Origin of the sequence: Curtobacterium sp. NPDC087080 (assembly GCF_044745105.1) — a bacterium.
In the GTDB taxonomy this organism is placed as follows: Bacteria; Actinomycetota; Actinomycetes; order Actinomycetales; family Microbacteriaceae; genus Curtobacterium.
The window spans coordinates 57,158-172,249 of the sequence record NZ_JBIUZP010000003.1 but is presented as its reverse complement, the minus strand read 5'-3'; the positions used below and the strand labels follow the sequence as shown (position 1 = coordinate 172,249).

The 115,092-nt window shown below is 72.2% G+C and carries 102 protein-coding genes and 1 pseudogene (2 of these 103 only partly in view); 52 read left to right on the top strand and 51 right to left on the bottom strand.

All coding sequences use genetic code 11. From position 1 onward, the window contains the following. The 4 genes from ACIPEQ_RS09045 to ACIPEQ_RS09030 all read left to right on the top strand — a co-directional run. On the top strand, positions 1–411 hold the final stretch of the coding sequence (locus tag ACIPEQ_RS09045) for a Gfo/Idh/MocA family protein (protein ID WP_402714891.1). 615 nt of this gene lie to the left of the window's left edge; 411 of the gene's 1,026 nt are visible here — the last part of the coding sequence; its start codon lies off the left edge, out of view; it ends in the stop codon at positions 409–411. A gap of 11 nt (positions 412–422) precedes the next feature. Continuing rightward, a complete protein-coding gene (gene dacB, locus ACIPEQ_RS09040) occupies positions 423–1,916 on the top strand; it encodes a D-alanyl-D-alanine carboxypeptidase/D-alanyl-D-alanine-endopeptidase (protein WP_402714890.1) in 1,494 nt (497 codons plus the stop codon). Between the two features lie 104 nt (positions 1,917–2,020). Continuing rightward, positions 2,021–2,641, top strand: coding sequence for an isochorismatase family protein (locus tag ACIPEQ_RS09035; protein ID WP_209824158.1), 621 nt, complete (start codon positions 2,021–2,023; stop codon positions 2,639–2,641). Beyond that, positions 2,638–4,146 carry an NAD-dependent succinate-semialdehyde dehydrogenase gene (locus ACIPEQ_RS09030; RefSeq protein WP_402714889.1) on the top strand — a complete coding sequence of 503 codons (1,509 nt, stop codon included), beginning with the start codon at positions 2,638–2,640 and terminating at the stop codon, positions 4,144–4,146. The genes ACIPEQ_RS09035 and ACIPEQ_RS09030 overlap by 4 nt, the downstream gene beginning before the upstream one ends. Before the next feature lie 53 nt (positions 4,147–4,199). Here the strand turns inward: ACIPEQ_RS09030 and ACIPEQ_RS09025 are convergent, their stop codons facing one another. The 9 genes and pseudogenes from ACIPEQ_RS09025 to ACIPEQ_RS08985 all read right to left on the bottom strand — a co-directional run bounded on the left by ACIPEQ_RS09025 (position 4,200) and on the right by ACIPEQ_RS08985 (position 13,654). After that, on the bottom strand, positions 4,200–6,065 hold the full coding sequence (locus tag ACIPEQ_RS09025) for an ABC transporter ATP-binding protein (protein ID WP_402714888.1): 1,866 nt from the start codon (positions 6,063–6,065) through the stop codon (positions 4,200–4,202). A 285-nt stretch (positions 6,066–6,350) separates the two neighbouring features. Further along, positions 6,351–7,772 (bottom strand): MFS transporter, encoded by a 1,422-nt coding sequence (locus tag ACIPEQ_RS09020; RefSeq protein ID WP_402714887.1) that lies wholly within the window; start codon positions 7,770–7,772, stop codon positions 6,351–6,353. Between the two features lie 267 nt (positions 7,773–8,039). After that, a pseudogene (gene ribA, locus ACIPEQ_RS09015) lies at positions 8,040–8,681 on the bottom strand (GTP cyclohydrolase II); the annotation flags it as partial. Positions 8,682–8,692: 11 nt separating this feature from the next. Then, positions 8,693–9,820, bottom strand: a complete 1,128-nt coding sequence (gene ribD, locus ACIPEQ_RS09010) for a bifunctional diaminohydroxyphosphoribosylaminopyrimidine deaminase/5-amino-6-(5-phosphoribosylamino)uracil reductase RibD (protein ID WP_402715243.1) — start codon at positions 9,818–9,820, stop codon at positions 8,693–8,695. A 12-nt stretch (positions 9,821–9,832) separates the two neighbouring features. Beyond that, positions 9,833–10,429, bottom strand: a complete 597-nt coding sequence (locus ACIPEQ_RS09005; protein ID WP_402714886.1) for a GNAT family N-acetyltransferase — start codon at positions 10,427–10,429, stop codon at positions 9,833–9,835. Between the two features lie 11 nt (positions 10,430–10,440). After that, complete coding sequence (trpS, locus tag ACIPEQ_RS09000) at positions 10,441–11,451, bottom strand: tryptophan--tRNA ligase (RefSeq protein WP_402714885.1); 1,011 nt, start codon at positions 11,449–11,451, stop codon at positions 10,441–10,443. Between the two features lie 35 nt (positions 11,452–11,486). Further along, positions 11,487–12,329, bottom strand: a complete 843-nt coding sequence (locus ACIPEQ_RS08995) for an exodeoxyribonuclease III (protein WP_126891845.1) — start codon at positions 12,327–12,329, stop codon at positions 11,487–11,489. Positions 12,330–12,535: 206 nt separating this feature from the next. Next, a complete protein-coding gene (locus ACIPEQ_RS08990) occupies positions 12,536–12,808 on the bottom strand; it encodes an HPr family phosphocarrier protein (RefSeq protein WP_066655121.1) in 273 nt (90 codons plus the stop codon). A gap of 75 nt (positions 12,809–12,883) precedes the next feature. Further along, a complete protein-coding gene (locus ACIPEQ_RS08985) occupies positions 12,884–13,654 on the bottom strand; it encodes a DeoR/GlpR family DNA-binding transcription regulator (RefSeq protein WP_058728882.1) in 771 nt (256 codons plus the stop codon). A 257-nt stretch (positions 13,655–13,911) separates the two neighbouring features. On the opposite strand from ACIPEQ_RS08985, the gene ptsP reads away from it, so the two are divergent. The 4 genes from ptsP (at position 13,912) to ACIPEQ_RS08965 (ending at position 18,883) form a co-directional block, all read left to right on the top strand. Next, positions 13,912–15,567, top strand: coding sequence for a phosphoenolpyruvate--protein phosphotransferase (ptsP, locus tag ACIPEQ_RS08980; RefSeq protein WP_402714884.1), 1,656 nt, complete (start codon positions 13,912–13,914; stop codon positions 15,565–15,567). 94 nt (positions 15,568–15,661) lie between these two features. After that, the gene (locus ACIPEQ_RS08975; RefSeq protein WP_402714883.1) at positions 15,662–17,218 is read left to right on the top strand and encodes a PTS mannitol transporter subunit IICB; all 1,557 of its coding nucleotides are present in this window, start codon (positions 15,662–15,664) and stop codon (positions 17,216–17,218) included. A gap of 76 nt (positions 17,219–17,294) precedes the next feature. Further along, positions 17,295–17,732 carry a PTS sugar transporter subunit IIA gene (locus ACIPEQ_RS08970; RefSeq protein WP_022907882.1) on the top strand — a complete coding sequence of 146 codons (438 nt, stop codon included), beginning with the start codon at positions 17,295–17,297 and terminating at the stop codon, positions 17,730–17,732. Continuing rightward, positions 17,729–18,883 carry a mannitol-1-phosphate 5-dehydrogenase gene (locus tag ACIPEQ_RS08965; protein ID WP_402714882.1) on the top strand — a complete coding sequence of 385 codons (1,155 nt, stop codon included), beginning with the start codon at positions 17,729–17,731 and terminating at the stop codon, positions 18,881–18,883. Before ACIPEQ_RS08970 ends, ACIPEQ_RS08965 begins: the two co-directional genes overlap by 4 nt. Before the next feature lie 144 nt (positions 18,884–19,027). Here ACIPEQ_RS08965 and ACIPEQ_RS08960 read toward each other — a convergent pair whose 3' ends face one another. The 8 genes from ACIPEQ_RS08960 to ACIPEQ_RS08925 are packed head-to-tail and all read right to left on the bottom strand — an operon-like array spanning position 19,028 to position 28,663. Continuing rightward, the gene (locus tag ACIPEQ_RS08960; protein ID WP_402714881.1) at positions 19,028–19,597 is read right to left on the bottom strand and encodes a hypothetical protein; all 570 of its coding nucleotides are present in this window, start codon (positions 19,595–19,597) and stop codon (positions 19,028–19,030) included. A gap of 35 nt (positions 19,598–19,632) precedes the next feature. Next, positions 19,633–19,980 carry a hypothetical protein gene (locus ACIPEQ_RS08955; RefSeq protein ID WP_402714880.1) on the bottom strand — a complete coding sequence of 116 codons (348 nt, stop codon included), beginning with the start codon at positions 19,978–19,980 and terminating at the stop codon, positions 19,633–19,635. Further along, positions 19,970–24,013 carry a type VII secretion protein EccCa gene (eccCa, locus tag ACIPEQ_RS08950; protein ID WP_402714879.1) on the bottom strand — a complete coding sequence of 1,348 codons (4,044 nt, stop codon included), beginning with the start codon at positions 24,011–24,013 and terminating at the stop codon, positions 19,970–19,972. The genes ACIPEQ_RS08955 and eccCa overlap by 11 nt, the downstream gene beginning before the upstream one ends. Next, positions 24,010–24,852, bottom strand: coding sequence for a hypothetical protein (locus tag ACIPEQ_RS08945; protein WP_402714878.1), 843 nt, complete (start codon positions 24,850–24,852; stop codon positions 24,010–24,012). Before ACIPEQ_RS08945 ends, eccCa begins: the two co-directional genes overlap by 4 nt. A gap of 2 nt (positions 24,853–24,854) precedes the next feature. Next, positions 24,855–26,228, bottom strand: coding sequence for an EsaB/YukD family protein (locus ACIPEQ_RS08940; protein WP_402714877.1), 1,374 nt, complete (start codon positions 26,226–26,228; stop codon positions 24,855–24,857). Next, entirely contained in the window at positions 26,225–26,467 is a 243-nt protein-coding gene (locus tag ACIPEQ_RS08935) for a hypothetical protein (RefSeq protein ID WP_250367320.1), read from the bottom strand. The genes ACIPEQ_RS08940 and ACIPEQ_RS08935 overlap by 4 nt, the downstream gene beginning before the upstream one ends. Then, a complete protein-coding gene (locus tag ACIPEQ_RS08930; protein ID WP_402714876.1) occupies positions 26,451–27,569 on the bottom strand; it encodes a DUF6177 family protein in 1,119 nt (372 codons plus the stop codon). Before ACIPEQ_RS08930 ends, ACIPEQ_RS08935 begins: the two co-directional genes overlap by 17 nt. Continuing rightward, positions 27,566–28,663, bottom strand: a complete 1,098-nt coding sequence (locus ACIPEQ_RS08925; protein WP_402714875.1) for an FHA domain-containing protein — start codon at positions 28,661–28,663, stop codon at positions 27,566–27,568. Before ACIPEQ_RS08925 ends, ACIPEQ_RS08930 begins: the two co-directional genes overlap by 4 nt. Before the next feature lie 129 nt (positions 28,664–28,792). Here ACIPEQ_RS08925 and ACIPEQ_RS08920 point away from each other — a divergent pair, with 129 nt between their 5' ends. From ACIPEQ_RS08920 to ACIPEQ_RS08880, 9 genes are all read left to right on the top strand, one after another. Further along, positions 28,793–29,128, top strand: a complete 336-nt coding sequence (locus ACIPEQ_RS08920) for a WXG100 family type VII secretion target (protein WP_079236509.1) — start codon at positions 28,793–28,795, stop codon at positions 29,126–29,128. A gap of 29 nt (positions 29,129–29,157) precedes the next feature. After that, positions 29,158–29,475 (top strand): pore-forming ESAT-6 family protein, encoded by a 318-nt coding sequence (locus tag ACIPEQ_RS08915; RefSeq protein ID WP_111227082.1) that lies wholly within the window; start codon positions 29,158–29,160, stop codon positions 29,473–29,475. Between the two features lies 1 nt (position 29,476). Continuing rightward, the gene (locus ACIPEQ_RS08910; protein WP_402714874.1) at positions 29,477–29,860 is read left to right on the top strand and encodes a DUF6507 family protein; all 384 of its coding nucleotides are present in this window, start codon (positions 29,477–29,479) and stop codon (positions 29,858–29,860) included. After that, positions 29,857–32,094: a TNT domain-containing protein gene (locus ACIPEQ_RS08905; RefSeq protein ID WP_402714873.1), complete on the top strand. Its 2,238-nt coding sequence runs from the start codon at positions 29,857–29,859 to the stop codon at positions 32,092–32,094. Before ACIPEQ_RS08910 ends, ACIPEQ_RS08905 begins: the two co-directional genes overlap by 4 nt. Before the next feature lie 13 nt (positions 32,095–32,107). Beyond that, complete coding sequence (locus ACIPEQ_RS08900) at positions 32,108–32,377, top strand: hypothetical protein (protein ID WP_250367314.1); 270 nt, start codon at positions 32,108–32,110, stop codon at positions 32,375–32,377. A gap of 430 nt (positions 32,378–32,807) precedes the next feature. Then, on the top strand, positions 32,808–33,062 hold the full coding sequence (locus ACIPEQ_RS08895) for a hypothetical protein (protein WP_250367313.1): 255 nt from the start codon (positions 32,808–32,810) through the stop codon (positions 33,060–33,062). Between the two features lie 1,122 nt (positions 33,063–34,184). Next, on the top strand, positions 34,185–34,706 hold the full coding sequence (locus tag ACIPEQ_RS08890; protein ID WP_402714872.1) for a hypothetical protein: 522 nt from the start codon (positions 34,185–34,187) through the stop codon (positions 34,704–34,706). A gap of 217 nt (positions 34,707–34,923) precedes the next feature. Beyond that, positions 34,924–35,268, top strand: coding sequence for a hypothetical protein (locus ACIPEQ_RS08885; RefSeq protein ID WP_402714871.1), 345 nt, complete (start codon positions 34,924–34,926; stop codon positions 35,266–35,268). Beyond that, positions 35,265–35,999 carry a hypothetical protein gene (locus ACIPEQ_RS08880; RefSeq protein ID WP_402714870.1) on the top strand — a complete coding sequence of 245 codons (735 nt, stop codon included), beginning with the start codon at positions 35,265–35,267 and terminating at the stop codon, positions 35,997–35,999. Before ACIPEQ_RS08885 ends, ACIPEQ_RS08880 begins: the two co-directional genes overlap by 4 nt. Before the next feature lie 113 nt (positions 36,000–36,112). Here the strand turns inward: ACIPEQ_RS08880 and ACIPEQ_RS08875 are convergent, their stop codons facing one another. Then, on the bottom strand, positions 36,113–36,793 hold the full coding sequence (locus ACIPEQ_RS08875; RefSeq protein WP_402714869.1) for a hypothetical protein: 681 nt from the start codon (positions 36,791–36,793) through the stop codon (positions 36,113–36,115). A gap of 152 nt (positions 36,794–36,945) precedes the next feature. On the opposite strand from ACIPEQ_RS08875, the gene ACIPEQ_RS08870 reads away from it, so the two are divergent. The 4 genes from ACIPEQ_RS08870 to ACIPEQ_RS08855 are packed head-to-tail and all read left to right on the top strand — an operon-like array spanning position 36,946 to position 39,923. Next, positions 36,946–37,671: a hypothetical protein gene (locus tag ACIPEQ_RS08870; RefSeq protein WP_402714868.1), complete on the top strand. Its 726-nt coding sequence runs from the start codon at positions 36,946–36,948 to the stop codon at positions 37,669–37,671. A 36-nt stretch (positions 37,672–37,707) separates the two neighbouring features. Beyond that, positions 37,708–38,640, top strand: a complete 933-nt coding sequence (locus ACIPEQ_RS08865) for an NADP-dependent oxidoreductase (protein WP_402714867.1) — start codon at positions 37,708–37,710, stop codon at positions 38,638–38,640. A gap of 60 nt (positions 38,641–38,700) precedes the next feature. After that, positions 38,701–39,234 (top strand): DUF805 domain-containing protein, encoded by a 534-nt coding sequence (locus ACIPEQ_RS08860; protein WP_402714866.1) that lies wholly within the window; start codon positions 38,701–38,703, stop codon positions 39,232–39,234. Continuing rightward, positions 39,231–39,923 carry a DUF805 domain-containing protein gene (locus ACIPEQ_RS08855; protein WP_402714865.1) on the top strand — a complete coding sequence of 231 codons (693 nt, stop codon included), beginning with the start codon at positions 39,231–39,233 and terminating at the stop codon, positions 39,921–39,923. Before ACIPEQ_RS08860 ends, ACIPEQ_RS08855 begins: the two co-directional genes overlap by 4 nt. 76 nt (positions 39,924–39,999) lie before the next feature. Here the strand turns inward: ACIPEQ_RS08855 and ACIPEQ_RS08850 are convergent, their stop codons facing one another. From ACIPEQ_RS08850 to ACIPEQ_RS08825, 6 genes are all read right to left on the bottom strand, one after another. Further along, positions 40,000–40,644, bottom strand: a complete 645-nt coding sequence (locus ACIPEQ_RS08850; RefSeq protein ID WP_209824149.1) for a glycohydrolase toxin TNT-related protein — start codon at positions 40,642–40,644, stop codon at positions 40,000–40,002. A 70-nt stretch (positions 40,645–40,714) separates the two neighbouring features. Continuing rightward, the gene (locus ACIPEQ_RS08845; RefSeq protein ID WP_402714864.1) at positions 40,715–41,488 is read right to left on the bottom strand and encodes a succinate dehydrogenase iron-sulfur subunit; all 774 of its coding nucleotides are present in this window, start codon (positions 41,486–41,488) and stop codon (positions 40,715–40,717) included. Continuing rightward, the gene (sdhA, locus tag ACIPEQ_RS08840; RefSeq protein ID WP_402714863.1) at positions 41,488–43,281 is read right to left on the bottom strand and encodes a succinate dehydrogenase flavoprotein subunit; all 1,794 of its coding nucleotides are present in this window, start codon (positions 43,279–43,281) and stop codon (positions 41,488–41,490) included. The genes ACIPEQ_RS08845 and sdhA overlap by 1 nt, the downstream gene beginning before the upstream one ends. A 99-nt stretch (positions 43,282–43,380) precedes the next feature. After that, a complete protein-coding gene (sdhD, locus tag ACIPEQ_RS08835) occupies positions 43,381–43,827 on the bottom strand; it encodes a succinate dehydrogenase, hydrophobic membrane anchor protein (RefSeq protein WP_126891009.1) in 447 nt (148 codons plus the stop codon). A gap of 18 nt (positions 43,828–43,845) precedes the next feature. Then, a complete protein-coding gene (gene sdhC / locus ACIPEQ_RS08830; protein ID WP_250367304.1) occupies positions 43,846–44,295 on the bottom strand; it encodes a succinate dehydrogenase, cytochrome b556 subunit in 450 nt (149 codons plus the stop codon). A 78-nt stretch (positions 44,296–44,373) separates the two neighbouring features. Then, complete coding sequence (locus ACIPEQ_RS08825; protein WP_402714862.1) at positions 44,374–45,612, bottom strand: glycosyltransferase family 4 protein; 1,239 nt, start codon at positions 45,610–45,612, stop codon at positions 44,374–44,376. A 225-nt stretch (positions 45,613–45,837) separates the two neighbouring features. Here ACIPEQ_RS08825 and ACIPEQ_RS08820 point away from each other — a divergent pair, with 225 nt between their 5' ends. The 13 genes from ACIPEQ_RS08820 to ACIPEQ_RS08760 all read left to right on the top strand — a co-directional run bounded on the left by ACIPEQ_RS08820 (position 45,838) and on the right by ACIPEQ_RS08760 (position 60,245). Further along, positions 45,838–46,953, top strand: a complete 1,116-nt coding sequence (locus tag ACIPEQ_RS08820) for a mannose-1-phosphate guanylyltransferase (protein WP_126891007.1) — start codon at positions 45,838–45,840, stop codon at positions 46,951–46,953. Positions 46,954–47,248: 295 nt separating this feature from the next. Then, positions 47,249–48,319: a BMP family protein gene (locus tag ACIPEQ_RS08815; RefSeq protein WP_402714861.1), complete on the top strand. Its 1,071-nt coding sequence runs from the start codon at positions 47,249–47,251 to the stop codon at positions 48,317–48,319. 95 nt (positions 48,320–48,414) lie between these two features. Further along, a complete protein-coding gene (locus ACIPEQ_RS08810) occupies positions 48,415–49,935 on the top strand; it encodes an ABC transporter ATP-binding protein (RefSeq protein ID WP_402715242.1) in 1,521 nt (506 codons plus the stop codon). Further along, positions 49,932–51,305 (top strand): ABC transporter permease, encoded by a 1,374-nt coding sequence (locus tag ACIPEQ_RS08805; protein WP_402462440.1) that lies wholly within the window; start codon positions 49,932–49,934, stop codon positions 51,303–51,305. The genes ACIPEQ_RS08810 and ACIPEQ_RS08805 overlap by 4 nt, the downstream gene beginning before the upstream one ends. After that, positions 51,302–52,588, top strand: a complete 1,287-nt coding sequence (locus ACIPEQ_RS08800) for an ABC transporter permease (protein WP_126891000.1) — start codon at positions 51,302–51,304, stop codon at positions 52,586–52,588. The genes ACIPEQ_RS08805 and ACIPEQ_RS08800 overlap by 4 nt, the downstream gene beginning before the upstream one ends. A 19-nt stretch (positions 52,589–52,607) precedes the next feature. Next, on the top strand, positions 52,608–53,135 hold the full coding sequence (locus ACIPEQ_RS08795) for a cytidine deaminase (protein WP_402714860.1): 528 nt from the start codon (positions 52,608–52,610) through the stop codon (positions 53,133–53,135). Positions 53,136–53,139: 4 nt separating this feature from the next. Next, positions 53,140–54,429, top strand: a complete 1,290-nt coding sequence (locus ACIPEQ_RS08790) for a thymidine phosphorylase (protein ID WP_402462437.1) — start codon at positions 53,140–53,142, stop codon at positions 54,427–54,429. A 134-nt stretch (positions 54,430–54,563) separates the two neighbouring features. Beyond that, positions 54,564–55,676, top strand: coding sequence for an adenosine deaminase (locus ACIPEQ_RS08785; RefSeq protein ID WP_402462434.1), 1,113 nt, complete (start codon positions 54,564–54,566; stop codon positions 55,674–55,676). A 2-nt stretch (positions 55,677–55,678) separates the two neighbouring features. Next, positions 55,679–56,125: a PTS sugar transporter subunit IIA gene (locus ACIPEQ_RS08780; RefSeq protein WP_209678350.1), complete on the top strand. Its 447-nt coding sequence runs from the start codon at positions 55,679–55,681 to the stop codon at positions 56,123–56,125. After that, complete coding sequence (locus tag ACIPEQ_RS08775; protein WP_126890996.1) at positions 56,122–56,400, top strand: PTS sugar transporter subunit IIB; 279 nt, start codon at positions 56,122–56,124, stop codon at positions 56,398–56,400. Before ACIPEQ_RS08780 ends, ACIPEQ_RS08775 begins: the two co-directional genes overlap by 4 nt. A 32-nt stretch (positions 56,401–56,432) precedes the next feature. After that, positions 56,433–57,260 carry a purine-nucleoside phosphorylase gene (locus ACIPEQ_RS08770; protein ID WP_402462429.1) on the top strand — a complete coding sequence of 276 codons (828 nt, stop codon included), beginning with the start codon at positions 56,433–56,435 and terminating at the stop codon, positions 57,258–57,260. A 92-nt stretch (positions 57,261–57,352) separates the two neighbouring features. Further along, a complete protein-coding gene (locus tag ACIPEQ_RS08765) occupies positions 57,353–59,002 on the top strand; it encodes a phospho-sugar mutase (RefSeq protein WP_402462455.1) in 1,650 nt (549 codons plus the stop codon). A gap of 289 nt (positions 59,003–59,291) precedes the next feature. Continuing rightward, on the top strand, positions 59,292–60,245 hold the full coding sequence (locus ACIPEQ_RS08760) for a hypothetical protein (RefSeq protein ID WP_402462426.1): 954 nt from the start codon (positions 59,292–59,294) through the stop codon (positions 60,243–60,245). A 145-nt stretch (positions 60,246–60,390) separates the two neighbouring features. Here the strand turns inward: ACIPEQ_RS08760 and ACIPEQ_RS08755 are convergent, their stop codons facing one another. Next, positions 60,391–62,169 carry a biotin carboxylase N-terminal domain-containing protein gene (locus ACIPEQ_RS08755; protein ID WP_250367293.1) on the bottom strand — a complete coding sequence of 593 codons (1,779 nt, stop codon included), beginning with the start codon at positions 62,167–62,169 and terminating at the stop codon, positions 60,391–60,393. Between the two features lie 79 nt (positions 62,170–62,248). Then, a complete protein-coding gene (locus ACIPEQ_RS08750) occupies positions 62,249–63,058 on the bottom strand; it encodes a Maf family protein (RefSeq protein ID WP_402462423.1) in 810 nt (269 codons plus the stop codon). A gap of 14 nt (positions 63,059–63,072) precedes the next feature. Between ACIPEQ_RS08750 and ACIPEQ_RS08745 the strand changes: the two genes are divergently transcribed. The 4 genes from ACIPEQ_RS08745 to ACIPEQ_RS08730 all read left to right on the top strand — a co-directional run bounded on the left by ACIPEQ_RS08745 (position 63,073) and on the right by ACIPEQ_RS08730 (position 67,518). Next, entirely contained in the window at positions 63,073–64,332 is a 1,260-nt protein-coding gene (locus ACIPEQ_RS08745) for a class I SAM-dependent RNA methyltransferase (protein ID WP_402462420.1), read from the top strand. Between the two features lie 122 nt (positions 64,333–64,454). Beyond that, positions 64,455–65,171, top strand: coding sequence for a response regulator transcription factor (locus tag ACIPEQ_RS08740; RefSeq protein WP_058728855.1), 717 nt, complete (start codon positions 64,455–64,457; stop codon positions 65,169–65,171). Positions 65,172–65,176: 5 nt separating this feature from the next. Further along, positions 65,177–66,475: a sensor histidine kinase gene (locus tag ACIPEQ_RS08735; RefSeq protein WP_402714859.1), complete on the top strand. Its 1,299-nt coding sequence runs from the start codon at positions 65,177–65,179 to the stop codon at positions 66,473–66,475. Next, complete coding sequence (locus ACIPEQ_RS08730) at positions 66,472–67,518, top strand: hypothetical protein (protein ID WP_402462412.1); 1,047 nt, start codon at positions 66,472–66,474, stop codon at positions 67,516–67,518. Before ACIPEQ_RS08735 ends, ACIPEQ_RS08730 begins: the two co-directional genes overlap by 4 nt. 462 nt (positions 67,519–67,980) lie before the next feature. Here ACIPEQ_RS08730 and ACIPEQ_RS08725 read toward each other — a convergent pair whose 3' ends face one another. Both ACIPEQ_RS08725 and ACIPEQ_RS08720 read right to left on the bottom strand, forming a co-directional pair. Further along, a complete protein-coding gene (locus ACIPEQ_RS08725) occupies positions 67,981–68,256 on the bottom strand; it encodes an acyl-CoA carboxylase subunit epsilon (protein ID WP_402462409.1) in 276 nt (91 codons plus the stop codon). Further along, entirely contained in the window at positions 68,256–69,851 is a 1,596-nt protein-coding gene (locus ACIPEQ_RS08720) for an acyl-CoA carboxylase subunit beta (protein WP_126890673.1), read from the bottom strand. Before ACIPEQ_RS08720 ends, ACIPEQ_RS08725 begins: the two co-directional genes overlap by 1 nt. A gap of 74 nt (positions 69,852–69,925) precedes the next feature. Between ACIPEQ_RS08720 and ACIPEQ_RS08715 the strand changes: the two genes are divergently transcribed. From ACIPEQ_RS08715 to ACIPEQ_RS08705, 3 genes are all read left to right on the top strand, one after another. Next, a complete protein-coding gene (locus tag ACIPEQ_RS08715; protein ID WP_402462406.1) occupies positions 69,926–70,780 on the top strand; it encodes a biotin--[acetyl-CoA-carboxylase] ligase in 855 nt (284 codons plus the stop codon). Between the two features lie 4 nt (positions 70,781–70,784). Beyond that, positions 70,785–71,303 (top strand): PH domain-containing protein, encoded by a 519-nt coding sequence (locus tag ACIPEQ_RS08710; RefSeq protein ID WP_402462403.1) that lies wholly within the window; start codon positions 70,785–70,787, stop codon positions 71,301–71,303. Positions 71,304–71,375: 72 nt separating this feature from the next. Beyond that, on the top strand, positions 71,376–72,683 hold the full coding sequence (locus ACIPEQ_RS08705; protein ID WP_402714858.1) for a UDP-glucose dehydrogenase family protein: 1,308 nt from the start codon (positions 71,376–71,378) through the stop codon (positions 72,681–72,683). 36 nt (positions 72,684–72,719) lie between these two features. On the opposite strand, the gene ACIPEQ_RS08700 is transcribed toward ACIPEQ_RS08705, so the two are convergent. Both ACIPEQ_RS08700 and ACIPEQ_RS08695 read right to left on the bottom strand, forming a co-directional pair. Next, positions 72,720–73,973, bottom strand: a complete 1,254-nt coding sequence (locus ACIPEQ_RS08700) for a glycosyltransferase (RefSeq protein ID WP_402462397.1) — start codon at positions 73,971–73,973, stop codon at positions 72,720–72,722. Between the two features lie 51 nt (positions 73,974–74,024). Further along, entirely contained in the window at positions 74,025–74,510 is a 486-nt protein-coding gene (locus ACIPEQ_RS08695; protein ID WP_126890678.1) for a GtrA family protein, read from the bottom strand. A 133-nt stretch (positions 74,511–74,643) separates the two neighbouring features. Between ACIPEQ_RS08695 and ACIPEQ_RS08690 the strand changes: the two genes are divergently transcribed. Next, complete coding sequence (locus tag ACIPEQ_RS08690; protein WP_402462393.1) at positions 74,644–75,780, top strand: 5-(carboxyamino)imidazole ribonucleotide synthase; 1,137 nt, start codon at positions 74,644–74,646, stop codon at positions 75,778–75,780. 122 nt (positions 75,781–75,902) lie between these two features. Continuing rightward, positions 75,903–76,412: a 5-(carboxyamino)imidazole ribonucleotide mutase gene (gene purE / locus ACIPEQ_RS08685; protein WP_402462390.1), complete on the top strand. Its 510-nt coding sequence runs from the start codon at positions 75,903–75,905 to the stop codon at positions 76,410–76,412. 86 nt (positions 76,413–76,498) lie between these two features. Here the strand turns inward: purE and ACIPEQ_RS08680 are convergent, their stop codons facing one another. From ACIPEQ_RS08680 to ACIPEQ_RS08645, 8 genes are all read right to left on the bottom strand, one after another. After that, positions 76,499–77,134, bottom strand: coding sequence for a hypothetical protein (locus ACIPEQ_RS08680; RefSeq protein WP_402462387.1), 636 nt, complete (start codon positions 77,132–77,134; stop codon positions 76,499–76,501). Positions 77,135–77,238: 104 nt separating this feature from the next. Beyond that, a complete protein-coding gene (locus ACIPEQ_RS08675; protein ID WP_402462384.1) occupies positions 77,239–78,381 on the bottom strand; it encodes a glycosyltransferase family 4 protein in 1,143 nt (380 codons plus the stop codon). 55 nt (positions 78,382–78,436) lie between these two features. Next, positions 78,437–79,429, bottom strand: a complete 993-nt coding sequence (locus ACIPEQ_RS08670; protein ID WP_402714857.1) for a YbhN family protein — start codon at positions 79,427–79,429, stop codon at positions 78,437–78,439. Continuing rightward, the gene (gene rfbD / locus ACIPEQ_RS08665; RefSeq protein WP_402462378.1) at positions 79,413–80,264 is read right to left on the bottom strand and encodes a dTDP-4-dehydrorhamnose reductase; all 852 of its coding nucleotides are present in this window, start codon (positions 80,262–80,264) and stop codon (positions 79,413–79,415) included. The genes ACIPEQ_RS08670 and rfbD overlap by 17 nt, the downstream gene beginning before the upstream one ends. Continuing rightward, a complete protein-coding gene (gene rfbB / locus ACIPEQ_RS08660; RefSeq protein ID WP_250367280.1) occupies positions 80,261–81,247 on the bottom strand; it encodes a dTDP-glucose 4,6-dehydratase in 987 nt (328 codons plus the stop codon). The genes rfbD and rfbB overlap by 4 nt, the downstream gene beginning before the upstream one ends. Before the next feature lie 11 nt (positions 81,248–81,258). Continuing rightward, positions 81,259–82,869: a hypothetical protein gene (locus tag ACIPEQ_RS08655; RefSeq protein ID WP_402462374.1), complete on the bottom strand. Its 1,611-nt coding sequence runs from the start codon at positions 82,867–82,869 to the stop codon at positions 81,259–81,261. 14 nt (positions 82,870–82,883) lie between these two features. Next, positions 82,884–84,413 (bottom strand): phospholipid carrier-dependent glycosyltransferase, encoded by a 1,530-nt coding sequence (locus ACIPEQ_RS08650; RefSeq protein ID WP_402462371.1) that lies wholly within the window; start codon positions 84,411–84,413, stop codon positions 82,884–82,886. A gap of 4 nt (positions 84,414–84,417) precedes the next feature. Further along, the gene (locus ACIPEQ_RS08645; protein WP_126890687.1) at positions 84,418–85,359 is read right to left on the bottom strand and encodes a glycosyltransferase family 2 protein; all 942 of its coding nucleotides are present in this window, start codon (positions 85,357–85,359) and stop codon (positions 84,418–84,420) included. 138 nt (positions 85,360–85,497) lie between these two features. Here ACIPEQ_RS08645 and ACIPEQ_RS08640 point away from each other — a divergent pair, with 138 nt between their 5' ends. Together ACIPEQ_RS08640 and rfbA are read left to right on the top strand one after the other, a co-directional pair. Next, positions 85,498–86,115 carry a dTDP-4-dehydrorhamnose 3,5-epimerase family protein gene (locus ACIPEQ_RS08640; RefSeq protein WP_126890688.1) on the top strand — a complete coding sequence of 206 codons (618 nt, stop codon included), beginning with the start codon at positions 85,498–85,500 and terminating at the stop codon, positions 86,113–86,115. Continuing rightward, a complete protein-coding gene (gene rfbA, locus ACIPEQ_RS08635) occupies positions 86,112–86,975 on the top strand; it encodes a glucose-1-phosphate thymidylyltransferase RfbA (protein WP_209824129.1) in 864 nt (287 codons plus the stop codon). Before ACIPEQ_RS08640 ends, rfbA begins: the two co-directional genes overlap by 4 nt. Before the next feature lie 69 nt (positions 86,976–87,044). Here rfbA and ACIPEQ_RS08630 read toward each other — a convergent pair whose 3' ends face one another. Together ACIPEQ_RS08630 and ACIPEQ_RS08625 are read right to left on the bottom strand one after the other, a co-directional pair. Beyond that, complete coding sequence (locus ACIPEQ_RS08630) at positions 87,045–87,896, bottom strand: glycosyltransferase family 2 protein (RefSeq protein WP_250367277.1); 852 nt, start codon at positions 87,894–87,896, stop codon at positions 87,045–87,047. Then, positions 87,893–89,014: a glycosyltransferase family 4 protein gene (locus ACIPEQ_RS08625; RefSeq protein ID WP_402462364.1), complete on the bottom strand. Its 1,122-nt coding sequence runs from the start codon at positions 89,012–89,014 to the stop codon at positions 87,893–87,895. Before ACIPEQ_RS08625 ends, ACIPEQ_RS08630 begins: the two co-directional genes overlap by 4 nt. A 76-nt stretch (positions 89,015–89,090) precedes the next feature. Between ACIPEQ_RS08625 and ACIPEQ_RS08620 the strand changes: the two genes are divergently transcribed. Continuing rightward, positions 89,091–90,482, top strand: coding sequence for a glycosyltransferase family 4 protein (locus ACIPEQ_RS08620; protein WP_402462361.1), 1,392 nt, complete (start codon positions 89,091–89,093; stop codon positions 90,480–90,482). A 76-nt stretch (positions 90,483–90,558) separates the two neighbouring features. On the opposite strand, the gene ACIPEQ_RS08615 is transcribed toward ACIPEQ_RS08620, so the two are convergent. Genes ACIPEQ_RS08615 through ACIPEQ_RS08605 form a run of 3 tightly spaced genes read right to left on the bottom strand, consistent with a single transcriptional unit; the run spans position 90,559 to position 93,635 of the window. After that, the gene (locus ACIPEQ_RS08615; protein ID WP_402462358.1) at positions 90,559–91,500 is read right to left on the bottom strand and encodes a glycosyltransferase family 2 protein; all 942 of its coding nucleotides are present in this window, start codon (positions 91,498–91,500) and stop codon (positions 90,559–90,561) included. A gap of 5 nt (positions 91,501–91,505) precedes the next feature. Next, positions 91,506–92,720 (bottom strand): ABC transporter ATP-binding protein, encoded by a 1,215-nt coding sequence (locus tag ACIPEQ_RS08610; RefSeq protein ID WP_250367273.1) that lies wholly within the window; start codon positions 92,718–92,720, stop codon positions 91,506–91,508. Positions 92,721–92,723: 3 nt separating this feature from the next. After that, positions 92,724–93,635, bottom strand: coding sequence for an ABC transporter permease (locus ACIPEQ_RS08605; protein ID WP_126890694.1), 912 nt, complete (start codon positions 93,633–93,635; stop codon positions 92,724–92,726). A gap of 100 nt (positions 93,636–93,735) precedes the next feature. Here ACIPEQ_RS08605 and ACIPEQ_RS08600 point away from each other — a divergent pair, with 100 nt between their 5' ends. The 3 genes from ACIPEQ_RS08600 (at position 93,736) to ACIPEQ_RS08590 (ending at position 101,909) form a co-directional block, all read left to right on the top strand. After that, a complete protein-coding gene (locus ACIPEQ_RS08600; protein ID WP_402462353.1) occupies positions 93,736–95,820 on the top strand; it encodes a glycoside hydrolase family 99-like domain-containing protein in 2,085 nt (694 codons plus the stop codon). Positions 95,821–95,867: 47 nt separating this feature from the next. After that, positions 95,868–98,894 (top strand): glycosyltransferase, encoded by a 3,027-nt coding sequence (locus ACIPEQ_RS08595; RefSeq protein WP_402714856.1) that lies wholly within the window; start codon positions 95,868–95,870, stop codon positions 98,892–98,894. Between the two features lie 276 nt (positions 98,895–99,170). Next, a complete protein-coding gene (locus ACIPEQ_RS08590) occupies positions 99,171–101,909 on the top strand; it encodes a hypothetical protein (protein ID WP_402714855.1) in 2,739 nt (912 codons plus the stop codon). Positions 101,910–102,352: 443 nt separating this feature from the next. Here the strand turns inward: ACIPEQ_RS08590 and ACIPEQ_RS08585 are convergent, their stop codons facing one another. Further along, positions 102,353–104,029 (bottom strand): DUF2142 domain-containing protein, encoded by a 1,677-nt coding sequence (locus ACIPEQ_RS08585; protein ID WP_402714854.1) that lies wholly within the window; start codon positions 104,027–104,029, stop codon positions 102,353–102,355. A gap of 239 nt (positions 104,030–104,268) precedes the next feature. Between ACIPEQ_RS08585 and ACIPEQ_RS08580 the strand changes: the two genes are divergently transcribed. Both ACIPEQ_RS08580 and ACIPEQ_RS08575 read left to right on the top strand, forming a co-directional pair. Further along, entirely contained in the window at positions 104,269–105,036 is a 768-nt protein-coding gene (locus ACIPEQ_RS08580; protein ID WP_402714853.1) for a polyprenol monophosphomannose synthase, read from the top strand. After that, entirely contained in the window at positions 105,033–106,361 is a 1,329-nt protein-coding gene (locus tag ACIPEQ_RS08575) for a lipopolysaccharide biosynthesis protein (RefSeq protein WP_402714852.1), read from the top strand. Before ACIPEQ_RS08580 ends, ACIPEQ_RS08575 begins: the two co-directional genes overlap by 4 nt. Here the strand turns inward: ACIPEQ_RS08575 and ACIPEQ_RS08570 are convergent. The 3 genes from ACIPEQ_RS08570 to ACIPEQ_RS08560 are packed head-to-tail and all read right to left on the bottom strand — an operon-like array spanning position 106,331 to position 108,533. Next, positions 106,331–107,350 (bottom strand): glycosyltransferase family 2 protein, encoded by a 1,020-nt coding sequence (locus ACIPEQ_RS08570; protein ID WP_402714851.1) that lies wholly within the window; start codon positions 107,348–107,350, stop codon positions 106,331–106,333. The genes ACIPEQ_RS08575 and ACIPEQ_RS08570 overlap by 31 nt on opposite strands. Next, complete coding sequence (locus tag ACIPEQ_RS08565) at positions 107,347–107,799, bottom strand: DUF2304 domain-containing protein (RefSeq protein ID WP_402714850.1); 453 nt, start codon at positions 107,797–107,799, stop codon at positions 107,347–107,349. The genes ACIPEQ_RS08570 and ACIPEQ_RS08565 overlap by 4 nt, the downstream gene beginning before the upstream one ends. Beyond that, a complete protein-coding gene (locus ACIPEQ_RS08560; protein ID WP_126890701.1) occupies positions 107,796–108,533 on the bottom strand; it encodes a glycosyltransferase family 2 protein in 738 nt (245 codons plus the stop codon). The genes ACIPEQ_RS08565 and ACIPEQ_RS08560 overlap by 4 nt, the downstream gene beginning before the upstream one ends. A gap of 156 nt (positions 108,534–108,689) precedes the next feature. On the opposite strand from ACIPEQ_RS08560, the gene ACIPEQ_RS08555 reads away from it, so the two are divergent. After that, positions 108,690–110,069 carry a hypothetical protein gene (locus tag ACIPEQ_RS08555; RefSeq protein ID WP_402714849.1) on the top strand — a complete coding sequence of 460 codons (1,380 nt, stop codon included), beginning with the start codon at positions 108,690–108,692 and terminating at the stop codon, positions 110,067–110,069. A 42-nt stretch (positions 110,070–110,111) separates the two neighbouring features. On the opposite strand, the gene ACIPEQ_RS08550 is transcribed toward ACIPEQ_RS08555, so the two are convergent. From ACIPEQ_RS08550 to ACIPEQ_RS08535, 4 genes are all read right to left on the bottom strand, one after another. After that, positions 110,112–111,962 (bottom strand): hypothetical protein, encoded by a 1,851-nt coding sequence (locus ACIPEQ_RS08550; RefSeq protein WP_402714848.1) that lies wholly within the window; start codon positions 111,960–111,962, stop codon positions 110,112–110,114. Between the two features lie 98 nt (positions 111,963–112,060). Next, complete coding sequence (locus tag ACIPEQ_RS08545) at positions 112,061–113,368, bottom strand: exopolysaccharide production protein (RefSeq protein ID WP_209824116.1); 1,308 nt, start codon at positions 113,366–113,368, stop codon at positions 112,061–112,063. Between the two features lie 298 nt (positions 113,369–113,666). Beyond that, positions 113,667–115,046: an O-antigen ligase family protein gene (locus tag ACIPEQ_RS08540; protein ID WP_402714847.1), complete on the bottom strand. Its 1,380-nt coding sequence runs from the start codon at positions 115,044–115,046 to the stop codon at positions 113,667–113,669. 20 nt (positions 115,047–115,066) lie between these two features. Further along, positions 115,067–115,092: the end of an acyltransferase family protein gene (locus tag ACIPEQ_RS08535; protein ID WP_402714846.1), read on the bottom strand. Its footprint extends 2,068 nt past the window's final position; the window shows 26 of its 2,094 coding nt (coding positions 2,069–2,094); its start codon lies beyond the right edge, outside the window; its stop codon occupies positions 115,067–115,069.

Sequence of the window (115,092 nt, the reverse complement as noted above, 5' to 3'; positions counted from 1 at the left end):
GACACGCAGATGGGCGTGGTGCTCACGCACGAGGGCGGGGCCCAGTCGGTGCTCCACTTCGCACTGGACCTGCGGAGTCCGAACACGGCGTCGATCATCGGCGAGGACGGCCGCATCGACCTCGACGACACCTGGTACACGCCGACGACGTGGCGGCTGCGCGACCGCGACGGCACGGTGCTCGAGGAGTTCGACTCGCGTGAGGAGCTCGCCGGCTACGCCCACGAGGCGCGTGCCTTCGAGGCGATGGTCACCGCCGGCACCCACGAGGGCGGCCCGATGGACCCCGAGGAGACGGTGGCCGTCATGGCGGTCATGGACGAGGCCCGCCGGCAGGTGGGCGTCCGCTACGCGGCAGACGACGAGGGACCGGACCGATCCGGTCTGGAGGCTCCTCCCGCGGTTCCGTAGGATCGGTCGCGATGTCCGACCAGCAGCCCTCGTCGAAGTCCGTCCCGGCACGCCTCCGCGGCGCCGCCTCGTCACTGCGCCGCGCGGTGGCGCGCCGACCGGTCCCGTGGATCGCCGGTGGTCTCGTCGGTGTGCTCGTGCTCGGTTCGGGCGCGTCGTTCGCGGTGGCCGCCGCGACGATGCCGTCGCGCCAGTCCGCAGCCACGGCGTCCGCGGCCACCACCGCACCGTCGGGCACGCCACAGGCATCCGCGACGCCGACCGCGACGCCGACCACCGACGCGCGCGCCGTGCCCGAGGCCCCGGCAGGGCCGACTGCCCTGCGCACCTGCACCATCGACGCCGCGGCCTCGGCCGCCGGGCTCGGCTCGTTCGAGGGCTTCGTCATGGACGCGGCATCGGGTGAGACGCTCTTCTCGCGGAACGGGGAGCAGGCCGCACAGACCGGCAGCGTGATGAAGACGCTGACGAGCGCCACGGCCCTCGCAGTCCTCGGCGGCGACCACCGGATCCCCACCACCGTGACGCGGGAGGGCGACGGCACCGTCGCGCTCGTCGGGCACGGCGACGCGACGCTCTCGGCCGGCAACGGCACGGTGTACCCGGGGGCGCCGAGCCTCGCGCAGCTCGCACAGCAGGTGAAGGCAGCGCTCGGTGACGCCCCGGTGACGACCATCGTCGCCGACGACAGCTACTGGGACGACGCCGATGCGTGGGACCCGACCTGGCCGGAGAGCGAGCGGACGATCGGGTACCAACCGCGGGTCACCGCGCTCATGGTCGACGGCGACCGGGCGAACCCGGCGGCAGCGACTTCGCCCCGTTCCACCGACCCGGTCGGGCGCGCCGGAGCAGCCTTCCGCACGGCACTCGCGAACGCGGGCGTGGTGGGCGCCGGGAGCGCGCAGGTGGTGCAGCGTGCCACCACGAGCACGGACCAGATCGCATCGGTCTCCTCGCAGCCGGTCTCGACGCTGATCGGGCAGATGATCCCGAACTCCGACAACACCCTGGCCGAGATGCTCGCCCGCGTCTCGTCGAAGGAGTCCGGCGCAGGCGGATCGGCGGCGTCGCTGACCGGTGTCTACCAGAAGGCCCTCGCCGCGTACGGCGTGGACCCCGCGGGCATCACCATCAAGGACGGCTCGGGGGAGAGCGCGGCGAATGCGGTGTCACCGTCGTTCGTCGCCCACCTGATGGTCGCGGTCGCCGCGGGTGAGAAGGGCCTCGGTGTCCTGTCCGAGTCGCTGCCGGTCGCCGGCGTGTCCGGCACCCTGGCGAGCCGCTTCACCGGCGACAACGCGGTCGCTCGTGGCAAGGTGCACGCGAAGACGGGGTGGATCGACAGCGCGAACACGCTCGGCGGGTACATCGACGCGGCGGACGGCCGACGCCTGACCTTCGCGTTCTACGCCATCGGGTCCTCGCGTGCCGCCGCGCTGCCGGCGCTCGACGCGGTGACCGCGGCGACGTTCCGGTGCGGCGGGAACCTGACCTCGTCGTGATGCGCGCGGTGTCCTGACACCGGCCAGGCCGGGCCGTGCGTGCGCCGCCCGGACCGCGGGTCGCGCCTCACCGCGTCCGGAGCCGCGAGGTGCAGGATGGACGCATGGCCAGGGCACTGCTCGTCGTCGACGTCCAGAACGACTTCACGGAGGGCGGTGCACTCGGTGTGACCGGTGGCGCTGCCCTCGCGAAGCGGATCAGCGCCTTCACCGGCCGCCACGGGGACGAGTACGACCTCATCGTCGGATCGCGTGACTGGCACCACGGCGACGACGACAACGGCGGACACTTCGCCGGTCCCGAGGGGCCGGACTTCGTGGACACGTGGCCGGTGCACTGCGTCGGCGGTACCCCGGGCGCGGAGTACCACCCGGACCTCGACACGAGCGTGATCGACGTGCACGTGTACAAGGGTCGGGGGCGACCGGACTACTCGGCCTTCCAGGCGAGCACCGACGACGGCACCGCGCTGCCGGACCTGCTCGCGGAGCGTCGGGTGACGACGGTCGACATCGTCGGCATCGCCACCGACCACTGCGTGCGCGCCACGGCGCTCGACGCGCGGGCCGCCGGGTACGACGTCGCCGTCTACGACGACCTCGTGGCCGGTGTGGACGCGGAGCGCAGCGCACGCGCCCTGGACGAGATCAGCGCGGTCGGCGGGCACGTCGACCACAGCGACATGGACGAGGGGCTCGCGAACCCCGGAGGAGCAGTACTGTGACCACCACCCGAACGACCACCGGCCCGACCACCACCGTCGCCGACGAGCACGTCTCCGTCGCCGACGTCCCCACCGGGCTGTTCGTCGGTGGCGCATGGCGTCCCGCGAGCGGTGGCGCGACCTTCCCCGTCCGCGATCCGAGCACGGGCGAGGTCCTCGCCGAGGTCGCCGACGCCACACCCGAGGACGGCATCGCCGCGCTCGACGCCGCCGTGGCAGCGCAGGAGGGATGGGCGGCGACCGCACCGCGCACGCGCTCGGACGTCCTGCGCCGGGCGTTCGACCTGGTGCACGAGCACGAGGACGACCTCGCGGCCCTGATGACGCTCGAGATGGGCAAGCCGCTCGCGGAGTCCCGCGGCGAGGTCGCCTACGGCGGCGAGTTCCTGCGGTGGTTCTCGGAGGAGGCCGTCCGCATCTCGGGTGACTACCGCACGAACCCGGAGGGCACCGGTCGCGGCATCGTGCTCCGGCGCCCGGTCGGCCCGGTCTACGCGATCACGCCCTGGAACTTCCCGCTCGCGATGGCGACCCGCAAGATCGGTCCGGCGCTCGCCGCGGGCTGCACGGTCGTGCTGAAGCCCGCCGACCTGACCCCGCTGACGACGCTGTTCCTGGTCGAGCTGTTCCGCCGCGCCGGGCTGCCCGACGGGGTGCTCAACGTGGTGCCCTCCCGTGACGCGAAGGCGCTGTCCGAGCCGATCATCGCCGACCGCCGCCTGCGCAAGCTCACCTTCACGGGCTCGACCCCGGTCGGGTCGGCGCTGCTCAAGCAGGCGGCCGACAACGTGCTCAAGACGAGCATGGAGCTCGGCGGCAACGCACCGCTCCTCGTCTTCGACGACGCCGACCTCGACGAGGCCGTCGCCGCGGCGATGCAGGCGAAGTTCCGCAACGTCGGTGAGGCCTGCACCGCCGCGAACCGGTTCTTCGTGCAGGAGGGCATCGCGGACGCGTTCACCGCGGCCCTCACCGCGAAGGTCGAGGAACTGCGCATCGGCCGCGGCACCGAGGACGGCACCACCATCGGCCCGCTCATCGACGACCGTGCGGTGGACAAGGCCGCCGGACTCGTCGACGACGCCGTGCAGCGGGGTGCTCGACTCGTGACCGGTGGGGAACGGATCGATCGGCCGGGCACCTTCTACGCACCCACGGTGCTCGACGAGGTCCGGCCGGGGTCGGACATCCTCACCACCGAGATCTTCGGCCCGGTCGTGTCGATCACGCGCTTCGCGACCGAGGAGGAGGGCATCCGCCTCGCGAACGACACCGAGTACGGGCTGGTCGCGTACGCGTTCACGACGGACTTCCGCCGGGGGCAGCGGCTCGCCGAGCGCCTCGAGACCGGCATGCTCGGCCTGAACACGGGCGTCGTGTCGAACGCGGCGTTCCCCTTCGGCGGGGTGAAGTCCTCGGGGCTCGGCCGCGAGGGCTCGCACGAGGGCCTCGAGGAGTACCTGGAGTCGGTCTACGTCCTGACCCCGGACCCGTTCGCCGCCTGACCCCTCCCGCACGACCCGCGGGATCGACGCGACGGACGTCGGCGGGATCGACGTCAGACCAGCAGCTGGTGCTTCGCCAGGTCGCGGTAGAGCGGGGTGGACTGCACGAGCTCGGAGTGCGTGCCCGTGCCGACGACCCGACCGTGCTCGAGCACGACGATGACGTCCGAGTCGACGACCGTGGACAGCCGGTGCGCGATGACGAGCAGCGTGCGGTCCGCCGCGACGGCGTCGATCGCCAGGCGCATCTTCTGCTCGTTCACCCCGTCGAGCGACGAGGTCGACTCGTCGAGCAGCAGGATCGGGGGAGCGGCGAGCAGTGCCCGGGCGATCGCCAGCCGCTGCCGTTCACCACCGGAGAGCATGACGCCGTCCTCGCCGACCTGGGCGTCGAGCCCGCGCGGGTCGCGGTGCAGCACGTCGCCCAGGTTCACGGCCTCGAGGACGCGGACGCACTCGGCCTCGGACGCGTCGGGTGAGCCGAGCAGCAGGTTCGCCCGGATGGTTCCGGCCAGCACGGGTGCGTCCTGCTCGACGTACCCGATCTGCGCACGGAGCTCGGCGCGGTCGAGCCCGCGCACGTCGACGCCGCCGAGCCGGATCACGCCCGAGGTCGGGTCGTAGAAGCGCTCGATGAGCGCGAGGGTCGTGGACTTGCCGGCGCCGGAGGGGCCGACCAGTGCGACACGCGAGCCGCGGGGCACACGGAACGACACGTCGTCCAGCACCACGTCGTCGGCCGGGCCCGTGTCGTCGGCATCCGCCGCGCCTCCAGACCGAGCAGACGGAGTGGACGGCACCGGCGCACCCGCCGCGCCGTCCGCGCCGGACGCGTCCGCGGCCCGCGCGTACCGGAACGTGACGTGCTCGAAGGCGATCGCGTCGTCGCTCTCGGTCGCCGCGGCGACCCGGACGGCCGCGTCGTCCTGGTCCTCGGTCGGCAGGTGCAGGATCTCCTCGATCCGGCCGAGGGCACCGAGCGCCTGCGCGACGGCGACGGCCGCGCCGAGGGCCTGGCCGAGCGGCATGACCATCATGAAGAGCAGCAGGATGAAGGTGATGAGCGTGGCGATGGTGATCTGCCCGGCGGCGACCTGCGCACCGCCGACCCCGAGCACGGCGATGAACGCGACCTGCATGACGATGCTCGCGACGGGGACGACGAACGCGGACATCTTCGCGATGTCGAGGCCCCGGCGGTAGGCCTCGGTCGCGTGGCCGTCGACCTCGGCGACCTCGCGGTCGGTGGCCCCGGCGGCACGGATGGTCCGGACGGCGCCGATGCCCCGCTCGACCGCGGCGGTCAGGTCGCCGACCTTCTCCTGCGCACGCTTGGACGCGATGCGGATGCGTCGGCTGAGCCCGCCGACGACGACGATCGCGACGAGCACGATGACGACGGTGATGCCGAGCAGGAGGGGGTCGATGACGGCCATCGCGACGATCGCGCCGACGAAGGTGAGCGCACCGCCGATCGACTCGATCAACCCCTGCGTGAGCACGGCGCGCAGCAGGGTGGTGTCGCTGCCGACGCGGGACACCAGGTCGCCGGTGCGGCGGGTGTCGAACTCCGAGATCGGCAGGTTGAGGATGCGGGCGATGAGCTTGCGGCGGGTGGAGAGCACCACGCCCTCGCCGGCGCGCTGGAGCAGGAAGTGCTGCACGCCGTTGAGCACACCGGACACGAGCACGAGGGCGACGAGCGCCCACACCAGGATCGAGAGCGTCTGGCCGCGCTGCACGGCGGTGACGACCTGGTTCACGAGCAGCGGCTGCGCGAGCGAGGCGCCGGCTCCGAGGACGCTCAGCACGATGATCACGGCCATCGCGGGCTTGTTCTCGAACAGGTAGGTCAGCAGGCGACCGAAGCTCGCGCGGGGTCCCTCGGACGGCTTGCGGCGTGCGGAGAAGAGGCTCATCGTTCCTGGTTCCTGCCGCCCGTGCGGGGTGTGCTGGCGGCCGTCGTCCATCTTCGCACCGTCGCGTGGGAGCGGGGTGCGCGGGAGCGGTGCGTGGTGCGGCCCGCTGTCGTACGACACCCGCGTCGTCGTGCGACAGCGGGCATGTCGTTCCGCAGCGGCACGACGCGCCGACACACGCGAGCGCGCACCCGCACGGCCCCGCACACGACGCAACGGGAGGCGCGGTGCCGGACCGGCACCGCGCCTCCCGTCGTGTCGGGTGGTCGCGTCAGGACCCGCCGGTCACGCCCGCAGGTCTGCCGGGGCGGCGTCCGGCGAGCCGGCGGCGTCGGCCTCGTCGAGCCCGGCGCCCTTCGTCTCCCGGACGAAGAACAGGGCGACCACGGTCACGACGGCGGCGAGCGTCAGGTAGAGCCCGACCCACACGATCGTGCCGTCCGGCTGCCACAGCGCCAGGGCGATCGTCGGCGCGAGCGACGCCCCGAGGATCGACGCCACGTTGTACGCGATCGCGGACCCGGTGTAGCGGACGTTGGTCGGGAAGAGCTCGGGCAGCAGTGCGCCCATCGGCCCGAACGTCAGGCCCATCAGCGACAGCCCCACGATCAGGAAGGTCACGACGGTGATCGGTCCGGTCGACGCCGCGAACCAGATCTGGAACGTCAGGCCGAAGAGGGCGATGCCGATCGTGGTGGGGATGAGCGTGCGACGACGGCCGTACTTGTCGGCGAGCCACCCGGCGATCGGCGTGAAGATGCCGAAGAACACCACACCGATCATGAGCAGGGTGAGGAACTCGCCCCGGCTGTAGCCCAGGCCGACCTTCGGCACGAGCGGACCGGCCTCGGCCGCGGTGGTGCCGTAGGACAGCGTGAACGTCGTCATGAAGTAGAAGAGCACGTAGGTGGCGACCATGCCGAAGGTCCCGATGATCAGGGCCTTCCACGAGGTGCGGAACACGCGACCGAGCGGCACCTTGGCGACCGAGCCGGACTCCTGCACGCCGCGGAACACCGTGGACTCGACGAGCTTGAACCGGACGTACAGGCCGACGATCACGAGCACGGCCGAGAGCAGGAACGGGATGCGCCAGCCCCACGCCTGGAAGTCGGCGTTCGGGGTGCCGTCCGCACCGGCGGGCATCGCGGCGTTGATGGCGATGAACAGGCCGTTCGCGAGGAGGAAGCCGATCGGGGCGCCGAGCTGCGGCATCGACCCGAACACACCACGCTTGCCCTTCGGGGCGTTCTCGGTCGCGAGCAGCGCCGCGCCGGACCACTCGCCGCCGAGGCCGACGCCCTGGGCGAAGCGCATCACGGCGAGCAGGACCGGCGCCCAGATGCCGATCGACGCGAAGGTCGGCAGGCACCCGATCAGGAACGTCGCCGTCCCCATCACGAGCAGCGAGGCGACGAGGGTGGCCTTGCGGCCGACCCGGTCGCCGAAGTGGCCGAAGACGATCGACCCGACCGGACGGGCGAAGAACGCCAGGGCGAACGTCACGAAGGACGACAGCTGCGAGGCCGTCGGGTCCTCGTTCGGGAAGAACAGGGTCGGGAAGACGAGGACGGCAGCGGTCGCGTAGACGTAGAAGTCGTAGAACTCGATCGAGGTGCCGACGAGGCTGGCGATGATCACGCGGGAGCGCGGGTTGCCGGTGGGCTTCGTGTCGGTCGTGGCGGCGGGTGCCGGGGCGGCGGTCATGTACGGGGACTCCGAGGGGAGCGCTCAGGGGGAGCGCGGCGGCGTGCCGAAGCTGCGGACACCGGTCGGTCGCGCTTGGTGGCGCGTGCTCGGACCGGGTGCGTTCGGTGGGTGGTGGGACCGCTCGTGACGGGACCCTCACCTTACGACACCCGTCGCGCAGCTGGAAATCGGCCGGGAGGCCCGTGGCCGCGTCCGCGCGTCGCGGAACGTCCGTCGGACGGCGGCGTCCGTCAGCTGGCCGCTTCGGTCGGCTGGCCGCGTCGGTCAGCCGGCCGCGCCGGTCTCGAGGTGCGCGGGCAGCTGGTGCCCCATCCGGTCCCGCTTGGTGTCGAGGTACCCGGCGTTCTGCGCGACGACGCCCACGACGAGCGGGACGAGCGAGGAGACCTCGATGCCGTGCTCCTCGAGCTGCCGCCGCTTCTCGGGGTTGTTCGACAGCAGGCGCACGCGCGAGATGCCGAGGTCGGCGAGGATGCCGGCGGCTCCGCCGTACTCGCGCGAGTCGGCCGGCAGCCCGAGCGCGAGGTTCGCGTCGAGCGTGTCGAGGCCGTCCTCCTGCAGGCGGTAGGCCTTGAGCTTGTTGATCAGCCCGATGCCGCGTCCCTCCTGCCCGCGGAGGTAGACGACGACACCGCCCTCGGTGGCGATGGTGTCGAGCGCGGCGTCGAGCTGCGGACCGCACTCGCACTTCAACGACCCGAACGCCTCGCCGGTCAGGCACTCCGAGTGCACGCGCACGAGGGCGTCGTCACCGGGAGCGGATCCGTCCGGCAGTGCGGCGATGATCGCGACGTGCTCGGCGCTCGTGACCAGGTCGCGGTAGGCGCGCATCTCGAACGTGCCGTGGGTGGTCGGGACGGTGGTCGCGACCTCGAACTGCACCGGGCTGCCCGGGGTGGGGGAGGTGAGGGCGTCGGTCATGGGGTGCTCCGGTCGTTCTGTGCCTGGTCGGGGGTCCCGGTCGTCGCGGCCGTCGACGTCGCGTCGTCGGGCCGGGCGGTGCCGGCCCGGGCGCGGTGGGGTCGAGCGCGGACCAGGAGGTCGGGTCCCAGGCTGGTGGTCGATGTGATGTCCAACGGGTGGCGGTCGCCGATGCTTCCCACGCCGACGTCCCCGATTGCGACGCGCGGGCCACCGAGCAGCACGGGCGCGAGGTACACGAGCAGCTCGTCGACGAGGCCGGCGGCGATCAGTGCGGAGGCGACGGTGGGACCGCCCTCGACGAGGACGCTGTGCACGCCGTGGTCGCGCAGGGTCCGCAGCGAGGCGGCCAGGTCGTGTCCCGGCAGGGCCACCAGGCCTCGGGGGTGGCGTCGGACGGCGGCGTCGTCGGGCACCGGTCGGTCGCCGACGACGACGGGGAGCGGCTGGTCGGCGAGCAGTTCGCCGGCGTCACCGCGCGCGGTGAGGCTCGGGTCGTCGGCGAGCACGGTGCCGGTGCCGACCAGGATCGCGTCGTGTGCGGCCCGCTGCTCGTGCACGTGCTGCCGTGCGGCGGCGCCGGTGATCCACTTGCTCGTGCCGTCCGCAGCGGCGGCGCGACCGTCCAGGCTGGCGGCCCACTTGACGGTCACCCACGGGCGCCCGGTGCGGACGGACAGGAGCCAGCGCTCGAGGAACGCCTCGGCCTCGTCCTCCAGGACGCCGCTGACGACGTCGACACCGGCCGCACGGAGGCGTTCGGCACCGCCGCCCGCCTGCTCACCCGGGTCGTCGACCGCGTGGACGACCCGGCCGACGCCGGCCTCGATCAGCGCGAGTGCGCACGGGCCGGTCCGGCCGACGTGGTTGCACGGCTCGAGGGTGACGACGGCCGTGGCGCCCCGCAGCTGTTCGGCGGGCACCTTCGCCATCGCGTCGACCTCGGCGTGCGGGGTCCCCGCGCCCTTGTGCCAGCCCTCGGCGAGGACGTCCCCGGCGGGGGAGAGCAGCACGGCACCGACCCGCGCGTGGTCACCGACGACGGGTCCGAGCGCGGCGAGCTCGAGCGCACGACGCATCGCCCGGACTTCCTCGGGGCGGGCGCGCGGGTCGGACGGCGACATCACGCTCCGACACTACCGACGGGGCGTCGGTGACGCGTCACCGTGCTGTCCCCTGTCAGCGAACGACGCCGCCGGCCAGGGCAGGTCGGACGCGGGGACGCCGTCGGCGCGACGGAGGCCGGTCCAGGCGGTCGTCGGCCCGCCGTCGCGGTCGGGGATCCGGGCGGTCCCGGTGCCCGTGAACGAGAAGCCGGTCGCACGGGCCACCGACGCGGAGCCGACGTTGCCCTCGTAGCACTCCCAGTACACGTCGGGCGCCCCCTGGGAGAACGCCCACTCGACGACGAGCTCGACGGCCGCGTGCATCAGCCCCTCGCCCCGGGCCGTCGGTGCGAGCCAGAAGCCGAGGTCGCGGTGCTCGGTGCGGAACGACACCACGCCCTCGAGCCACGTCGACCCCGGTCGCCGGATGCCCCACGTGTACTCGCGGTCGGACGCCCATCCCGGACCGACCAGGGCGTCGACGAAGGTCTGGGCGTCGCGCGCGGTGTACGGCGTCGGGACCGTGGTCCAGCGCACGACTGCCGGGTCCTGGCAGCCCTGCGTGACGGCCGCCGTGTCGGACCGGGTCGGCACCGTCAGGTGGACCCGGTCCGACGACAGTGTCACGGGGAGCATCGTCAGCCGCGCGAGCGGGGCACGAAGCCGATGCGGTCGTACACCCGGGCGAGGGTCGCCTGCGCGATGGACTCGGCGCGCTCGGCACCGAGCGCGAGCAGGTGGTCGAGCTCGGCCGGGTCGTCGAGCAGTTCGAGCGTGCGGGCACGCACCGGCTCGAGCTCGGCGACGACGGCGTCGGCCACGGCGCCCTTGAGGTCGCCGTACCCCTTGCCGACGAACTGCTCCTCGAGCGACGCCACCGGGGTCCGCGTGAACGCCGACAGGATCGCGAGCAGGTTCGTCACACCGGGCTTCTCCTGGCGGTCCGCCCGGATCTCGCGCTCGGTGTCGGTGACCGCCGACCGGATCTTCTTCGCCGTGCGCTTCGGCTCGTCGAGCAGGCGGATCAGCCCGTTGTCCGACGCGGCGGACTTGCTCATCTTGCTGGTCGGGTCCTGCAGGTCGTAGATCCGCGCGGTCTCGGTGCCGATCTGCGCCTTCGGCACCACGAAGGTGTCGCCGAAGCGCGAGTTGAACCGGGTCGCGAGGTCGCGGGTGAGCTCGACGTGCTGCCGCTGGTCGTCGCCGACCGGCACCACGGCGGTGTCGTAGAGCAGGATGTCCGCGGCCATCAGGATCGGGTACGTGAAGAGCCCGACCGACGCGGCCTCGGTGCCCTGCCGCGCCGACTTGTCCTTGAACTGGGTCATCCGACTCGCCTCGCCGAAGCCCGTCAGCGTGTTGAGGACCCACGCGAGCTCGGCGTGCGCCGGCACGTGCGACTGCACGAAGAGGGTCGACTTCGTCGGGTCGATGCCGGAGGCGATGTACTGCGCCGCGGTCGCCCGGGTGCTCGCGCGGAGCTCGGCCGGGTCCTGCGGGGAGGTGATCGCGTGCATGTCGACGACGCAGTAGATGGCGTCGTGGTCGTCCTGCAGGTCGCGCCACTGCATGAGCGCCCCGACGTAGTTGCCGAGGTGGAGGGACCCGGCCGACGGCTGGATGCCCGAGAAGATGCGCGTCTTGGTCATGGAGGTGTTCCTGTACTGCGTGGAGTGGGAGGAGGTCAGAGTTCGTAGTCGACGACCACGGGAGCGTGGTCGGACCACCGCTGGTCGTAGGCCGCAGCACGGTCGACCGTGTAGCTCGTGACCTTCGCCGCGAGGTCGGGGGTGGCCACCTGGTAGTCGATGCGCCAGCCCGAGTCGTTGTCGAAGGCCTGCCCGCGCCACGACCACCACGTGTAGGGTCCGTCGACGTCGCCGGCCTGCTCACGCCCGACGTCGACCCAGCCGAGGCCCGGCCCAGTGGACCCGTCGGCACCCTCGACCTGCTCGCCCTCGGCCCCGAAGAACCGCGAGAAGTAGGCGCGCTCGCGGGGCAGGAAGCCGGCGCGCTTGACGTTGCCCTTCCAGTTCTTGATGTCGCGCTGGTCGTGCCCGACGTTGAGGTCGCCGACGACGACCGCGAGCGGGTTGTGCGCGCGCAGGGCGGGCAGCCGCTCGGTCATCGCGTCGAGGAACTTCCACTTCTCGTCCTGCTTGGGGGTGTCGACCTCGCCCGAGTGCACGTAGCAGGAGACGACCGTGACCGTGGTGCCGTCGAGCTCGTAGTCGGCCTCGATCCAGCGGCCGGCGGAGTCGAAGTCCGACGGGCCGAGCTCGACGCGGTGGATGTGCGCGCGGTGCCGCGAGGCGATGGCGACCCCCGCGCGGCCCTTCGCCGTGGCCGGGTCGTGCACGATGTCCCACTCGTCGCCGAGCAGCCCGGCCAGGTCGTCGCTCGAGGCGCGGACCTCCTGCAGGGCGAGCACGTCGACGTCGCGCGTGTCGAGCCAGTCGCCCATGCCCTTGCGGAAGGCGGCGCGGACGCCGTTCACGTTGACGGATGCGAGGCGCAGGCGTGTCATGCCGACCACCCTACCGACGCGCGCCGACGGCCCCGCGCGCCGCCGTTCCTGCGTCGGTGGAGCAGCAACTGTCGGGTGCGGACCGGCGACCCGACGTCTCCTGCTCCACGACGGCCGTGACCGCGCGTACGGACGGACGGGAGGCCCGTGGCTGCGCAGCCACGGGCCTCCCGTCCGTCATCGGGTCGCGTGCGCGACCGACCTGCTCAGGCCGCGTCGTGGTCCGTCTGCAGGAACTCGACCAGGCTGTCGGCCGTCGTCTCGGCGTCGTCACCGGTCACCGTGAGGGTGACCTCGTCGCCGTTCTCGATGCCCAGGCCGAGGAGCGCGAGGATGCTGCCCGCGTTGCCGGACTTGTCGCCCTTGGCGATCGTTACCTGGTGACCGGACGCGGTGACGGTCTGGACGAAGAGGGAGGCGGGGCGGGCGTGCAGGCCGGACGCGCTGGCGACGGTGACGGTGCGGGTGGCTTCGGACATCGATGGACTCCTGTCGACGGGTGGTGCGCTCATGCTAGCGAGCGCGTGGTGGGCGGTCCCGGGGACCGGCGCCGGTCAGTCGCGACCGGGCCAGAGGACCTCGGTGCCGGCGGCCTCGACCTCGCGCACGAGGTCGGCGTTCACGCCGGGGTCGGTGATGATCGTGTCGATCGCGGCGAGGGGGGCGACGCGGCCGAACTCCTCGCGGCCGAACTTCGTGTGGTCGGCGAGCAGGATGCTCCGGCGCGCGGACTTGATCATCGCGCTCTTCACGGCGGCCTCGGCCATGTTGTGGGTCGTCAGCCCGCGCTCGGGCGTGATGCCGTTGATGCTGATGAAGGCGACGTCGACGCTGACCATGCCGATGAGCTGGTGCGTCCAGGTGCCGACGCCGGCGAGCGAGTCGCTGCGGATGTTGCCGCCGAGCAGGTGCAGGTCGATGCCCGACCGGTTCGCGACCGCCATGGCGACGGGCAGCGAGTGGGTGACCACGGTGAGGCCGCGGTCGGTGGGGAGCATCTCGGCCAGGCAGATCGTCGAGGTGCCGGCGTCGATCATCACCGAGCCGTTCTCCGGGAGCTCGGCGAGGGCGGCCTCGGCGATCACCATCTTCTCCGCCTGGTTGATCCCGCCGCGGTCGCCGACCCCCGGGTGCAGCGTGATGCGCTCGACGGGGATCGCCCCGCCGTGCGCCCGCCGGACCAGACCGCGGCGCTCGAGGCTCGTCAGGTCTCGGCGGATGGTCTCCGGGGTGACCTCGAGCAGCTCGGCGAGGTCCTTGACGTCGACCCGTCCCTGCGACCGGGCGCGCTCGACGATGCGCTGGTGGCGCTCTGGTGCGTACATGGACCTCGTCGTCTCGGTCGGCCTGCTCGGAACAGAACGGGCATGCTCGGGCAGATCGGCGCCGGATCCTTCCGGATTGCTTCGTCCGCCAGACGCAAACGGGCATCTGTTTCTGCATTTTTATCCCCGGATGTGTTTGTTTGTCAACGCGGATCGGGGTAGTGTGCTGCCAAGCCGCACGGGCGTGGTCCGTTCGTGTCGCTGCGCACCGAACGAACCACCCCCACCGTGAGCGCGTGGAGATGAAGGAGTCTCGAATGTCCGAACTGCTCGGCACCGGCGTCGGCCGAGGCGTCGCCCACGGCCCCGTGCTCCGCATGGCGGACCCGCTCGGCGAACCGTCGAAGGACGCGCTGGCCGGCACCGCGGACGACGCGAAGCACGCCGTCGCCGAGGCGCTCGCGGCCGTGGCCGAGGACCTCAACAAGCGCGGACAGCTCGCCGGCGGCGACGCCCAGGCCGTGCTCGAGGCGCAGGCGCTCATGGCGCAGGACCCGACGCTCCTCGACGACGTGCACGCCCGGATCGACGGCGGCACCAACGCCGAGCGCGCGGTGTTCGAGGCGTTCGGCCAGTTCCGCGACCTGCTCGTCGGCATGGGTGGCTACATGGGGGAGCGCGCGGCCGACCTCGACGACGTGGCGCAGCGCATCATCGCGAAGCTCCGCGGCGTCTCCGCACCGGGCGTCCCCGAGTCCGACATTCCCTTCGTGCTCGTCGCCCGTGACCTCGCGCCCGCCGACACCGCACTCCTCGACCTCGACAAGGTGCTCGCCCTCGTCACCCGTGACGGCGGCCCGACCTCGCACACCGCGATCCTCGCCCGCGCCAAGGGCATCACCGCGATCGTCGGCGTCGCCGGCGCCGACGACCTGGTCGACGGCACCCACGTCGTCGTCGACGCCGCGGCCGGCACCGTCGTCACCGACCCGTCGGCGGAGCTCGTGGCCGAGGTCGACCAGCGCATCGCGGACCGCCTCGCCGCCGCCGCCGCACCGCTCACCGCCGGTGCGCTCGCCGACGGCCACACCGTCCCGCTGCTCGCGAACCTCGGCAGCCCCGCCGACGCCGCGGGCGCCGTTGCTCTCGGTGCGGAGGGCGTGGGGCTCTTCCGCACCGAGTTCCTCTTCCTCGACTCGCCGAAGGCGCCGACCGTGGAGCAGCAGACCGAGTCGTACCGCCAGCTGCTCGAGGCGTTCCCGGGCAAGAAGGTCGTCGTCCGCGCGCTCGACGCCGGCGCCGACAAGCCCCTGCCGTTCCTCACCGACAAGGACGAGGAGAACCCGGCGCTCGGCCGCCGTGGTCTGCGTGCGCTGCGGAACCACGAGGAGGTCCTCCGCGACCAGCTCACCGCCCTCGCCCAGGCCGACGCCGCGACCGAGGCCGACCTCTGGGTGATGGCCCCGATGGTCGCCGACGCCGAGGAGACCGAGTACTTCGTCGACCTGGCTCGTGAGCTCGGCATCCGCACCGCCGGCGTCATGGCCGAGGTGCCCTCGCTCGCGCTCATGGCCGAGCAGGTCTTCGCGAACGCCGACTTCGTGTCGATCGGCACGAACGACCTGACCCAGTACACGATGGCCGCCGACCGCATGCTCGGTACCGTCGCGTCCTACCAGGACCCGTGGCACCCCGCCGTGCTGCGCCTCGTCGCACAGCTCGGTGCGGCCGGTGCCGACGCGGGCAAGGCCGTCGGCATCTGCGGTGAGGCCGCAGCCGACCCGCTGCTCGCCGTCGTGCTCGTCGGCCTCGGCGCCACCACCCTGTCCATGACCCCCGCGGCCCTGGCCGACGTGCGTGCCGAACTCGGCAAGCACTCGCTCGAGCAGGCCCGCGAGATGGCGACGGCGGCACTCGCCGCGAGCACCGCGGCGGCTGCCAGGTCCGCCGCGGCTGCCGCGCACGCCGTCTGACCCGACCCGCTCCACCCCACGCAGCACCGTAGTACCCGCACCACCGCAGTACCCCTTCACACCGCAGCAGCACCCATCACAGAAAGCCAGGCACATGACAACGTCGTCCGTTGCAGCGCCCGACGCACCCGCGAAGTCGCGGGGCGGCGCACGCGTCGCCGTCCAGAAGTTCGGCACGTTCCTCTCCGGCATGGTGATGCCGAACATCGCGATCTTCATCGCGTGGGGCCTCATCACCGCGTTCTTCATCGAGACCGGTTGGACGCCCGTGGGCGTCCTCGGCGGGTTCGGGGAGACCGACGGCGTGGCCAACATCGGTCTCGTCAGCCCGATCCTGACCTACCTCATCCCGCTCGCGATCGCCTTCCAGGGCGGCCGGATGATCTACGAGACCCGCGGCGCGGTCGTGGGCTCGATCATGGCGATGGGCGTCATCATCGGCGCCAACGGCACGATCATGATCCTCGGCGCGATGATCTGCGGTCCGCTCGGTGCGTACCTCATCAAGCAGATCGACAAGATCTGGGACGGCAAGATCAAGCCCGGCTTCGAGATGCTCGTGAACAACTACGCGGCCGGCATCCTCGGCTTCGTGCTCGCGCTCATCGGCTTCTTCTGGCTGGCGCCGCTGTTCAAGCTCATCGCCGAGGGCCTCGGCGCCGCGGTGAAGTTCCTCGTCGACAGCTCGCTGCTGCCGCTCGCGAGCGTCATCATCGAGCCCGCCAAGGTCTTCTTCCTCAACAACGCGATCAACCACGGCGTGCTCGACCAGCTCGGCGCGCAGCAGGTCCAGGAGTCCGGCAAGAGCATCCTGTTCCTGCTCGAGGCGAACCCCGGCCCCGGTCTCGGCATCCTGCTCGCCTTCACCTTCTTCGGTGTCGGCATCGCCCGCTCGACCGCTCCCGGCGCGATCCTCATCCAGTTCTTCGGCGGCATCCACGAGATCTACTTCCCGTACGTGCTGCAGAAGCCGGTGCTCTTCCTCGCCGTCATCCTCGGTGGTGCGACCGGTGTCGCGACCAACGTCGCCTTCCAGTCCGGCCTCGTCGCCCCGGCCTCGCCCGGTTCGATCATCGCCGTCCTCACGGCCACGGCGAAGGACAGCTACGTCGGCGTCATCCTGTCGGTCGTCCTGTCCGCAGCGGTCTCGTTCGCGGTGGCGTCCTTCTTCCTGCTCGCCAGCCGCAAGCGTGACCTGGCGAACGGCGGCGGCGACATGAGCGCCGCTATGGCGAAGCTCCAGGCCAACAAGGGCCGCGACGTCAACGCCGCGACCTCGGGCCTGCTCGGCAACAACTCCCCGGCCAACGAGGAGGAGGCCGAGGCCTCGCTCGGTGGCGTCGGATCGGCGTCCACCGCGACGGCGACCCGCGTCGAGAGCGTCGTGTTCGCCTGCGACGCCGGCATGGGCTCGAGCGCCATGGGCGCCAGCGTCCTGCGCAACAAGGTCAAGAAGGCGGGCATCGAGGGCGTCACGGTCGTCAACAAGGCGATCGCGAACCTCGACGGCACCGAGGACCTGATCATCACGCAGGAGGAGCTGACGGACCGCGCCAAGCAGAAGAACCCGAACGCGCAGCACGTGTCGGTCGGCAACTTCATGAACGCGCCGCAGTACGACCAGGTCGTCGACCAGCTCAAGAACCAGTAACGAAGTGCAGTATCGGAGGGGGCGGACCACGGTCCGCCCCCTCCACCACGTCCTCGATCAGCAAGGAGAACCCCCGATGCCCGTCCTGCAGGAGAGCCAGATCCGCATCCACACCGAGGACACCGCCCCGACCAAGTCGGAGGCGATGAAGGAGGCGGCCGAGATCCTCGAGGCTGCAGGCGCGGTCACGGCGGACTACTACCCGGCCATGCTCGAGCGCGAGAAGAGCGTCTCGACCTACATGGGGAACTTCCTCGCCATCCCGCACGGCACCAACGACGCGAAGGACGCCATCAAGTCGTCCGCGCTGTCGTTCATCCGCTACGCCACCCCGATCGACTGGGACGGCAACCCCGTGCGCTTCGTCGTCGGCATCGCCGGCGTGAACAACGAGCACCTCGACATCCTGTCGAAGATCGCGATCGTGTTCTCCGACGAGGACGAGGTCCAGAAGCTCACCGACGCGCCGGACACCGCCGCGATCCTGTCGATCCTCGGCGAGGTCAACGAGTGACCGGGACCGCCGTCCACTTCGGCGCCGGCAACATCGGCCGCGGCTTCGTGGGGCTCCTGCTCCACGAGGCCGGCTACGAGGTCGTCTTCGCCGACGTCGCCGCGCCGCTCATCGACGCACTCGCCGCCGCCGACTCGTACACCGTGCACGAGGTCGGGCAGGGCGCGCAGGACCACGAGGTCACCGGCTTCCGTGCCGTGAACAGCGCGCAGGACGAGGCCGGTGTGATCGCCGAGGTCGCCGCCGCCGACGTCGTCACCTGTGCGGTCGGCCCGACCGTCCTGAAGTTCATCGCCCCGGTGATCGCGAAGGCGCTCCAGCAGCGCGACGCCGACGCCGCGCCCCTCGCGGTCATGGCGTGCGAGAACGCGATCAACGCGACCGACCGTCTGCGGGAGTTCATCGTCGAGGCGCTCCCGACCGAGTCGCGCGACGAGGCCCTGGCGAAGGCGGTGTTCGCGAACACCGCGGTCGACCGGATCGTCCCGGCCCAGCCCGAGGGCGCGGGCCTCGACGTGACGGTGGAGACCTACTACGAGTGGGCCATCGACCGCACCCCGTTCGGCGGGAACGAGCCGGAGATCCCCGGCGCGCACTACGTCGACGGGCTCGCTGCCTCGATCGAGCGCAAGCTCTTCACGGTGAACACGGGGCACGCCACCGTCGCGTACCACGGGTTCCTCGCCGGTGCCGACAAGATCTCGGACGCCATCGCGATCCCGGCCGTGCGCTCCGCGCTCGAGTCGGTGCTCGCCGAGACCAGCGACCTGCTGGTGCGTCGTCACGAGCTCGACCCCGAGGTGCACCGCTCCTACGTGCAGGCCATCATCGGTCGCTTCGAGAACCCGCACCTGCCCGACACGGTCACCCGTGTCGGCCGACAGCCGCTCCGCAAGCTGTCGCGGGACGAGCGCTTCGTGTCGCCCGCCGCCGCCCTCGCCGAGGACGGCACCGAGCCGACCGCGCTGCTCGACGCGATGGGTGCCGCCCTCCGGTTCGACGTCGCCGACGACGAGCAGAGCGTCGAGCTGCAGCAGCTGCTGCGCTCGGACCGGTCGGACGCCGACGTGGCGACCGAGATCACCGGTCTCGCGGCCGAGCACCCGCTGCACGCGGCGTTCGTCGACCGGGTGCGGTCCGCGCGCGGCTGACGCGACCACACGACGTCCTGGAGGCGCGGTGCCGGCTGGCACCGCGCCTCCCGTCCGTCCGGGGTCGCGGCCTGCCGTCGAGGTCGCGGTCCCCGGTCGGGGCCGCGGTCTCGCGTCGCGGCCGCGGGACGGCGCGACCGGTCGCTACCAGCGGAGGGCGGACAGGAGCTCCGACACCGTCGCGACGGTGGGGCGGCCGAGTCGGGTGGTGTCGATGCGGCCCGCTCGGGCGAGCGCGCGGTCCGCGTGGAGCACGAGCACCCCGGCGACCCCCGTCGCGCGCACCGGTGCCACGTCGATCGTCACGGGCTTCGGGGCCCGGTCGACGAGCACCACAACCGAGCGTCCGAGCAGCGTCGGGTCCGGCTCGTCCGTCATCGCCACGAGTGCGGACCGGACGTCGGCCACGCCGTCCGGGGTGGCACGTCCGACGACCACCAGGGAGTTCTCCGGGGTCGCTGCGAGCGCAGCGGCCGGACGCACGTGCGCCCCGGCGTCGTGCACCGTCACGCGCGAGGTGGCGGGCCCGAGCGCCGGCAGCCGGGCGGCGAGCTCGCCGCCGGAGTGGTCCGTCGCCTGCACCACGACGCCGAGCCGACCACCGACCGCATCGGCGAGCAGCGCCGCGACCGTGGTCGTCCCGGTGCCACCGGCGACCCCGGCGACGAGGACGGTCCGCGCGCGCTGGGCCGCGGACCGACGCGGGCCCGGCATCGGGGGGAGGGGTGCGGAGCTCGGCGGGAGGGAGCTCACGAGCCGTCCTCCACGCGGATCTCGGCTCCGCCGGCCGAGGCCCAGGCCCGTGCGACGGCGACCCCGACGTCGCCCTGCTCGCCCCACGGAGCCCACGCGTCGGTCCACCACACGGGCGCCGACAGGGACGACCAGGGCGCGAGTCGTGCGACCTCGGCGGGGTTCTCGACGAGTTCGGGGACCTGGACGCTGAGGACCGCCATGCCGCGGCGGTCCACGACCTCGGTCACCGCGCCGCCGTCGAGCGTCCGCACCCGCAGGTCGGGGGCGATGTCGGCACCGGCCCCGACGAAGACGGCGAGCTCCGGGGCGGTCCGCGAGAGGATCACCAGTTCACGGGGCATCGACGGCTCCCTTCGGGTCGAGGACGGTCGTCTGGCCGGCGGGGTCCGCCTGCGCCGGAGCGGGGACCCGCGCGGCCGGGAAGTGGGCGACCTGCACGATGCGCGGCGGGCTGCCGCGGCGCACCAGACGGCCGCGTCCGGGCGGGAACTGCTCGGCGTACACCTTCGGGAAGACCTGGCCCTCGGATCGTTCACCGCTCAGCACCAGTCCGGTCGCGCCCGAGTCGCGGACGGACTGGACCACGGTGTCGTACATCGCCCGCGCGGCACCGGCGACGGGTCGGGTGAGGACCACGTGGAGGCCGAGGTCGCGGGCCGACGGCAGGTACGGCACGAGCGGCGCGAGCGGGTCCGTCCCCGCCGAGGCGACGATGTCGTAGTCGTCGACGAGCACGACGATGCGCGGGCGGGGGCCGGTCGAGGTGCCGGACGCGCGCTGCTCGAGCTCGGCCGCGATCGCCGTGGCCAGACCGCGGGCGTCGCGGCCGTTCGCGGCGTGCCCGCCGAGGAACTCGTCCGGGGTCCCGGCCGCCGCACCACCGCGGACGTCCATGAAGGCGAGGACGAGTTCGTCCGGCGTCGAGCGCTCCACGAACCCGGCCGCCAGGCCGCGCAGCAGCGCGGTCTTCCCGCTCGCCGTGTCGCCGAACACGAGCAGGTGCTGGTCGACGGCGGGGTCGAAGGCCACGAAGTCCATCGTGTCCTGGCGGAGTGCGAACGGCACGGTTGTGGGCATCGCGAGTGCGTCCGGCAGTTCGGCCGGGTCGAACGACTCGGGCAGCAACCGGATCGGCGCCGCGGCGGGACCGCCCCAGCTGTCCGCGACCCGCTGTGCGAGCGCGGCCAGCTCGTCGCCGACGGCGCCGTCGTCCACGTCGTCGAGGACGGGCAGCGCGACCTGGCCGAACAGCTCGTCCCCGGTGAGGACGCGGCCGGGCTCCCCGGACTTCAGCGTCGCCGCCGCCGCACGGGCGATGGTCGAGTCGGCCGGGTCGTTGAGGCGCAGCTCGAAGCGCTGGCCGATGAGCGGCTGGTTCGCGAGGCGGAGCTCGTTCCACCGGGTCAGCGCCACCACGACGTGGATGCCGAAGCTGCCGCCGCGCTGGAGCAGGTCGCCGAAGGCCTCCTCGAGCTCCTCGAACTCGGTGCGCATGACGCCGAAGCCGTCCACGAGCAGCACGACGTCCGCCGAGCCGAGCTCCGGGACCCGACCGGCGGCGTGGCGGGTGCGGAGCATCGCGAGCGAGTCGATGCCGTGGTCGCGGAACACCCGCTCGCGCAGTCGGATCATCGCCTGGAGCTCCTCGACGAGCCGCAGCAGGCGGTTCCGGTCGGCGCGGGTCGCGACGCCGCCGACGTGCGGGAAGCCCTCGATCCGGCCGAGGCCACCGCCGGCGAGGTCCATGCCGTAGACGCTGACCTGCCGCGGGGTCGTCGTGAGCGCGATCGATGCGGCGACGGTGCGCAGGAACGTCGTGCGGCCGGACCCGGGGGCGCCGATGACGGCCACGTGTCCGCCGCCCTGCGTGAGGTCGAGCGACCACGGGCGCTGGCGCTGGCGGGCCGGGTCGTCGAGCAGCCCGATCGGCACGGTGATGCCCGCGGGGTCCGGCGTCCGGTCGGGGTCGAGCACCGCGCCGAGCGCCAGACGCGTCGGGAGCGGCGGCAGCCAGACCGGCGTGGTCGCCCGGTCGCCGCGGCCGAGCCGTTCGACGGCCTCGTCGACGACGCTCCGTCCGACGTCGGGCGTCGCGAGCTGGGCCTCGCCCGGGTCGTCGTCCTCGGTCGCGAGCGTGTTGTACACCGGGAGCTCGAACGGCTCCGGCGCCGTGTCCGTGCTCGCGGCGGCGACGGCCGCCGGGGTGGCGTCCTCCACCGGGCCCGACACGTAGCCGGAACGGAACCGGGTGTACACGCTCGTGTCGACCTTGAGGTACCCGTAGCCCGGGACCGCCGGCAGGTGGAACGCGTCGCCGGTGTCGAGGACGACCTGGCTCTCGGCCTCCGAGAAGGTGCGGAGGCCGAGCCGGTACGACAGGTAGGTGTCCAGACCGCGGAGCTTGCCGGCCTCGATGCGCTGGCTGGAGAGCAGCAGGTGCACGCCGATCGACCGCCCGATCCGGCCGATCATGAGGAGCAGGTCGACGAACTCGGGCTCGGCCGTCAGGAGCTCGCCGAACTCGTCGATGACCAGCACGAGGTGCGGCATCGGCGGCAGTTCCGGTCGGTGCGTCCGCAGCTCGCGGTAGTGCGTGATCGACGGAGCCGCCCCGGCGTCGCGGAGCATCTCCTGTCGGCGGCGGACCTCGCCGGCGATGGAGGCACGGGCACGTCGGGTGAGCTGCGGGTCGTCCGCGAGGTTGTCGATGAGCCCGGCGACGTGCGGCAGGCGCGCGAACGGGGCGAACGCCGCACCGCCCTTGTAGTCGACGAGGATCATCGCGAGGTCCTCGGGCGGGTGCGAGACCGCGAGCCCGAGGACGAGCGTGCGCAGCATCTCGCTCTTGCCGGAACCGGTCGCACCGATGCAGATGCCGTGCGGACCCATGCCGAGCTGCGCGGACTCCTTGAGGTCGAGCAACATGGGAGCGCCGAAGTCGTCGACCCCGATCGGCACGCGGAGGAAGTCCCGGGGCGCCCGCGGTCGCCACGTCCGGTCCGGGTCGATCGTCGTGACGTCGTCGACCCCGAGGAGGTCGGTGACGCCGATCGCGGTCGACGACTCGGTGCGCTCCTCGGCGTCCGCGGACAGCCGGAGCGGCGCGAGCGCCCTGGCGACCGCCGTGACGAGCGTCGGCGCGACCGGGTCGCACACCGCCGTCTGCACGGGTGCGGGCTCGCCCTCCTCGACGTCGCGGGCATCGACGATCTCGAGCGCGGTCCTCGGGGACACCCCGGGGTCGTCGGTCGTCACGGTCCGTGCCGTGACGCGGACCCGCACGTCGGACGGCTCGTGCAGACGGTCCGCCACCAGGTGCACGACCGTCACGCGGAGGTCCTCCGGGCGGGTCTCGCCCTCGGGCAGCGCGAGCGGGACCGCGACACCGCCGTGCTCGTCGGCGAGGACCACCAGTCGGGCGAGGTCGCTCCGCCTCCCGGAGTCGCCCGAGCGTCGCCAGGTCGCGGCGGTCCGAGCACGCTCGCCGAGCTCGGCGGCGAGGGTCCTGGCCAGCGTCGGGACGTCCTCGGCGACGCGGCGTGCGCGGAGCGGGCCGTCGAAGGTCCGGTCCATCCGCACGTGGGGCAGCAGGTCGAACCACTCCCAGTCGGCGGCCCGGTCGGCGGGGAACGCCGCCGCGAGCTGCAGGTCCTCGGGGGCGTGGAGCGCGGCGAGCTGGGCGACGAGCGCTCGGGCGACCGCGAGCACGGCGTCGCGGTCTCCGACGACCGAGACGTCGCCGGCGTCGTCGAGCCGGATCGAGATCGGCATCGCGTCGACCGTGCCGTAGTGCTCCGCGACCTGCTGGAGCTCGGCGAGCATCAGCGGGTCGAGCGGCTGGACCGGGTTCTGGTCCGGCGGCACGACGAGGTCGAGCCAGTCCACGTCGCCGGCACCGACGCGCACCCGGAGGAAGTCCGCGTGCGACCGGCGGCGCTCCCAGAGCCGTGCGGGGTCGCCGACCAGCCGGGGGAGCGTGTCCGGGGAGGGGTCGACGTGCTCGGCCCGCTCGCGGATCGCGGTCGTCCGGGCACGCAGGTCGCCGCGGAGCTCCTCGAGGTGGTCGAGGTACCGCTCCCGCTGGGTCCGGCGGTTGCGGACGGCGTTGCCCCGCTGCGTGAACGCCATGCCGAGCCCGCCGACCAGGGCGACCACGAACACCAGGGCCGCGACGACCATGAGCACCGGGTTGTTCCCGCGCAGCACGACCATCATCACGACCGACGACACCGCGCCGATCACCGGCAGGAGCGACTGCAGCGGGATCCCGCCGCTCGGGCCCTCGGGGAGCTGCGGCGGCGGTGCGAGCTGTTCGGCGTCCGGGCGGACGAGCGGGGTGGAGACCCGCGCGGGACGGTGCACGATGCGGTTCACCGGGTGGCCTCCGTCGATCGTCGGCCGACGGCGGCGTCGACCAGGGCGGCGGTCAGGTGGACGAGGGCGGTGCGGGACGCGGTCGGGCGGACCCCGGGCACGGTCGTCGTCGGGTCGTGCGGTACCGGGAGGACGAGGTGGCCCGGCCAGTCCGCGGCGGCCCGGGCGGCGCGCAGCCCCGTGCCGACGGTGTCGACCGGGACGACGACGACACGGGTGTCGGGCGCGTGGCGACGGAGGGCGTCGGCGTGCGCGATGCCCTCCTCCACCCCGGGTCGGTCGGCCCCGGTGACGAGGGCGACGACGTGTGCGTCCGCGGCGACGGCGCCGAGGTCGACGAAGGGGCTGCGGGAGCCCCAGTCGCCGACGACGACGTCGAAGAACCGGGCGATGGGGTCGACCGCTGCGGTCCACTCGTCGGGCGCGGCCTGACGCGAGGGGAACCGGGGGTCCCCGATCCTGAGCACGTGCAGGCCCGACGCGGCCTCGGCAAGCCCGTCCGTGGCGTCCCACGAGGTCCGTGCGGCCGAGCGGCGGTCGGACGGTACCGTCGGACCGCCGTGGTCGGCCCCCGCCAGCGCGGCGAACGACCGGGGACCAGCGGCACCGTCGACCCCGAGGACCCGTCCGCTCCGCCGTCTGGCGAGGACCCTGGCGACCGCGGCGGCCGTGGTCGAGCAGCCGGTCCCGCCCCGGAGCGACGCGAACGCGATCCGCCGACTCGTCGGGACGCCCTGCCGGATCGCCCGGTGCGCGTCGTCGAGCTCGCGGGCACCGCTCACCACGCTGCCGAAGAACGCCCGTCCGATCGCGGGGACCACGTCGTCGAGGAGTCGCATGGTCAGAAGGTCTCCAGGAGCGCGGCGAAGAGGCCGAAGGTACCGAGCAGCAGCGGGAGCATCACGACCACCGAGACCGTCTCGAGCACGTTGCCGAGCGAGCGGAGGCGGGCACGCCCGTGTGCCGCCGGGCGCACCCCGGCCAGCAGGGCCGCGAGGACGCCGGTGCCCGCCGTCGCGCCGAGCACCGTGGCGGGAGCCGTGGCGGTGTGTCCGACCAGACCGAGCACCGCGGCGACCACCACGGCCGACCAGAGCAGGACGCCCTGCACCGCCAGCGGGAAGGCGCGGGTGCGGAGTGCCGCGACCACGACCGTCGCGGCACCGAGGCCGATCGCCCAGGGGTCGTCGTCGGCGACGAGGGCGGCCCCGGCGAGGCCGATCGGGGCCGCGACCGCAGCGGTCGTCCAGTCGAGTGCCCGGTACGCGTCGTCGAGGGCGGTGAGCACACGTCCGCGCGCGACGGGCTCGCCGCCGCTGACCTGGTCGTCCAGGCCGGTGAGGCCCGCGGTCGACATCGCGACGGACGGCAGGAGACCGCACATCGCGATCGAGGCCACCGCCACCACGCCCCACCCGGCGGCGGTCGGCGCGGGGGTGGCCCACGTCACCATGCCGAGCAGGGGCAGCACGACGCCGACGACGGCGGCCACGCCGACCGTCCGGGTCCGCCCGCCGACACCGAGCCCGAGACCGAGTGCGATCCACGCCCAGACGAGCACCACCGCGGCGGTCACGGCGGGAGCGGGACCCCCGGCGGCGAGGAGGGGCCCGAGCGCGAGACCGATCGGCAGGGCGAGTCCGGTCGCCGCTGCCGTGAGGACGATGCCGGTCCACCGGGCACCGGCGCGACCGGCGACGAGCGCGGCCACGGCGAGGACGACCCCGGTGCCGACCAGCACGGCCGGCACGAGGGCAGGGTGGAGCGTCCCGACGTCGCCCGTGAAGGCAGCGCGGACCGAGGCCACGGCGGACGCCGCCACCACGAGCGTCCCCGTGACGACCGCGGTCGTCCCGACGGCCGCGGCGGCGACGGCCTGGCGCGCGGCCGTGCCCCAGCCGTCGTGCCGCCTGCCGAGGGTGTCGGCCACGGCGTCGGTCACGTCGGAGACCTCGGGCGGCGGCGGAGCGTCCGCGCGTCGGACGAGGTGCAGGACCTCGCCGTCGCCGATCTCCTGCGTCGCTGCGTCGTCCGCCAGCGAGACCGCTTCTCCGGTGACCCGCACGAGGGCGATCGGGTGCGCGGAGTCGGCGATCGGCTCGTCGAGGATGTCGACGAACCGGGGGAGGAGCCCGGCGAACGGCTCGTCGGACGCCACGACGACGTCGGCGCGACGGCCGGCGCCGACCACCGTCACACGGGTGAAGTCGGTCACTTCGTCTCCTGTTGCTGCTGTTGCTGCGCGGCCTGCTGGGCGAGGGCGTTCGTGACGAACGAGTACCCGAGGCAGCCCACCCCGACGACCGCCGCGAGCACGACGCTGCCGATGAGGCGCTTGACGTTGTCGTTCACGAGCCGCCGGTCGGCCAGGCGCCCGAGGACGAACGCCTGTCGGAGCCGTCGACGGTGCGTCGCCACGCTCTCGAGCAGGATCGAGTCACTGTTCCGTGGCACGCCGCACCTGTTCCCTCGTCGACTCGTCCATGCCCGCCGCTTCCGCCACCCGGTCCTGCCCGACGTGCTCGACCAGGTCGCGGAGCTCCTCGACCGGGCTGCGGTCGCGGTGTCGACCGAACGGCAGCACGAGCGCCGGGATCCGTGGCTTCCCCGCGACGACGGCGCCGAAGCGGTCGCGCATCACCGCGGGGTCCAGCCCGAGCTGCCGGACGGCGGGCGCCCCGAGGAGCACGGCCACCGGGACCGGCGGGAACGGCATGCGCGGCGCCTGCGCGAGGTCGGCGCGACCCGGGCGACGCAGGACGAGCGCGAAGAGCGGGAGTTGGGTGGCGGCGAGCCGTCCGAGCACCTGCGGGACGGCCTCGACCCGGGCGGTGGCGGCCGCGTCCCCCGGCGCGCCCGCCGAGAGCAGACCCGTGGTGAGTTCCTCGACCCCCTGGTCGGTGCGCTGGGCGGTCACGGTGAACGCGACGGGAGCCGCCGCCGATCCCACGACGACGAACCGGGTCGGGTCCGGCATGCGGTCCCGCGCGGCCTCGGTCAGCGTGCGACGGTCCCACGGGCGTCCGGCGGGTTCGTGCGTGCCCCAGCCCGTGGGCGCGGCGCCGGCGAGCTCGGTCGCGAGCAGCTCGGACGTCGTGCCGAGCACGGTCTCGGCGGCGGCACGGTGCCGCACCGACACCGAGACCACGAGCTGGTCGGCGGTCGGCGCGACCGGGCGGAGGAAGCTGACCGCGACCTCGTCGACCGATCGCGGTGGCCCGGTCCGCACGGCGTCCGGGAACGCGTCGAGTCGACGGCCGTCGAGCCCGTTCCGCAGGCCGTCGTCACCGCGGACGGCCCACGCGCCGCCCGCGTCGAGCAGCGCCTGCCGGAAGGCCTCGGTCACGACGGACAGGCCGTCGGTCACGAGGATCGGCCGCGCTCCGACGTCCGCGGCGCGTCCGAGCAGGTCGGTCTGCGCCCGCCCGAGCCGCACGACGGCGGCCCGGCTCTCGATGCGCACGCTGCCGTCACCGACGGAGTCGAGGAGCGGGTGCCGTGCCGGCGGGCGGTCATCCGTCTGGTCCGTCCGCCGGCCCGCACCGAACGGGCTCACGACGCCGCTCCGGTGCGGACGACCGAGAAGGCGTGGTCGCCGATGCGGACGGTCGAGCCGCCGTCCACCACGACGTCCACGCCGGCGACGAGGACCTCGAACGAGCCGTCGGGACGCACCACGGTGGTGCCGTTCGTCGAACCGAGGTCGCGGAGCACGACCGCGCCGCCGGCCTGCACGAGCGCGACGTGGGTCTTCGACAGCGTCCGGGACAGGTCGGGTACCGCGACGGTCGCGACGCCGGGTTCCGCCTCGGGGTTGCGGCCGACGACGCAGGTCCCGTGGAACCAGTGGACGGCGCCCTGCTCGGAGCGGAGCACGACGGCGTCCGCCGGGATCGACTCGTCGAGGGGCAGCGCGGCCGGTGCAGCCGGTGCGGGCACCGCGTCGAAGCCGGCGAGGGCGGTGGACGCGCCCACCGACCGTCGGGTGGCGTCGAGGCCGACCGGCACCGGGCCTCCAGGCTGGTCGCGCGCCGGTGCGGAACCCGGACGCACGCCCGCGGACGCTGCCGGACCGAAGGCCGTCCCGAGGGGCGGCAGTGCCGGGGAGAGCGGCTCGCGGCCGAGCCGGAGGGCGGCGGTGAGCGTGCCTGTCGCGGCGGCCCAGGGGCCGGAGCCGGACGCGCGGCGTGCGCCGCGACCGATGCGGGTCAGCTGGCGGAACGGCCCGGCGGGCAGCGCGTCGTCCACGTCGACGACGCGGGTGGCGAGGAGGACGCCGCCGGGACCACGACCCGTCCTGGAGGCGCGGACCACCACGATCGCGGCCGTCACGACGACGCCGAGCAGCGCTCCGGCGATCGTGGTGCCGACCGCGTCGGACGACGGGACCGCCCTGTGGGCGAGGAAGAGGAGGGCGGCGCCCACGGCGGCACCGAGCAGGCAGACGACGACGTCGACCAGACGTGCGACCGCGACGGTGCCCGCACGGGCGACGGCGACGTCACGCAGGGCGTCGTACTCCGACGCGGCGACGGTACGGCCGAGCAGCGTGCCGCAGTCCGTGCAGAACCGCTGCCCCTGCGTCGACGGCGCCCCGCAGCGACCACAGGTCATCACGGGGACCACGGTCTCGACCACGATCGACGACATGCCTCACCTCCCGTCGGCACCACCGATCATGTCAGACGGGGGACGTGACGGGTCGCGCGCGGTGGTCTAGGCTGCACACGTTCGCTGTCACCCGTACAGGGGTGGGGGGAAGGACAGAGAGGATGAGCGATGAAGTTCGCAATGGGGGCACAGGTCCTCACCAACCTGACCAAGCAGACGTCCGGCGCTTCCGGTGACCTGGGGACCCTGGTCCGCAAGCTGGCCGACTCGGCCGAGCCGCTCCAGGGGCGGTTCAACGGTGCCGGACGTGCCGCGTTCGACCGCTTCAAGTCCGAGACGGACACCATCGCCAACGAGCTGAACGGTGCGCTCGCCAGCGTGCTCCAGGGCATCTCGGGCATGGACCGCTCGTTCCAGGAGGGCGACCAGGACATGGCGCAGTCCACGAGCTCGCTCGAGGGCAGCTCGAACTTCGACGCGGCCCGCTTCAGCGGCCGCGCCTGACGGAACTCCGGGGAGAGGGAGCACACACCATGAGCGGTGGCAACCAGGCAGACCGTCGCGACTACGACGTCGCGGCATCGCAGAACGCGCAGGACAACTTCAACGCCGTGGCGGCGCAGCTCGAGGCGCTCATCGCCCAGCGTGACTCCGACGTCAAGGCAGCGATGGCCGACTACCAGGCCGACGGCGTCTCGGACGAGTACCACGCCAAGGAGCAGCGGTGGAACACCGTCGCTGGCGAGGTCAAGCAGATCATCGCCACGCTGCGCTCCTCGCTGCAGTCGAACGACGAGTCGGCGCAGGCAGCGATCAGCAAGGCGAAGTCGGCCGTCGGCAACATCGGCTGACGTGGTCGACGGCTGGCGGGTCGATCCCGCGGGGGTCGAGGCCGTGCTGCAGGACGTCGCGTCCAGGACCACGACGATGAACGACGCCCTGGGCGGATCCGAGGACGGGTCCGTCCAGGGCGTCGCCACCGTCGTGCAGGACGCGGCGACCGCTGCGCAGTCCCAGGTCATCGGTGAGGCGCTCGCCGGGTTCTTCGAACACCGGCAGGACGTGCTGACGGGGATCCAGGACCGGATCCAGGCGTCGCTGTACGGCGCCACGGGCGCGACCCGCGCCATCGTCGAGGGGGATGACGAGATGGGGGCTTCGACCGCTCAGGCGAACGCGATCGCCGCGTCGAAGGACGGGAACTTCACCGCGTTCGACGGGATGTTCGACCGGTGAACGCCGTCGTCGAGATCGGGGAGATCCCGTACACCGACGTGCAGCTCGAGGGCATCACCGCCGGTGCGACCTCGCTGCGGTCGGTCGCGTCCGCGGTCCGGGACGGCACCGCCGACATCGTCACCGCGTGGAGCGCGATCTCCGGCTCGTACGAGGGGCCGAGCGACCAGGAGCTCTTCGACGTCATGACGCCGATCGGGCCGCAGGGCACGACGTTCGGCGACGACCTCGACTCCGCCGCGAAGGCACTCGACGCCTTCGTCGAGGAAGCCACCCCGATCGTCGCTGCGCTCAAGGCCTACGTCGCGCGGGCCGAGCAGCTGCAGCGGGACGTCGCCGCGTTCCAGCCGCAGACCATCCAGACGATGGACGGTCCGGTCACGCAGACCGAGAGCTGGGACCAGGACGAGACGCTCAACGGCGAGAACAACGACATCATCAACGGCGTCGCGAACCGCGTCGTCGAGTACCAGGCCGCCGAACGGAAGTGCGCGAACGCGATCCGTTCCCTGAGCGGCCTGCCGGCGCTGCACGCCATCACCGGGTCCGGCGACGACGCGCTCGGGTACGGGTACGACGAACTCCCGATGGGTACCAAGCTGCCGTGGGGCACTGCGGAGTCGCGCAACGAGTCCTGCGCGGAGAAGACGACGTGGTTCCTGCCGCGCCTGGTGAAGGGCGTCGTCTGGGACGGTGCCATCGTCGGGACCATCGGCGGCCTCGGTGAACTGCTCGGCTTCCGCGACTGGAAGTGGAGCGGCGACAACTTCGTCGACACCTGGAAGAGTCTCGGCTCCTTGATCGGGTACGACAAGGAATCGAACGAGTGGTTCGACGGAGACGCCGCCAAGGCCGGGTGGGGCGGGCTGCTCAAGGGCACCGTGGCATGGGACAAGTGGGCCGACGACCCCGGCACGGCGCTCGGTGAGAGCGCCTGGAACATCGCGTCGCTCGTCATCCCGGTCGTCGGCGTCGCGAGCAAGGTCAGTACCGTCGGACGGGCCGGCGAGGTCGCGTCGGCGATCAGCAAGGCGGGGAAGGTCCTGGACCTCGTGGACGCCGGAGCCTGGGCGTCGAGGGGGCTGACCAAGGTCCTGCCGAAGCTCGGCGACCTCAAGGGCGTGCTGACGGACGGCTTCGAGCACGTGCCCGACGGCTTCAGGACGAGGATCGCCGAGTTCCGGGTCGACCTCGACGAGTGGCGGCACGGGACGCACGCCGATGCGGACGGCGCGGTCGACGGGCCTGCGGCGCGGAGCGAGGGGGCGGCGGACGCAGCGGCCGACGCGCACGCGCAGGCGAACGCCAACGCCCACGCGCACTCGGAGGGCGCACAGTCGAACGCGCCCACGCCCGAGCGTGAGCCGGCGTTGGTCGGTGGCGGCCATGGGGAGAGCACCACGGTGCACGGGGGTGGCTCCGACGCGGGCTCGAGCGGCGGCGGTGGTCACGGGACCGGTGCGCCGACGGGCGGGTCCGGGGGATCGACTGGCGATGGTGGTCACGGGACCGATGCCGGCGGCGGAGGCACCGGTGACACGCCCCCACACGGCCGCGTCCCGGCCCAGTACTCCGATGTCACGGTCGACTCCGAAGGTGTTGCCATCGACGGGCTCATCCGAGAAAGTCGACTGTCACCCGAGCAACTACAGCATTACCTCGCCTCTCAATGGCCGCACGACGGGTCACTCGGGCGTGAGTTCGAGGCAACAGGTGAATGGCCGCATGACGTCCAGATTCCGAAGGGGCCCGAGGTGCTCGACTCTCGAGGCGGCATCGACTGGTCGGACGTCACGAACGACGGCTTCGCCGTTCGCGAGGGTCGAATCGACATCAATGAGACTGTACCGCCGATAGGGCAAGTCCTCGACAGGTACGGGCCAGAATCGGGGTCGTTCACGTCACCTGTGCTGGAAGACGGGCCGTTCCCCTACGAGGAGCGAGCGCTCCCGTACTTGGAGGACGAGCATCAGTATCATCGATACGAGGTCATCGGTGACTTGGGAGACCTGCGGGGCGCCTACGACGCGCTGGACCCCGACGCACAGTCCATCGCGGCTCAACTTCTCGCAGAACGAGGCCGCTCCGTGGACGATCTCGCGAGCATGAAGACCCTGCAGGGCGAGATTGCTGGAACCGCGCGGTTCGCCAGTCCCGGCGGCGGGATTCAGATCAAGCTTCCCTTGCCGGTGGAAACGCTCGAAGTACTGGGCCTACTCCGCGAGTTGGACTAGGAAGGGAAGCCACATGGACGAGATTGACGCAACGCGGCACTTAGCCGTGGCGGAGGCGGCGGGAATCGGCTTCAACTGGATGCGTGCTCCGCACAACGACATGAATGTGTCATCCATCTACGAAGCGGACGGGTGTTGGGTGGTCTCGACGACCGACGAACGGGCGTCGGAAGAGGCCGTGCACGAATACGCCGACTACGAGTCTGCTCTGGAGGACTTCGTGTCACGAGTGAACGCCTCAGTGAGTCTCATCGAGTGGCGTAGGCGGAAGAAGAAGCGTTGACCAGGTGGCGGACGACACAGCCCCTCGTTCCGCAGATCGGCGTCGTCTTCGACCGGTACGGACCGCCGGATGGTCGATACACTTCGCCCGTTCCCGGATCCGGCCCTACACGTAGGACCAACGGTCGCTGCCGTACCTCGAGGATCCTTCGCAGTGCCATCGCTATCGTGTCATCGGAGACTTTGCGGGCGTCGAGCGGTACTCCAACGCCGCCTCCGACGTAGTTCGAGCTGACGTCGACAGGATCATGCGCCGCTTGAACTCGTCCTTCGAGGATCTGGGTCGTGCGTCGCAGGGTGACATCGCAGCAAGCTTCGGCGCGCGGGGTGGGGGCCGCCAGGGTGAGATGCCGATGACGGTCGAGTTGCTGAAGCGGCTCGGACTCGTTGAAGAAGTCCGAGAACGGTGACGATCTCATCGAGAGGACAGCATGGACCGAGCTTCAGCCAAGACGATCATCGCGAGCGAGGGTCTCGAGCGTGCGATCTGGTTCCAGCGGCCGAACGGCAAGCCCGACGCCGTGGCGATCTACGAGATCGACCAGAGGTTGCGGGTCGTCTCGACCGACGAACGGGCGGTGGAGATCGGCGCGCGAGACTACGAAGACGAGTCCGAAGCGCTCGACATGTTCATCACGCTGCTGCGCGACCTGAAGGCGTTGATCGCCAGCGGAGTGGTGCGCTGATCGGGAGCGAGGAAGACAGGAGTGCCGAGGAGATGCTCGCTGCACCGGACATCGGCGAGATCTGCGGTCGGCTGATCACGACGAATGACAGCCGTGCCGTCGGCGACGGTCGACTCGATCTCGAGGACCGGTGCCGCTGTTCGTGCACCAGTGCGGGTCGCAATTGACCGGCTCGGCAATTCCATCAACGACCTCGAGAGATTCGGGATCCTGCTTTGACCGATGACGAGCCAGGCGAGTTCGCCGACCTGCAGTACCTCGAGGACGTCCTGCTGCGCGCTTGGAACGATCTCGTCACGTGCGAAGCCCGAAGGGTGCAGTCCGGCGACCCTGAGACGTTCCAGCGGTACTCGGTGTCGGACACGTCGGTCGAGCAGTGGCGTGGAGACCGGGGGCGTGTCGCCCCTACCGGCACACGAGTCGGGTCGGCCAAGGACGCAGAAGCGTGGATCATCGCGGACGCGTGCGGGTACATCCGAGATGCTCGTGGTCTGCCGATCGCTCATTGGCTTCCCGACCAGGAGCACGAACTCCTCGAGGGGTTCACGGTGGAGCCGAACGGAGCCGGCGTCCTCCTCACCTGGAGCGTAGCGGGCACGGAGCACCGAGTCCGTTTCGGCGGCGCTCTCCCGGCAGCTCATGCGGTGTAGTCCTCGGCCGTGGCACGAGTGCCGCTCGACCAGATCGAAGCGTGCGCGCTCCAGCTCGACGCGCGCTCGGCGTTCGCGGCGGCGGCAGCCGCCACTTCGCGCTGAACGCCTTCGTCTGCTCGCAAGGCCCAGAGCGACCTCGATGAAACAATGGATCAGTACGGGGAGGGCACATGGACGACATGACGGGGCTCGGGAATCGGCCGTGGCCGGATCTACGGGGATCGGTCTCCGACCGGCCGAGGGGATCCGAGAACGGTGCAGACCGACGACAGGACAGCACAGACCGGGCAGCCGCCAGTGCTGCTCGACGACCATCGTCCGGATGGGCAGCGACTAGCGACGTACTTCTCGTCCCCGGAAACGTCATTGCAACAGCAAGGTTCCCCCACAACGAACGGGGCCGACTTGATGCTCACGGGCGTCCCTGAGGCCGTTGTCCCGCAGGTAATGCAGAGGACGGCGTTCACTCTTGATTGATCACGACGGCCTCACGCAAGAGGATGCCGAGCTTCTCGGCGAGTTCGTGGGCAACGAACCGCCGGACCTGTCCTCCGCTCCGGGTGTGAGACGAGGGAGGTCCGTCCTCTTCGAGTACGGCACGCTGGAGACGACCTTCCGTATCGCAGTGACCGGTTCGGGCTTTGCCTTCCAAATCCGCGACAGGGGCAGCTCCTGGGCGCTTGCCGAGTTCAGTCGGCTCGACGATGCAGAGCGATTCGTCCTGTTGTGGGAAGGGGCACGGCGCAGTTCTGCCTCGTGGTTCGACGGTCTGACGACTGTTCCCGATGGGGTTGTCGTCCTCGAGGACCGCCCCGGGAAGGTGCTGCGCTGGGACAACGGGGGCGAAGATCACGTTGCCCGGGCGCTCTCCGACGCGAGCTCGACGCTCGTCGGTCACCTTGCATGGGTGCGGACTCGCTCTCTGCCCGAAGTGCTGGCGCTGGTCGACTCCGTTGATCCGGGACGGTGGCACGCGTTCCCTCGGCGATGAGAGAAGGATGAACCCGTGGATGACATCGGCGCCGTACACGAGCTTGCCATGGCTGAGGCTGCCTCCAGGGGTTCATCCGGTACGGGGAACTCCGCAGGAGGCACCTGGATCATTGATCCTGGGGCGACGAGTGGTGGGACGTCACCGACGACGGGTGGGCCGTTGGCGAAGGCCGAACCGACCTCGATGAGACGATGGACCAGCACGGGGAGGGCGTATGGACGACATCGACGCTGGTCGGCACTTGGCCGTGGCGGAAGCGGCGGAGATCAGGTTCAACTGGATGCATGCTCCGCACGACGAACCCGATGTGTCGTCCATCTACCGGAGGAACGGGCGTTGGGTGGTCTCGACCACCGATGAACGAGCGTCAGAAGAAGGCGTCCACGAGCACCTCGACCACGAGGCCGCTCTTGATGACTTCGTGTCACGGGTGAATGCCTCGGTGCGTCTCATCGAGTGGCGCAACCGGGAGGGTCTCGGCTGCACGGGCCAGCGGCCCGGGAACGTTCCGAACGCGGACACCCCTCCGGCAGATGAGACCCGAAGGAGACAAAGGTGATGCGTTTCCCGAGTTGGGTCTGCGGAGAGCGCGTCCTGCTCCGTGCCGAGTGGGACGGCCGACCTTCGTCCTCCGACGATCTGACCGATTCGTTGCTGACACAGCTGCGAGGAGTCGATGCGGTCCTCGGTGACGGAGAGCCCTGGCAGGTGGACGGCGTCGGCCCGGTCCTCGGCTACGACGTCGCGGTGGTTCATGAACTGTTGCAGCGCGGTGTCGAACGCGGGGCTGACGGGTCCGCGTGGCCGGAACACGGCTGCAGCGTGATCATGAACCGTCAAGCGGAGCACGGCTTCGTCTCGCTGAGCCTGAAGGTCGGAGCTTCCGTCCCAGGGCGTCGCCGACCGGCGAACGCCGTGTCCGTGACCGTGGTCGGGCCCGTCGCGGAGGGCGAGCGGAGGGCGCCGGATGTCGAACTCATCGAGGAGGTGCTGGCGACGGTTGTGCGAGCGTGGGACCCGGACTCCGCCGGAGCCTTCGACCGTGCGGCTGCGCGGGCGGTGGAGGACATGGGCCGCTTCGCGCCGGTGGTCGGCCAGCGTACCTGGGTGTCGGAGCGGCTGGGTGCTGTACCCCTGACGACTTCGGGAGTGGCCAAGTCGTCGCTGTACCGCGGAACACTGCTCGCAGCTGACGACGCGCTCGACTCGCCGACCGCAGTTGCCGCGGTCCGCGAAACGCTCAAGGCACTCGGAATCACCACCTTGCCTCGCACGGGTCGAACCGCCTGAAGACCGCCGTGCGCACGTCGCCCGGGTCGTGCTGGCCGCGGAAGGAATCGTAGGGCGGACCATCGGGGATGCCGACGAGGTCTCCAGGAGGCGCGTGGCGATGGCCGGCTGGATCAGCGAGCTCCTCGGGACCACTGGTTCCCACCCTTGGCGAGATCCATGTACCACTGGTAGAGGTTGCTCTGCTCCGTCAGGAGCGCCGCGTAGAGCGCTCGTACCTCGCGTCGCGGCGAGAGCGTCAGGTAGCGCTCGTCGTCGAGGATCGAACCGATGCCGGCCCGGACGCCGTGGTAGGCGTCGTGCTGGTCGCTGGCATCGACGAAGCCCTGCATCTCCTCGAGGTAGCTGCGGAGGACGTCCGTGTAGCTCCCGTCGGCCAGCCGCTTCTCGGCGCGCAGCTGTTCGCTCCGGAAGAGCCGCGGCGCGCCCTGTGCGACTGCGCCGATGAACGACTCGGCCGCGGGCGATGTCGGGTCCACCTGCCCGTGTGCGAGGCATTGCTCGAAGCCTCTCGACGCGGCGTCAGAGCCTCGGGTGAGCTTCGCCGCGTCGACGCTGCGTTCCTTCGTGACCCTGATGGCGTACGCCGGAGCAGACCCGAACTCCTTCCGAGCAGGGAGCTCGCCACGTCGTCGTGCAGTCGGCGGTGCAGACGCGATCCACCATCGGAGCACTGCCCGGATCCGGTCCTCGTCGTCGACCTGCACGACCGTCGAGTCGATGGCGTCGTACCCGTCCCGCATCAGCTCGAGGAGCAGCGCCCCGTCATACCGGAACCTGAGCTCGAGAGACATGGCTCGATCGCGGCTCGTCACGCCAGCAGACTAGCGGCGTCCCGTTCAGTCCTCGCCATCCGTGTGGAGGGACGCGACACCGTGCTCGTGCAAGGATCCACGGGGATGACCTGCGGTCATCGTCACGCCGATGAGAACGGAGGAGCCGGTCGATGCCCTTCCCGTCTTGGTCACGGACGACGCAGGTGACGGCTCGAGCCGTGTGGGACGCTCGTGGAGAGGAACCAGAAGCGCTGGCAGAGCGCATCGCGGTCCAGCTCGCAGCCCTCGACGTACTCCTCGGAGCGGGTGCCCGGTGGGCGCTCGTCGAGGAAGACGACTTCGTCGTGTCCACCGCCCCTTCGTCGCTCACGCCCATCGTGTCCGCGCACGTCTTCCGGGACGCCGAGGGAATCGAGTTCCCAGTGCGCGGCTCCGTACTCGGTCTCGCGCGAGAGGGGAGCGCGGGGTTCATCTCGATCCGCTTCCGGGTCGGGTCCGCGAAGATCGTCCGTCGCATGCCGGCGAACGGGGTCCAGGTCACCATCGCTGGGCCGCTGCGAGGAGGGAACCGACTGTCGATCGACGCAGATCTCGCCGAGGGTGTCCTCTGCGGACTCGCTCGAGCTTGGAACCCCGACTCCGCAGCGGTGTACGACGACGCTGCAGCGGTCGCCTCCGAGGGGCGAGGCAAGTTCGCACCGGTGATCGGGCAGCGCACCTGGGTGTCGGATCGGCTCGGAGCCGTCGAGACGTCGACGTCTGGAGTGCACGTCGAGCGAGCGGACGGAGGCAGCTACCTGACAGCGGACGACACCTTGGACTCCGAGTCGGCTGTGCGTGCGGTGTGGGCGACGCTCCAGGCCAACGAGGTCACCGAGATCATCCGCGCTGGGTGAGGAGCGACCTCTACTGAGCGGCGTACCGTCCACCCCATGACGAAGCACTGGGTCGCCCCCGAGTTCGGCGGCAGCGAGGTCCTCGAGTACGTCGACACCGAGGTGTCCGCCCCCGGCACCGGCGAGGTCACCATCGACGTCCGCGCGGCGGGCATGAACCCCGCCGACACGAAGCACACCCGGCAGGGGGACCCGTCCGACCTGCCGATCCCGGTCGGCTACGAGGTCTCCGGAGTGATCAGCGCGATCGGCCCCGACACCGAGATCGCCTCCGGTGGGGGAGCGGTCGGCGACGAGGTCCTCGCCTTCCGGGTGGCGGGCGGCTGGGCAGAACGCATCACCGTCCCCGCCGCCGACGTCTTCGCGAAGCCCGCGTCCCTCGACCACCCCCAGGCGGCGAACCTGCTGCTGGCCGGGACGACCGCGGCCGACATGATCCGCGTCACCCGCGCCGAGGGACGCGACACCGTGCTGGTGCACGGTGCGTCCGGCGCGGTGGGCGTGGCGGTCCTGCAGCTGCTCCGCCCGCTCGGCACCCGCGTGATCGGCACCGCCTCCGAGCGGAACGCCGACACCGTCCGCCGCTTCGGTGGCGAGTGGGTCGCGTACGGCGACGGCCTGGAGGCGCGCATCCGTGACCTCGCACCCTCCGGCATCGACGTGGCACTGGACTGCGTCGGGACGGACGAGGCGGTCGACGTCTCGCTGGCGCTCGTGGCCGACCGGTCGCGCATCGTGACCATCGCGGCCTTCGGCCGCGCGCAGCAGGACGGGTTCCCCGCCGTCGGTGGCAGCCAGCCCGAGAGTCAGGCGTTCCGCGACTCCGTCCGGCAGCGGCTGGTCGACCTCGCGGCGGCGGGCGAGCTCGAGGTGCCGGTGGCCCGGACGTTCCCCCTGGCCGAGGCGAAGGCCGCGGCGGAGCTGCTCGAGTCGCAGCACCCCGGTGGGAAGCTCGCGCTCGTGCCGTGACGGCCACTTCTGGTTGACTCGTGGGGTACGTCGCACGACCGACACCACGAGGGGGAACACGTGAGCGACCACATGACGTCCGACCAGCCGTACCCGAGCGCGTCGCCGCAGCAGCCGGACCCGACAGCGGGCGGAGAACCGCCGCGGTGGGCCCCGCGCTACGGCGCCTCCTTCGGGCAGGCGCTCGGCCGCTTCTTCGCGAAGTACGCGACCTTCTCCGGGCGGGCGAGCCGCAGTGAGTTCTGGTGGGCCTACCTCGTCGTCACCGTCGTGGGACTGGTGCTCGCCACCATCCCCTTGGTGTACCGCTTCGCCACGATCGAGTACACGACCGTCGACCTGAGCGGCGTCGAGTACCGGGTGACGAACCCGCCGTCGCCGCTGTTCTGGGCGCTGCTGGTGCTGCCGGCGATCTGGTGGCTCGCGACGATCGTCCCGTCGCTGGCGCTCGGGTGGCGCCGGCTGCACGACGCGAACCTGCCCGGGGCGCTGTGGATCATCGCGGTGTTCGTCGGCATCGCCGGCATCGTCTTCGGGCTCCTGCCGTCGAACCCGCAGGGCGCACGCTACGACCGACCGGAGGGCACTCGATGAGCGACGACCAGCAGCACGGGGAGCAGCCGCAGCAGCCGTACGGGCAGCAGCCTCAGCAGCCGTACGGCCAGCAGCAGCCGTACGGGCAGCAGCCGTACGGGCAGCAGCCGCCGTACGGACAGCAGCCGCAGCAGCCGTACGGACAGCAGCCGCAGCAGCCGTACGGCCAGCCGTACCCGCAGTACCGGCAGCAGGCGCCGATCCCGACGGACGCCAGTGGTGCACCGCCGCTCTGGGCGCCCTGGTACGGTGCCGGGTTCCTCGACGCCTTCGTCCGGTTCTGGAAGAAGTACGCCCGCTTCGACGGACGCGCGAGCCGCAGCGAGTTCTGGTGGTGGTACCTGGCGAACGCGATCGTCGTGACGATCCTGTTCGGCGGCTACATCGCCGCGATCCTCGTCTGGGCCGCCGGTGCGACCACGACGGACGAGTACGGCACCACGACCACGACCGGCGGCTTCCCCGGGGGCGCGCTCGTGTTCGTCGGCCTGCTGAGCCTCTGGGGACTCGCGACCTTCATCCCGTCGCTCGCACTCGGGTGGCGTCGTGTGCACGACGCCGGGCTCGCCGGTCCCTTCTGGCTGATCTCCTTCGCGGCAGGGGTCGCCGGGATCGTCTTCGGGTGCCTGGAGTCGAACCCCAACGGCGCGCAGTACGACCAGCCGGACGCACCCCGCCCGCAGGCCTGATCGGCCCCGGCACGACGAAGCGGCCCGCCCCGTCAGGGGTGGGCCGCTTCGTCGTCCCGGAGGACCGTGCGGAGTCTCAGACCACCCGGAGGCGGACCAGCGAACCGTCCACGACGAGGTCGCGCACCGTGACCGACGGGTCGGCCGTCGCGAACCGGAGCGCGCCTCCCGGCTGGTCGAACCAGGGCTGCACGAACGTGACCGTCACCATGAAGGGCCGGTCGACGACGTAGCGGTGCACCTCGGGGGCCGCCGCGACGTGCGGCGGCAGCGACCGCTGGGGGAGCGGTGTGTCGAGCGGGTGGAGCAGGTAGCCGTCGGGGCCGCCGACGCGGTCCACGGGGACGCCGGCCGGCACCTGGATGGTGAGCCCCTGCGGGCCGGCCTGGCGGACCTGCTGGGCGAGCTGCGGGTACGTCGACGCCGCGCGGTCGCGGAGCCCGTCGAGCTCGTGGCGGGGAATGTCCCGCGGCGCGGGGAAGGCGCGGTTCAGGAAGCGGCGCAGCATCTCGACCGCGTCCTGCTCGCCACGGGCGGTGGCGAGTCGGCGCGCGGTGCCGTAGTCGACGACCTCGAGCGCGAAGTCGTCGTGCGTCTCGGTCGGGACCACACGCAGTGCGCCCTCGACAGGGGGCTCGGTGAGCGACTCTCCGGGGAGCTGCACGTACCGGATCGTGTAGCCGAGCTGGTCGAGGATGGGGCGGGTCTCCGCGAACGTCATGCGCGCGAGCCTACCGGCCGCACGCATGCCGTTCGCCGAGACACCGCCGTGCCCCCGGCGCGACGATGCGTCACACGCCGCCGCGCATGATCGCCTGCTTGACCTCGGAGATCGCCTTCGTCACCTGGATGCCGCGCGGGCAGGCGTCGGTGCAGTTGAAGGTCGTGCGGCAGCGCCACACGCCCTCCTTGTCGTTGAGGATGTCGAGGCGCACGTTCGCCGAGTCGTCGCGCGAGTCGAAGATGAAGCGGTGCGCGTTGACGATGGCCGCCGGGCCGAAGTACTGCCCGTCCGTCCAGAACACCGGACACGACGAGGTGCACGCGGCGCACAGGATGCACTTGGTGGTGTCGTCGAAGCGGGCGCGGTCGGCGACGGACTGCACGCGCTCCTTGCCCTTCTCCGGCTTGCTCGACGCCTGCAGGAACGGCTGGACCTCGCGGTAGGACTGGAAGAACGGCTCCATGTCCACGACCAGGTCCTTCTCGAGCGGCAGACCCTTGATCGCCTCGACGTAGATCGGCTTCGACACGTCGAGGTCCTTGATCAGGGTCTTGCAGGCGAGCCGGTTGCGGCCGTTGATGCGCATCGCGTCCGAGCCGCAGACGCCGTGTGCGCAGGAGCGGCGGAACGTCAGCGAGCCGTCCTGCTCCCACTTGATCTGGTGCAGGGCGTCGAGGATGCGGTCGGTCGGGAGCATCATCACGTCGAAGTCCTGCCAGCGCGGCTCGTCGTCGACGTCCGGGTCGAACCGGCGGACGATGATCGTGACGGGGAACGATCCGGGAGGAGCGCTCTGCACGGCGTCGGTGCGCGGGCTGTCGGAGACCAGGGTGTCGGTCATCAGTACTTCCTCTCCATCGGCTCGTACCGCGTCACGACGACGGGCTTCCAGTCGAGCGTGATGTGGTCGTCGGCGAGTGACGAGTGCGGGTCGCCCGTCAGGTACGCCATGGTGTGCTGCATGTAGTTCTCGTCGTCGCGCTTCGGGTAGTCGTCGCGCATGTGGCCGCCGCGGCTCTCCTTGCGGTTCCGGGCGGAGAACACGACCACCTCGGCCAGGTCGAGGAGGAACCCGAGCTCGACGGCCTCGAGCAGGTCGGTGTTGAAGCGCTTGCCCTTGTCCTGCACGGCGATGTTCAGGTACCGCTCGCGCAGCTGGTGGATCGTCTCGGTCATCTTCGCGAGCGACTCGTCGGTGCGGAACACCTGCGCGTTCTTGTCCATCTCGTCCTGCAGCTCCTTGCGCAGGACGGCGATGCGCTCGGTGCCGGTCGAGGCGCGGAGCTGCTCGAGCATGCCGCGGACCCCGGCGGCCGGGTCCTCGGGCAGGGGCAGGAACTCGGCGGTCTGCACCCACTCGGCGGCGTTGTTGCCGGAGCGCTTGCCGAAGACGTTGATGTCGAGCAGCGAGTTCGTGCCGAGGCGGTTCGAGCCGTGCACGGAGACACAGGCGCACTCGCCGGCGGCGTACAGGCCGGGCACCACCGTGGTGTTGTCGTACAGGACCTCGGCGTCGGTGTTGGTCGGGATGCCGCCCATCGCGTAGTGCGCGGTCGGCATCACGGGCACCGGCTCGACGACCGGGTCGACACCGAGGTAGGTGCGGGCGAACTCGGTGATGTCCGGGAGCTTCGTCTCGAGGACCTCGGCACCGAGGTGGGTGCAGTCGAGGAGCACGTAGTCCTTGTTCGGACCGGCACCACGGCCCTCGGCCACTTCCTGCACCATGCACCGGGCGACGATGTCGCGCGGCGCGAGGTCCTTGATGGTCGGTGCGTACCGCTCCATGAAGCGCTCACCCGAGGCGTTGCGGAGGATCGCGCCCTCGCCGCGGGCACCCTCGGTGAGCAGGATGCCGAGGCCGGCGAGACCGGTCGGGTGGAACTGGAAGAACTCCATGTCCTCGAGCGGCAGGCCCTGACGCCACACGATGCCGACACCGTCACCGGTCAGGGTGTGGGCGTTCGACGTCGTCTTGTACATCTTGCCGAAGCCGCCGGTCGCGAAGATCACGGCCTTCGCGTGGAAGACGTGCAGCTCACCGGTCGCGAGCTCGAAGGCGACGACACCGGCGGGCTGCTGGCGGGTGACGCCGTCGTCGCCGACGACGTCCACCATGACGAGGTCGAGCGCGTAGAACTCGTTGTGGAACTCGACGCCGAGCTTCACGCAGTTCTGGAACAGCGTCTGCAGGATCATGTGGCCCGTGCGGTCCGCCGCGTAGCAGGCCCGGCGGACGGGCGCCTTGCCGTGGTCGCGCGTGTGCCCGCCGAAGCGGCGCTGGTCGATCTTGCCCTCGGGCGTGCGGTTGAACGGCAGCCCCATGTTCTCGAGGTCGATGACGGCGTCGATCGCCTCCTTCGCCAGGATCTCGGCGGCGTCCTGGTCGACCAGGTAGTCACCGCCCTTGATCGTGTCGAAGGTGTGCCACTCCCACGAGTCCTCCTCCACGTTCGCCAGGGCGGCGGCCATGCCGCCCTGGGCTGCACCCGTGTGGGAGCGCGTCGGGTAGAGCTTCGAGATGACGGCCGTCTTCGCCTTCGGGCCGGCTTCGATGGCGGCACGCATGCCGGCACCGCCTGCGCCGATGATGACGATGTCGTGCTGGTGGTGGTGGACGGTGGTCTCGCTCACTGGGGCCTTTCAGGGTGGGTCAGCGCGCCGACGGGGTGGTCGCGGCGTGCGCGTGGGTCTCGATGCGCGGGGCTCGTGGCGCCCGGGCCGTACCGGCTGCTACTGCGCGGGGCAGAACGACGGCAGGTCGGCTGCGGCGGCGCCGGCCGGGCACGGGTCGAACGTCCAGCAGACGAGCAGACCGAGCACGATCAGCGCGACGCAGGCGATGAGCACCGCGAGCAGCAGGGTCTTCCGGACGCCGGGCTTCGCGACGTAGTCGTTGATGATCGTCCGCATGCCGTTCGAGCCGTGCACGAGGGCGAGGACGAGCATCAGGGAGTCCCAGACCTGCCAGAAGGGGTTGGCCCACTTGCCGGCGACGAAGGCGAAGTCGATCTGCTTCACGCCCTCCCCGGCGACCATGTTGACGAAGAGGTGGCCGAAGATCAGCACGACGAGCAGGACGCCCGAGGCGCGCATGTAGATCCACCCCCACTTCTCCCAGTTGGTGGTGCGGCGGGCGGCTGCGGCCGAACGAGGCGGCTCGACGATCTGCGTGGTCATGTCCGTGGGTCCCTTCGCCTACTGGAAGTCCGCGACGAGGTTCATCAGCTGCCGGGGCAGGAAGCCCGCGATCAGGACGGCCCACACGACCAGGACGACCCAGAACATGGCGCGCTGGTACTTCGGGCCCTTCGACCAGAAGTCGACCAGGATGATGCGCAGCCCGTTGAGTGCGTGGAAGACGATCGCCATCACCAGCGCGATCTCACCGATGTTCATGATCGGTGTCTTGTAGGTGCCGATCACGGCGTTGTACGCCTCGGGCGACAGCCGGACGAGCGCGGTGTCGAGGATGTGCACGAGCAGGAAGAAGTAGATCGCGACACCGGTGATGCGGTGCAGCACCCACGACCACATGCCCGTGGAGCCGCGGTACAGCGTCCCCTCGAGCCTGCGCGATGTGCGCGGCGCATCGATCGTCGCGCGCGGTTCGACCAGTGTCGTCCCGCCTGCGGTCTGCTCGGCCATGAGCGAGTCCTCCCGTAGGACGGGCTCGCCCGATCGGCGAGCCCTTGCCGTTCGTGTTCGTGTGGAACACGACCCATCCTATGCGCGTGCGCTGACACTCTCGTCCCACCCGACACGCAGCGCGCGCGACGAGGCCGGCGGTGCGCCGATCGTCCGGGCCGTGTCGTGGTGCGCGAGGAGCTGGTCGCCGACGGCCTCCCACGTGGTGCCCTCGACGCGGAGCCGGCCGGCCGACCCCATGCGAGCGGCAGTGGCCGGGTCGGTCACCAGGCCGAGGACGGCGCCACGGAGCGCCTGCGGGGCGTCCGGGTCGTACAGCTCGCCGTCCAGGCCGGGCGCGACCAGGTCGATCGGACCACCGGACGCCGGGGCGACCACCGGCAGGCCGCTCGCGTGGGCCTCCTGCAGCGTCTGCCCGAAGGTCTCCGCGGGTCCCGTGTGCACGAAGACGTCGAGCATCGCGTAGGCGTCGGCCAGGGCATCGCCGCGCAGGGGACCGGTGAAGGTGACGTCGAGGTGCCGCAGCCGGCGCTCGAGCACCGCCCGCGACGGACCGCCGCCGGCGACGACCACCCGGATGCCCGGCACGCCGCCGAGCTCGGCCAGCCGCTCGACCTCCTTCTCGGGCGCCAGTCGTCCGACGTAGCCGACGATCGTCTCGCCACCCGGTGCGATCCGGCGGCGGGCCGCGCGGACGTGTGCGGAGCGCCGGCGGTCCGGGTGGAAGAGCGCGGTGTCGACGCCGCGACCCCACCGGACCACCCGGGGCACGCCCTCCTCGGCGAGCATCGCGGCGGTCGCGGAGGACGGGGCGAGCGTCAGCGACGCCCCCGCGTGGATGCGCCCGAGGATCCTCCGCACCAGCGGGACGGTCGCGGTCAGGCCGTTGCGGCGGGCGAACCCGGCCACGTCGGTCTGGAAGACGGCGACGGAGGGGATGCCGAGCCTCCCGGCCGCGGTGATCGCGCGCCCGCCGAGCAGGAACGGGCTCGCCGCGTGCAGGACGTCGGCGCCGGAGGCGGCCAGGATCGTGTCGAGCACCGGGTGGGGGAGCGCGACCGGGAACCGGCGGTACGCCACCGCGGGCACCCGGTGCACGTCGAAGGACCGGTACCGCTCGACCTGCGTCCGCGAGCGGAACTGCGCGAGCCCCGGGGTGTCCGGCGCGATGACGACCGCGCGGTGGCCACGGCGCTCCAGGTGGTCGAGGACCGCCAGGACGCTGGTGGTCACGCCGTTGAGGGTGGGCAGGAAGCTCTCGGTCACGACGGCGACGGTCCGCTGGGACGTGCCGCGCTCCACGCTGCGTGCGCTCATGGTGCGTCCCATGCTCCGCGCGGGTCGTGACCGGTCGGGGCGCTCCGGGTGAACGGGCGGCGCGCAGGCGGTGAACAGGCGGCCGGGAGGCACGGTGCGGCCCCCGCGGTCGCGTGCGGTCCGCCACGGGGCGCGCCGGAGCGTCGGCCGGCCCCGGCAGGTCGCGTGCGGCGACCGTGCGGGTGGCGTCCAGGTCACGTGCGGGCGCACCGGTACGGTGAGCGGGTGGCAGACGCACTCGAGGACTTCTACGCGATCATCCCGGCCGGCGGCATCGGTTCCCGGCTCTGGCCGCTCTCGCGCGCCGACGCGCCCAAGTTCCTGCACGACCTGACCGGTTCCGGCGCCTCGCTCCTGCGGCAGACGTGGGACCGGCTCGCACCGCTCGCCGGGGACCAGCGGATCATGGTCGTCACCGGTCGTGCGCACCGGGCCGCCGTCGAGTCGCAGCTGCCCGGCGTCGCCGACCACAACGTCGTGCTCGAGAGCGAGCCGAAGGACTCCACGGCCGCGATCGGCCTCGCCGCGGCGATCCTCCGTCGGCGCGAACCCGACGTGGTGATCGGCTCGTTCGCCGCCGACCACGTCATCGGTGACGCGCGCGGGTTCCGCCGTTCGGTGCGGGAGGCCGTCGCCGCCGCCCGCGCGGGTTACGTGACGACCATCGGCATCACCCCGACCGAGCCGGCGATCGGCTTCGGGTACATCCACGCCGACGCCGCGGCGCTCGACGTGGAGGGCGCCTCGACCGTGCACGCGGTGAAGTCCTTCGTCGAGAAGCCCGACCTGGACACCGCGCGCGGCTACCTGGAGGACGGTTCGTACCTCTGGAACGCCGGCATGTTCATCGCCAGGGCCGACGTGCTGCTCGCCGAGATCGGCCGGACCAAGCCCGAGCTGCTCGCCGGCATCGAGGAGCTCGCCGCCGCGTGGGACACCTCGTCACGCGGCGCCGTCGTGGACGCCGTGTGGCCGGGACTCGAGAAGATCGCGATCGACTACACCGTGGCCGAGCCAGCCGCTGCCGCCGGTCGGATGGCCGTCGTGCCCGGCGACTTCGACTGGGACGACGTGGGCGACTTCGCCTCGCTCGCGAAGCTGCAGTCCGGCGGCCGGGCGAACAACCTCGCCGTGCTCGGCGACGGGGCGCGCATCCTCGCCGACTCGTCGAGCGGCATCGTCGTGGCGCACAGCCAGCGGCTCATCTCGCTCATCGGGGTCGAGGACATCGTCGTCGTCGACACCCCGGACGCGCTGCTCGTCACCACGAGCGCGAACGCGCAGCGGGTCAAGGGCGTGGTGGACGCGCTCAAGGTCAGCGGGCGCGGGGACGTGCTCTGACCGAGTTCCTCCCGGCCTGACGCGGAGTCCTGGCGCGCGACTGGTGCTTCCGTGCACGATCGACGGCAGGTGTCGCCCGCTGTAGCGCTCCACCACGAAATCCCCGCATCGTCCCCCGGACGGGCGGCGACGGGGGACGTCGGCGTTACGGGCGCGTTTCGTCGGGGTCGCGATCGGGTAACTGATCCCAGGAGTCCCTCAGGGGCGTTCTGTACCGACCCGACGGTCGTGTACTGTCGCCACGATCGCCCGGAACGCACGTGGTCCGGGCACCGCCCCCCGGAGGAACCAACCCGTGACATCTCGTACCCGTCAGGTCGTGCTCAGCGGCCTCGCGCTCGTCGGCACCATGGCCGTCCTGGCCGGCTGCTCGGCCGCCCCGTCCGACAGCGCCTCGGCGAAGAAGACCGACTTCCGCCCCTGCATGGTCTCCGACGCCGGTGGCTTCGACGACAAGTCGTTCAACCAGCTCGGCTACGAGGGCATGCTCGACGCGGCGAAGGACCTCGGCGCCGAGACGAACAAGGCCGAGTCCAAGGACGCCACGGTCTACGACTCGAACATCGAGCAGCTCGTCAACCAGAACTGCAACATGATCATCACGGTCGGCTTCAACCTGGCAGACGCCACGAAGAAGCAGGCCGCTGCGAACCCCGACACCGAGTTCGCGATCATCGACGACAACTCGATCGACGCGAAGAACGTCAAGCCGATCACGTTCGACACCTCGCAGGCTGCCTTCCTGGCCGGCTACGCGGCCGCGTCGTACTCGAAGACCGGTGTCGTCGGCACCTTCGGTGGCATGCAGATCCCGACCGTCACCATCTTCATGGACGGCTTCGCGGACGGCGTGAAGTACTACAACGAGCAGAAGAAGAAGGACGTCAAGGTCGTCGGCTGGAACGTCGAGACCGGCAAGGGCTCCTTCACCGGCGGCTTCGAGGCGGGCACGCAGGCCAAGTCGGTCGCGCAGACCCTGCTCGACCAGGACGCCGACGTGATCCTGCCCGTCGGCGGCCCGATCTACCAGTCGGCGGCCGAGGCGATCAAGGACGCGAACAACGGCTCCGTCCTGATCGGTGCGGACAGCGACCTGTACGAGGCCGACCCCCGCTACAAGGACATCGCCTTCACCTCGGTGATGAAGGGCATGCGCCCGGCGGTCAAGGACGTCGTCGAGCAGGCGGCTGACGACAAGTTCTCGAAGGAGCCGTACGTCGGCACCCTGAAGAACGACGGCGTCGGCATCGCGCCGTTCCACGACTACGAGTCGAAGGTCGACTCGGGTCTGCAGGACGAGCTCGACAAGATCAAGTCGGGCATCATCGACGGCTCGATCAAGGTCGAGACGCAGTCGGACAAGTAGTCGGGTGAACGCGGGCGGGGGATCGATCCTCCGCCCGCGTTTCCGCGCGTCCACCGTGGGGTGGCGTGCTGACCAACAGGAACGCAGTAGACAACATGAAGCTCGAGCTCCGCGGGATCACGAAGCGGTTCGGCCCCCTGGTCGCGAACGACCACATCTCCCTCACGGTCGAACCCGGTGAGGTGCACTGTCTCCTGGGCGAGAACGGTGCGGGCAAGTCCACCCTGATGAACGTGCTCTACGGCCTGTACCAGGCCGACGAGGGCGAGATCCTCCTGGACGACGTCGTCCAGGACTTCGACGGCCCCGGCGACGCGATGCGCTCCGGCATCGGCATGGTGCACCAGCACTTCATGCTCGTGCCGGTGTTCACCGTCGCGGAGAACGTCATGCTCGGTCAGGAGCAGACGACATTCGGCGGACGACTCGACCTGGCCGGCGCCCGCAAGCGCGTCCGCGAGATCAGCGATCGGTTCGGGTTCGACGTCGACCCGGACGCCCGCATCGAGGACCTGCCCGTCGGCGTGCAGCAGCGCGTCGAGATCATCAAGGCGCTGTCCCGGGACGCGAAGGTCCTCGTGTTCGACGAGCCGACCGCCGTCCTGACGCCGCAGGAGACCGACGAGCTGATGGGCATCATGCGCCAGCTCCGCGAGGCCGGGACCGCGATCGTCTTCATCACGCACAAGCTGCGCGAGGTGCGCGAGGTCGCCGACCGGATCACGGTCATCCGCCTCGGCAAGGTCGTCGGCGAGGCCTCGCCGACCGCGACGAACAACGAGCTGGCCGCCCTCATGGTCGGTCGCGCCGTCTCGCTCGTCGTCGACAAGACGCCCGCGTCCGGCGGCGAGGACGCCCTCGTCGTCGAGGGCGTCACCGTCACCGACCCGTCGGGCGTCGTGCTCGTCGACGACGTCTCGTTCACCGTCCGCCGGGGCGAGGTCCTCGCGATCGCCGGCGTGCAGGGCAACGGACAGACCGAGCTGACCGAGGCGATCATCGGCCTCGAGCCCGTGCACGCGGGCCGGATCACGCTCGACGGCAAGGATCTCACCGGCCGCACGGTGAAGCAGGTCCTCGACGCGGGTGTGGGCTTCGTGCCCGAGGACCGCAAGGAGGACGGCCTGGTCGGCGAGTTCACGATCGCCGAGAACCTCATGCTCGACCGTGCCGACCACGACGAGTTCGTGCGGGCCGGCACGATCCGCTCCGCCGAGCGCGACGCGTTCGCCGACGAGAAGATCGCCGAGTTCGACATCCGCACGCCGTCGCGCACCACCGCGGCCGGTCGGCTGTCGGGCGGCAACCAGCAGAAGATCGTCCTCGCCCGCGAGCTGAGCCGCGAGCTGCGGCTGTTCGTCGCCGCGCAGCCCACGCGCGGTATCGACGTCGGCTCGATCGAGTTCGTGCACAAGCGCATCGTCGCGACCCGCGACACCGGTGTCCCGGTCATCGTCGTCTCCACGGAGCTCGACGAGGTCGTGGCGCTCGCCGACCGGATCGCGGTCATGTACCGCGGCGGCATCGTCGGCATCGTCCCCGCGGACACCCCGCGCGACGTCCTCGGCCTCATGATGGCGGGGGAACTCCCTGAAGGAACGGAGCTGGCAGCGTGAGCAACACGCCAGACAACACGCAGCCGGCCACCCCGGCCGAGCACGACCGCACGTCGGCGACCCCGACCGAGGCACCCACCGACGACCGCCTGCAGGACGTCGAGGGCACCCCGCACTTGATGACGGACTCGGCGGACGACACCGAGCGTCGGGCCGCCGGCGGTGACCGCTGGAGCACCGCGCTGCAGAGCATCGTCAACGGCTCCGTGCTCGTCACGGTCCTCGCCGTCGTCCTCGCCCTCGTCGCCTGCGGCATCCTGATCGCCGTCACCGACGAGAACGTGCGCGCGGCAGCGGGCTACTTCTTCGCCCGCCCCACCGACACCTTCCAGGCCGTCGGGAGCGCGGTCGGTGGCGCCTACAAGTCGCTCTTCCAGGGTTCCGTCGTCAACTTCGGCGCGAGCTCGTTCGCGCAGGCCATCGCCCCGATCACCCGCTCGGTCGACTACGCCGTCCCGCTGATCGCCGCCGGCCTCGGCATCGCCCTGTCCTTCCGCGCCGGCCTGTTCAACATCGGCGGCCAGGGCCAGATCCTCATCGGCGCCGCTGCCGCGGGGTGGGTCGGTTTCTCGTTCGACGGCCCCGCCGCGATCCACATCCCGCTCACGGTCGTCGCCGGCATCGTCGGCGGTGCGGTCTGGGGTGGCCTGGTCGGGCTCCTCAAGGCCCGCACCGGCGCCAACGAGGTCGTCCTGACGATCATGCTCAACTACGTCGCGCTCTACCTCGTCAGCTACCTGCTCCGCACGCCGGGGCTGCTGCAGGCGCCGGGCAGCTCGAACCCGATCTCGCCCGCCACGAAGGAGAGCGCGGTCTTCCCCGCGCTGTTCGGTCCCCGGTACGGCATCGACCTCGGCTTCGTCGTCGCGCTCGTCGCCGTGGTCGTGGTGTGGTGGCTCGTCAACAAGTCGTCGCTCGGCTTCCGCTTCCGCACGATCGGTGAGAACCCCCGCGCCGCCCGTGTCGCCGGGATGAGCGTCCCCGCGCTCACCATCTGGGTGATGGTCATCTCGGGTGCGCTCGTCGGCATCGCCGGCGCCTACCAGGTGCAGGGCGCCGTGACGTCGGGCTTCACCTCGGGCATCGACGCCGGCATCGGCTTCGACGCGATCACGGTCGCCCTCCTCGGTCGCTCGAAGCCGTGGGGCGTCTTCTGGGCCGCGATCCTGTTCGGCGTGCTGAAGAACGGCGGCTACGCCATGCAGGCCGCGAACGACATCCCGATCGACATCGTCGGCGTGATCCAGGCGCTCATCGTCCTGTTCATCGCCGCACCGCCGCTCGTCCGTGCGATCTTCCGCATCCCGCAGCCGGGTGCGCGTCGTCGCGGTCGTGCCGCGAAGAACTCCCGGAAGGCGGTCGCCGCATGAGCACCACCACCACCGCGGCGCCCGCGCCGGCGCTGTCCGACCGCCCGATCGAGACGACCCGGAGCTGGAAGGCCCCGATCGGGTTCGGTGTGTTCACCCTGCTCGCGCTGCTGTTCTTCGGTGTGCTGCACCGTGCCGGCGACACCACGTTCCGGCTGGCGAACGGCGGCGACTTCTTCGCGCTGCCGAACGTCCCGCTCCCCGCGACCGGCACCGGCATCGTCGTCATCGTCCTGCTGGCCCTGGCCACCGTGTACGCCGTCGTCGAGGTCCGCGCGTCCCGCCGGATCCCGCTCTGGCTCACCGCGGTGTTCGCGGTCGTCTTCGTCGTCGGCTTCCTCACGTGGTCGGCCGCGGGCGACACGATCCCCGTCCCCGGCCTGCTCGTCGGTGCCCTCGGCCTGAGCGTCCCGCTCGTGTTCGGTGCCCTCGGCGGCGTGATCTCCGAGCGCGTCGGTGTCGTGAACATCGCGATCGAGGGCCAGTTCCTGGCCGGTGCGTTCACCTCGGCGATGATCGCCTCGCTCACCGGTTCGGCGTGGGTCGGCCTGGTCGGCGCACTGATCGCCGGCGTGCTGGTGTCGTTCGTCCTCGCGGCGTTCAGCATCAAGTACCTGGTCGACCAGGTCATCGTCGGTGTCGTCATCAACGCGTTCATCTCCGGCCTGACGGGCTTCCTCTACTCGCAGGTGCTCTCGCCGAACGAGCAGACGCTCAACGTCGGCGTGCGCTTCCCGAAGCTCGAGATCCCGGTCCTGCACCAGATCCCGGTCATCGGCCCGGTGTTCTTCGAGCAGACGGTCGTCGTCTACCTCGCCTACGTCGCGGTCGCGGTGGTCACCTTCGCGCTGTTCAAGACCCGCTGGGGTCTGCGCCTCCGCGCCGTCGGCGAGCACCCGCAGGCGGCGGACACCGTCGGCATCAACGTCGCGCGGACGCGCTTCTGGAACGTGTCGCTCGCGGGTGCGATCGCCGGTCTGGGCGGTGCGTACTTCACGCTCGACGCGGTCGGCCCGTTCACGAAGGACATGACCGCCGGCGCGGGCTACATCGCCCTGGCCGCCGTCATCTTCGGACGCTGGGACCCGATCCGGGCGACGCTCGCGGCGCTGCTGTTCGGCTTCGCGTCGAACCTGCAGAACATCCTCGGCGCGATCGACTCGCCGGTGCCGAGCGAGTTCCTGCTCATGCTGCCCTACGTGGTCACGATCTTCGCGGTCGCCGGCCTGGTCGGGCAGTCGCGTGGACCGGCGGCCGCCGGCAAGCCGTACACCAAGAGCTGACGGCCTGGAGGCGCGGCACATGACCCACACGAACCCTGCGGACGGCGACGCGGTCGCCACCGACCCCGCGACCGGCGAGCCGTCCTGGACGGACCCGGGCACGAGCCTCCAGGCCGGCTCCGGGGCCGACGTCGACGCGAGTGTCGACGTCGACTGGAGCGCCCTGCGGGACGCTGCGACCGCCGCGATGCGGCGGGCGTACGCCCCGTACTCGTCGTTCCCGGTGGGTGCCGCGGCGCTCACCGACGACGGACGGATCGTCTCCGGCTGCAACGTCGAGAACGCGTCGTACGGGGTGACCCTGTGCGCCGAGTGCTCGCTCGTGTCGCAGCTGCACATGACCGGCGGCGGCAAGCTCGTGGCGTTCACCTGCGTGGACGGCGACGGCGCGACGCTCATGCCGTGCGGCCGGTGCCGGCAGCTGCTGTTCGAGCACTCGACCGAGGGCATGCTCCTCGAGACCGTCTCCGGGATCCGCACCATCGACGAGGTCCTCCCGGACGCGTTCGGGCCGCGGACGCTCGCCACCTACCAGCAGGAGCACTGATCACATGGCCGTCGAGCCCTTCGACACCGTCGACCTCATCCGTACCAAGCGCTCGGGCGACGCCCTGGCCACCGCCGAGATCGACTGGCTCGTCGACGCCTACACCCGCGGGTACGTCGAGGACCCGCAGATGGCGGCGCTGGCGATGGCGATCTTCCTGAACGGCATGGAGCGTCGGGAGATCAAGGACCTGACGCTCGCGATGATCGCGTCGGGGGAGCGGATGTCCTTCGACGCCCTCGGCAAGACCACCGTGGACAAGCACTCGACCGGTGGTGTCGGGGACAAGATCACGCTGCCGCTCGCGCCGCTCGTGGCGTCGTTCGGCGTGGCGGTCCCGCAGCTGTCCGGGCGTGGGCTCGGGCACACGGGCGGCACGCTCGACAAGCTCGAGTCGATCGCCGGCTGGCAGGCGTCGATCTCGAACGACCGCATGATGCAGGTGCTGTCCGACGTCGGTGCGGTCATCTGCGCAGCCGGCTCCGGCCTGGCTCCGGCGGACAAGAAGCTCTACGCGCTCCGTGACATCACCGGCACCGTCGAGTGCATCCCGCTCATCGCGTCGAGCATCATGTCGAAGAAGATCGCCGAGGGCACGGGTGCGCTCGTGCTCGACGTGAAGTTCGGGTCCGGCGCGTTCATGCCGACGTACGAAGCGTCGAAGGAGCTCGCGCAGACGATGGTCGACCTCGGGAACGACGCCGGCGTCGCCACGTCGGCGCTGCTCACCGACATGGAGGTCCCGCTCGGGCTGACCATCGGCAACGCGCTCGAGGTCCGCGAGTCGGTCGAGGTCCTCGCCGGTGGTGGACCAGCCGACGTCGTGTCGCTGACCGTGTCGCTCGCCGAGGAGATGCTCCGGCTCGCCGGTCTGCCGGACGCCGACCCGGCGGCGGCGCTGGCCGACGGCCGGGCCATGGACACCTGGCGACGGATGATCTCGGCCCAGGGCGGCGACCCCGCCGCCGAGCTGCCGGTCGCCCGCGAGCAGCACGTGGTCACGGCGAGCGAGTCCGGCGTGCTCGTGCAGCAGGACGCCCTGCCGTTCGGCATCGCCGCGTGGCGTCTCGGTGCCGGTCGTGCGCGCGCGCAGGACCCGGTGCAGGCGGGCGCCGGCATCGAGCTGCACGTGAAGCCGGGCGACACCGTCACGGCCGGGCAGCCGCTCTGGACGCTGCACACCGACGAGCCGGCGCGCTTCGACCGGGCACTGGAGTCGCTCGAGGGCGCATGGGCGATCGGGTCCTCCGCGCCGGAGCGCGGACCGATCGTGCGCGAGCGCATCACGGGCTGAGCGCCACGGCCGCGACCCGGCCACGCCGACGACCGGAGGCTCCCCGCACGGATGTGGGGAGCCTCCGGTCCGTCCGGCCGTCCGTTGTGCACAGGGACGGACGCGGCGTCGGCGACCACCGATAGCCTGGGACCATGAGCGCCGACGCCCCCACCTACCGCCTGCCCGACGCCGGAGCGGCCATCGACGACCTGCCCAAGGTCTCGCTGCACGACCACCTCGACGGCGGGCTGCGCCCGGCGACGATCGTCGACCTGGCGGACCAGGCGGGCATCGAGCTGCCGGTGACGGACCCCGCGGCCCTGGGGGCGTGGTTCGCCGAGCAGTCGAACAGCGGCTCGCTCGTCGAGTACCTGAAGACCTTCGACGTCACGACCTCGGTCATGCAGACCGCACCGCAGCTGCACCGCGTCGCGAAGGAGTTCGTCGAGGACCTCGTGGCCGACGGCGTGGTCTACGGCGAGGTCCGCTGGGCGCCGGAGCAGCACCTGCGGGGCGGGCTGACCCTCGACCAGACCGTCGAGGCGGTGCAGGCCGGCATCGAGGAGGCCGTCGGCGCCGCCGGCGGTGCGATCCGGATCGGTCAGCTCGTCACCGCGATGCGCCACGCCGACCGGTCCCTCGAGATCGCCGAGCTGGCGGTCCGGCACCGTGACCGCGGTGTGGTCGGCTTCGACATCGCCGGGGCCGAGGCCGGGTTCTCGCCGGCGAACCACCGCGCGGCCTTCGAGTACCTGGCGTCGGAGCTGTTCCCGGTGACCGTGCACGCGGGCGAGGCCGACGGGCTCGCGTCGATCCGCTCGGCCCTCGTGGACGGTCGTGCGCTGCGCCTCGGGCACGGCGTCCGGATCTTCGAGGACATCACGCTGTCGGACGCCGGTGACGGCTCGACGCTCGCGTCGCTCGGCGAGGTCGCGTCGTGGGTCCGCGACCGCGAGATCCCGCTCGAGGTCGCGCCGCAGTCGAACCTGCAGACCGGCGCGATCGCCGCGTGGGGCGACGACCTCGCCGACCACCCCTTCGACGTGCTGTACCAGCTCGGCTTCCGCGTGACGGTGAACACGGACAACCGCCTGATGAGCGACACGTCGCTGTCGAAGGAGCTCGCGCTCCTGGCGGGCACCTTCGGGTACGACCTCGACGACCTCGCCGCCTTCCAGATCAACGCCGCCCTCGGGTCGTTCCTGCCGCTCGAGGACCGCGAGGAGATCATCGCGACCATCACGGCCGGACACCAGGAGGCCTAGCGATGTCCCTCCCGCCGTTGCCGGACGACGCCGTCGTGCTCGGGGCGACCGCGTCCTCGTGGCGCGACGCGCTGCGGATCGCCGGTGGTGCGCTCGTCGACTCGGGCGCCGCGACGCCGCCGTACACCGACGCGATGATCGACCTGGTCGACGAGCACGGGCCGTACATCGTCATCTCGCCCGGGCTCGCGTTCGCGCACGCCCGGCCGGGGCCCGCGGTGCTGCGGGACGGACTGGCCGTCGTGACGCTGCGCGAACCCGTGTCGTTCGGCCACCCGCACAACGACCCGGTGTCGGTCGTACTCGGGCTCGCGGTGGCCGAGGTCGGGACGCACCTCGAGTCGATCGGCGACATCGCGAACACGTTCAACGACGACACCGTGACCGCTCGGCTCGCGGCGGCGACGTCGGCGGACGAGGTCCGGGCGATCATGGGGGTGTCGGCGTGAAGATCGTGACGATCTGCGGTGCGGGGATCGGCTCCAGCGGCATCCTCAAGGTGAACGCCGAGAAGGCCCTCGGCACGCTCGGGCTGTCCGCGTCGGTCGTCGCCGCGGACGTCGCCTCCGTGCGCGCGGTGGCGGAGGACGCCAACGTGATCCTGACGAGCCAGGAGTTCGTCGAGGCGATCGGGGACACCTACGCCGAGGTCATCGTGATCCGGAACCACTTCGACCAGGGCGAGATCACCGCCGCGGTCGACCGGGCGCTCGGGGAGCACTGAGCGGCTCCCGACGCTGCCTCTAGAGTTGGGGCATGAGCACGGAGAACCCGCTGAACGACCCCGCCGCCGACCCGTTCGAGGTCGCCCGCGACGCCGCCGCCGTCATCGCCGACCGGTCCGGCATCGAGCGGCACGACATCGCCCTGACCCTGGGCTCGGGCTGGGGCAGGGCGGCCGACATCATCGGCGAGACGGTGTCCGAGATCCCCGCGGCCGAGGTCCCCGGCTTCAGTGCCTCGGCGGTGCCCGGCCACTCCGGCACGGTGCGGTCGATCCGCCTGCAGGACGGTCGGCACGCACTGGTCATCGGTGCGCGGACGCACTACTACGAGAACCACGGCATCCGTCGCGTGGTGCACAGCGTCCGCACCGCTGCGGCCACGGGTGCGACCGTCATGGTGCTCACGAACGGTGCCGGCGGCATCAAGGAGCACTGGAAGCCGGGCACGCCGGTCCTCATCAGCGACCACATCAACCTGACGGCGGACAGCCCGCTCGAGGGCGCCACGTTCGTCGACCTGACCGACCTGTACTCGTCGCGGCTCCGCGAGGTCGCGAAGTCGATCGACCCGACCCTCGACGAGGGCGTCTACACGCAGTTCCGCGGCCCCCACTACGAGACCCCGGCCGAGGTGCAGATGGCGAAGACCATCGGCGGCCACATCGTCGGCATGTCGACCGCGCTCGAGGCGATCGCCGCGCGTCAGGCGGGCATGGAGGTCCTCGGCTTCTCGCTCATCACGAACCTCGCCGCGGGCATCCAGAAGACCCCGCTCTCGCACGCGGAGGTCCTCGAGGCCGGGCGCGAGGCCGAGCCGGTCATCGCCGACCTCCTCGCCCGCGTGGTGGCGGCGCTGTGACCCGGCAGGAGGGCGCCTCGGACGGCGCGATCGCGGACGGCGACCTCGGCGAGGGGACCGAGCCCGTCACGGAGGGCGCTGCTGCTGACGGTCTGGAGGCCGTGCTCACCGCCGCCAGGCAGTGGTCGTCGCAGGACCCGGACGACGAGACCCGCGCCGAGCTGGACGCGCTCGTCGCGTCCGCCTCGGGTGACCCCGCGGACGAGGCCGCCGTCGCGTCGCTCCGCGAACGCTTCTCCGGACGCCTCGCCTTCGGCACCGCGGGGCTGCGCGCCGAGCTCGGCGCCGGTCCGCAGCGCATGAACCGCGTCGTCGTGACACAGGCCGCCGCGGGTCTCGCGCGCTTCCTGATCGACACCGGACGCGACCGCAGCGTCGTGATCGGGTACGACGGCCGGGTCAACTCGGACGTCTTCGCCCGCGACTCGGCCGAGGTCATGCGCGGCCTCGGGCTCGAGGTCACGCTGCTGCCGTCGGCGCTGCCCACGCCGGTGCTCGCGTTCGCGGTGCGCCACCTCGGTGTCGGGGCGGGCGTGATGGTGACCGCGAGCCACAACCCGCCGCGGGACAACGGCTACAAGGTGTACCTCGGGGGCGAGGACGACGGCTCCCAGATCGTCCCGCCGGTCGACGGCGAGATCGCCGCGGCGATCGACACGGTCGCCGCAGGTGACGTCCGCGACCTCGTCCGCGCGACGGACTACACGGTGGCGGGCCCGGAGCTCACGCGGGCGTACGTCGAGGCGACGGCCGCGACGGTGCCGGCCCCGGCCCTCCCGGTCGACGCGCAGCCGAAGGTCGTCTACACGGCCATGCACGGGGTCGGGTGGGAGACCGCTCGCGCCGTGTTCGCGGCCGCGGGGTTCGCGGAGCCCGCCGTGGTGCCCGAGCAGATCGAGCCGGACGGTGCCTTCCCCACCGTGTCCTTCCCGAACCCGGAGGAGCCGGGCGCGATGGACCTGTCGGTCGCGCGCGGTGTCGCCGTCGGTGCCGACCTGGTCATCGCCAACGACCCCGACGCGGACCGCCTCGCGCTCGCGATCCCCGACGGCGCCGGGTCGTTCCGCCGCCTCTCCGGCAACGAGGTCGGCTGGCTGCTCGGCTGGCGGGCAGCGGCGGCCTCCGGCCAGGGCGGGACGCTGGCGGCGTCGATCGTGTCCTCGCCCGCGCTGGCCCGGGTCGCCGAGCGGTACGGGCTCGAGTACCGGGACACGCTGACCGGCTTCAAGTGGGTCTCCCGCGTGCCCGACCTGGTGTTCGGCTACGAGGAGGCGCTCGGCTACCTGGTCGACCCGACGGTCGTCCGGGACAAGGACGGCATCTCCGCCGCGCTCGCACTGCTCGACCTCGCCGTCTCGCTCGCCGCTTCCGGAAAGACGGTCGCTGACCAGCTCGAGGCCTTCGCCGCCGAGTTCGGGGCCTTCGCCTCCGGGCAGGTGTCGACCCGCGTGGACGACCTGTCGCGCATCGGCGAGGTCATGGCGTCCCTGCGGTCGTCGGCGCCCTCGTCGCTCGGTGGTCGTGCCGTCGTCTCGGTGACGGACTACTCGGGCGGGGCCTCGGGCTTCCCGCCGTCCGACATCCTCCGCTACGACCTCGACGGGGGCGCACGGGTCATCGTCCGCCCGAGCGGCACCGAGCCCAAGGTGAAGGTCTACATCGACACCGTGGCCGAGACCCCTGCCGAGGCGCAGGCGCTCGTCGAGGCCCTCGCCGCCGACGTGCGCCCCCTCGTGTCGTAGCGGCGCGGCTGCTCCGGCGGCCGTACCGCCGGCGCGGCTGCTGCGGCGGCCGTGCCGCCATCTGCACAACCGGCAGCACCTCGCGCCACGGAATCACCCGGCGCGAGGTGCTTTCCGTTGTGCACGAGCATCTGGCGCCACGCTAAGACGTGTGGTGTCTCGGGACCGATGTCGAGTGCGGGCCCGATGGGCGACCGGTCCTCCTGCACAGAGCGGGGACGAGCGCGTACTGTTCACAGGTTCTACCGGGAGGCTCGTGGCCGGTCTGCGCGCACGTCACGCTCGGCCCATGGCGACGTTGGAAGTCCTGGTCGGTGGCGGCGCGGACGAGACCGGGCGGCGCGGGCGAGACCACCGCGATCGCGCCCTGCGCGGAGAGCTCGTACGACTGACGCCGGGCAGGTTCGTCGCTGCGGACGAGTGGCGACGCGCGACTCCGGGGGAGCGGCACATCGCGCGGGTCAAGGCGGTGCACGACCGTCTCGCACCGCGGCTGGTGGTCTCGCACGCTTCCGCCGCGGCACTGCACGGGCTGCCGTGGCCCGGCGAGTTCCCGGCGACGGTCGAGGTCATCGACCCGCTGCGGTCGACCGGCCAGTCGCTGCGTTCCGTGCACAAGCGGGCCGGCCTCGGGCGGACGCTCCGGACGTCGTTCATGGTCGCCAACGGGCGGGCCCTGACCGATCTGGCGAGCACGGCGGTCGACCTCGCGCTGACCTGTCCGCTCCGCACGAGCGTGCCGGCGATCGACCGGGCGCTCGCACGTGGGTGCAGTCCCGACGAGCTCCGCGCTGCGCTCGACGCGAGTGCCGCCGTGCAGTTCCGAGCGAGGGCCGAGCGTGCCCTCGATCTCGCCGACGGACGCTCCGGGTCACCGGGGGAGTCCGTCGCTCGGGTGGCGCTCGACGAGGTGGGGGCGCCGACGCCGTTGCTGCAGCACGAGTTCCGTGACGACTCCGGCACGGTCGGCTTCGTCGACTTCTGGTTCCCGGATCAGGGCGTGGTCCTCGAGTTCGACGGTCGGGTGAAGTACGCCGATCCGTCGATGCGCGCCGCGGGCATGACTGCCGCAGACGTCCTCGTCGCGGAGAAGCAACGAGAAGACCGTCTTCGTCGCCACCCCGACGTCCGGGCGTTCGGCCGGGTCAGCGTCGCCGAGACCGACGACACCGGACGGCTGCGCTCGGTCCTGCTGGCGTTGGGCGTGCCGACCACGCGGCGCCGCTTCACGACCGTCCGATGAGCACGCCTCCCGTGGACGATGCACGGCGCGATGTGCCGCAGCACAACCGAAAGCACCTCGCGCCACGGAATCGCGTGGTGCGAGGTGCTTTCGGTTGTGCGGGCGCCGGCGCGTGCCGCGTAGCGCCGCGCCGCACGGCCCCGCGCTACGCGAGCTCGAGCAGCACGTGGCCGGACGAGATCGTCTGGCCGACGGGAGCGTTCAGGCCGGTCACGACACCGTCGCGCGGGGCCTGGACGGGCTGCTCCATCTTCATGGCCTCGAGGACGACGAGCAGGTCGCCCTTCACCACGGTGTCACCCTCGGCGACCGCGAGCTTCACGACCGTGGCCTGCATCGGCGACGTCACCGAGCCCGACGAGGCCAGGCCGCCGCGGACGCCCGACGAGCGACGCTTCGGGGGAGCGGAGGGGCCGGCCGGACGGCGACCCGCGGCACCCGCGGCGCCACCGCCGACGATCGAGGGCATGGTGACCTCGATGCGCTTGCCCTGGACCTCGACGACGACGCTGTCGCGCGCTGCCGGTGCGGGGAGCTCCTCGGGAGAGCCGCTCCAGGCGGGGATGTCGTTCTGGAAGTCGGTCTCGATCCACTGCGTGTACACGCTGAACGGCGTCTCGTCGTCCGTCGCGAACGCGGGGTCCGACACGACCGCGCGGTGGAAGGGCAGCACGGTCGGCAGACCGGTGACCTCGAACTCGGCGAGGGCACGACGGGAACGTTCGAGCGCCTCTTCGCGGGTGGCACCGGTGACGACGAGCTTGGCGAGCATCGAGTCGAACGAGCCGGAGACGACGTCACCGGACACGACGCCGGAGTCGACGCGGACGCCGGGGCCCGAGGGAGCGGTGAAGGCGTGGACCGGACCGGGCGCCGGGAAGAAGTTGCGGCCCGGGTCCTCGCCGTTGATGCGGAACTCGAACGAGTGGCCGCGCGGGGTGGGGTCCTCGTAGTCGAGCGTGCCGCCCTCGGCGATCCGGAACTGCTCGCGGACGAGGTCGATGCCCGTGACCTCTTCCGAGACGCAGTGCTCGACCTGCAGGCGGGTGTTCACCTCGAGGAACGAGACCGTGCCGTCCGCGCCGATGAGGAACTCGCACGTGCCGGCGCCGACGTAGCCGACCTCGCGGAGGATCGCCTTCGACGACTCGTACAGGCGCGTCTGCTGCTCGGGCGTCAGGTACGGCGCCGGAGCTTCCTCGACGAGCTTCTGGTGGCGACGCTGCAGCGAGCAGTCGCGGGTGGAGACGATGACGACGTTGCCGTGCTCGTCGGCCAGGCACTGGGTCTCGACGTGGCGCGGCTTGTCGAGGTACTTCTCGACGAAGCACTCACCGCGACCGAACGCGGCGATGGCCTCGCGCGTCGCCGACTCGAACTGCGAGGCGACCTCGTCGCGCGTCCGTGCGACCTTCAGGCCACGGCCGCCGCCGCCGAAGGCCGCCTTGATGGCGACCGGCAGACCGACCTCGTCCGCGAACGCGATGACCTCGGCAGCGTCCGCGACGGGCTCGATGGTGCCCGGCGCGAGCGGCGCGCCGACCTTCTCGGCCACGTGGCGCGCGGAGACCTTGTCGCCGAGCTGCTCGATCGACTCCGGCGAGGGGCCGATCCAGGTGAGCCCGGCGTCGATGACGGCACGGGCGAAGTCGGCGTTCTCGGCGAGGAACCCGTAGCCGGGGTGCACGGCGTCAGCGCCGGACCGGCGGGCGACCGAGATGATCTTGTCGATCACGAGGTAGGTGTCGGCGCTCGTGGTGCCGTTCAGCGCGTAGGCCTCGTCGGCGAGGCGGGCGTGGAGGGCGTCGCGGTCCTGGTCGGCGTACACCGCGACCGAGGCCTTGCCAGCGTCGCGAGCCGCGCGGATGATGCGGACGGCGATCTCGCCGCGGTTCGCGATGAGGACCTTGCTGATACGGGGCATGGTACGTCAGCGTATTCGTGCAGCGGCGGCCGGTTTTGACCGGCACGTACAAAGAAACCGCGCCGAGCAGTGTGGATGTCTACAGTTCCCACAGATCGTGCCAGGCGACACCGAAGCCGCGGAGCAGCATCGACCGCAGCACCGGCAGGGACAGCCCGACCACGGCCGACGGTGCGCCGTCGATCCGGGTGATGTAGGCGGCGGCCCGCCCGTCGATCGTGAAGGCCCCAGCGACCTCGAGCGGCTCGCCCGTCGCCACGTAGGCGTCGATCTCGTCGGCGGACACGTCCTCGGCGAAGGTCAGCACCGCGCTGTCCACCGCCACGACGTGGTCGCCGGCGGCGACCAGCGTGGACCCGCCGGGCGCGACGTCGCCCAGGTGGCCGGCGGTGCCGAGCGGCCCGCCGCCCGACGCGGCCACCCGCCGGACGGGAGGCACGGTGCCGGTCCGGCCCGCGCCTCCCGACCGGCCCCCACCCGCGTCGACGGCGTCGGCCGGTCCGCGGTCCAGCCGCCGGTCCACGACGCAGTGGCCGCTCCACAGCGTTCCGCCGCCCGCGGCGAGCATCTGACGCCACCGCTCCTTCGCCACCTCCGGGTCGTGCGGCTTGCCGTGCAGGACCCCGTCGACCTCGAAGGCGGAGTCGCCGCCGAACACGAAGCCGTCGACCGCGGAGCCGGCGACCCGGGCGTCGGCGACCGCGTCCGCCTTGGCGACCGCGAGGAGTCCGACCAGCTCGGGGCCGGTGAGGTCGCGACCGAGCTCGGCCCGCGCGGCGGCGACCGCAGCGTCCTCGTCCACCCCCGGTGCGACGAGCACCGGCTCGATGCCGGTCTGCGCCAGGAGTGCGCGGCGGGCGGGGGAGGTACTCGCGAGGTACAGACGCATGGGAACATCGAACCATGGGTGAATCCGTCGGAACGCTGCTCGAACTCGACGTCACCGGGATCGCCCACGGCGGCATCTCGGTGGCACGGCACGAGGGGCGCGTGGTCTTCGTCTCGGATGCGGTGCCGGGCGAGCGCGTCGTGGCGCGCGTGACCGAGGACCGGAAGAAGTCGTTCTGGCGCGCCGACACGGTGTCCGTCGTGACGCCGAGCGAGCACCGCGTCGACCACGTCTGGCCGGAGGCCGCCCTCGACCGCGACCCCGCGGTGCGCGCCGGCGGGGCGGAGTTCGGGCACATCGCCCTGCCGCACCAGCGCACGCTCAAGCACGACGTCCTGGTCGACGCGTTCTCCCGCTTCGCCCGCACCGACCTGACCGAGGTCCTCGGGCACGACGTCGTGGTCGAGGCCGCTCCCGGCGACGACGAGGCGAACGGCCTCGGCTGGCGCACGCGTGTCCGGCTGCACGTCGACGAGGACGGCACGGCGGGCCCGTTCGCCTCGCGCTCCCACACGGTCGTGCCGGTGACCTCGCTCCCGCTCGCCGCCGCGCGGGTGCAGGAGAGCGCGCCGCTCGGACGCGGTGCGATGCCGGGTGCGTCGGTCGTCGACGTCCTCGCACCGAGCGGCGCCGAGGGGGCCCGGCTCGTGATCGACGAGCAGAAGCCCACCGTCGTGACCGAGCTCGTGGGGGAGCGCTCGTTCACCGTCGACGACAACGGCTTCTGGCAGGTGCACCGCCAGGCCCCGGCCGTGCTCACCGCGGCGGTGCAGGACCTGGTCGACCGTGACCGCCTCGACCCGGAGGGGCAGCACCTCGACCTGTACGGCGGCGTCGGACTGCTCGCTGCGGCGCTCGGGGACGTCGTCGGCCCGAAGGCCCGCATCACCAGCGTCGAGAGCGCGCCCCGGGCCACCGAGCACGCGCAGGAGAACCTGGCGGAGTGGATCGGCGCGCGCGCCGAGACCGGCCGGGTGGACCGCTGGCTCGCGCGGACGGCCGCGGACGCGTCGCGACCCGAACTGCAGCGCTTCCGCGCCGGCACCGTCGTGCTCGACCCGCCGCGCTCCGGTGCCGGGCGCGAGGTCGTCGTGCAGGTCGCGGCGCTCCAGCCCGCCCAGGTCGTGTACGTCGCGTGTGACCCGGTCGCCCTGGCGCGCGACGTGGCGACGTTCGCCGACCTCGGGTACCGGCTCGAGGCACTGCGGGCGTTCGACCTGTTCCCGCACACCCACCACCTCGAGGCGGTCGCGCGCCTGGTGCCGATCGCCTGACCCCGAGGCCGCAGTGTGACGCGGTGTCCCACAACTCCGAGTCTGGGTCCGACCTGGGTATCCTTGGTCGGTGATCGCTCCCGGCGACAGGGGCCGGGCGTGCATCGGAACGAGAGGCCACCGTGGCAGCAGACACGAACACCAGCAGCGGAGCGACCGGACTGGCCACCAGGCCCGTCCGCGTCGCGATCGTCGACGACCACGAGTCCGTGCGGCTCGGCATCCAGGCGGCGTGCCAGAACGAGGGGTTCGAGGTGGTGCTCACCGCCGCGAGCGTGCCCGAGTACGTCGCGCAGCTCGGCGGGCGCGAGGTCGACGTCGTCGTGCTCGACCTGTCGCTCGGCGACGGATCGACCGTGACCGCGAACGTGAAGGGTGTGCAGGGCACCGGTTCCGCGGTCCTCGTCCACTCGATCGCCGACCGCGTCGCGAGCGTGCGCGAGGCACTGGCCGCAGGGGCGGCCGGGGTCATCCCGAAGTCGTCCGCCACGAAGACCGTCATGGCCGCCGTCGCGACCGTCGCCCGCGGGGACGTCCTCAACAACCTCGAGTGGGCGAGCGCGATCGACGCCGACCGGGACTTCGCCAAGGCGCAGCTCGGTCGCCGTGAACGCGAGATCCTGCACCTGTACGCCTCGGGCCTGCCGCTCAAGCTCGCGGCCCAGCAGCTCGGCATCGGGTACTCGACGGCGCGCGAGTACCTCGACCGCATCCGCGTGAAGTACGTCGAGGTGGGCCGTCCCGCGCCGACCAAGGTCGACCTGCTCCGCCGTGCGGTCGAGGACGGCATCCTGCCCGGGCTCGACTCGGGCATCGACCCCGACACCGACGGCCGCTGACCGGGATGGCCACCACGGCCGGGCCGGCGCGGTCGGCAGGGGCCCCGGCGGGAGCAGCCGGAGCGGCGCGACCGGCGGACGGCGCGATCCCGGCCGAGCCGGCACCGTTCGGTGCCGACCCCCTGCGCGGGGTGCGTCCGACGATCACGCAGGCGTCGGTCGAACGGCTCTTCGCGGTCCTCATCGCGATCGCCGCGGTCGCCTACGGTGCCGTCTACGCACCGCAGGTCGTCGGACAGCTGCCGTACCTCGACCCGGTGTGGGGACCGGTCGCGGCGGTGGCCCTCGGCGCCTCGTTCGTCGCGGTCGGGGTGTCCGCGTTCGCGCAGCGCTGGGCGCAGGTCGCCCAGATCGTGTGCGCGTTGCTGCTCCTCGTCGTGCTCGTCACCTGGCCGCTCACCGTCCGCGAGGACATTCCGGACGACCAGTACCCCTGGCCGTGGTGGTTCCTCACCGTGGGGTCGACGGCGGCGGCGATGGGGTTCGCCCCGTGGCGCGCGACCGTCTACACCGCGCTCGTGCCCGCCGTGTACGTCGTCGTGCGGCTCACCCCGGCCGGTGGTGACGCCGGTGCCAGCGCGGTGCTCCAGGGCGTCTACACGGCGATCCTCAGCGGTGCGGTCCTCGTCATCGCGGTGCTCCTCCGCCGGGCGGCCGCGTCCGTGGACACGGCACAGGCCACGGCGGTCCGGCGCTACTCGCTCGCGATCCGTGAGCACGCGACCGAGGTCGAGCGGGTGCAGGTGGACGCGATCGTGCACGACAGCGTCCTGACGACGCTGCTCTCGGCCGCGCGGGCGGAGACGCCCGAGGCGAAGGCCCTCGCCGCACGCATGGCCCGCAACGCCATCGACCACCTCGGTGCCGCCGCGGCCGACGTGCCGGGGGAGGCCCCGCCGGTGACGGTGCACGACCTCCGTGGTCGGATCACCGCGGCGGTCGGCGCGCTCGCGGCCCCGGTGCACCTCCGTGATGCGCCGGTCGGGGGCATGAGGCTCCCCGCGACGGTGGCGGACGCACTGGCCTCGGCGGCGCTGCAGGCCTCGGTCAACAGCGTGCAGCACGCCGGAGGGCCGGAGGTCGACCGGTGGGTCCGGGTCGAGCAGCGCGGGGGCGCCGTGCACGTCGAGGTCGGCGACGACGGCGCCGGCTTCGACCTCGGCGCCGTCCCGGCCGCACGGCTCGGCGTCCGTCGGTCGATCATCGAGCGCGTGCAGGCCGTGGGCGGCACGGCGGTGGTCGCGAGCAACCCCGGGGCGGGGACACGGATCCGGCTCGAGTGGCACCCGGAGGAGCGCGCATGAGGGTCTCGCTGCCGGCCGGCATCGCGATCGGGCTCGCCGCGCTCTTCTCGCTCTTCCACCTCGTGCTCGGCGTGGCGTCCTTCGGGGTGGTCCGCGAGGTCGGTCCCGTGCTCACCTGCATGGCGCTCTACGCAGCCGCCAGCGCCGTCGCGATCTTCCTGCCAGGCCGCACGCTGCCGATCTGGGCCGCGTGTTTCTGCCTCGCGACGGCGCTCGTCATGCCGGTCATCGCAGCACCCGTGGTCGACCTCGCGGACAAGAACGACTCGACCACCTGGTGGATCGCTGCGATCGGCACGCTCATGGTCGTGCTCGTCGTCCGCGGACGCCGAGCCTTCGCGTGGGTCGGCGTGGCGTTCGTCACGCTCTTCGGCGTCGCCTGGGCCGGGCCCGGCGCGTTCGGGGAGCTGGGCCTCGTCGGCAACCTGACGTGGGTCGCGGTCGCCACCGGCTTCGCCGTGGCGATGGCCCGGGCGACCCGGACCACCCAGGAGTTCCTCCGCGCCGAGCAGGAGACCGCGGACTGGCAGGCTGCCCAGGACGCGCACGTGTTCGAGCGGCAGTTCCGCCTGAGCCAGACCACGAGGATGGCGCTGCCGATGCTCCAGCGGGTCATCGAGCAGGACGGGGACCTGACCGACGCCGAGCGCGCGGAGTGCCTGCACCTCGAGCAGGCGATCCGCGACGAGATCCGCGGTCGGGCGCTGCTGTCGGACGACGTGCGCGACGAGGTCATGCGCCTGCGGCGTCGAGGCGCCACGGTGCAGCTGCACGACGACGGCGGTCTCGACGACCTCGAGATGGACGACCTCCGCCGCGTGCACGCCGAGATCGCAGACGCGCTGCGCCGTGCCCGGGATGCCGACAACGTCATCGTGCGCACGGTGGGCGAGGGGTCGGACGCCGCGGTCACGATCGTCGGGCTGCGGCTGGACACCGCGGCGAGCGAGTCCGCGGCACTCGGTGCCGGTACCGACGACGATGACGACGAGGACGACTCCGTGGTGCTCTGGACCGAGATCCCGCGCCGCGCGGCGGTCTGAGGACGCTCGCGAGCCGAGCCGAGCCGAGCCGAGTCAGTCCGGAAACGGGGAACGGGCCGGTCCCGAGGGGCCGGCCCGTTCACGACCCGAGCCTGAGCGACAACCCGAATGTCGCCCTGGCTCGCAGCTGGTCGGAGGCGTCGTACCCTAGTCGGCCACCGACCAACGATGTTCTTCTGTGAAGGACACCGAACACGAACAACTATGCCCGCACTGCGGGCCCGTGTCAGTCGTCATTATGGGGGACAAATCACGAACGACCGGCCGTTCCGCACCGGCCTTGTCCCCCGATGGAGGGGAGACCGACCGGGAAGTGCACCGTGCAACCGGGCGGCGAGGTCGGCGGTGTGCAGGGCGACAGGGGTACACGGCGCCGCCGGTACCCCCGGATGCACGAGACCCCCGCCGGTGGACGGCGGGGGTCTCAGGTGCGCGCGCTGGTCCGCGCACACGACGCGGTGGTCAGCGCAGCGACCGGCTCCAGGCGCCACGACCGTGGTCGAGCGGACGACGGAGGCCCCGGGCGGACGCGTCCCAGCCGGCTCGCGGCGAGTCGGTGACCTCGGCCCGGCCGAGCGCAGCGGCCTCGTCCGCCTGCCGCTGGAGGACGGCGACGACGGCTGCGAGCTCCTCGGGGGACGGGTCGCCGGAGACGACGCGGACGTCGGCCGCGACAGGGACGGTGGCCTCCGCGGTGACGGTGGCGTCCGCGGGGACGTGTGCTGCGTGCCTGCCCATCAGAGCGGGATGTTCCCGTGCTTCTTCGGCGGCAGCGAGGCACGCTTGCCCCGGAGCGCCCGCAGCGCCTTGATGACGGAGACGCGCGTCGCGTGCGGCTGGATGATGCCGTCGAGCTCGCCGCGCTCGGCCGCCAGGTACGGCGACGCCACGTTGTAGGTGTACTCGTTCGCGAGCCGGGTGCGGACCGCGGCGACGTCCTCGCCCGCCTCCTCAGCACGCTTGATCTCGGCGCGGTACAGGATGTTGACGGCACCCTGGCCGCCCATGACGGCGATCTCGGCAGTCGGCCACGCCAGGTTGATGTCGGCGCCGAGCTGCTTCGACCCCATCACGATGTACGCGCCGCCGTAGGCCTTCCGCGTGATGACGGTGACGAGCGGCACGGTCGCCTCGGCGTACGCGTACAGCAGCTTGGCGCCGCGGCGGATCACACCGGTCCACTCCTGGTCGGTGCCGGGCAGGTACCCGGGGACGTCCACGAGCGTCAGGATCGGGATGCCGAACGCGTCGCAGAACCGCACGAAGCGCGCGGCCTTCTCGCCGGCGTCGATGTTCAGCGTCCCGGCCATCGCCTGCGGCTGGTTCGCGATGATGCCGACCGTGCGGCCCTCGACCCGGCCGAAGCCGATCATGATGTTCGGCGCGAAGAGCGGCTGGACCTCGAGGAACTCGCCGTCGTCGACGATGTGCTCGACGATCGTCGTGACGTCGTACGGCTGGTTCGTCGAGTCGGGGATGACGACGTCGAGCTCGTGGTCGGCGTCGGTCGTCTCGAGCTCCGGCGCGACGTCGTACGCGGGCGGGTCGGAGAGGTTGTTGTCCGGCAGGAACCCGACGAGCGATCGTGCGTAGTCGAGCGCGTCGGTCTCGTCCTCGGCCAGGTAGTGCGCGACACCCGACACGGCGTTGTGCGTCTGGGCCCCGCCGAGCTCCTCGAAGCCGACGTCCTCGCCGGTGACGGTCTTGATGACGTCCGGGCCGGTGACGAACATGTGACTCGTCTTGTCGACCATGATCACGAAGTCGGTGAGGGCGGGGGAGTACACCGCACCGCCGGCGGCCGGACCCATCACGATGGAGATCTGCGGGATGACCCCGGACGCCTGCGTGTTGAGGCGGAAGATCTCGCCGTACTTGCCCAGGGCGACGACGCCCTCCTGGATGCGGGCGCCGCCGGAGTCGAGGATGCCGATGATCGGGACGCCGGTCTTCAGCGCGTGCTGCATGACCTTGACGATCTTCTCGCCGGCGACCTCGCCGAGCGATCCGCCGAAGACGGTGAAGTCCTGCGCGTAGACCGCGACGTTGCGGCCGTGGATCGTGCCGACGCCGGTCACCACGGCGTCACCGTAGGGGCGCTTGGCGTCCATGCCGAACGAGGTGGTGCGGTGGCGGACGAACTCGTCGAACTCGACGAAGGAGTTCTCGTCGAGGAGCTGCTCGATGCGCTCGCGGGCGGTGCCCTTGCCCTTCGCGTGCTGCTTGGCGATGGCGGCCTCGCCCGCGGCGGTCACGGCCTCGTGGTAGCGGTCGCGCAGGTCCGCGAGGCGACCGGCCGTGGTCGAGAGGTCGGGGGTGTCTCCTGTGGTCACCCGCTCACCCTACCGGCGGGCGGGACGGGGCCGGTTGGAGGACCCCCACGGTTCCTGCCCGTAGATTTGCGTGCATGTCCACACCCGTCCCGTCGGTCCTGCCGCGTGCCCGCGCCGTCGTCGAGGCCGCGGGCGGGCTGTTCGACCACGTCGAGCGCACCGGTTCCACGAACGCCGACCTGCTGGCCGCCGCGCCCGGTCGGGCGCACGGCAGCGTCGTGGCCACGCTCGACCAGACGGCCGGGCGTGGGCGGCTCGACCGGTCCTGGAGCGCGCCCGCCGGGCAGACCCTCGCGGTGAGCCTGCTCCTGCGCGCCGACCTGGACGACCGCGACCGCGGGTGGCTGCCCCTGGTGGCCGGCACCGCGATGCGCGACGCGGTGTCCGCGGTGCTGGCGGACGTCGACGAGCCGGGTCGCGCCTCCCGTCCGGAGGCCGACGCGACGTCCCCGACGGAGCCGCGCGTCCTCGTGAAGTGGCCGAACGACGTGCTGGTCGACGGGCGCAAGGTGTGCGGCATCCTCTGCCAGGTGGCGGCGGACGGCAGCGTCGTCGTCGGCGCCGGCGTCAACCTGACGATCCCGGCCGATGCGCTGCCCACGCCGACCGCCACGTCGCTCGCGGTCGCGGGCGCACGCGACGACGCCGTCACGCTGGCCGACGCGGTCCTGGCCGACTGGTCCGCGGCCGTCCTGGAGGCGGTGCGCGCGTTGGTCGCGGGAGGTCCCGGTACCGGGGCGGTCCGGTCCCGCGTCCGCGCGGCCTGCGGCACGATCGGTCGCCGCGTCCGTCTGGTGCTGCCGGACGGCACCGTCGACGTCGTCGACGCCACGGGCATCGACGACGACGGCCGCATCACGATCCGGGATCGGGACGGGCGATCCAGGGGCGTCGCGGTGGGGGACCTCACCCACCTGCGGTATGCATGACGGCATGACCGCCGAGCCGCCGCCCGAACGCGTCGTCGCGCGGCTCCGACCGCATGCGCGCCGGCTCGTCCGCCCCGCGGTCTTCGTGGCGCTCGTCGCCCTGGCCGGAGGGTTCGGCTTCGGTGTCTTCCGTGCGCAGCTCGCCTGGCTGAACGCGGTGGTCGCCGGCCTGACGGTGCTCCTCGTCGTGCTCGGCGGGCTCGTGCCGCTGCTGCGGTGGATGTCGGAGCGGTACGTCGTGACCACCCGGCGGCTCGTCGTGGTGCACGGTCTCGGGACGCGCACGCGCCGGGAGCTCCTGCACTCGCGGGGGTACGACGTGACGGTGCGCCGGCGCGGGCTGCAGGGCGTGTGGCGGTCCGGGGACGTGCTCGTCTTCCCCGGCGAGGAGACGCCCGTCGTGCTCGGGGACGTGCCGCACGCGGACCTCGTGGTGGCCGTGCTCCACGACCTCGTCGAGGCGCACGAGGCCCGGCGTCGGCACCGGGAGCCCGACTGGGACGAGATCGTCGGCGGGTACTGACCGGAGCCGAGTTCACCTCATGATCACCGTGTCCCGGCAGGGTCGGGCCACGGTGTCGGGTAGCGTCGTCCCGTGCGCATCTCCGTCATCGGCTGCGGGTACCTCGGTGCCGTGCACGCCGCCTCCATGGCCAAGCTCGGACACGAGGTCGTCGCGGTCGACGTCGACCCGGTCAAGATCGAGCGGCTCGCCGCGGGCGAGGCCCCGTTCTTCGAGCCCGGACTGCCCGAGACCCTCGCCGAGGCGCTCGCCTCCGGGCGCATCCGCTTCACCACGGACATGGCCGAGGTCGCCGGGTCCACCGTGCACTTCCTCGCGGTCGGCACCCCGCAGGGTCCCACCGGCGCCGCGGACATGCGGTACGTCGACGCCGCCGTCGCCTCGCTCACGCCGTACCTGACGGACGGTGCGTTCGTCGTGGGCAAGTCGACCGTCCCGGTCGGCACCGCTGCGCGCCTCGCCGCCGAGGTCGGCGCCGCCGTCCCCGGTGCCACCCTGGTGTGGAACCCGGAGTTCCTCCGCGAGGGCTTCGCCGTGCAGGACACCGTCTCGCCCGACCGCTTCGTCTACGGCGTCCCGGACGGCGACGCGGGCCAGCGTGCCGTCGCCGCGCTCGACGAGGTCTACGCGCAGGCGCTCGCCGCGGGGACGCCCCGCCTGGTGGTCGACCTGGCCACGGCGGAGCTCGTGAAGATCAGTGCGAACGCGTTCCTCGCGACGAAGATCTCGTTCATCAACGCGATGGCGGAGATCGCCGAGGTCGCCGGGGCGGACGTCACGGCGCTCGCCGACGCGATCGGGTACGACGACCGGATCGGCCGGAAGTTCCTGAACGCCGGCCTCGGGTTCGGCGGCGGGTGCCTGCCGAAGGACATCCGCGCGTTCCAGGCGCGTGCCGACGAGCTGGGCGTCGGACGGTCACTCGGGTTCCTCGCCGAGGTCGATGCGATCAACCTGCGGCGTCGCGCCCACGTGGCGACCCTCGCCGGGGAGCTGCTGGGCGGCTCCGTCGCGGGGCGCCGCGTGGCCGTGCTCGGTCTCGCGTTCAAGCCGAACTCGGACGACGTCCGCGACTCACCGGCGCTCGACATCGCCGCACGCCTCGTCGAGCTCGGGGCGACGGTGCTGGCGTACGACCCCGCCGCGAACCACACCGCAGCCCGGGTTCGCCCGGAGGTCGCGACCGTCGACTCCGCCGCCGAGGCGCTGCGTGACGCCGACCTCGTGCTCGTGCTGACCGAGTGGGCCGAGTTCCGCGAGCTCGACCCGCGGGTCGTCGCCGACCTGGTCGCCGCACCCGTCGTGCTCGACGGCCGGAACTGCCTCGACCGCGACGCGTGGACCGCCGCCGGGTTCACCGTGCGCGGCATGGGGCGGTGATCGGCGCGGTCGCTCGCTGACCGGGCCCGCGCGCGGTCAGTCGGTGCGCTGCCCCGCCGCGGCCCGCAGCACCGCCCGGTACCGTTCGCCGATGCGGTCACCGGTGTAGGACTCCGCGACCCGCCCGGCCCGGGTCTGCCACCGCTCCCGCCCGTCCCGGTCGGTGAGGGCGCGCCGGAGCGCCGAGACCAGCGCGTCGACGTCGCCGGGCGGCACGAGGAGACCGGAGACGTCGTCCTGCACGACGTCGCGGATCCCCGGCATGTCGCTCGCGACGACGGTGGCCCCGACGGCGGCGGCCTCGAGGAGCGTCACGGGGAGCCCCTCCTGGTCGCCGTTCGACGCGGGGACGGACGGCACCACGACCACCTCGGCGGACGCCAGTGCGTCGAGGACCTCGTCCTTCCCGCGCTGACCGACGAAGGTCACCGGCAGTCCTGCGGCCCGCCGCTCCAGTCCGGCGCGGAGCGGGCCGTCACCGACGACGACCAGCTCCCACGCGACGTCGTCGATGCGTCGCAGCGCGTCGAGGAGGACCGCGAAGCCCTTCTTCTCGACGAGCCGACCGACGGCCACCACCCGTCCCGGCACCCGTGCGGTCCGTGCCCGGGCGGCTGCGGCCGGCCCGGTCTCGACGCCCATCGGCACGACGCTCGTCCCGGCCTCGGGGACACCCCACCGGGTGAGCCGCTCGCGCATCTCGCCGTTGACCGTCGTCACGTGCGCCGCACGTCGCAGCACCCAGCGCTTCAGGCGCACCAGGGGTGCGGCGCGCAGGGCGTAGACGTCGCCGCCGTGCGTGGTGACGACCATCGGCACCCGGGGCGCGGCGAGGGTCGCGACCAGGGCCTGCGGGACGGCCCAGTGGGCGTGCACGACGTCGGGTCGACCCGCCCGGACCGCGCGTCGGACCGCCAGGTACTGCGCCACGAGCAGGGCCGGGACCTGCAGCACGCGGCTGCGGCGGGCCCGGAGGTTGTCGAGGATCGCCCCGTCGGCGAGGTCCTCGAACCGTCGGGGGAAGTACGGGTAGCGCACCACCCGGACCCCGTCGACGACCTCGTCGGCGGCGGCACCGGGCACCCGGGGCGTGAGGACGACGGTGTCGAACTCCTCGGCCTCGTGCCGCGCGAGGTCGAGCACGAACGCGGGCACGCCGTCGTCGGGCCGGGCGGGGAAGGTCGATGCGAGGACGAGGAGCCTCGACCGCCGGTGCGGCGCACCGTCCTGGCCGGGGGCGTCGCCTCCGGCGGGGTCCTCAGCGGGCTCGGCGGTCGGTCGGAGGCGCATCGAGCCATCCTACGGACGACACCGTGCCCCGGTGGCCTGCGCGGCGGCGGTTCAGACCTCGTGCGGGAGCCGGGCGTCCTCGGTGACGACCGTGCGCTCGGCCTCCTGCTGCACCCGGTCGGGGTGGTACACCCACACCTTGTAGAGCCAGAAGCGGAAGGCGGTGCCGAGCAGGAGCCCGATCACGTTGCCGGACACGTTGTCCGCGAACGCCGACGTGAAGCCGAGCACGTAGTGGGAGATCCCGAGGCAGCCGAGCGAGATGGCCATGCCACCCAGCGAGACGACGAGGAACTCCACGCCCTCCCGCGCGGCGACCGACCGACGCTGGTGGCGGAACGTCCAGTACCGGTTGCCCAACCAGTTCACGGCGATGGCGAGCACCGTCGAGATCACCTTCGCCCAGAAGGGCCCCGAGTGCACCTCGTCGGGGGACAGCACGGTGGCGCGCAGCAGGTTGAACACGCTGAAGTCGACGACGAAGCCGACGGCTCCGACGACTCCGAAGCGGGCCAGCTGCGCGATGAGTCGCCGCACGTCGTCTCCAAGATCCGTAGAGTTGTGGGTGGCCGGGCGGACCCCGGCAGGCGCCGGTCGGCGACCGGCAGAACCTCCATTGTAGACAACGTGCTCTCACCGACCGGTGGGAGCGGCGGAAGGAACACACAGCATGGCCTTGCGTGTCGGAGTCGTCGGCGGCGGACAGCTCGCCCGGATGATGGTCCCCGCTGCTGTCGAGCTCGGTCTCGACATCCGCGTCCTCGCCGAGGGCCCGGGCATGTCGGCGGCCATCGCCGCCACCGCCGAGGGCGACTACCACGACCTCGACACGGTCCTCGCCTTCGCCCGCGGGGTGGATGCGGTCACCTTCGACCACGAGCACGTGCCACAGGACGTCCTGCGGGGTCTCGTCGAGGCCGGGATCGCCGTGCACCCGGGACCCGAGGCACTCGCGGTCGCCCAGGACAAGATCGTCATGCGGCAGCGCCTCAGCGACCTCGGGCTGCCGGTGCCGGACTGGGCCGCCGTGCACCACGCGGAGGAACTCCGTGCCTTCCTCGCCGACCACGGCGGGCGAGCCGTCGTCAAGACCGCCCGCGGCGGCTACGACGGCAAGGGCGTCCGAGTGGTCGCCGACGCCTCGGACGTCGACGACTGGTTCGTGGCGATCGCCGAGTCCGGCTCCGACCAGGCGCTCCTCGTCGAGGAGCTCGTGCCCTTCACCCGCGAGCTCGCCCAGTCGGTCGCGCGTCGCCCCTCCGGGGAGATCGTCGCCTGGCCGCTCGTCGAGACCGTCCAGCGCGACGGCGTCTGCGCCGAGGTCATCGCCCCGGCACCCGCGAGCGCCGGCCGGCTCGCCGACGCGGCGGAGTCGCTCGCGGTGCGCATCGCGGAGGAGCTCGGTGTCACCGGGGTGCTCGCCGTCGAGCTGTTCCAGACCGCCGACGAGCGCATCCTCGTGAACGAGCTCGCGATGCGGCCGCACAACACCGGCCACTGGACGATCGACGGCGCGACGACGAGCCAGTTCGAGCAGCACCTCCGGGCGGTGCTCGACCTGCCGCTCGGGGCGACCGGGTCGCACGACCCGGTCGCGGTGATGGTGAACGTGCTCGGGGGACCTGCCGACGGCGACCTCGCCGCCCGGTACCCCGGCGCGCTCGCGGCCTTCCCCGACGCGAAGCTGCACTTCTACGGCAAGTCCCCACGACCCGGCCGCAAGGTCGGGCACGTGACGGTCACCGGGGACGACGTCGACGACGTCGTGTACCGGGCGCGTGCAGCGGCCGCCCACTTCGACGACTGACGCGCGGACGAGCCGCTGGAACCGCGCGGGGTGACCCGCACGGTCGGAGCGGGTCGAGCCTCCCGTCCGGTGGCGCGCGGTGCGCACGCATCGCGTCCGCTGGGCTCGGCTAGCCTCGTGTCGTGACCGACACCACCGCGCCCTCCCCGCTCGTCTCGATCATCATGGGGTCGGACTCCGACTGGCCCACCATGCGGGCAGCGGCGGACACCCTCGCCGAGCTCGCCGTCCCGTTCGAGGCCGACGTGGTCTCGGCGCACCGCACCCCGGACAAGATGGTGCGCTACGCCCGCGCCGCGGCCGGCCGCGGGATCCGCGTCGTCATCGCCGGCGCCGGCGGAGCCGCACACCTGCCCGGCATGGTCGCCTCGATGACGACCCTCCCCGTCATCGGCGTGCCCGTGCAGCTCGCACGACTGGACGGCCTCGACTCGCTGCTCTCGATCGTGCAGATGCCCGCGGGTGTCCCGGTGGCGACGATGGCGATCAACGGGGCCGCGAACGCGGGACTGCTCGCGGCGCGGATCATCGGCTCGTCGGAGCCGGACGTCGCCGCACGCCTCGCGGAGTACGCCGCCGGACTCGAGCGCGTCGTCGAGCGGAAGGCCGCGGCGCTCCGCGAGCAGGTCTGACGGCGACCGCCGGGCCCGCGCGCCCGGGCCGGAGGTCGAGGCTCGGGACACCTCGTGCGTCGGCCGGGGGTCGGGCCCGGTTCGTCTCAGGCGGGGGTCGCGACGCCGGTGATCCCGTCGACCGAGACGGACCGCGTGCCGTCCGCGGTCGTGACCGTGGCGGCCCACGTCGGTGCGGTGGCCGTGCCGTCGAGGACGAGGGACGCGAGCTCCCCGCCTCCGACCGCCGCCGTCGCCGCGGCGACGGCACTCGCCGCGGTGGTCTGCAGCGCGGCGGCACGCGCGGTCGTGGCGGCCTGGGTCGCCGCGTCCACCTGCTTCGGGAACGGGCCGGAGGTCACGCGGTCGAGTGTCGCCGAGACCACGGACTGCGTCTGGGAGCCGTCCGGTCCGGCGACGACGACCGTCCACGAGTCGCCGGACCCGGCGATCGAGACGACCGTGCCACCGCCGGCCGCCGCGACGCCCTGCGCGGCGACCTTCTCGAAGTCGACGTGGTCAGGGTGGTCGACGCCGCTGCCGTTGCCGGTACCGCTCGCGGTGCCGTCGTCCGTCGGAGCGGCGCCGTCGCCACCGCTCGCGCTGCTGCTCGACGACGCTCCGGACGGGGAACGGGAGGCGTCCGGGCCGGCGCCGTCGCCGGAGCACGCCGCCAGGGTGGTCGCCAGGCCGACGGCGAGGACGATCGATGCGGTCAGGACCGGAGCGGGACGACGTGACATGGCTCGATGATGACAGTCGTGCCGGGGCCGCGTCGCGCGCGGGGCGGTGGGTCGGCGCATCGATGCCCAGCCGTGACCGTCCGGGCGAGTGTTGCTGCTGTGGCTCAGAGGTCGGCGTGCAGCTGCCAGGTCTCGAGCGCCGAGTCGTGCCAGTCGAACATGCGGGCGCGGTCGGGCCCGGCGACGGCGAGCTGCCCCGCGAGCAGCGGGTCCGCGGTAACCTGGTAGATCGCCTGCGCGAGCCGCTCGGGGTACGACTCCGGCCGGTCGCGCGCGACGACGACACCGGCGTCCGCCGCGACCTCGCTGACCGCGGCGTCGTCCGAGTGGATCACGGGGGTGCCGAAGCTCATCGCCTCGATCACCGGCAGGCCGAACCCCTCGGCGAGGCTCGGGAAGACGAACACCGTCGCCCGGTCGTACACGACCGCGAGGTCGGCGTCGTCGACGCGACCGAGCACCTTGACCCGGTCGGCGGCGAGCCCGGCGCGTTCGGCGATCGCGTGGACGTCGACGTCGCCCCAGCCGTCCGGCCCGGCGATGACCAGCGGGACGTCACGCGGCGCGTCGGGGTGCGCCATCGCCTCGATGAGCTGGCGGAGGCCCTTGCGTGGTTCGAAGGTGCCCACGGCGAGGACGTAGCGCGGCGGGAGACCCAGGCGCTCGGCACGGAGGTCGGCGTCGACGGGGACGCGCAGGCGTCCGGTCGGGGCGCCGCCGATGACCCGCAGCCGGTCGCCGAAGTGGTGGATCTCGTCGAGCTGCGCTGCGACGGCGTGCGTGGGGACGACGACGGCATCGGCGTGCTTCCACGCACGCTTCACCATCGCCCGGTGGAAGTGCACGCCGCGCGGCGTCAGGGTCTCGGGGTGGGTCCACGGGACGGTGTCGTGCACCGTGACGACCGTCTGCCGGCCCGGCTCCTGGAACCGGTCGTGCTTCACGAGGGGCGCGAGCACGCTCGGCGCGTGCACCATGCCGCGCGAGGCGCCGTGGGCGAGGCCGCCCTGCCAGGCCACGGCGAGTTCGCGCCGGGGCAGGGCGAGCCGCTCGATGCCGGCGAGCCCCGGGAGGAGCGTGCGCAGGCGGTCGACGTCGGCGCGCGGGGCGGCGGACACGATGCCCTCGACGTCACAGCCGGCGGGAGCCGTCTCGACGAGCTTCCGCGTGAGCTCCTCCGCGTAGCGGCCGATCCCACCCGGGACCGGCGCGATCACCTGGTCCACGACGACGCGGAGAGTGGTCATGCGGTGGGGCTCCTCGGGTCGGTGGGGCGGCACTGCGCGCAGTACCGGCGCGACACTACCAGGGGCGCTCGGGAGATCCCGCTGCGCCGCCGCGTCCGCCGCGGCGACGGTGCCGGACCGCCAGCGCTCCTCCGACGGCGGCGAGGACGACGTCACCGAGGGTCATCATCGCGCGACTGACGACCGCGAGGGCCAGGGCGCCGGGCACGCCGGCGACGGGTCCGAGGAGCAGGACCAGGACGCCCTCCCGGGCTCCGAGGCCGGCCGGGGCGATGACGACCAGGAACCCCACCAGCCAGGCGACGGCGTAGGCAGCGGTCGCGAGCGGCGGCACCGACGGTCCGTGCGCCCCGAACGCGCGCAGGACGGTCGTCGCCTGCACCCCGTAGGCGAGCCACATCGCCGCCGACCAGCCCACCGACGCGAGGGTCCCGCTCCAGGTGAGTGCGACGACCTGCGGCGGACGACGGAGCAGGCGCATCGCGAGGACGATCAGCCGCGCGAGCACCGGCGGCGCCACCGTGACGAGGCCGACCGCCGCGACGAGTGCCAGCCACCAGAACGTGGCGAGCCCGTCGGGCGCCCCGACGAGCAGACCGACGATGCCCACCAGGGCGGCCGTGACCATGCTGACGAGCATCGACGCGAGTGCGGCGACCGCGCTCGTCGCGCGGGGGAGGCCGTGGGCGCGGCCCAGCTCCGCCTGCGCCGCGATCGACCACACCCCGCCGGGCAGGTACTTGCCCAGCTGCCCGACGAAGAACACCGACGCCGACGCCGACACGGGCAGACGCGTCCCCGTCGCCGCGGTCATCGCCCGCCACGACGCCATGTTCGCCACCAGGGCGACGAAGGTCGCGACGAGACCGGTCGCGACGGTCCCGACCGAGAGTGTGGCGACGTCACGGACGATCGCGTCCCACTGCTGCACGACCCCCACGACGAGGAGCGCGACCGCGAGTGCGGCCGCGCTCCACTTCACCGCCGTGAGGACCCGACCGCGACGTCCGGGGGTCCCACCGTCGGTCGGCTCAGGCGTCGAGGACACCGGCCTCCGCCGCCGCGTGGAGCGCTTCGCGCCAGTCGCGCATCGGCGCGATGCCGGCGCGCAGCCAGGCGTCGTGCCCGAGCACGCTGTACGCCGGACGCGGAGCAGGACGGACGAACGCCGAGCTGTCCGTCGGCAGGACGCGCTCCGGGTCGAGCCCGACCTCGGTGTAGATCGCCTTCGTGAAGTCGAGCCACGACCCTTGCCCGGCGTTCGTGCCGTGGTAGGTGCCGGCCGGTGCGTCGGCGTCGAGCATCGCGACGATCTGTCGGGCGAGGTCGCCCGTCCACGTCGGCTGACCGACCTGGTCCGTGACCACGCTGACGGTGTCGTGCGACCCGGCGAGCCGGATCATCGTCTTCGCGAAGTTGGGGCCACCGGCGCCGTAGAGCCACGCGGCCCGCACGATGTACGACGAGTCCGGCGCGATCCGTCGGACCGCGTCCTCGCCGGCCGCCTTCGTGCGACCGTAGGCCCCGATCGGGTCGGTCGGCTCGTCCTCGGCGTACGGCGAGGTGCCGTTGCCGTCGAAGACGTAGTCGGTCGACACGTGCACGAGCTTCGCGCCCGCGGCGACGGTCGCGGTGGCCAGCACCTCGGGGCCGCGGGCGTTCACGGCGTACGCGTCGTCCTCGTGGGACTCGGCGTCGTCCACCTTCGTGTACGCGGCGGCGTTGATGACGACGTCGTGACCGGCGACGGCCGCGGCGACCGTCTCCGGGTCGGTGATGTCCAGCTCGGCACGGGAGAGCGCGGTGACGTCACGACCGGCGAGGGCCTGCTGGAGGTCCTGGCCGAGCATGCCGGCCGCGCCGGTGATCAGGTAGCGGGTCATGCGAGGGCCGCGCGCTCCTTGAGGGGCTCCCACCAGGCGCGGTTGTCGCGGTACCACTGCACGACGTCGGCCAGGCCCTGCTCGAACGGGACCTGCGGCTCGTAGCCGAGCTCGGCCTGGATCTTCGAGATGTCCACGGAGTACCGCAGGTCGTGGCCGAGGCGGTCCTGGACGCGGTCGACGTACGACCAGTCCTTGCCGGTGGCCTCGAGCAGCATGCCGGTGAGCTCCTTGTTCGTGAGCTCGGTGCCGCCGCCGATGTTGTAGATCTCGCCCGCGCGGCCCCCGACGAGCACCATCGCGATGCCGCGTGTGTGGTCGTCGACGTGCAGCCAGTCGCGGATGTTGTTGCCCTCGCCGTACAGCGGGACGTGCCGGTCGTCGATCAGGTTCGTGACGAACAGCGGGATGACCTTCTCGGGGAAGTGGTACGGCCCGTAGTTGTTCGAGCAGCGCGTGATCGAGAGGTTCAGTCCGTGCGTCCGGTGGTAGCTGCGCGCGAGTAGGTCGCTGCCGGCCTTCGACGCCGAGTACGGCGAGTTCGGCTCGAGCGGGCGGTCCTCGGCCCACGAGCCCTCGCTGATGGAGCCGTAGACCTCGTCGGTGGACACGTGCACGAAGCGCTCCGTGCCGTGGCGGAGCGCGGCGTCGAGCAGGCGCTGCGTCCCGACGACGTTCGTCTCGACGAAGATGCCGGAGTCGCGGACCGAACGGTCGACGTGGGACTCGGCGGCGAAGTGCACGATCGCGTCGACGCCGGGGACGACCTCGTCGAGCTTCGCGGCGTCGGTGATGTCGCCCTGCACGAAGGAGTAGCGGGGGGAGTCCGCGACGGGCGCGAGGTTCTCGAGGTTGCCCGAGTAGGTGAGCGCGTCGTAGACCACGACGTCGGCGCCCTCCAGACCGGGGTAGGCGTCCTGCAGCGTACGGCGGACGAAGTTCGAGCCGATGAAGCCGGCTCCTCCGGTGACGAGGATCTTCACGCGTTGTTCCTTCAGTGATCGGTTCGACGGTCGGCGGGCAGTCTAGCGGGCGCGGTCCCGGCGGTGTCGTCGCGACCGAACCAGCGCCACACGGCGACCGCGGTGGCGAGCCCGACGACGGCCAGGAGCCCCACGAGCGCCGCGAGTGTGCCCCGGCCGGCCGGCAGCGAGGTCCAGAGCGCCTGTCGGCCCGCCGTGGAGACGCGGAACTGGAGGCCCTCGAAGGACCCCGAGTAGAGCAGGCCGAGCGCTGCGACGGCCACGACCGGGGCGACCAGCAGGACGGCTCGGGCCAGACGGACCCGGACCGCTCGCCGGACCACCAGGCCTCGCCAGGCGAGCGCCTGCACGACCAGCAGGGCGGCGATCGCCGGGAACAGGAACCGGCCCTGGGTCACGGTGATGCCGACGTGCCCGACGTAGGTCGGCCAGTCCCGGGCGAGGACGACGACGAGGGCGGTGACCGGGAACGTGCCCACGAGGGCCATCGAGCGTCGGTCGACCTGCCGACTCGCCGCGGCCCACACCAGTGCGGCGAGCGCGACCACGGTGGCGGTGTCGACGATCACGGGGGAGAGCGGCCACTGGTACCGACCGAGCAGCCCCAGGAACGAGTCCGACATGCCGTTCCAGAACGTCCCGACGAACTGCACGACGTCGGGGCCCTGGCCCGCGGGCCAGGGGTCGCGGACCGGCGCGTACGGGTCCGGTTGCGGAGAACCGGTCCGGACGAACTGCCGGGCGTACCACCACCCGGTCGTGACCGCGGGGACGAGGAGCACCACCAGGCACCTGCCGACGCGGACGAGCACGTCGCGGACGAGCACGTCGCGGCCGAGCACGTCGCGGCCGAGCACGTCGCGATCGGGCCGCCGCGCCGCGGCGCTGCCGAGCCGTCCGGCGAGCACCGCGACCAGGACGAACGGCACCGCGAGGAACCCGGCTGCCGACACGGCGGTCCCGACCGCCACCGACCCACCGAGCGCCAGCAGGGTCCACCACGACCGGTCGCCTGTGAGCACGCGCACCGCGAGCCAGGTGCTGAGTGCGCCGGCGACGATGACCGGGACCCAGACCGAGACGGAGGACCCGACCTGCGCGATCTGCGGCACGGCGAGCAGGACCGCAGCGGCCGCGACCGCGAGTCGCGGCGAGCGGGTGGCGCGACGCACCGAAGCCCACACGAGCGCCGGCAGCGGCGCCATCGCCAGGACGTCGACCAGGCGCATCACGAGCACCACGTGGTCCCAGCGCCGGGACCCGGCGTCGAGCACCAGCGCGACGGCGGCCTGCACCGCGAAGAAGGTCGGTGGGTGTTGCGACATCGGGTTCCGGAGTGCGTTCTCGGTGCCGTCCCCGACGATCGCGGCGATCGAGCCGCGCTCCGACACCGGCGGCAACCGGACGGCGACGTCCTGGGCCAGCAGCCCCTGGAAGAAGTGGAGGTGACCGGTCGCCGGCCACGGCTGTCCCGCCAGCAGGTGGAGGACCGCGTCGACGTTCGCGGCCTCCTCGGGACCCTGCAGGGGCGGGTTGACGGCTGCCCACGTCGCGAGGAGCAGGACGAACGTCGCGCTGACCCCGGCGACCGCCAGGAGCTCGGAGTGCGAGGATTGCCACACTCGGCGGAGGCCCCTCACGGGCGGGCTCCGATGTCGGTCACCGACGGGAGCGTGGTGGAGCTGCTCGGCACGCGGCGTGACAGCAGGACCGCACCGACGCCCAGCAGGAGCGCGAGGACCCACGCGGCGACGACCGCCGCCACCGGGACCGGGGTGGACGCCGCGAGCGTCGCGAGCCCGGCCGAGGTGACCCGCGCGCGGGCGACCTCGGCGAACGACGTGTAGGCCACCACGGGGCCGTACAGGGCCAGCGCGGCGGCGAGGGAGCTGACGACCGTGGCGAACCGGCGCCGGCCGGCGGGTGTGCCGAGGGCACGGCGCCACGCGATCGCGCTCAGCGCCACGAACGCGGTGATCGCCGGGAAGGAGTACCGCCCCTGCGTCCCGCCGACGAAGGTCGTGGCGAGGTAGCTGTTCCAGTTCGTCACCGTCTGGAAGACGAAGACGGTCAGGGGCAGGACGGCGAGCGTGACGGCGAGACCGAGGCCGGGCCCCCGCCGGAAGCCCCACACGAGCACCGCGCCCAGACCGAGCACGGTGGCGGTCTCGTAGACGACGGGCGAGACGACCCACTGCGCCCCACCGCCGAAGCTGCCCCAGAACGTCCGGGCGATCGTGCTCCACGAGATGCTGACGAACGTCACGGGGTCGGGACCGGTCCCGGCGGGGAACGGCTGCGGCGGACGCAGCGACGCGAAGCCGTCCGGCTGCAGCGTGTGGAAGACGAGCAGGTTCCGGAGCCACCACCACGCGCCGACCGCCGCGGCGACGGCCAGGACCCAGAGCGCCCGCAGCAGTCGCCGGAGCACGACCCGCCGACCCGACGCTCCGACGGACAGGGCGGCGGCGACCGCGACGAACGGGATCAGCGGCAGCGCCGTCCCCTTCCAGAGGATCGCGACACCGAGCGACAGGGCGAGGGCGAACGCGGTCCTCGTCCGAGCGTCGCCGGTCAGCACCCGGACGGCCAGCCACACCGTGGTGGCGCCGAAGAGCATCACCGGAGGGTCGTTCGAGACCGAGGCCCCGATCGAGGCGAGCTCGGGGACCGCGAGCACGGCGAACGCGCCGACCACGGCCGCTCGCGGACTCCGGGTGACCCGTCGGACCGTGGCCCACGCCAGTGCCGGCAGCGGGAGGACGAACAGTGCGCTGAACAGGCGCAGCGCGAGCACGTCGACAGCCGGGCGGTGCGCCTCGAAGTCGACCAGGTGCAGGACCCCGGCGGCCAGCACGTAGTAGGTCGCCGGGTGCTGCGTCATCTGGTCGACGGTGTCGACCTCGGCAGCACCCGAGGCGTCGAGCAACGTACCCATCGACGCCGTCGTCCCGGCGCCGGCCCCGTCGACGGCCTGCAGCAGGTGGAGGTCACCCGGATCGGGCCATCCGTCGCCGATCGCGACGTGCACCGCCGCATCGAAGTGCGCCCGCTCGTCGGGAGCCTCGAACGTCGGCACGAGCGCCGCCCAGAGGACGAGGATCACCCCGAAGGTCGCGGTGACCGCGAGGACGACGAGGCGTTCGCCGCGGGTGGGGGCGGTCACGGGGTCAGTCACCGTACCGAGCGAGCTTCTGCAGGTCGAGCTGCTCCTCGGCGAGGGTCCGGTTCAGTCGGGTCAGGTCGGCCACGACACCGATCGTCATCGACAGGACCGCGGTGATCACGAGGACGATGCCGATGAGGAGTGACTGCAGGTGGTTGCCGCCGGAGCCGCTGGTGAGCAGGACCAGGTACCGCACGAACGGGACCAGACCGGCGACGAGCAGCACGGCGCTCACCGAGGCGAAGAGCGCCATCGGGCGGTACATGAGGTACACACGGGCGATCGCGGACCCCGAGGCGAAGACGTGCTGCCACATGTTGCGGAACAGCCGGGACTCGCGGGTCTTCGGGTTGGTCGTGATCGGGATGCTCGCGATCGCGAGCCGCTTGTAGCCGGCCTGCACGATCGTCTCCATGCAGTAGCTGAAGCGCGTCACGATGTTCAGACGGATCAGCGAGTACTTCGAGTACGCACGGAACCCGCTGGCGGCGTCGGGCAGGTCGAGCCCGGCGGCACGGCTCGCGACCCACGACCCGAGTCGCTGCATGCCCTTCTTCAGGGTCGAGAAGTGCTCGATCGTGCGCGTCTGGCGGTCACCGATGACGATCTCGGCCTCGCCGCGCAGGATGGGCTGCACCAGGTCCGCGATCCGGGCCTGCGGGTACTGGTCGTCGCCGTCCGTGTTCACGACGATGTCCGCACCGTGCAGCAGGGCGTAGTCGACGCCGTCGCGGAACGACCGTGCGAGGCCCATGTTCGTGGTGTGGCGCACGAAGTGGGTCACCCCGTGGGCGCGGGCGACCTCCACGGTCCGGTCGGTCGAGCCGTCGTCGATGACGAGCACCTCGATCTCGTCGACACCGGGCACGGACGTCGGGATCGACTCGAGGACCGCGGGCAGGGTGGTCTCCTCGTTGAGACACGGGATCTGGACGAACAGCTTCATACGGGCTGGGGTCGCTCTCTGGTCGGAAGGGCGAGGGCTCTGGTCGGAAGGGCGAGGGGCACGGTCGGGATGACCGACACAGCCTACGTGGGAGCGCGGTCCGATCCGTCCGGCGGACCCCTTTGCTAGGCTTCCCCGGTGCAGATCCGCGAACTCAAGATCCAAGGCGCGTGGGAGTTCACCCCCGTCCAGCACGGCGACGCACGGGGGGCCTTCCTCGAGGCGTACCGCGCCGACGTGCTCGAGGAGACCGTCGGGCACCCGCTCGACCTCCGTCAGGTGAACATGTCGATCTCCTCGCGCGGCGTCGCGCGGGGCATCCACTACGCCCTCGTCGCCCCGAGCCAGGCGAAGTACGTCACCGCGGTCCGCGGGGCGTTCATCGACTACATCGTCGACATCCGCGTCGGGTCGCCGACGTTCGGGCAGTGGGACTCGGTCCGCATCGACGACGTCGACCGTCGGGCCGTGTACCTGTCCGAGGGGCTGGGGCACGCGATCGTCGCGCTCGAGGACCAGAGCACGGTGAACTACCTGGTGAGCGCTCACTACGACCCCGAGCGGGAGAAGGGGATCAGCATCCTCGACCCGACCGTCGGTCTCGAGCTGCCGGACGGCATCGGTGAGCCGGTGCTGTCCGAGAAGGACACCAGCGCTCCGACGCTCGAGCAGGCGGCCGAGCTCGGCCTGCTGCCGACGTTCGACGAGTGCCTCGCGTACACGGAGTCGCTGCGCACGAACGGGGGAGCACGATGAAGGGCATCATCCTCGCCGGCGGGTCCGGTACCCGCCTCTGGCCGATCACCAAGGGCATCTCGAAGCAGCTCATGCCCATCTACGACAAGCCGATGGTGTACTACCCGCTGTCGACCCTGATGATGGCGGGCATCCGCGAGGTCCTGGTCATCACGACCCCCGAGTACAACGACCAGTTCCGGGCGCTGCTCGGCGACGGATCGTCGCTCGGCATGGACATCCAGTACGCCGTGCAGCCGAGTCCGGACGGTCTCGCCCAGGCCTTCGTGATCGGCGAGGACTTCATCGGCGACGACAGCGTCGCGCTGGTCCTCGGCGACAACATCTTCCACGGCACCGGCCTCGGCTCGAGCCTGAAGCGGAACACCTCGGTCGACGGGGCGACGATCTTCGCCTACCAGGTGGCCGACCCCAAGGCGTACGGCGTGGTCGAGTTCGACGACGAGTTCCGGGCGCTCTCCATCGAGGAGAAGCCCGCGGTCCCGAAGTCGGACTACGCCGTCCCGGGTCTGTACTTCTACGACAACCGCGTCGTCGAGATCGCGAAGACCATCGAGCCGAGTGCGCGCGGTGAGCTCGAGATCTCCACCGTGAACGAGCGCTACCTCGACGACGGGAGCCTGAGCGTGCAGGTCCTCGACCGGGGGACCGCGTGGCTCGACACCGGGACGTTCGAGTCGATGATGCAGGCGTCCGAGTACGTCAAGGTCATCGAGGACCGACAGGGCAGCAAGATCGGGTGCATCGAGGAGATCGCCTGGCGGAACGGCTGGATCGACGACACGGCCCTGGAGGCGCTCGCCGGACCGCTGGTCAAGAGCGGCTACGGCGTCTACCTGCGTCGGCTGCTCGGCAAGTAGGCAGGACGACGACGCCCCGGTCTCGACGAGACCGGGGCGTCAGCGTGTCCGGCGTCAGCGCGTCCGGCGTCAGCGCTGCGAGCGGGTGACCCAGCGCGCCCGTGCCGCCAGACCCACGCGGAGGACCAGCCGCAGCGGTGCGAGCCACCACGCGCGGTAGCGGCGCGACAGGAACCGGTAGGCGCTGCGGTGGTGCTCCTGCTCCATGCGCCGCACGTTCTGCGCGGTCGAGTGCGCACCGGTGTGGGTGACGACGGCGGCCGGCACGTACCGGTTGGTCCACCCGGCAGCGGTGACGCGCGCGCCGAGGTCGACGTCCTCGAAGTACATGAAGTAGCTCTCGTCGAACCCGCCCAGGGCGACGAACCGGTCACGGCGGACGAGCAGGCACGCGCCGGACAGCCATCCGGCGTCGCGCTCCCGGTCGGTGTCCCGCTCGGCCTTGTACCGGAGCGACCACGGGTTGCTCGGCCACATCCGACCGAAGGCGGCGTGTCCGATGCCCGTTCGGAGCGACGGGACGTTCCTGGCGGACGGGTACACCTGTCCGTCCGCGTCGAGGATGCGCGGTCCGAAGACGGCTCCGAGCGGCGTGCGGTCGGCGGCCGCCACGAGCGTGGCGATCGCGTCGGGCCGGACCTCGACGTCGGGGTTCGACACCAGGACGTACTCGGCGTCGTCGGGGACCAGTGCGAGCCCGGCCGCGACCCCGCCGCCGTACCCGCGGTTGTCCGGCAGCGGGAGGAACCGGGCGCCGTGCCGTTCGGCGACGGTTCGGGCGGCCTCCTGCCCCGACGAGGCGTTGTCGACCACGACGACGTCGGCGTCGCCGTGGTGCTCCGAGGCGCGGATGCTCCCGAGGAACCCCTCGAGCGCCGCCGCGGAGTCGTAGGCGACCGTGACGACCGCGACGCGACTCACGATGCGCTCCGGAACGCTTCGAGGTGCCGGCTCGCGGTCGCTGCCCAGCTGAACGTGGCCGCGCGGTCCACGGCGGCGCGCCCGAGTCCGGCGCGGCGCTCCGGCGCGTCCACGAGGGCGAGGAGCGCGGCCGCGATGCTCGACGCATCGGGCTCGGTGTAGGCGACGGCGTCCCCACCGACCTCCGGCAGGGCCGTGCGGTCCGTGGTGAGGACGCAGGCCCCGGTCGACATCGCCTCGAGCACGGGGAGGCCGAAGCCCTCGGCAGAGCTCGGGTAGGCGACCACCGTGGCGCCGCCGAGCAGACCGGGGAGCGACTCGAGCGGGACGTACCCGGCCTCGTGCACGCCGTCGACCGGACCGACGGCGTCCAGGGCGGCGGCGGCGACCGTGTCCCAGCCGCGCTGACCGGCCACGACCAGGTCCGGCCCGTCCGGTCGCGAGCGTCGCAGGCTCTGGAACGCCTCGACGAGCGGTCCGACGTTCTTGCGCGGCTCGATGGTGCCGAGGAAGGCGATCCAGCCGCGGTCACGGTCGAGGCCGAGGTGCGCCGCGGCGCGGTCCACCTCGGCGTCGGTCGGTTCGTGGAAGACCGTGTGGTCGACGCCGTGGTGCGCGACCACGACGTCGCTCCGGACCGCGTCGACGTGCTCGCGCAGGGCGGCGGCGGTGGCGGCGCTCGGCACGATGCAGACACGTCGGGCGACGAGTGCGGCCCGGATCCATGCGCGGAAGAAGGTCCGCTTGATCCTGCTGTGTGCCTGCGGGTCGCTGAAGAAGGTCGCGTCGTGCAGCGTCACGACGTTGCGGTGCGCGAGCAGCGGGAACGTGTAGTGCGGCGAGTGCAGCACGCGCGCCCGGGCGCGGAGGCGGAGCCACGGGAGTCCGACCTGTTCCCACACGAAGCGCAGGGGCCTGGAGCGGATCCAGTCCGGGGCGACGGTGATCTTCGCGGACGGGGCGAGCGCCCGGAAGTGGTGGACGTGCTCGCGTCGCAGGACGAGTGCGAACGACGCGCCGAGTTCGTCGAGTCCGGACACCAGCCCCTCGAGGTAGCGCCCCACTCCGCCCAGCCGTTCCGGGATCGCGGTCCCGTCGATGAGCAGTGGAACGGTCATGGAGCTGTGCGGTTCCTCTCGGGCGGCAGGGCAGCGTCAAGCATAACGGAACCCCGTTGCCACTACGCTCGCTGGGGTGACTGCAACCCGTGTCCCCGCTCGCGCGCGCGTGCTCCTGATCGTGGGCGAACCCATCTCGGAACGCCTCGCTGGTCCGGCCATCCGTGCGTGGGAGATCGCCAGGGCCCTGACCGCGCGCCACCACCACGTGACGATCGCGTCGTCCCGCTCCGTGTCCCGGGAGGGCGAGGGCTTCCGGGTCGTCGAGTTCCGCGCGGACAACGCGGAGGCGCTCGTCGACGAGTGCGACGTCGTCGTCTTCCAGGGCGGGTTCTACAACACCGTGCCGTGGCTCGCGGTCCGTCCGCAGGTCCAGGTGATGGACCTCTACGACCCCTTCCACCTCGAGTTCCTCGGCCGCCAGCACGGGTTCGACCGCGACCAGGAGACGCGCGTGGTCAGCGAGCTCACCAAGGAGCTCAACGCGCAGCTCGCCCGCGCCGACCTCGTGCTCTGCGCCAACGACCGGCAGCGCGACCTGTGGATCGGGCAGCTCGCCGCGCTCGGTCGTGTCCGACCGCAGAACGGCACGGAGGACGGCACCATCGACGACCTCGTGCGGATCGCCCCGTTCGGCGTCACCGGCCAGGCCTTCGAGCCGACCCCCGGTGCGCTCCGCGGCAAGGTCGAGGGCATCGGCGCCGACGACTTCGTGCTCGTCTGGGGCGGCGGCCTCTACGACTGGTTCGACCCGATGACCCTGATCCGTGCGGTCGACGTGGCCCGCCACGAGGTCCCCGAGCTCCGGCTCTTCTTCATGGCGAAGGTGCACCCGAACGCGATGCTCGACGGGCACGCGGTCCCCGACCAGGCCGTCGCTCTCGCGCGCGAGCTCGGGATCCTCGGCACCCACGTCGTGTTCAACGAGGAGTGGGTGCCCTACGACGAGCGTGCCGGCTACCTCGCCGAGGCGGACATCGGCGTGACCACGCACCCGGCCGGTCTGGAGACCCGCTTCAGCTTCCGCACGCGCAACCTCGACTACCTGTGGGCCGGGCTGCCCATCATCACGAGCGAGGGCGACGTGTTCGCGGACCTCGTCGAACGGCGTGGCAACGGCCTGACCGTGCCCGTGGGCGACGTCGACGCCCTCGCCGCCGCGATCGTGCGCGCCGCACAGGACAGCAGCGCACGCGAGGCGTGGGCCGCGGCGTCCCGGGAACTCGCAGCGGAGATGACCTGGGACCGCGTGCTCGAACCGTTCCTCGAGTTCCTGGACGCGCCGGTCCGGAGCGAGGTGCCGATCTGGAACATGGTCGAGGATCCGCCGCCGCTCCCCGCCCGCACCCGCCGCGACGACCTCGTGACATTCGCCAGGCTGCTCCGCGAGGGCGGCCCGCGTCTCGTGACGGAGCGGATCCGGGACCGGGTGCGCCGGGACGCCCTGCGGGTCGTCGGGCGCCGCTGAGGGCTGCGGACGAGGCTGAGGGCGGCGGTCGACGGCCGCCTGCGACTGCCTCCTGGCGGTCGCGGGTGGCGTCGGCTCAGATGGTCGTGCGCGGCCGCGGCGCGGTGGCCGTCCGGTCGATGGTGCGTCGTGCCCGCAGGGCGGCCGGGAGGCGCTTGGCGGCCTGGGCGAGCGCGCGCCGCTCCCAGCGTGCGCGCCGTCGACTGCGCGGGTCACGGGCCACGGTGTCGAGCGCGGTCCGGACGACCGCACGTGCCGCCGCGCGTGCGACGACCGGCCACGCTGCGTTCTTCACCGCCACGACCAGGCGGTTGCGCGTGTTCGCGACCACGAACCCCTCGGACTCGGTGCCGAGCGACGAGGCGTGCCGGTGCACCGCGACGGCGTCGCCGACGAAGCGGACGTCGTGGCCCAGCCGGCGGAGCCGCCAGCTGAGGTCGGTGTCCTCGTAGTACATGAAGAGCGACTCGTCGAAGCCGCCGGCGGCCCGGAACGCGGGCATCGCGATCGCGCAGGCACCGCCGCAGAAGCCGAACACCGCCGGCTCCGCTGGTGCGGGGTGGGGGACCAGCCAGTCGCGGTCGCCGCCGTTCCCGGCGCGGTCGACGACGTTGCCGGTCGAGTTGGTCAGCACCGGCTCGCCCGGTCCGCTCCGGAGCAGGATCCTGGCGGTCGTCGCACCGGTCACCGAGCCGTCGAGCACCGGGGCGGTGAGCGCGGCCAGGAACCCGGGCTCGGCGACGGCGTCGTTGTTGAGCAGCACGAGCACGTCCGCCGTCGAGGCCGCTGCCGCGAGGTCCACACCGGCGCCGAACCCGCCGTTGTCCGGGCTCTCGCGCACTCGGACTCCAGGGAGCGCAGCGCGGAGCCGCTCGGCCGAGCCGTCACCGGAGGCGTTGTCGACGACGGTGACGACCGCGCCGAGCTCGTCGGCCTGGCCCCGGAGCGACTCGACGCACTCGATCGTCAGGTCGGCGCGTCGCCAGTTGACGACGACGACCTCGATCCGGCCGGGCACCGGCGTCAGAACTGGATCGCGGCGGCGGCGCCGATCGGACCGTAGGAGGTCGCGGTCGGACGGACCGTGAAGGTCGCGCCGTCCGTGATGCGGTGCAGCTCCTGGCTGTTGCGGCCGAAGACGGCGCTCGTGACCCGGTACTCCCCGCCGCCGAGGCGGACGTCCGAGAACGTGAAGCGGACCGTCTTCTTGCCGACGAAGGACGGGATCGGCGTCTTCACGAGGTCGCTGTGGGTGCCCACGACGACCTGGCCGAACGGGTTGTCGACGTGCACGCCGATGCCCCACTCGTCGAGCTGCGTCCGCGCGTCGACGGTCACGTCGATGGTCAGGGGACGGTCGGGCTGGACGACGACCTGGCCGCTCTTGTCGTCACGGTCACCGGCGACGACGATCGACTCCACCCGGGCGATGTCGAACGCGGGGGCGGGTTCGGGCTCCGGCTCGGTGCGACGCGCGCTCTCCTCGTCGGCCGCGATCGTGGTCTGGAACCCGGAGCGGAGGACGCTCACGGCGTCGGTCGGGTCGCCGTCGAAGACGACGCTGCCCCGGGCGAGCACGAGCGCGCGGGAGCAGAGGTCGGTGATCTGGTTCAGCGTGTGCGTGACCAACACGATCGTCCGGCCCTCCTTCTGGAAGGAGGCGATCTTGTCGAGGCACTTCTTCTGGAAGGCCTCGTCACCGACGGCGAGGACCTCGTCGACCAGCAGCAGGTCCGGGTCCACGTGCACGGCGACGGCGAACGCGAGTCGCACGTACATGCCGCTCGAGTAGAACTTCACCTGCGTGTCGATGAACTCGGCGATGCCGGAGAACTCGACGATGTCGTCGAAGTAGCGGTCGGTCTGCGTCCGCGAGAGGCCGAGGATCGACGCGTTCAGGTAGACGTTCTCGCGGCCGGTGAGGTCGGCGTGGAAGCCGGCGCCGAGCTCGAGCAGCGCCGCCATCCGGCCACGCCGGACGACGGATCCGCTCGTCGGCTGGATGATGCCGCCGATGGTCTTGAGCAGCGTCGACTTGCCGGACCCGTTCGGGCCGATCAGGCCGACGGTCGAACCGGAGTCGATCTCGAGGCCGATGTTGCGGAGCGCCCAGAAGTCCTCACGGAAGGCGTTGTTGCGGCCGGCGCTGAGGACGCGCTCCTTGAGGCTCTTCTCCTTGTGCAGGACGAACCGCTTGGAGACGTCCTGGACGCGGACGATGGGGGTGGCGGTGGACATCGATCAGAGCTCCTGGGCGAAGTTGCCCTGCAGGCGGGCGAAGACCCGCTGTGACACGAACAGCAGGACGAAGCCCACGACGAGGGCGACGAGCATGCGGGTGGCGAGGTGGTCCGGCGTCGTGCCGTGGCTGGTCGCGCCCCACATCGCCTGCTGGAAGCCGATCACCGCGAGGGTGACCGGGTTGTTGAGGTACAGCTCGGTGAGCCACCCGGGGACGCGCGTGGCGACCTGGGTCCACGAGTAGACGATGGGGGAGCCCCACATCGCGAGCATGAGGACGACCTCGACGAGGTACTGCACGTCGCGGAGGTACACGTTGAGGGCACCGAGCAGGAGGGCCAGGGCGACGGCGTAGACGATGGTCAGCACCAGTGCGGCGACCCCGTAGAGCAGGTCCCAGCCGAACGCGATCGTCTGGAGCGCGAGCGCGGCGACGAGCAGGATGGCGAACTGGATGAGGAAGTTGAACAGCGCCGACCCGACGGACGAGAGCGTGAAGATCTCGCGCGGCAGGTAGACCTTCTTCACCAGGCCGGAGTTCACCACGATCGACGCGGTGCCGGAGCCGACGATCTCCTGGAAGACCGTGAAGATCGTCAGCCCGGAGAAGATGTAGATCGCGAAGTTGTCGATCGCCTTCGCGTTGCCGAGGAACGTCCCGAGCACGACGTAGTAGATGAAGAGCTGGGTGAGGGGACGTGCGAGGCTCCACAGGAAGCCGAGCGACGAGTCCTTGTACCGGGCCTTGAGCTCGCGCTTCGTGAGCATGCCGAGCAGCTCGCGCTGGGCCCAGATGTCGCGCACGCTGTTGGCGAACCCCGCCAGGCCGGTGCCGCGGGCACCCGCGTGCTGCCAGGGTTCGGTCGCCAGCCGTTCCGCCCGTCGGACGGCCATTGAACTCGCGTCAGGCATGGGGTGCGGTCTCCTCACGAGGGTTCGGTCCCGCGGGTGCGCAGGACCGGCGGCGACCGGGAGATCGCCGCGGAGATACTACGATAGACCGGCTGGAGCGGTGGTCGAGACCCCGCACCGACTGACCGGAAGGGGCACCACCATCAGGATCCCGACCCTCGCCGGGGCGAAGCGACGTCTCGGTCGGTACCGCATCCGTCTCGGACGCGCCCTCATCCGCCAGGCCGCCGCCGCCGAGGTCGGGTCGCGTCCGCCGCACGACTTCCGGACCTGGGTCGAACGCCGTTCCGGTGGTCGGTTCGTCGGGTTCCCCGAGCAGTGGCGTGCGCTGGTGACGGCCGCGGACGCCGCGGTGCCTCCGACCTCGACGCCGCCGGACCGACCGCGGGTCGCCGTCGTCCTGCACGTGCACTACCCGGAGCTCGTCCCCGGTCTGGTCGAGCGCCTCCGTGCCGTCCCGGAACCGTTCGACCTCGTCGTGACCGTGACGGACGGCGTCGAGGTCGACCTCGACACGAGCGCCCTCGACCTCGTGCGCCGCGTGCTCGTCCTGCCGATCGAGAACCGCGGGCGCGACGTGCTGCCGCTGGTGTCGGTGGTGAACGCCGGCCTGCTCGACGGGTACGACGCGGTCCTCAAGGTGCACACCAAGCGCTCGGCCTGGCGGGCCGGCCACGCGACGCTGTCCGGCAGCGGGGCAGAGTGGCGCGACGAGCTCCTCGACGCGGTGCTCGGCAGCCCGGAGCAGGTCGCCCGGGTGCTCGACGCGCTCCGGCACTCCGACGCCGGCATGGTCACCTCCGGCGCCTCGATCGTGGGCGCCGAGCACTGGGGCGCCGACGAACCCGGTGTCCGGTCGCTGCTGCGTCGGATCGAGCTCGAGGACCTGCCGATCGACCTGCGCTTCCCGGGCGGCTCGGTCTACTGGACGAAGGGGTTCGTGCTCCGTGGACTGCGTGCCCTCCGGATGGACCGCGAGGACTTCCCGGACGAACGCGGCGAGATCGACGGCACGACCGCGCACGCCGTCGAGCGGCTGCTCGGGGTACTCACCGTGGAGAGCGGTCTGACCGTCTCGGCGGCGGACGCCCTGCCCCCGCGGCGTCCGGCACCGCCGGTGGCCGCCGAGGTCGTGCCCTTCTACCTGCCGCAGTTCCACACCTTCCCGGAGAACGACGCCTGGTGGGGGACCGGCTTCACCGAGTGGACCAACGTCACGCGTGCCGTCCCGGACCACCTCGGGCACGCGCAGCCGATGCTCCCGAGCACGCTGGGCTTCTACGACCTGCACCGGGACGAGGTCCGGGCGGCCCAGACCCGACTCGCACAGGACGCCGGCATCGGGGTCTTCATGTACTACCACTACTGGTTCGCGGGCAAGCAGCTGATGAGCATGCCGCTCGAGCGCCTCGCGGCGAGCGACCTGGACCAGCGGTTCTGCGTGATGTGGGCGAACGAGGACTGGACGCGGACCTGGGACGGACGCGGCGACTCCGTCCTGATCGCCCAGGACTACGACCGCGTCCCCGCCGAGGACTTCCTCGAGCACCTCCTCCCGCTCCTGGCGGACCCGCGCTGGTACCGCATCCGGGGTGCCGCGGTCATCGCCGTGTACCGGCCGGCGCACCTGCCCGACCACCGCGCGACCATCGCCGCGTGGCGTCGACGGGCCGAGGAGGCCGGGGTCGGTCCGCTGCACGTGCTCGGCGTCGACGTCGGAGCGGTGTTCGACGGGCTGGGCGCGGACGGGCTCGCGGACTCCGGGCTCGACGGGTTGCTCGGGTTCCCCCCGCACAACCACCCCTGGCGGTGGAAGGAACAGGGCGCCCTCGAGGTCCGTCCGGCGTTCGCCGGTCGCATCCTCGAGTACCGCGCGATGGCGGACGAGACGATCGACCGGCTCCGTGCTCCCGGCGGGCTCGGCGACGTCGCTCCCGGGGTGATGGTCGGCTTCGACAACACCGCGCGCCGACAGCTCGCTCCGGACCTCTGGTACGGCGCCAACCCGTTCACGTTCCGCCGCTGGTTGGCGGAGGCCGTCCGGTCCGCGGAGCGGGTCACCCCGGACGCGCCGGTGGTCTTCCTCAACGCCTGGAACGAGTGGGCCGAGGGGGCGGTCCTGGAACCGACGGAGCGGTACGGGGCGACCTACCTGGACGCCACCGCATCGGTCCTCGGCCGGTGAACACCCTCTAGACTGCCCGAGTCGATCGACACGTCAGGGAGAGCAATTTGCTGCACAAGTTCAGGGTCTGGGCCGTCGCGAGCGCACGGAAGTCGCTCCCGATGAACTCGCGGAGCCGGGGTCTCGCGATCGCGGGCTTCCACTCCTACAAGGGCGCCCGGGTCTGGCTCGCCGACACCAAGCAGCTCTTCGCCAAGGTGCCGCAGCGCGCCGCCGGGTTCGAGTCGTACCACGACTTCCTCGCGCAGCAGCGGCGCATCCCGCACGCGCCGCTGGACCGCGTCTCCCAGACCCGCTTCGCCGTGGTCGTCGAGTCGACGGACCCGCAGGCCGACCAGGTGACGCTCGACAGCGTCCGGGCCCAGCGCGGTGACGGGGAGGTCGAGGCGGTCGTCGTGCCGCGCGGCACGACCTTCGCGGCCATCACCGAGCAGGTCGACGCCGACTTCTTCCTGTTCCTCCGCGGCGGCAGCGTCCTCCGGTCGAACGCCTTCACCGACATCGCGCGCCTGCACCGCATCGACCCGGCGCTCGGGCTGATCGTCCTCGACTCCGACCAGATCGGCCGTCGGGGGCGCCGGACCTCGCCGCGCTTCCGTCCGATGTGGTCGCCGGAGATGCTCCTCGGGGCCAACTACATCGGTCGGGCCTTCGCTGCGAGTCGTGCCGTCGTGTCCCGGGTGCCCGAGGCCGACCTGTCCGACCGCGGTGTCTGGCGCTTCCTGCTCAGCGCCCGCCTCGAGGAACGGACCGTGGGCAACGTCTCCCGGGTCCTGCTCTCGGAGCGCGTCGACGAGACCGCCTGGCGGGCGACCCCCGCCGACGCGGCGATGGTGCGCGAGGTGCTCGAGGCCCAGGGCCACACGGTGACGACGCGTCCCCAGGACGGCGTCGTGCGGGTGTCCTTCGAGCCCGAGGCCTGGCCCAAGGTGTCGATCGTCATCCCGACCCGGCACAACCGGTCGAACCTCGACCGCCTGCTCCCGAGCCTCGCCCGCACGGACTACCCCGAGTTCGACGTCACGATCGTCGACAACGGCGGCGAGGACGAGGAGCGCGCCGCCTGGTACGCCTCGGGCGAGCACGGCATCGTGCCGAAGGTCATCTGGTGGACCGAGACCCCGTTCAACTACTCGCGCGTGAACAACGTCGGCGTCCGGTCGACCGACGGCGACGTGGTCCTGATGCTCAACGACGACACCGAGATCGTCGACCCGACGTGGCTGCGCGACATGGTCGGCATGCTCGAGCGGGACGGCGTCGCGACCGTGGGCATGCAGCACCGTCAGGGCGACGGCCTGATCCAGCACGGTGGCGTGATGGTGGGCCCGAACGGCTTCGCGGACAACCTGTTCACCGGGATGCAGCCCGGTGCCGAGACCCTGCTCGGCTCGACCCGCTGGTACCGCGACTCCCTCGCGGTGACCGGGGCGTGCGTCGCGATCAGCCGGAAGCACTTCGAGGAGGTGGGCGGCCTCGACGAGCGGTTCATCCTGACCGGGAGCGACGTCGTGCTCGGCCTCGACCAGGTCATCGCCGGCCGTCGCAACGTCGTCATCCCCTTCGACATGGTGCGCCACTACGAGTCGATCACCCGCGGGACCTCGGTCCCGATGGAGGACTTCTACGCCAGCTACTGGCGGTACCACCCGTGGCTGCAGAACGGCGACCCCTACTCGTCGCCGAACGTGTCCCGGCTCTCCGCCGTCCCGCGCTTCGCGAGCACGCGCGACCCGAAGCCGGTCCAGCTCGCGTTCGCCGTGCTCGGACGCGCCTACACGAAGGTCGCGCAGAGCTCCTCGATCTCCGACGAGGCGAAGTCACTCCTCGGCGTGGCCTCCATCACCCACGAGACCGTCGAGCGGGTGCACGCGGTGCACGCCGCGACGACCGGCCCCCGGCCGGTCCGGACCATCAACTGGTTCATCCCGGACGTCGACATGCCGTTCTTCGGCGGTCTCAACACGGCCTTCCGCCTCGCGGACAAGCTGACCCGTGAGCACGGCGTCCACCACCGGTTCATCGCCTACGCCCAGCCGAACGAGGCCTACATCAAGTCGGCGATCGCCGCGGCGTTCCCGTCGCTGACCGAGTCGGAGGTCATGTTCTACGACGGCTCCGACGAGCAGATCGCGGCCGTCCCGGAGGCCGACGCCGCCATCGCCACGCTCTGGCTCACCGCGATGCACGTCGCGCGCTCGGACAGCGCGCCGCGCAAGTTCTACCTGATGCAGGACTACGAGCCCGCCTTCTACCCGGCGTCGAGCATGTTCGCGATGGCCGAGGAGAGCTACCGCCTCGGGCTGTACGGCATCTGCAACACCGAGAGCATGCACCGCATCTACTCGGGGGAGTACGGCGGCAAGTCCATCCCCTTCACGCCCGCCGTCGACCGGTCCATCTACCACCCGGACGGTCGCCGTGAGAAGGGCGAGGACGAGCCGGTCACGATCTTCGCGTACGCCCGCGACCACTTCCGGAACTGCTGGGAGCTCGTCTTCCAGGCCCTGACCGAGATCAAGCGTCGCCACGGCGACGGGGTCCGGATCCTCGCCGCCGGCGCCCGGTACCTGCCGCAGAGCGCCGACTTCATCGACATGGGCCTGCTCGACTACCGTGCGACCGGGCGCATGTACCGCGAGACGGACATCGGTCTGACGATGCAGATCTCGCGGCACCCGTCCTACCTGCCGCTCGAGCTCATGGCCAGCGGTGTCCCGATGGTGGCGCCGGACAGCGAGTGGTTCACGTGGCTGTTCCGCGACGACGAGAACTCGCAGCTCACCATGCGCTCGCTCGACGACATGGTCGAGAACCTCGACTCGCTGATCCGTGACGCGCAGCTGCGTCGCAAGCTGTCCGCCGGTGCGCTCGCGACCATCGACGCGAACCACAGCTCGTGGGACCACGCGCTCGAGCACATCTACCCGTTCCTCGTCGACCCCGAGGGCGTGCTCGCCGGGCAGCAGCCGGTCGTGGCACCGGCCGGTACGCTCGCGGCCGCCGAGGCGGCCGTTGCCGCGACCACGGTCGAGCCGGAGACCGCGGACGAGGCGGCCGACACCGCGCACTGAGGGCACGCGCCAGCGCACGCAGCGGGGGGGGGGGGGGGGGGGCGCCCCCCCCCCCCCCCCCCCCGGGGGGGGGGCGGGGGGGCGCCCCCCCCGCCCGCCCCGCTGCGTGCGCTGAGCGCCGAACCGACACGCGCACCCCTCGTTCGGGGACACGGTTGGGGCTGATGTGAACTCGTGTGATCACATAGCATCTGATTGTCCATGTCTGCTGATTCCCGACAGCAGGTGATCAGGCGCCGTGCCGACGCGCGGCGGACGCCCGAAGGGGAAGCACCCATGGCAGCGCTGCTGCGATCCATCTGGTTCCGGAGTGCCATCGCGCTCGCGCTCGTCGCGACCGTGGTCGGCGGGCTCGTGGCCGTCCAGTCGAACTCCGCCGGCGCGGCGACGTTCCAAGCCGGCAACATCATCTCCGACGCGAACTTCTACAACGCCAACGCGATGTCCGAGGCGGAGATCCAGGCGTTCCTCAACGCGAACGAGCCGTCCTGTGGCAACGGGAACTGCCTGCGGCTGAAGCGGACGAACACCACGTCGCGGGGCGCCGACGCGATGTGTGCCGCGTACCAGGGCGCGGCGAACGAGCTGACCTCCACCATCATCTACAAGGTGCAGCGGTCGTGCAGCATCAGCGCGAAGGCGCTGCTCGTGATCCTGCAGAAGGAGCAGTCGCTCGTCACGATGTCCGCGCCGTCCGACGCGCGCCTGGACCGGGCGATGGGCTACGCCTGCCCCGACAACACCGCGAAGCCCGGCTGGTGCGACCCCGCGTACGCCGGCCTGTACAACCAGATCTACCTCGCCGCGTGGCAGCTCAAGCGCTACGGCAACCCGCCGGGCACGAGCAACTACTTCACCTGGTACCCGATCGGCGTGCCCTCGGACGTCCGGTTCAACCCGACCCCGTCGTGTGGGTCCAGCAAGGTGACCGTCCAGAACAAGGCAACGGCGGCGCTGTACTACTACACGCCGTACCAGCCGAACGCGAACGTCCTCGCCGGTCGCGCGGACAAGGACTGCGGCGCCTACGGCAACCTGAACTTCTTCAACTACTACCAGAACTGGTTCGGGTCGCCGACCGGCGCGTCGCAGCCGTTCGGCAACGTCGAGGGGATCACGACCGGCGTCGGTTCCGTCAGCGTCTCCGGCTGGGCGATCGACCCGGACGCCGCGAAGACGCCGATCCAGGTGCACGTCTACATCGACGGTGTCGGCGCGGGCGCCCTCACCGCGAACCAGCGGCGCGCGGACGTCGGCGCGGCGTACCCGAGCAACGGACCGGACCACGGCTTCGGCGGCACGTTCGGCATCGCGGGTGGTCAGCACCAGGTGTGCCTGTTCTTCATCGATGCGCAGGGCGGCCCGAACACGTCCGCCGGCTGCCAGACGGTCCAGGTCCCGACCGGGAACCCGTTCGGCGCCCTCGACTCCGTGACGACCTCCGGCAACACCGTGACGCTGCGCGGGTGGGCCATCGACCCGGACACCACCGCGTCGATCCCCGTCGACGTCTACGCGAACGCCCAGGGCCAGCACGCCACGGCCGACCAGTCCCGGCCGGACGTCGCGAAGGTCTACCCGGCCTACGGTGCGGCACACGGCTTCCAGACGACGATGACCCTGTCGCCCGGCACCTGGAACGTCTGTGCCTACGGCATCAACCAGGGCGGCGGCACCGCGAACACCGGGCTCGGCTGCCGGTCGGTGACGATCGTGGCCGCGAGCGGCAACTCGCCGACCGGGGTGTTCGACTCGGCGACGCCGACCGCCGGTGGCATCACCGTCCGGGGTTGGGCGTTCGACGCCGACACCGCAGGTCCGTTGACGGTCAAGCTGAGCGTCGGGTCGACCTCGTCGACGCTGCCGACGAACCAGGCGCGAGCCGACGTGCAGAAGGTCTACCCGAAGGCCGGCGCGACCAGTGGGTTCGGCGGCACGGTGACGGCTCCCGCCGGCGTGCAGACGATCTGCGCCACGGCCGTGAACGTCGGCTCGGGCAAGGACACCGACCTCGGGTGCAAGACGGTCACCGTCCTGCAGCCGGTCGTGGACACGGGCGCCGTCCCGCGCGGCAACGTCGACGCCGTCACCGCCGCGCCGGGTGGCATCACGGTGCGCGGCTGGGCGTTCGACAGCGACACCCCGAAGACGCCGCTCACGGTCACCGCGACCGTCGGGGGCACGGTCACGAAGCTGACCGCGGACACGGTCCGCACCGACGTCGGGAACGCCTACCCGGCCGCCGGCGCAGCGCACGGGTTCGAGGCGACGGTCCCGGCTCGCACCGGTCCGACGCAGATCTGCCTGTCCGCGGTGAACACGGGCACCGGCGGCGACACGTCGCTCGGGTGCTGGACGGTCACGGTCACGGACGCCGGCAGCAAGCCGATCGGCTGGTACGACGCGGCGACCGCGGTCCCCGGCGGCGTGCGCGTCGTCGGGTGGGCGTTCGACCCCGACACGGCGAAGCCGATCGCGGTCCGCGCGAGCGTCGCCGGGGTCACCACCGTGCTCACCGCCTCCGGTGCCCGAGCCGACGTGCCCAAGGCGTACCCCGCGGCGACCGGGACGACCGGGTTCGACGCGACGGTGCCCACCGGCACCGGCGCGCAGACGGTCTGCTTGACGGCCGTGAACGACGGCAAGGGTGGGGACACCGACCTCGGCTGCCGGCAGGTCACCGTCGCCGGTGACCCGGGTACGAAGCCCCGTGGCTCCGTCGACTCGGTGACCGGTGTCGCGGGCGGCATCGCGATCCGCGGGTGGGCCTTCGACCAGGACACCCCGGGGACCGCGATCACCGTCAAGGCGCAGGTCGGTCCGACCGTCACGCCGCTGACGGCGAACGTCACGCGCAGCGACGTGGGCGCCGCCTACCCGGCCCTCGGTCCGGCGCACGGCTTCGACACGACCGTCCCGGCCGCGTCCGGGCGACAGCAGGTCTGCTTCACCGCGGTGAACACCGGCACCGGCGGGGACAGCTCGCTCGGGTGCTTCACGGTGACGGTGCCCTGACCGGGCGTCTCCCGACCGCACACGGACGGCCCCGACTCCTCTGCGACTCGGGGCCGTCCGCCTGTTCGGGCGTCGTCCGTGTGCTCGAGCGTCGTGGGCGTGCCCGAGCATCATCGGCGGCCGGGTGCGTTCGTCGTCCGGGAGGCGGGGGACCCGTCGACATGCGGAGCCGGCTCGACGGGACCCGCCCTGCCGGAGCGCCGGTTCCGTGATCGAGCTTCCGTGACCGGAGCGCGGGGCGGGGCCTGCGGGAGAGCGGAACGGCAGGGCGGTGGTGGGAGCGCCGGGCGCGTCCTGCCGGAGCGCCTCGGCGCGCCCGGTGACCACCCGTGGGGCGGACGCTCCGGGACGGGTGGGCCGAACCGCGCTACCGAGCGCGCGTCATCCCGCGTCCGCACCCGCGTCCGGGCCCGGCGTCGGCGTCGCCGTCGGTGGCTGCGTGGTCAGCGGACGTCGGGTGCCGGCACGTCGGCCGGCGCGACCGTGCGGGTGGGCGCGGTGTCCGCGGTCGCGTCGTCGGAGAACGCCTCGTCGGCGACTGCCGGCTCCCGCGGCGGACGACCGTCGTCGAGCCCGGCGGGGTCGGAGGCGTCGACCGTGACCGGCCCGGCGGGCGCGACGGCGACGCGCATCACGAGCAACCCGCCGACGACCACCGCGAGGGTGAGCACGCCCACCCAGACGGGCCACCCGAGCGGCGGCTGCCACTGCGGCTCGGTGACCATGGTGCGCCACCCGAGGTGCGCGCCCACGACGTACCGCTTCAGTGCCCAGATCGAGCTGTGCACGTGCAGCACGGCGAGGGTCGCGAGCATCAACCCGAACATCCACCGCACCCGGGAGTTCGCGAACGCGTGCGGGAAGGCGTGGTCGAGCGCGACACCGGCGGCGATCACCATGCAGGCGAGGATCGCGAGGACGTAGCGGGCCTGCCAGATGTAGCCGTACTCGGTGACGGCGATGCCCTGGACCACCGGCGGGACGAGGACCATCGCCGCGGCGAGGACGATGACGCCGAAGCGTCGACGGCCGTGGCCGAAGACGAGCGCGCCGATCGTCAGGGCGAGGATCAGGCCACCCCACAGCGAGACCGTCGACGGGGGGAGTGCGGTGTCGATCCAGCCGAAGAGGCCGATGTAGCCGTCGGAGTTCTGGAACGTCAGCGCGAACATGTGCACGAAGCCGCGCAGGTGACTCGTCCCCGTTCCGGCGTACGGCACCCCTTCGCCGAGGCTGTTGCTCCCGAGGGTCCACGCCAACCCGGCGACCGCGGCGACGGCGAGCACGGCGGCGGCGATCCAGACGGCGCGCGAACGCACCAGACGGCCGAGCAGGCGCAGGTCGAAGAGGGTGGCGACCGCGACGATGAGCAACCAGAGCAGGGCGATGCTCCGGGTGTTGGCGAGCAGCGCGCCGGAGACCGCGACGGCGGCCGCGTGCGCGGGGGCGACCCGGGCGGCGCGGCGTTCGGCGATGAGCGTCAGCCAGCAGAAGAGCATGACGGTCGCGGAGATCTCGAGCGCACTCGGGTTCACGGAGCCGAGGATGAAGAGGACCATCGGGGTCACGGCGACCGCGAAGGCACCCAACGCCCACCCGCGAGCGCGGAGGCCGGTGAGTGCCACGACCGCCAGTGCCAGGAGCGCGGAGCACCAGAGCAGGCTCAGACCCCGCATCGCGTACAGCGCGCTCTTGCCGTCGAGGACCAGTGACGGCAGGCCGACGACCGCGTAGTAGACGGGGTTGTAGGACCCGGCGCTCGTCGTGGCGGTCTGCTCGGCGTCGGACTCGGTCACCGGCTCCTGGCAGTTGGCGGCGATGCCCGGGTTGAAGGCGAAGCACGCGAGCTTCGACGTCTGTGCGGCCCAGGCCGGTACCTCGACGTCACTGGCACCTCGCTGCACGGAGGACTCGTCGCCGATGAACTCACCGCGGACGACGGCGGCCGCGTGGATGGTGTGCGCGGGTTCGTCCGGTGCGGACTCGAGCGGGCTGGTCATCGCCCAGCTGCCCGCCATGGCCGCGATCACGAGGAACGCCATCAGGAACACCTGCCAGGCGGGGCGTCGTGCACCGGTCGTCCTGGTCCGTCCGGTCGTTCCGAGCCTCGTTCCGGTCATCGGTGTCCCGCGTCTCCTCACCCGACGCCCCTGCGCCGTCGCTCGCCGGTCGCGAGCCATCCGGCACTCTAGCAGCGCTCGGGTCCGGTACCCCGCCGCAGGGAGCAGGGCCCGCCGGGCGTGGATCGGGGCCTCGAACACGGACCGGTTCCGCGGCGCACCGGGCGTCCGAGTGTGTGCCCGGCGACGGGGTCGGCTACGATCGCTCGGCGACGATCGATGAAGGAGCGGATCCGACAGTGCCCGACACCCAGGACCCTGCGTCCGCCCCCAGAGCCCTCGTGGTCGTCCCGACCTACAACGAGGTCGAGAACATCGAGAACGCCGTCGCGAAGATCCTGGAGCACGCGCCGGACGCCCACGTGCTCGTGGTCGACGACGCGAGCCCCGACGGCACGGGCGACCGGGTGGAGGCCCTCGCCGCCGACGACGGACGTCTGCACCTGATGCGTCGCACCGGCAAGCTCGGTCTGGGCACGGCCTACGTGGCCGGGTTCGACTGGGGCCTCGAGCGCGGCTACGGGTTGCTCGTCGAGATGGACGCCGACGGGTCCCACCCGGCGGACCGCCTGCCCGCCCTGCTGTCCGCGGTCGCCGACGCCCCGGCCGCCGCCGACGTGCAGCTCGCGATCGGCTCCCGCTGGGTCCGGGGCGGGTCGGTCGTCGACTGGCCGAAGCGCCGTGAGCTGCTCAGCCGGACGGCGAACCTCTACGCGCGGGTCATGCTCCGCCTCGGTGTGCACGACGTCACCGCCGGGTACCGGGTGTACCGCGCCGACGTCGTCCGCCGCATGGACCTGAGCGGGGTCGACTCGAAGGGCTACTGCTTCCAGGTCGACATGACCCTGCGCGTGCACGACCTCGGTGGCCGCATCGTCGAGGTGCCGATCGAGTTCCGGGACCGCGTGCTCGGGACGTCGAAGATGGACCGCTCCGTGATCGTCGAGGCGATGGTGCGCGTGACGCAGTGGGGCGTGCAGCGCTGGTTCCGCCGCCCCCGCTCGTGACCTCGAACAGCGTCCCCGAGGAGCGGCCGAGCACCCCCGGCACGCCGGAGGGGGTCCCCGGGGTGGTGCAGCCCGCCGCGGTGACGGGCTCCGGTGACCTCGTCCGGAGTGCGGCCTGGTCGACGGGCGGCATCGTCGCGCAGGGCGTCGCGCGCCTTGCGTACACCGTCGTGATCGGACGGGCGCTCGGCTCGGCGGACCTGGGCCACGTCAGCGCCGTCCTGTCGCTGTCGATCTTCGCGGCGCTCGTGTGGCCGACCGCCGCCGGCAACGCCGCCAGCCGGTACATCGCGTTCGCCGTGGCCCGCGGACAGGACGACCGCGACGTCGTCCGGCTCCTCACACGGACCTGGGCGCTGTCGGTCGTCGTGCTCGGCGCCGTCGCGGTCCCGGTGGCCTGGGGCTGGACGCACGACGGCGTCCTGGCCGCCACCGCGGCGTGGACCGTCGCGGGCTACGGCGCCTACGCCTACGCCCGGACGGGGGCGCTCGGCCGGGGCCGCGCGCGCCGGGTCGGGCTCGCCGACCTCGGGACCGGGCTGTTGTCCCTCGCCGGGCTCGCCGGGGTGCTCGCCGTGGGGGCGCACTCGTGGGTGCTCGCCCCGATCTCGCTCGGTTACACCGTGTTCGCCGTCGTCTGCTGGCCGAGGGGCGTGGCCGGTCCCACCGAGCTCCCGCGGACCGGCGTGCTGTCCTTCACGGCCTGGAACGTCCTGGCCGGCCTGGCCACCAACGGTCTCCTCCAGCTGGCCATGATCAGTGCCGAGGTCTTCGCGGCACCGGCGCAGGTCGGCGTCTACGCCGCCGCGTTCACCATCGCGACCCCGGCCTCCATGGTGGGGCAGGCCGTCAGCCAGATCATCGTGCCGGCCTTCGCGCACGAGGCCGGCAACGGCTCGCTCCGCGACCGACGGCGGCTCGCCGTCTTCCTGGTCTTCACGGCGGGCTGCGTCGTGGTGTTCGGCGCGATCGCGGCCCTGGCCGGGTTCGTGATGCCGCTGTTCTACCCCGAGCAGGGTGTGGCGGCGGCACCGGTGCTCCGCGGGCTGCTGGTCGGCGTGTTCGTCTTCACGATCGCACTGGTCCCGGCCGCGTTCCTGCTCGCCGCCGGACGGTCCGGTGAGGTCGCGGTGGCGTCGCTCACCGGGCTCGTCGCCGGGGTCGTCGTCATCGCCGTCTCGGTGTCGTCGGCGCCGTTGACCGCCGGCACGACCGGCTTCGTCGTCGGGTCGGTGGTGAGCCTGGTCGCGCTGGTCGCGGTCGGCTTCCGGCCCGGACGGGCGTCGAACGGGTCTCAGACGAAGCGGCGGGCGACCGTCCAGTAGGCCCGCATCACGGCCTGCAGGACACCGGCGCCCGGGGGGAGCGGGAACACCTGCTGGTCGAGCGTCGCGGTGAGCAGGCGCGCCATCCGGCGGTCGTCGACGGCGGCAGCGGCCTCGACGCGGGCACGTCGCTCCGCGAGCCACGCCCGGTTGTCGCGGATCCAGCGGCGGGCCTCGCGGTGCTGGGGCCCCCATCCCTGCGAACGGGCCACCAGGCCCATCGCGAGCCCGATCGCCCAGGCGGGCAGGGCGGTGGCAGCGCGGAGCCTGCGACCGTAGAGCGTCGACAGGAAGATGCGTCGGTTCCGCTCGAGCAGGAACATCTTGCGGGCGTTGCGGCTGAACTCGTAGTGGTGGAGGACGACGGCATCGGGCACGAAGACGACGCGGAGCCCGAGCTGCCAGGTCCGCCAGCTCAGGTCGACGTCCTCGTGGTACGCGAAGTACGTGTCCTCGAAGCCGCCCAGTCGCTCCCAGAGCTCGCGGCGCAGGACCAGCCCGGCGCCGGAGGCCGAGGCGATGTCCTGTTCGGTCGTGTGGGCCGTCGCCGGTTCGCCGTACGCGCCGGCCCAGCTGAGGCCGACGACGTGCACCGGGTTGCCGGCGGAGTTCATCGTGTCCGGACGGTCGGCCAGGCGGATGCTGCCGCTGGCGATGCCCACGTCGGGGCGCTCGGCGACCCGCACGAGGGCGGCGAGGGCGTCCGGACGGACCTCGGCGTCGGAGTTGACCAGCGCGAGGTACGTCGTGGTGGTGCCCGCGGCCCCGTGGTTGACGCCACCCGCGAAGCCGAGGTTCTCGGCCGGGGTCCTGACGGTCAGCCGGGGATCGGGCGGCAGGGTGCGGACGGCGTCCGAGGTGCACCCGTTGTCGACGAGGACGATCGTGACGTCGACGCCGTCCGAGTCGAGAACGGACCGCACGGCGGCGTGCAGGACCGGTTCGTCACCGTACGCCAGCATGACGACGGTGACGTCGGGCGCCGTCATCCGCGGCGGTCCGCGTCGTGCACGTGGGCGGACAGCGTCTGCTCAGCATGCGTCGGCCCGGGGGTCGTCGGCCCGGCGGTCGGGCGCTCGGCGACCTCGTGCTCCTGCTCGATGCGCTCGATGCGCTCCTCGAGCAGCGCGCTCTGCTCGGCCAGCACGCGTGTCTTCTCCTCGAGCGCGGTGAGCTCGGCGCTCTGCGACACCGACACCATGAAGAGCAGGACGAGGCAGACGAAGAAGCCGAGGTTCGTCGGGACCGAGAAGCCGAGGACGGCGGCGGTGCTGACGAGCAGCCCGGGGAACACGGCGACGACGAGGGCGACGACGCCGGCGACGATCCACCAGAGTGCGTGGCGTTCCCGGAGGCGGCGGCGGCGCAGGAGTTCGACGACCGCCACGAGGACGAGCAGGGCGACGACGATGCCGAAGACGTAGGTCACTATGTTCACGAGCCGGGCACCTCCGATGCGCGGAGGGACAGACGGGGACGCCAGAGCGCGACCACGAGGGCCATCGCTGCGCGTCCGAGGTAGATCATCGCCTTGAACGGGGCGTGGGACGGGGTGCCGCCGGCGCGCACGCGCATCGCCACGGGGATCTGCTCGATCGAGCAGCCGGCCCGGGCAGCGAGCACGAGCGACTCGACGGTGTCCCCGAGGTACTCGGCGGGGTAGTGCGCGGCGAAGAGCTCGAGTGCTCGGGGGCCGGCGCCGCGGAAGCCCGACGTGGTGTCGGTCAGGCGGGTCCCGGCGATCCGGGACACGACCGACGCGAGGACCACCATCGCCCACCGGCGCGGACCACGGGTCTCGTAGTCGCCGACACCGGCGAACCGTGCGCCGATCACGACGTCGTTCCGCTGCAGGGCGTCGAGGATCTGCGGGACACCGGTCGGATCGTGCTGGCCGTCGGAATCGACCTGCACCGCGTAGCGGAAGCCGTTGGCGACCGCGTACTTGAAGCCCGCCCGCATGGCGCCGCCGACCCCGAGGTTGAACGGCAGGTCGAGGACCGTCGCGCCGGCACGGCGTGCCACCGCAGCGGTGCTGTCCGCGGACCCGTCGTTGACGACGAGCACGGTGACGCCCGGCAGGGTCGCCCGCACTTCGCGCACGACGTCGCCGACCACCGCGCTCTCGTTGTACGCAGGCATGACGATGAGCGTCTGCTGGAGCAGGGACATGCTGACGATGCTACCAACGGCTGCGACCGCGCCGGACGTGTCCGCACCACCCGTCCCCGTCCGTCCCCACCGGCGCCCCGGCACGTCCGTGACGGCGGGTGCAGCGCGGAGCGTCGGTGCAGCGGACCGCCGTGGCGCGGCTAGTGTCGTCCGTCGATGGAGCGCACGCACAAGACCCTCACCACCGCCCTCGGCGCGGTGGTCCTCGCGGTGATCGCGACGGCCTTCGCCTGGTACCGGCTCGGGCCGACGACCCGGGCGACCGTCTGGGCCGAGGACGGTGACGTGTTCTTCAGCGAGCACCTCGAGCTCGGTTCCGTGGACTCCTTGCTGCACCCGTACGCGGGCTACCTGCACCTGCTGCCACGTCTGGTCGTCGACCTCGCGTTCCACCGGCCGATCGAGCAGTACGCGGTCACCGTGGCGGGTGCCAGCTGCGTGGTCGCGGGCATCGTCGTGGCCGCGGTGTTCGTGCTGTCCGCCGACGTCGTCCGGGCCTGGCCGCTCCGCCTGCTCCTCGCCGCGGTCCCGGTCATCGTGCCGATCGCACCGATCGAGGTGCTCGGCAACGCCGCGAACCTGCACTGGCTGATGCTCCTGCTGGTCCCGTGGGTGTTCACCGCCCGGGTCCGGACGTGGTGGGGCTCCGCAGCCGTCGCGGTGCTCGCGCTGTTCGCGGTTCTCACCGAGCCCCAGGCCCTCCTGTTCGTGCCGTTGCTCGCGGTGGCCTGGTGGCGGCGCCCCCTCCGGGACGCGCTCCGGGCACTCCCGGTGACCGTCGTGACGCTCGGTGGTCTCGGCCTCCAGGTGTGGACCGCGCTCACCACCGTCCGGCCGACGTCGGCGGGGGACCCCTCGGTGGCGGAGGTCGTCAAGGGGTACCTGCTCGAGCCGCTGGCCGGTGCCTGGATCCGCGACTCGTTCCTGGTGACACGGGCCGTCGTCGCACACGGGTCGTCCGTCGTCGTGGTGCCGGTGGTCGCGATCGCCGTCCTGCTCGTCGCGGCCCTCGTCGTCGGGTCCTGGCGAGGGCGCGTCCAGCTGGTCGCGTTCGCGATCGGGTCCGTCGGCATCTGGACGGCGGCGCTGAAGGCGAACAGCTCGGGCAACCGGGGCTGGGACGAGCCGGCCGGGCTGCTGCAGGCGATGACGACCGTCCCCACGCGCTACGCCGCGCCGTCCGCGATGCTCCTCACCGCCGCGGTGGTCCTCGCCGCAGCGCTGCTCATCGGGCCACGACCCGCGGTGCGGTCCCGCCGGGTGCCACTGGTCGACCGGAGCCACGTGCTCCGGGTGACGGCGGCGGTCGTCGGCTGGGGTGCGGTCGTGGTCGTGGTCGCAGCCGCGGTGGGCTCGGCCACCCCGGGACTGTCGCTGCGCCAGGACGGACCCGCGTGGCGTCCGCAGGTCGAGGCGCAGGTCGCGGCGTGCCGTGCCGATCCGTCCGCGTCGATCGTCGTGCACAACGCACCGCACGCGATCGACAAGGTGTGGGACACCGCCGTGCCGTGCCGACTGGTGCTCGGACGTCGGTGACTCCGTCGGGTCTGCCGGGTCGTCTCCAGCGGCCGGCGAGCGTCAGACGCAGGACGCGTTGCGGTCGAACCCGCCGACGACGTACTGCGTCATCTCGATCCGACTGCCGCCGGTGAGGGACGTCCCGGAGCAGGCCTGCTGCGCTGCGGCCAGGGTCGGTGCCCCGGTCGCGATCCAGCTCGGCAGCCGGTAGAGCGGGCTCGACGTCGGGACGGTCCCGACGATGCTGGTCCACTGGAAGGTGGTCGAGTACAGGCCGACCTGCGCGCCCCGGGAGGTCAGGGCAGCGGCCATGCCCTCGAGGTCCGCGCGGTTCTGGGACCGGTCCGTCTGCCAGGTGCCCTCGGTCTCGACGTCGAGCCACCAGCGGTACGCCGTCGGGTCGGTGACGCCTCGGATCGTGGCGTCCTCGACCGCCCGGGTCCAGCCGTACACGTACGAGCAGGCGGCGTCGTACCCGCCGGTGCAGGTCCCGTACGGGTTCGGTACGGTCCCGCCGCCGTTCGGCAGCGTGTTGCTCGTGGGCCAGACCGAGGCCTGTCGGCCGGGGTTCGCGGTGTTCACGTAGAGCTGGACGGTCGGCTGGGACGTCCCGCCGGAGGACTGCGCGGCCCACCCCAGCTGCGACGACAGGCAGGGGTTCGTGGTGTTCGCCAGTCCGCCGTTGACGCCGACGACCGCGAAGGCGGCGTCGGTCGGAAACGAGGACCCGCACTGCGGCCAGGACACGTCGACGCCGGTGCCCGAGGCCGAGGTCCCGTCGAGGAAGTACCCAGACACGTCGACGTAGTCGACCGCGGTCCCGCGCGAGACCTTGGCCTGGAACGCCCGTGCGGCGGTGGACCCGGTCACCTTGGTGATGACGGCAGCGGAGACCTCCTCGCGGGCCCGGAACACCTGGGCGGCGACGGAGGCGTCCTGTCCGGCGGGCGTGACCCGGAGGTAGCCGTCGGCGGACGTGCCCTGCACCTCGACGTTCGCGACGACCGCGGTGGCCGTCCCCGGGACACCGCCGGTGCCCGTCGCGCGGACCGTGCGCGGGGTGTCGCCCAGCGTGGCCGTCTCGATGCGGGTCGTGTCGAGGGGGACGAAGACGGAGCCGGTCGACGAGGCGGAGTAGTACCCGGCGACGTCCATGAAGACGGTCGCGGTCCCCTGGGACAGGCGGACCTGCGCCGAACCGTCGACGAGGCGCACGATCGCGAGGTTCGACACGGTGCGTCCGGCGCTGAACTCCTGGGTCGCCACCGATGCGTCACGGCCGAGCGGGGTGAGGCGCGTGTAGCCGTCGGCGGTCGGGGCGTTCGTCTCGACGTTGACCACCACCGCGGTGGCGTCTGCCGGCACACCGCCCTTGCCGGCGAACTGCACGGGCACCGGTGTCGTGCCCACGGTCGGCGACGCGACGCGGACCGTCGGCAGGGGCGTGAAGGTCGAGCCGCTGCCGGCGGCGTAGTAGCCGGAGACGTCGAGCAGGATCCGTGCCGAGCCGGCCGACACCTTCACCTGCACGCCGCCCGAGGCGAGCTTCACGGTCGCGAGGTTCGAGATCGTCCGGCCCGCGGGGAACTCCTGCAGCGCGACGCGGGCGTCGGTGCCGGCGGGCGTGATGCGCACGTAGCCGGCGGCGGTCGGCGCCTCGGTCTCGACGTTGACCACCACCGCGGTCGCGTTCGCCGGGACCCCGACGCGCCCGGTGATCGGCACCACGACCGGGGTGGTGCCGACGGTGCCGTCGAACACCCGGGCGGTGTCGAGCGGGGTGTACCGGGACCCGCTGGCGGTCGCGGTCGGTGCTGCGACGGCCCGCTCGGCGGGCGCGAGCCCCACGGCGGCGGTGGTGAGGGCCGAGACCGCGAGCAGGGCGGTGACGACGCGGGAGACGAAGGGCATGCCAGCTCCTGTCGGTGACGGGCCGCCCCCTGCGGCCCGAGCCGATGCTACTGGTGGACGGACGTCAGCCGCGAGCCCCGCTGCCGCGCGACCACCGCTCAGGACTGGTCGCGCGGCAGGTGCCGTCGCCACGAGCGACGACGGGCGGCGACGACGATGACGGTCGCGAACAGCATGAGACCGGCGCCGTGCAGCAGGTAGCTCTCCGCGGTGCTCGTGACCGCCAGGAGCACGAGGACCGCGGCCGGCCACACGTAGGCGACCCCGGGGAAGGTCGTCGCGGTGACCCATGCGCGGGCGAACGCCAGCCCGCCCGCGATCGCGAGCAGGAGTGCCCCCGCGAGCCCGACCTGCAGGTACGCGTCGACGAAGGCGTCGAGCCCGGAGGTGAACCGCACCCCGGACGGGTCGACGAGGGTGACGAAGGGGAAGACGTCCTCGGTCGGCCAGGTGCCGACCCAGCCGCGGCCCTGCATCGGGTCCTGTTCGCCGAGCTGCCGGATCTGCGCCCAGAGGCCGAGCCGGGTGGCCGTCCCACCGGCGGCACCGATCTCGGCGAGCACCCGGTGCCGGAACAGGACCGCCAGCACGAGCATGCCGAGGACGGCGCCGCCGAGCACGGTGTTCACGACCGGCCGTGTCGTCGGTGCCGCGTGCCGGAGCGCCCAGAGGGCCAGGGCGGTCACCGCCAGTGCGATCATCGCGATCCCGGTGATGGGGGACTGCACGAGCATGAGCGCGATCACGGCGAGTGCGGTGGACGCGACCGCGCGCCAGGTGGTCACCGACCGGGTGAGGAACTCGACCACGAAGGTGACCAGGGCGGTCGCGGCCACGAATCCCATGAAGTTGCGGTTGCCCCCGATGCCCTGGATCGGACCGCCGTACGCGATGTCGCCCTGGATGCCGAACGCGGGGATCGGGACGTCGAGCACGAGCCCGGAGAGCACCTCGAGGCCGAGGGCCACGACGAGCAGGATGCGGAAGGCGTCGCCGGCCGCGCGGATGACCTGCACGAGGTCGCGGCCGAGCGCCAGGTAGAGCCCGAGCCCGACGAAGCAGACCGTCTCGACCACGCCGCGCAGCGCGTACCAGGAGTACTCGCTCCACACCACGCTCAGGGCGCAGAAGCCGACGAAGGCGAGCAGCGAGAGGGGCAGGACGCCGTGCCACTCGATGCGGTAGCGCTGCCCGAGCAGGCTGAGGCCGGCGAGCACCACGAGGGTGACGAGCACGGCCCAGGTGCCGGCGGCGCCGACCATCGCGTGGACGGCGGGCTCGCCGAAGGCGAAGAGCAGGATCGCGGTGGCGAGCGCCTGGCTGAAGCGGCCGCCGGCCGAGAAGCCGATCCAGGCCGACAGGTAGCGCCGAGCGAGCGCTCGTCTGCTCACCCCGTGGTCCGTCACGCGTCCATCCTCTCGCACCCCGCCGGGAGTCACCGTCGTATCCCGGAGCGTCGATATCGCGAACTGCGATGTCTCGGCTAGGTTCAGCGCTCGATGCAGCACCTCCGACCGGCCGCGACCGAGGCCGCCCTCGCCCTCGTCGTGCTCGTCGGCGCCGTCGCGACGGCGTGGTGGCGACTCGGTGCGGTGACGCGCGGGACCGCCTGGGCGGAGGACGGCGGACTGTTCCTGCGCGAGCGCCTCGCGTACGGCGTCGACGGGACGTTCCGAGCACGGCGTCCGGTCGCGGAGCCGGTGGTCAGTCCGCCGTCGCGCCCCGGAACGCCCGGACGGCGACCGGGATGCGCGGCCCGTCGCCCGTCGACGCGGGCTCCTCGCCGACGAGCACCGTGCGCGTCTTGATCGCGATGACCGCGAAGAGGACCCAGTTGCCCTGGTAGAGCAGGCGGGACTCGGCGACCGCCTGCACGAGGAGCGCCACGACGACCAGGAGCGGGAACAGCGACACGGGGTCGAAGCCGCGGGGGAGCAGGTCGGGGCCGTACGGGGTCCGGGTCGCGCACCACCAGGAGCGCACGAGCGTCGACACCACGTACAGGGCGAAGAGGACGAGCCCGACGACGCCGGTCTGCATGAGGACGTCGAGGGCGGCGTCGTGCGCCTGCAGGTAGGTCACGCCGTTCCGGTGGGCGATGTCCGCGAGCGTGGGGATGTCCGGCCACCAGTAGCCGATCCAGCCCCAGCCGAGGACCGGGTGCTGGTCGGCGAGTCCGAGCACCGCCGACCAGATGTCGCCGCGGCCGGTGAGGTCGGACGTCCTGCCGAGGAGCCCCGTGAGCACCCCTCGGCCTGCGACGCCGGCGACGACGGCGACGACGGCGCCGACGGCGACGGCGAGGTACCGCGGGGCCCGCTGTCCGCTCGGCACACGGCGGACCAGGACCGCGACCGCGGCCGCGAGGACGACCACGACGGCGGCGACGAGGACGGTCGACGACCGGGTGAGCGCGAGCACGAGGACGCCCACCGCGAGCCAGGTGACGGCGCGTCCGCGGTGCATCCGCCCCTCGGCGAGCTGGACGGCGACCGCGACGAGCGCGAGCAGGGCCACCATCGCCAGCAGGTTCGCGTTCCCCGGCAGGCCCTGGATCCGACCACCCGTGAACAGTTCGGCTCGCGAGAAGTAGAAGGCGTCCGGGATCTTCCGGTCGCCGTAGTCCGTCCAGATCGGCGCGATCGGGTGCCGGACGACGACGGCCACGACGGCCTCGAACAGCAGCGACAGACCGAGCACCCAGCGCATCGCTGCCGACACGGCGTCGAGCAGGCGCCGCCAGCTGAGCGTCGACGCGATCGCGAACGCGACGAGCACGCAGAGGAGCTGGGCGACCATGCTCGCCAGGGTCGCCGCACGCCAGTGCGACCACGCGACGCTGAGCAGGCACCAGCCCAGGAACAACCAGAGCGAGCGCGGCGTGCGGGTGAGCGGCGGGCGGGCCCGCACCACGACCGCGATGCCCCAGCCGGCCAGGGCCGCCCAGACGGCGGCGGCGCCGTACCAGGTGATCGTGTTCGGCACGGCGTCGCCGGCGAACAGCACCCCGACGACCGCGGTGGCGAGCGCGAACGCCTCGCGCTCGGGCACGGTCCCGCGGGCCAGCGGCCAGGTGTTCGTCACGGCGACCAGGCTACCGCCGGTCAGCGTCCGAGCGAGTCGAGCGCGC

Excerpts from the sequence above, each read along its gene's own strand:
- dacB (WP_402714890.1), top strand. The coding sequence starts at position 423 with ATGTCCGACCAGCAGCCCTCGTCGAAGTCCGTCCCGGCACGCCTCCGC.
- ACIPEQ_RS09035 (WP_209824158.1), top strand. The coding sequence starts at position 2,021 with ATGGCCAGGGCACTGCTCGTCGTCGACGTCCAGAACGACTTCACGGAG.
- ACIPEQ_RS09025 (WP_402714888.1), bottom strand. The coding sequence starts at position 6,065 with ATGAGCCTCTTCTCCGCACGCCGCAAGCCGTCCGAGGGACCCCGCGCG.
- ACIPEQ_RS09020 (WP_402714887.1), bottom strand. The coding sequence starts at position 7,772 with ATGACCGCCGCCCCGGCACCCGCCGCCACGACCGACACGAAGCCCACC.
- ribD (WP_402715243.1), bottom strand. The coding sequence starts at position 9,820 with ATGTCGCCGTCCGACCCGCGCGCCCGCCCCGAGGAAGTCCGGGCGATG.
- trpS (WP_402714885.1), bottom strand. The coding sequence starts at position 11,451 with ATGACCAAGACGCGCATCTTCTCGGGCATCCAGCCGTCGGCCGGGTCC.
- ACIPEQ_RS08995 (WP_126891845.1), bottom strand. The coding sequence starts at position 12,329 with ATGACACGCCTGCGCCTCGCATCCGTCAACGTGAACGGCGTCCGCGCC.
- ACIPEQ_RS08990 (WP_066655121.1), bottom strand. The coding sequence starts at position 12,808 with ATGTCCGAAGCCACCCGCACCGTCACCGTCGCCAGCGCGTCCGGCCTG.
- ACIPEQ_RS08985 (WP_058728882.1), bottom strand. The coding sequence starts at position 13,654 with ATGTACGCACCAGAGCGCCACCAGCGCATCGTCGAGCGCGCCCGGTCG.
- ptsP (WP_402714884.1), top strand. The coding sequence starts at position 13,912 with ATGTCCGAACTGCTCGGCACCGGCGTCGGCCGAGGCGTCGCCCACGGC.
- ACIPEQ_RS08975 (WP_402714883.1), top strand. The coding sequence starts at position 15,662 with ATGACAACGTCGTCCGTTGCAGCGCCCGACGCACCCGCGAAGTCGCGG.
- ACIPEQ_RS08970 (WP_022907882.1), top strand. The coding sequence starts at position 17,295 with ATGCCCGTCCTGCAGGAGAGCCAGATCCGCATCCACACCGAGGACACC.
- ACIPEQ_RS08960 (WP_402714881.1), bottom strand. The coding sequence starts at position 19,597 with ATGCCGGGCCCGCGTCGGTCCGCGGCCCAGCGCGCGCGGACCGTCCTC.
- ACIPEQ_RS08955 (WP_402714880.1), bottom strand. The coding sequence starts at position 19,980 with ATGCCCCGTGAACTGGTGATCCTCTCGCGGACCGCCCCGGAGCTCGCC.
- ACIPEQ_RS08945 (WP_402714878.1), bottom strand. The coding sequence starts at position 24,852 with ATGCGACTCCTCGACGACGTGGTCCCCGCGATCGGACGGGCGTTCTTC.
- ACIPEQ_RS08925 (WP_402714875.1), bottom strand. The coding sequence starts at position 28,663 with ATGTCGTCGATCGTGGTCGAGACCGTGGTCCCCGTGATGACCTGTGGT.
- ACIPEQ_RS08920 (WP_079236509.1), top strand. The coding sequence starts at position 28,793 with ATGAAGTTCGCAATGGGGGCACAGGTCCTCACCAACCTGACCAAGCAG.
- ACIPEQ_RS08915 (WP_111227082.1), top strand. The coding sequence starts at position 29,158 with ATGAGCGGTGGCAACCAGGCAGACCGTCGCGACTACGACGTCGCGGCA.
- ACIPEQ_RS08900 (WP_250367314.1), top strand. The coding sequence starts at position 32,108 with ATGGACGAGATTGACGCAACGCGGCACTTAGCCGTGGCGGAGGCGGCG.
- ACIPEQ_RS08895 (WP_250367313.1), top strand. The coding sequence starts at position 32,808 with ATGGACCGAGCTTCAGCCAAGACGATCATCGCGAGCGAGGGTCTCGAG.
- ACIPEQ_RS08885 (WP_402714871.1), top strand. The coding sequence starts at position 34,924 with ATGGACGACATCGACGCTGGTCGGCACTTGGCCGTGGCGGAAGCGGCG.
- ACIPEQ_RS08875 (WP_402714869.1), bottom strand. The coding sequence starts at position 36,793 with ATGTCTCTCGAGCTCAGGTTCCGGTATGACGGGGCGCTGCTCCTCGAG.
- ACIPEQ_RS08870 (WP_402714868.1), top strand. The coding sequence starts at position 36,946 with ATGCCCTTCCCGTCTTGGTCACGGACGACGCAGGTGACGGCTCGAGCC.
- ACIPEQ_RS08865 (WP_402714867.1), top strand. The coding sequence starts at position 37,708 with ATGACGAAGCACTGGGTCGCCCCCGAGTTCGGCGGCAGCGAGGTCCTC.
- ACIPEQ_RS08855 (WP_402714865.1), top strand. The coding sequence starts at position 39,231 with ATGAGCGACGACCAGCAGCACGGGGAGCAGCCGCAGCAGCCGTACGGG.
- ACIPEQ_RS08850 (WP_209824149.1), bottom strand. The coding sequence starts at position 40,644 with ATGACGTTCGCGGAGACCCGCCCCATCCTCGACCAGCTCGGCTACACG.
- ACIPEQ_RS08845 (WP_402714864.1), bottom strand. The coding sequence starts at position 41,488 with ATGACCGACACCCTGGTCTCCGACAGCCCGCGCACCGACGCCGTGCAG.
- sdhD (WP_126891009.1), bottom strand. The coding sequence starts at position 43,827 with ATGACCACGCAGATCGTCGAGCCGCCTCGTTCGGCCGCAGCCGCCCGC.
- sdhC (WP_250367304.1), bottom strand. The coding sequence starts at position 44,295 with ATGGCCGAGCAGACCGCAGGCGGGACGACACTGGTCGAACCGCGCGCG.
- ACIPEQ_RS08825 (WP_402714862.1), bottom strand. The coding sequence starts at position 45,612 with ATGAGCGCACGCAGCGTGGAGCGCGGCACGTCCCAGCGGACCGTCGCC.
- ACIPEQ_RS08810 (WP_402715242.1), top strand. The coding sequence starts at position 48,415 with ATGAAGCTCGAGCTCCGCGGGATCACGAAGCGGTTCGGCCCCCTGGTC.
- ACIPEQ_RS08800 (WP_126891000.1), top strand. The coding sequence starts at position 51,302 with ATGAGCACCACCACCACCGCGGCGCCCGCGCCGGCGCTGTCCGACCGC.
- ACIPEQ_RS08795 (WP_402714860.1), top strand. The coding sequence starts at position 52,608 with ATGACCCACACGAACCCTGCGGACGGCGACGCGGTCGCCACCGACCCC.
- ACIPEQ_RS08790 (WP_402462437.1), top strand. The coding sequence starts at position 53,140 with ATGGCCGTCGAGCCCTTCGACACCGTCGACCTCATCCGTACCAAGCGC.
- ACIPEQ_RS08785 (WP_402462434.1), top strand. The coding sequence starts at position 54,564 with ATGAGCGCCGACGCCCCCACCTACCGCCTGCCCGACGCCGGAGCGGCC.
- ACIPEQ_RS08780 (WP_209678350.1), top strand. The coding sequence starts at position 55,679 with ATGTCCCTCCCGCCGTTGCCGGACGACGCCGTCGTGCTCGGGGCGACC.
- ACIPEQ_RS08770 (WP_402462429.1), top strand. The coding sequence starts at position 56,433 with ATGAGCACGGAGAACCCGCTGAACGACCCCGCCGCCGACCCGTTCGAG.
- ACIPEQ_RS08760 (WP_402462426.1), top strand. The coding sequence starts at position 59,292 with ATGGCGACGTTGGAAGTCCTGGTCGGTGGCGGCGCGGACGAGACCGGG.
- ACIPEQ_RS08755 (WP_250367293.1), bottom strand. The coding sequence starts at position 62,169 with ATGCCCCGTATCAGCAAGGTCCTCATCGCGAACCGCGGCGAGATCGCC.
- ACIPEQ_RS08750 (WP_402462423.1), bottom strand. The coding sequence starts at position 63,058 with ATGCGTCTGTACCTCGCGAGTACCTCCCCCGCCCGCCGCGCACTCCTG.
- ACIPEQ_RS08745 (WP_402462420.1), top strand. The coding sequence starts at position 63,073 with ATGGGTGAATCCGTCGGAACGCTGCTCGAACTCGACGTCACCGGGATC.
- ACIPEQ_RS08735 (WP_402714859.1), top strand. The coding sequence starts at position 65,177 with ATGGCCACCACGGCCGGGCCGGCGCGGTCGGCAGGGGCCCCGGCGGGA.
- ACIPEQ_RS08730 (WP_402462412.1), top strand. The coding sequence starts at position 66,472 with ATGAGGGTCTCGCTGCCGGCCGGCATCGCGATCGGGCTCGCCGCGCTC.
- ACIPEQ_RS08725 (WP_402462409.1), bottom strand. The coding sequence starts at position 68,256 with ATGGGCAGGCACGCAGCACACGTCCCCGCGGACGCCACCGTCACCGCG.
- ACIPEQ_RS08715 (WP_402462406.1), top strand. The coding sequence starts at position 69,926 with ATGTCCACACCCGTCCCGTCGGTCCTGCCGCGTGCCCGCGCCGTCGTC.
- ACIPEQ_RS08710 (WP_402462403.1), top strand. The coding sequence starts at position 70,785 with ATGACCGCCGAGCCGCCGCCCGAACGCGTCGTCGCGCGGCTCCGACCG.
- ACIPEQ_RS08700 (WP_402462397.1), bottom strand. The coding sequence starts at position 73,973 with ATGCGCCTCCGACCGACCGCCGAGCCCGCTGAGGACCCCGCCGGAGGC.
- ACIPEQ_RS08690 (WP_402462393.1), top strand. The coding sequence starts at position 74,644 with ATGGCCTTGCGTGTCGGAGTCGTCGGCGGCGGACAGCTCGCCCGGATG.
- ACIPEQ_RS08680 (WP_402462387.1), bottom strand. The coding sequence starts at position 77,134 with ATGTCACGTCGTCCCGCTCCGGTCCTGACCGCATCGATCGTCCTCGCC.
- ACIPEQ_RS08675 (WP_402462384.1), bottom strand. The coding sequence starts at position 78,381 with ATGACCACTCTCCGCGTCGTCGTGGACCAGGTGATCGCGCCGGTCCCG.
- rfbD (WP_402462378.1), bottom strand. The coding sequence starts at position 80,264 with ATGACCCGCTACCTGATCACCGGCGCGGCCGGCATGCTCGGCCAGGAC.
- ACIPEQ_RS08645 (WP_126890687.1), bottom strand. The coding sequence starts at position 85,359 with ATGAAGCTGTTCGTCCAGATCCCGTGTCTCAACGAGGAGACCACCCTG.
- rfbA (WP_209824129.1), top strand. The coding sequence starts at position 86,112 with ATGAAGGGCATCATCCTCGCCGGCGGGTCCGGTACCCGCCTCTGGCCG.
- ACIPEQ_RS08625 (WP_402462364.1), bottom strand. The coding sequence starts at position 89,014 with ATGACCGTTCCACTGCTCATCGACGGGACCGCGATCCCGGAACGGCTG.
- ACIPEQ_RS08610 (WP_250367273.1), bottom strand. The coding sequence starts at position 92,720 with ATGTCCACCGCCACCCCCATCGTCCGCGTCCAGGACGTCTCCAAGCGG.
- ACIPEQ_RS08605 (WP_126890694.1), bottom strand. The coding sequence starts at position 93,635 with ATGCCTGACGCGAGTTCAATGGCCGTCCGACGGGCGGAACGGCTGGCG.
- ACIPEQ_RS08590 (WP_402714855.1), top strand. The coding sequence starts at position 99,171 with ATGGCAGCGCTGCTGCGATCCATCTGGTTCCGGAGTGCCATCGCGCTC.
- ACIPEQ_RS08585 (WP_402714854.1), bottom strand. The coding sequence starts at position 104,029 with ATGACCGGAACGAGGCTCGGAACGACCGGACGGACCAGGACGACCGGT.
- ACIPEQ_RS08570 (WP_402714851.1), bottom strand. The coding sequence starts at position 107,350 with ATGACGGCGCCCGACGTCACCGTCGTCATGCTGGCGTACGGTGACGAA.
- ACIPEQ_RS08560 (WP_126890701.1), bottom strand. The coding sequence starts at position 108,533 with ATGTCCCTGCTCCAGCAGACGCTCATCGTCATGCCTGCGTACAACGAG.
- ACIPEQ_RS08555 (WP_402714849.1), top strand. The coding sequence starts at position 108,690 with ATGGAGCGCACGCACAAGACCCTCACCACCGCCCTCGGCGCGGTGGTC.
- ACIPEQ_RS08550 (WP_402714848.1), bottom strand. The coding sequence starts at position 111,962 with ATGCCCTTCGTCTCCCGCGTCGTCACCGCCCTGCTCGCGGTCTCGGCC.